At 38.3% G+C, this 115,343-nt stretch carries 101 protein-coding genes, 1 tRNA gene and 3 pseudogenes (1 of these 105 cut by a window edge); 90 read left to right on the top strand and 15 right to left on the bottom strand.

Annotated elements, in window-relative coordinates:
- The 50 genes and pseudogenes from BMSHG_RS01985 to BMSHG_RS01730 all read left to right on the top strand — a co-directional run.
- A protein-coding gene (locus BMSHG_RS01985) for a 1-deoxy-D-xylulose-5-phosphate reductoisomerase (RefSeq protein ID WP_019152753.1) crosses the window boundary here: on the top strand, positions 1 to 1,038 show its 3' portion. It extends 108 nt beyond the left edge of the window; only the last 1,038 of its 1,146 coding nucleotides appear in the window; its start codon lies beyond the left edge, outside the window; it ends in the stop codon at positions 1,036 to 1,038.
- A 14-nt stretch (positions 1,039 to 1,052) separates the two neighbouring features.
- Positions 1,053 to 2,315 (top strand): RIP metalloprotease RseP, encoded by a 1,263-nt coding sequence (gene rseP / locus BMSHG_RS01980; protein WP_019152752.1) that lies wholly within the window; start codon positions 1,053 to 1,055, stop codon positions 2,313 to 2,315.
- Positions 2,316 to 2,482: 167 nt separating this feature from the next.
- Positions 2,483 to 2,655, top strand: a pseudogene (locus BMSHG_RS29430) (PolC-type DNA polymerase III N-terminal domain-containing protein); the annotation flags it as partial.
- Positions 2,632 to 6,801: a PolC-type DNA polymerase III gene (locus BMSHG_RS25615; RefSeq protein WP_392397242.1), complete on the top strand. Its 4,170-nt coding sequence runs from the start codon at positions 2,632 to 2,634 to the stop codon at positions 6,799 to 6,801. The pseudogene BMSHG_RS29430 and the gene BMSHG_RS25615, both read left to right, overlap by 24 nt.
- Positions 6,802 to 7,154: 353 nt before the next feature.
- Positions 7,155 to 7,625, top strand: a complete 471-nt coding sequence (gene rimP / locus BMSHG_RS01970; protein WP_019152751.1) for a ribosome maturation factor RimP — start codon at positions 7,155 to 7,157, stop codon at positions 7,623 to 7,625.
- A gap of 68 nt (positions 7,626 to 7,693) precedes the next feature.
- A complete protein-coding gene (gene nusA, locus BMSHG_RS01965; protein WP_019152750.1) occupies positions 7,694 to 8,833 on the top strand; it encodes a transcription termination factor NusA in 1,140 nt (379 codons plus the stop codon).
- Between the two features lie 17 nt (positions 8,834 to 8,850).
- On the top strand, positions 8,851 to 9,132 hold the full coding sequence (gene rnpM, locus BMSHG_RS01960) for an RNase P modulator RnpM (RefSeq protein WP_019152749.1): 282 nt from the start codon (positions 8,851 to 8,853) through the stop codon (positions 9,130 to 9,132).
- Positions 9,132 to 9,434 (top strand): YlxQ family RNA-binding protein, encoded by a 303-nt coding sequence (locus BMSHG_RS01955; RefSeq protein ID WP_019152748.1) that lies wholly within the window; start codon positions 9,132 to 9,134, stop codon positions 9,432 to 9,434. Before rnpM ends, BMSHG_RS01955 begins: the two co-directional genes overlap by 1 nt.
- Positions 9,435 to 9,453: 19 nt before the next feature.
- Complete coding sequence (gene infB, locus BMSHG_RS01950; RefSeq protein ID WP_019152747.1) at positions 9,454 to 11,637, top strand: translation initiation factor IF-2; 2,184 nt, start codon at positions 9,454 to 9,456, stop codon at positions 11,635 to 11,637.
- Positions 11,637 to 11,918, top strand: coding sequence for a DUF503 domain-containing protein (locus BMSHG_RS01945; RefSeq protein ID WP_019152746.1), 282 nt, complete (start codon positions 11,637 to 11,639; stop codon positions 11,916 to 11,918). The genes infB and BMSHG_RS01945 overlap by 1 nt, the downstream gene beginning before the upstream one ends.
- 106 nt (positions 11,919 to 12,024) lie before the next feature.
- Positions 12,025 to 12,390 carry a 30S ribosome-binding factor RbfA gene (gene rbfA / locus BMSHG_RS01940; protein WP_019152745.1) on the top strand — a complete coding sequence of 122 codons (366 nt, stop codon included), beginning with the start codon at positions 12,025 to 12,027 and terminating at the stop codon, positions 12,388 to 12,390.
- A gap of 100 nt (positions 12,391 to 12,490) precedes the next feature.
- Positions 12,491 to 13,402, top strand: coding sequence for a tRNA pseudouridine(55) synthase TruB (gene truB / locus BMSHG_RS01935; RefSeq protein WP_019152744.1), 912 nt, complete (start codon positions 12,491 to 12,493; stop codon positions 13,400 to 13,402).
- Positions 13,403 to 13,448: 46 nt separating this feature from the next.
- Positions 13,449 to 14,393: a bifunctional riboflavin kinase/FAD synthetase gene (ribF, locus tag BMSHG_RS01930; protein WP_019152743.1), complete on the top strand. Its 945-nt coding sequence runs from the start codon at positions 13,449 to 13,451 to the stop codon at positions 14,391 to 14,393.
- Positions 14,394 to 14,592: 199 nt separating this feature from the next.
- Positions 14,593 to 14,862 (top strand): 30S ribosomal protein S15, encoded by a 270-nt coding sequence (rpsO, locus tag BMSHG_RS01925; RefSeq protein ID WP_019152742.1) that lies wholly within the window; start codon positions 14,593 to 14,595, stop codon positions 14,860 to 14,862.
- A 312-nt stretch (positions 14,863 to 15,174) separates the two neighbouring features.
- Positions 15,175 to 17,295: a polyribonucleotide nucleotidyltransferase gene (gene pnp, locus BMSHG_RS01920; protein ID WP_019152741.1), complete on the top strand. Its 2,121-nt coding sequence runs from the start codon at positions 15,175 to 15,177 to the stop codon at positions 17,293 to 17,295.
- A 162-nt stretch (positions 17,296 to 17,457) separates the two neighbouring features.
- Entirely contained in the window at positions 17,458 to 18,396 is a 939-nt protein-coding gene (locus tag BMSHG_RS01915) for a polysaccharide deacetylase family protein (RefSeq protein ID WP_019152740.1), read from the top strand.
- Positions 18,397 to 18,499: 103 nt separating this feature from the next.
- Positions 18,500 to 19,735 carry a M16 family metallopeptidase gene (locus BMSHG_RS01910; RefSeq protein WP_019152739.1) on the top strand — a complete coding sequence of 412 codons (1,236 nt, stop codon included), beginning with the start codon at positions 18,500 to 18,502 and terminating at the stop codon, positions 19,733 to 19,735.
- Positions 19,736 to 19,901: 166 nt separating this feature from the next.
- Positions 19,902 to 20,156, top strand: coding sequence for a YlmC/YmxH family sporulation protein (locus tag BMSHG_RS01905; RefSeq protein WP_019152738.1), 255 nt, complete (start codon positions 19,902 to 19,904; stop codon positions 20,154 to 20,156).
- A 353-nt stretch (positions 20,157 to 20,509) separates the two neighbouring features.
- A complete protein-coding gene (dpaA, locus tag BMSHG_RS01895) occupies positions 20,510 to 21,403 on the top strand; it encodes a dipicolinic acid synthetase subunit A (protein ID WP_019152736.1) in 894 nt (297 codons plus the stop codon).
- A gap of 5 nt (positions 21,404 to 21,408) precedes the next feature.
- Positions 21,409 to 22,008: a dipicolinate synthase subunit B gene (dpaB, locus tag BMSHG_RS01890; protein WP_019152735.1), complete on the top strand. Its 600-nt coding sequence runs from the start codon at positions 21,409 to 21,411 to the stop codon at positions 22,006 to 22,008.
- Positions 22,009 to 22,381: 373 nt separating this feature from the next.
- Positions 22,382 to 23,432: pseudogene (asd, locus tag BMSHG_RS25610) on the top strand (aspartate-semialdehyde dehydrogenase).
- A gap of 91 nt (positions 23,433 to 23,523) precedes the next feature.
- The gene (gene dapG, locus BMSHG_RS01880) at positions 23,524 to 24,765 is read left to right on the top strand and encodes an aspartate kinase (protein ID WP_019152734.1); all 1,242 of its coding nucleotides are present in this window, start codon (positions 23,524 to 23,526) and stop codon (positions 24,763 to 24,765) included.
- An 88-nt stretch (positions 24,766 to 24,853) separates the two neighbouring features.
- On the top strand, positions 24,854 to 25,726 hold the full coding sequence (gene dapA, locus BMSHG_RS01875; protein WP_019152733.1) for a 4-hydroxy-tetrahydrodipicolinate synthase: 873 nt from the start codon (positions 24,854 to 24,856) through the stop codon (positions 25,724 to 25,726).
- Positions 25,727 to 25,903: 177 nt separating this feature from the next.
- Positions 25,904 to 27,577, top strand: coding sequence for a ribonuclease J (locus tag BMSHG_RS01870; RefSeq protein WP_019152732.1), 1,674 nt, complete (start codon positions 25,904 to 25,906; stop codon positions 27,575 to 27,577).
- Between the two features lie 102 nt (positions 27,578 to 27,679).
- Entirely contained in the window at positions 27,680 to 28,429 is a 750-nt protein-coding gene (locus BMSHG_RS01865; protein WP_019152731.1) for a ClpP family protease, read from the top strand.
- A complete protein-coding gene (locus BMSHG_RS01860; RefSeq protein ID WP_019152730.1) occupies positions 28,426 to 28,638 on the top strand; it encodes a YlzJ-like family protein in 213 nt (70 codons plus the stop codon). The genes BMSHG_RS01865 and BMSHG_RS01860 overlap by 4 nt, the downstream gene beginning before the upstream one ends.
- A 271-nt stretch (positions 28,639 to 28,909) precedes the next feature.
- Positions 28,910 to 31,258, top strand: coding sequence for a DNA translocase FtsK (locus BMSHG_RS01855; protein WP_019152729.1), 2,349 nt, complete (start codon positions 28,910 to 28,912; stop codon positions 31,256 to 31,258).
- A gap of 221 nt (positions 31,259 to 31,479) precedes the next feature.
- On the top strand, positions 31,480 to 32,205 hold the full coding sequence (locus BMSHG_RS01850; RefSeq protein ID WP_026073293.1) for a GntR family transcriptional regulator: 726 nt from the start codon (positions 31,480 to 31,482) through the stop codon (positions 32,203 to 32,205).
- A 57-nt stretch (positions 32,206 to 32,262) separates the two neighbouring features.
- Positions 32,263 to 33,366 (top strand): BMP family lipoprotein, encoded by a 1,104-nt coding sequence (locus BMSHG_RS01845; protein ID WP_019152727.1) that lies wholly within the window; start codon positions 32,263 to 32,265, stop codon positions 33,364 to 33,366.
- Between the two features lie 264 nt (positions 33,367 to 33,630).
- Positions 33,631 to 35,157: an ABC transporter ATP-binding protein gene (locus tag BMSHG_RS01840; RefSeq protein ID WP_019152726.1), complete on the top strand. Its 1,527-nt coding sequence runs from the start codon at positions 33,631 to 33,633 to the stop codon at positions 35,155 to 35,157.
- Positions 35,157 to 36,215 (top strand): ABC transporter permease, encoded by a 1,059-nt coding sequence (locus BMSHG_RS01835; protein ID WP_019152725.1) that lies wholly within the window; start codon positions 35,157 to 35,159, stop codon positions 36,213 to 36,215. The genes BMSHG_RS01840 and BMSHG_RS01835 overlap by 1 nt, the downstream gene beginning before the upstream one ends.
- A gap of 1 nt (position 36,216) precedes the next feature.
- Positions 36,217 to 37,176 (top strand): ABC transporter permease, encoded by a 960-nt coding sequence (locus BMSHG_RS01830; protein ID WP_019152724.1) that lies wholly within the window; start codon positions 36,217 to 36,219, stop codon positions 37,174 to 37,176.
- Positions 37,177 to 37,346: 170 nt separating this feature from the next.
- Entirely contained in the window at positions 37,347 to 38,627 is a 1,281-nt protein-coding gene (yfmF, locus tag BMSHG_RS01825) for an EF-P 5-aminopentanol modification-associated protein YfmF (RefSeq protein WP_019152723.1), read from the top strand.
- Entirely contained in the window at positions 38,627 to 39,916 is a 1,290-nt protein-coding gene (gene yfmH / locus BMSHG_RS01820) for an EF-P 5-aminopentanol modification-associated protein YfmH (protein ID WP_019152722.1), read from the top strand. The genes yfmF and yfmH overlap by 1 nt, the downstream gene beginning before the upstream one ends.
- A gap of 36 nt (positions 39,917 to 39,952) precedes the next feature.
- Positions 39,953 to 40,675: an elongation factor P 5-aminopentanone reductase gene (ymfI, locus tag BMSHG_RS01815; protein ID WP_019152721.1), complete on the top strand. Its 723-nt coding sequence runs from the start codon at positions 39,953 to 39,955 to the stop codon at positions 40,673 to 40,675.
- An 87-nt stretch (positions 40,676 to 40,762) separates the two neighbouring features.
- Positions 40,763 to 41,020, top strand: a complete 258-nt coding sequence (locus BMSHG_RS01810) for a DUF3243 domain-containing protein (protein ID WP_019152720.1) — start codon at positions 40,763 to 40,765, stop codon at positions 41,018 to 41,020.
- A 364-nt stretch (positions 41,021 to 41,384) separates the two neighbouring features.
- Positions 41,385 to 42,176: a DUF3388 domain-containing protein gene (locus BMSHG_RS01800; protein WP_019152718.1), complete on the top strand. Its 792-nt coding sequence runs from the start codon at positions 41,385 to 41,387 to the stop codon at positions 42,174 to 42,176.
- A 137-nt stretch (positions 42,177 to 42,313) separates the two neighbouring features.
- A complete protein-coding gene (locus tag BMSHG_RS01795; protein ID WP_019152717.1) occupies positions 42,314 to 43,210 on the top strand; it encodes a helix-turn-helix domain-containing protein in 897 nt (298 codons plus the stop codon).
- 93 nt (positions 43,211 to 43,303) lie between these two features.
- On the top strand, positions 43,304 to 43,882 hold the full coding sequence (gene pgsA / locus BMSHG_RS01790) for a CDP-diacylglycerol--glycerol-3-phosphate 3-phosphatidyltransferase (RefSeq protein ID WP_019152716.1): 579 nt from the start codon (positions 43,304 to 43,306) through the stop codon (positions 43,880 to 43,882).
- Between the two features lie 45 nt (positions 43,883 to 43,927).
- Positions 43,928 to 45,181, top strand: coding sequence for a competence/damage-inducible protein A (locus BMSHG_RS01785; RefSeq protein WP_019152715.1), 1,254 nt, complete (start codon positions 43,928 to 43,930; stop codon positions 45,179 to 45,181).
- 237 nt (positions 45,182 to 45,418) lie between these two features.
- The gene (gene recA / locus BMSHG_RS01780; protein WP_019152714.1) at positions 45,419 to 46,462 is read left to right on the top strand and encodes a recombinase RecA; all 1,044 of its coding nucleotides are present in this window, start codon (positions 45,419 to 45,421) and stop codon (positions 46,460 to 46,462) included.
- Positions 46,463 to 46,826: 364 nt separating this feature from the next.
- Positions 46,827 to 48,389, top strand: coding sequence for a ribonuclease Y (gene rny / locus BMSHG_RS01775; protein ID WP_019152713.1), 1,563 nt, complete (start codon positions 46,827 to 46,829; stop codon positions 48,387 to 48,389).
- A gap of 92 nt (positions 48,390 to 48,481) precedes the next feature.
- The gene (locus BMSHG_RS01770) at positions 48,482 to 49,279 is read left to right on the top strand and encodes a TIGR00282 family metallophosphoesterase (RefSeq protein WP_026073292.1); all 798 of its coding nucleotides are present in this window, start codon (positions 48,482 to 48,484) and stop codon (positions 49,277 to 49,279) included.
- A gap of 176 nt (positions 49,280 to 49,455) precedes the next feature.
- Positions 49,456 to 49,716: a stage V sporulation protein SpoVS gene (gene spoVS, locus BMSHG_RS01765; RefSeq protein WP_003211281.1), complete on the top strand. Its 261-nt coding sequence runs from the start codon at positions 49,456 to 49,458 to the stop codon at positions 49,714 to 49,716.
- A gap of 22 nt (positions 49,717 to 49,738) precedes the next feature.
- Entirely contained in the window at positions 49,739 to 49,918 is a 180-nt protein-coding gene (locus BMSHG_RS01760) for a hypothetical protein (RefSeq protein ID WP_148346784.1), read from the top strand.
- Between the two features lie 321 nt (positions 49,919 to 50,239).
- Positions 50,240 to 51,973: a 2-oxoacid:acceptor oxidoreductase subunit alpha gene (locus tag BMSHG_RS01755; RefSeq protein ID WP_019152710.1), complete on the top strand. Its 1,734-nt coding sequence runs from the start codon at positions 50,240 to 50,242 to the stop codon at positions 51,971 to 51,973.
- A 2-nt stretch (positions 51,974 to 51,975) separates the two neighbouring features.
- Positions 51,976 to 52,842 carry a 2-oxoacid:ferredoxin oxidoreductase subunit beta gene (locus tag BMSHG_RS01750; RefSeq protein ID WP_019152709.1) on the top strand — a complete coding sequence of 289 codons (867 nt, stop codon included), beginning with the start codon at positions 51,976 to 51,978 and terminating at the stop codon, positions 52,840 to 52,842.
- A 510-nt stretch (positions 52,843 to 53,352) separates the two neighbouring features.
- Positions 53,353 to 54,897: a tRNA (N6-isopentenyl adenosine(37)-C2)-methylthiotransferase MiaB gene (gene miaB / locus BMSHG_RS01740; RefSeq protein ID WP_019152707.1), complete on the top strand. Its 1,545-nt coding sequence runs from the start codon at positions 53,353 to 53,355 to the stop codon at positions 54,895 to 54,897.
- Position 54,898: 1 nt separating this feature from the next.
- Positions 54,899 to 55,330 (top strand): RicAFT regulatory complex protein RicA family protein, encoded by a 432-nt coding sequence (locus BMSHG_RS01735; protein WP_019152706.1) that lies wholly within the window; start codon positions 54,899 to 54,901, stop codon positions 55,328 to 55,330.
- 310 nt (positions 55,331 to 55,640) lie between these two features.
- A complete protein-coding gene (locus BMSHG_RS01730; protein ID WP_019152705.1) occupies positions 55,641 to 56,183 on the top strand; it encodes an outer spore coat protein CotE in 543 nt (180 codons plus the stop codon).
- Between the two features lie 80 nt (positions 56,184 to 56,263).
- Here BMSHG_RS01730 and BMSHG_RS01725 read toward each other — a convergent pair whose 3' ends face one another.
- Together BMSHG_RS01725 and BMSHG_RS01720 are read right to left on the bottom strand one after the other, a co-directional pair.
- On the bottom strand, positions 56,264 to 57,871 hold the full coding sequence (locus BMSHG_RS01725; protein ID WP_019152704.1) for a glycoside hydrolase family 43 protein: 1,608 nt from the start codon (positions 57,869 to 57,871) through the stop codon (positions 56,264 to 56,266).
- 24 nt (positions 57,872 to 57,895) lie between these two features.
- On the bottom strand, positions 57,896 to 59,086 hold the full coding sequence (locus BMSHG_RS01720; protein ID WP_019152703.1) for an ROK family transcriptional regulator: 1,191 nt from the start codon (positions 59,084 to 59,086) through the stop codon (positions 57,896 to 57,898).
- 324 nt (positions 59,087 to 59,410) lie between these two features.
- Between BMSHG_RS01720 and BMSHG_RS01715 the strand changes: the two genes are divergently transcribed.
- The 3 genes from BMSHG_RS01715 to BMSHG_RS01705 all read left to right on the top strand — a co-directional run bounded on the left by BMSHG_RS01715 (position 59,411) and on the right by BMSHG_RS01705 (position 62,527).
- Positions 59,411 to 60,715, top strand: coding sequence for an extracellular solute-binding protein (locus tag BMSHG_RS01715; protein WP_019152702.1), 1,305 nt, complete (start codon positions 59,411 to 59,413; stop codon positions 60,713 to 60,715).
- A gap of 93 nt (positions 60,716 to 60,808) precedes the next feature.
- On the top strand, positions 60,809 to 61,687 hold the full coding sequence (locus BMSHG_RS01710; protein ID WP_019152701.1) for a carbohydrate ABC transporter permease: 879 nt from the start codon (positions 60,809 to 60,811) through the stop codon (positions 61,685 to 61,687).
- Between the two features lie 18 nt (positions 61,688 to 61,705).
- Positions 61,706 to 62,527: a carbohydrate ABC transporter permease gene (locus tag BMSHG_RS01705; RefSeq protein ID WP_019152700.1), complete on the top strand. Its 822-nt coding sequence runs from the start codon at positions 61,706 to 61,708 to the stop codon at positions 62,525 to 62,527.
- On the opposite strand, the gene BMSHG_RS01700 is transcribed toward BMSHG_RS01705, so the two are convergent.
- Positions 62,528 to 63,139 carry a YesL family protein gene (locus tag BMSHG_RS01700; RefSeq protein ID WP_019152699.1) on the bottom strand — a complete coding sequence of 204 codons (612 nt, stop codon included), beginning with the start codon at positions 63,137 to 63,139 and terminating at the stop codon, positions 62,528 to 62,530.
- Between the two features lie 101 nt (positions 63,140 to 63,240).
- Between BMSHG_RS01700 and xylA the strand changes: the two genes are divergently transcribed.
- The 5 genes and pseudogenes from xylA (at position 63,241) to mutL (ending at position 71,847) form a co-directional block, all read left to right on the top strand.
- The gene (gene xylA, locus BMSHG_RS01695; protein WP_019152698.1) at positions 63,241 to 64,572 is read left to right on the top strand and encodes a xylose isomerase; all 1,332 of its coding nucleotides are present in this window, start codon (positions 63,241 to 63,243) and stop codon (positions 64,570 to 64,572) included.
- 60 nt (positions 64,573 to 64,632) lie between these two features.
- Positions 64,633 to 66,132, top strand: a complete 1,500-nt coding sequence (gene xylB, locus BMSHG_RS01690) for a xylulokinase (protein ID WP_019152697.1) — start codon at positions 64,633 to 64,635, stop codon at positions 66,130 to 66,132.
- 26 nt (positions 66,133 to 66,158) lie between these two features.
- Positions 66,159 to 67,181 (top strand): annotated as a pseudogene (locus tag BMSHG_RS25605) (aldose epimerase family protein); the annotation flags it as partial.
- Positions 67,182 to 67,417: 236 nt separating this feature from the next.
- On the top strand, positions 67,418 to 69,988 hold the full coding sequence (mutS, locus tag BMSHG_RS01680) for a DNA mismatch repair protein MutS (RefSeq protein ID WP_019152695.1): 2,571 nt from the start codon (positions 67,418 to 67,420) through the stop codon (positions 69,986 to 69,988).
- 20 nt (positions 69,989 to 70,008) lie between these two features.
- Positions 70,009 to 71,847, top strand: a complete 1,839-nt coding sequence (gene mutL, locus BMSHG_RS01675) for a DNA mismatch repair endonuclease MutL (RefSeq protein WP_019152694.1) — start codon at positions 70,009 to 70,011, stop codon at positions 71,845 to 71,847.
- 101 nt (positions 71,848 to 71,948) lie between these two features.
- Here the strand turns inward: mutL and BMSHG_RS01670 are convergent, their stop codons facing one another.
- Together BMSHG_RS01670 and BMSHG_RS01665 are read right to left on the bottom strand one after the other, a co-directional pair.
- Positions 71,949 to 72,422, bottom strand: coding sequence for a hypothetical protein (locus BMSHG_RS01670; RefSeq protein WP_019152693.1), 474 nt, complete (start codon positions 72,420 to 72,422; stop codon positions 71,949 to 71,951).
- Positions 72,423 to 72,784: 362 nt separating this feature from the next.
- Entirely contained in the window at positions 72,785 to 73,351 is a 567-nt protein-coding gene (locus BMSHG_RS01665) for a CBO0543 family protein (RefSeq protein ID WP_019152692.1), read from the bottom strand.
- A 167-nt stretch (positions 73,352 to 73,518) separates the two neighbouring features.
- Here BMSHG_RS01665 and BMSHG_RS01660 point away from each other — a divergent pair, with 167 nt between their 5' ends.
- Together BMSHG_RS01660 and BMSHG_RS29215 are read left to right on the top strand one after the other, a co-directional pair.
- The gene (locus BMSHG_RS01660) at positions 73,519 to 73,968 is read left to right on the top strand and encodes a hypothetical protein (RefSeq protein WP_019152691.1); all 450 of its coding nucleotides are present in this window, start codon (positions 73,519 to 73,521) and stop codon (positions 73,966 to 73,968) included.
- A 109-nt stretch (positions 73,969 to 74,077) separates the two neighbouring features.
- The gene (locus BMSHG_RS29215; RefSeq protein WP_019152690.1) at positions 74,078 to 74,410 is read left to right on the top strand and encodes a hypothetical protein; all 333 of its coding nucleotides are present in this window, start codon (positions 74,078 to 74,080) and stop codon (positions 74,408 to 74,410) included.
- Between the two features lie 67 nt (positions 74,411 to 74,477).
- On the opposite strand, the gene mreBH is transcribed toward BMSHG_RS29215, so the two are convergent.
- Positions 74,478 to 75,485, bottom strand: a complete 1,008-nt coding sequence (gene mreBH / locus BMSHG_RS01650; RefSeq protein ID WP_019152689.1) for a rod-share determining protein MreBH — start codon at positions 75,483 to 75,485, stop codon at positions 74,478 to 74,480.
- A gap of 317 nt (positions 75,486 to 75,802) precedes the next feature.
- Between mreBH and miaA the strand changes: the two genes are divergently transcribed.
- The 3 genes from miaA (at position 75,803) to spoVK (ending at position 78,314) form a co-directional block, all read left to right on the top strand.
- A complete protein-coding gene (miaA, locus tag BMSHG_RS01645) occupies positions 75,803 to 76,795 on the top strand; it encodes a tRNA (adenosine(37)-N6)-dimethylallyltransferase MiaA (RefSeq protein WP_051030892.1) in 993 nt (330 codons plus the stop codon).
- A 26-nt stretch (positions 76,796 to 76,821) separates the two neighbouring features.
- On the top strand, positions 76,822 to 77,064 hold the full coding sequence (hfq, locus tag BMSHG_RS01640; protein WP_019152687.1) for an RNA chaperone Hfq: 243 nt from the start codon (positions 76,822 to 76,824) through the stop codon (positions 77,062 to 77,064).
- Positions 77,065 to 77,369: 305 nt separating this feature from the next.
- Positions 77,370 to 78,314 (top strand): stage V sporulation protein K, encoded by a 945-nt coding sequence (spoVK, locus tag BMSHG_RS01635; protein ID WP_019152686.1) that lies wholly within the window; start codon positions 77,370 to 77,372, stop codon positions 78,312 to 78,314.
- 50 nt (positions 78,315 to 78,364) lie between these two features.
- Here the strand turns inward: spoVK and BMSHG_RS01630 are convergent, their stop codons facing one another.
- The gene (locus tag BMSHG_RS01630) at positions 78,365 to 79,015 is read right to left on the bottom strand and encodes a trimeric intracellular cation channel family protein (protein ID WP_019152685.1); all 651 of its coding nucleotides are present in this window, start codon (positions 79,013 to 79,015) and stop codon (positions 78,365 to 78,367) included.
- A 230-nt stretch (positions 79,016 to 79,245) separates the two neighbouring features.
- Here BMSHG_RS01630 and hflX point away from each other — a divergent pair, with 230 nt between their 5' ends.
- The 4 genes from hflX (at position 79,246) to glnA (ending at position 83,755) form a co-directional block, all read left to right on the top strand.
- On the top strand, positions 79,246 to 80,517 hold the full coding sequence (gene hflX / locus BMSHG_RS01625; RefSeq protein ID WP_392397241.1) for a GTPase HflX: 1,272 nt from the start codon (positions 79,246 to 79,248) through the stop codon (positions 80,515 to 80,517).
- A gap of 15 nt (positions 80,518 to 80,532) precedes the next feature.
- Positions 80,533 to 81,804 carry a methionine gamma-lyase family protein gene (locus BMSHG_RS01620; RefSeq protein WP_019152683.1) on the top strand — a complete coding sequence of 424 codons (1,272 nt, stop codon included), beginning with the start codon at positions 80,533 to 80,535 and terminating at the stop codon, positions 81,802 to 81,804.
- Between the two features lie 138 nt (positions 81,805 to 81,942).
- Positions 81,943 to 82,353, top strand: coding sequence for a MerR family transcriptional regulator (locus BMSHG_RS01615; RefSeq protein ID WP_019152682.1), 411 nt, complete (start codon positions 81,943 to 81,945; stop codon positions 82,351 to 82,353).
- A gap of 67 nt (positions 82,354 to 82,420) precedes the next feature.
- Positions 82,421 to 83,755 carry a type I glutamate--ammonia ligase gene (glnA, locus tag BMSHG_RS01610; protein WP_019152681.1) on the top strand — a complete coding sequence of 445 codons (1,335 nt, stop codon included), beginning with the start codon at positions 82,421 to 82,423 and terminating at the stop codon, positions 83,753 to 83,755.
- A 106-nt stretch (positions 83,756 to 83,861) separates the two neighbouring features.
- Here glnA and BMSHG_RS01605 read toward each other — a convergent pair whose 3' ends face one another.
- Positions 83,862 to 84,242, bottom strand: a complete 381-nt coding sequence (locus BMSHG_RS01605) for a DUF4183 domain-containing protein (RefSeq protein ID WP_019152680.1) — start codon at positions 84,240 to 84,242, stop codon at positions 83,862 to 83,864.
- Positions 84,243 to 84,393: 151 nt separating this feature from the next.
- Between BMSHG_RS01605 and BMSHG_RS01600 the strand changes: the two genes are divergently transcribed.
- Positions 84,394 to 84,744 carry a DUF4183 domain-containing protein gene (locus BMSHG_RS01600; protein WP_019152679.1) on the top strand — a complete coding sequence of 117 codons (351 nt, stop codon included), beginning with the start codon at positions 84,394 to 84,396 and terminating at the stop codon, positions 84,742 to 84,744.
- Positions 84,745 to 85,135: 391 nt separating this feature from the next.
- Here the strand turns inward: BMSHG_RS01600 and lexA are convergent, their stop codons facing one another.
- Entirely contained in the window at positions 85,136 to 85,759 is a 624-nt protein-coding gene (gene lexA / locus BMSHG_RS01590) for a transcriptional repressor LexA (RefSeq protein ID WP_019152677.1), read from the bottom strand.
- Positions 85,760 to 85,916: 157 nt separating this feature from the next.
- Here lexA and yneA point away from each other — a divergent pair, with 157 nt between their 5' ends.
- The 11 genes from yneA (at position 85,917) to BMSHG_RS01535 (ending at position 97,053) form a co-directional block, all read left to right on the top strand.
- A complete protein-coding gene (gene yneA / locus BMSHG_RS01585) occupies positions 85,917 to 86,231 on the top strand; it encodes a cell division suppressor protein YneA (RefSeq protein ID WP_019152676.1) in 315 nt (104 codons plus the stop codon).
- Between the two features lie 8 nt (positions 86,232 to 86,239).
- Entirely contained in the window at positions 86,240 to 86,899 is a 660-nt protein-coding gene (locus tag BMSHG_RS01580) for a YneB family resolvase-like protein (protein ID WP_019152675.1), read from the top strand.
- A gap of 140 nt (positions 86,900 to 87,039) precedes the next feature.
- The gene (locus tag BMSHG_RS01575) at positions 87,040 to 87,273 is read left to right on the top strand and encodes a DUF896 domain-containing protein (RefSeq protein WP_019152674.1); all 234 of its coding nucleotides are present in this window, start codon (positions 87,040 to 87,042) and stop codon (positions 87,271 to 87,273) included.
- 426 nt (positions 87,274 to 87,699) lie between these two features.
- Positions 87,700 to 89,706, top strand: coding sequence for a transketolase (tkt, locus tag BMSHG_RS01570; protein ID WP_019152673.1), 2,007 nt, complete (start codon positions 87,700 to 87,702; stop codon positions 89,704 to 89,706).
- Between the two features lie 183 nt (positions 89,707 to 89,889).
- Positions 89,890 to 90,327 carry a sporulation inhibitor of replication protein SirA gene (sirA, locus tag BMSHG_RS01565; protein ID WP_019152672.1) on the top strand — a complete coding sequence of 146 codons (438 nt, stop codon included), beginning with the start codon at positions 89,890 to 89,892 and terminating at the stop codon, positions 90,325 to 90,327.
- Between the two features lie 147 nt (positions 90,328 to 90,474).
- Positions 90,475 to 90,693: a YneF family protein gene (locus tag BMSHG_RS01560; RefSeq protein WP_019152671.1), complete on the top strand. Its 219-nt coding sequence runs from the start codon at positions 90,475 to 90,477 to the stop codon at positions 90,691 to 90,693.
- A 429-nt stretch (positions 90,694 to 91,122) separates the two neighbouring features.
- A complete protein-coding gene (locus BMSHG_RS01555) occupies positions 91,123 to 92,871 on the top strand; it encodes an ABC transporter transmembrane domain-containing protein (protein WP_019152670.1) in 1,749 nt (582 codons plus the stop codon).
- Positions 92,872 to 92,875: 4 nt separating this feature from the next.
- Positions 92,876 to 94,660, top strand: coding sequence for an ABC transporter ATP-binding protein (locus tag BMSHG_RS01550; protein WP_019152669.1), 1,785 nt, complete (start codon positions 92,876 to 92,878; stop codon positions 94,658 to 94,660).
- A gap of 107 nt (positions 94,661 to 94,767) precedes the next feature.
- Complete coding sequence (locus BMSHG_RS01545; protein WP_019152668.1) at positions 94,768 to 95,475, top strand: cytochrome c biogenesis CcdA family protein; 708 nt, start codon at positions 94,768 to 94,770, stop codon at positions 95,473 to 95,475.
- Between the two features lie 319 nt (positions 95,476 to 95,794).
- Complete coding sequence (locus tag BMSHG_RS01540; RefSeq protein ID WP_019152667.1) at positions 95,795 to 96,154, top strand: response regulator; 360 nt, start codon at positions 95,795 to 95,797, stop codon at positions 96,152 to 96,154.
- Positions 96,155 to 96,564: 410 nt separating this feature from the next.
- Positions 96,565 to 97,053: a CcdC family protein gene (locus BMSHG_RS01535; protein ID WP_019152666.1), complete on the top strand. Its 489-nt coding sequence runs from the start codon at positions 96,565 to 96,567 to the stop codon at positions 97,051 to 97,053.
- A 188-nt stretch (positions 97,054 to 97,241) separates the two neighbouring features.
- Here BMSHG_RS01535 and BMSHG_RS01530 read toward each other — a convergent pair whose 3' ends face one another.
- The 4 genes from BMSHG_RS01530 to BMSHG_RS01515 all read right to left on the bottom strand — a co-directional run bounded on the left by BMSHG_RS01530 (position 97,242) and on the right by BMSHG_RS01515 (position 99,393).
- Entirely contained in the window at positions 97,242 to 97,667 is a 426-nt protein-coding gene (locus BMSHG_RS01530) for a DUF2621 domain-containing protein (RefSeq protein WP_019152665.1), read from the bottom strand.
- Positions 97,668 to 98,057: 390 nt separating this feature from the next.
- Positions 98,058 to 98,154, bottom strand: a tRNA-Sec gene (locus BMSHG_RS28110).
- A 153-nt stretch (positions 98,155 to 98,307) separates the two neighbouring features.
- Complete coding sequence (locus tag BMSHG_RS01520; RefSeq protein WP_019152663.1) at positions 98,308 to 98,814, bottom strand: AbrB family transcriptional regulator; 507 nt, start codon at positions 98,812 to 98,814, stop codon at positions 98,308 to 98,310.
- A gap of 21 nt (positions 98,815 to 98,835) precedes the next feature.
- Positions 98,836 to 99,393, bottom strand: a complete 558-nt coding sequence (locus BMSHG_RS01515; protein WP_019152662.1) for an AbrB family transcriptional regulator — start codon at positions 99,391 to 99,393, stop codon at positions 98,836 to 98,838.
- A 432-nt stretch (positions 99,394 to 99,825) separates the two neighbouring features.
- On the opposite strand from BMSHG_RS01515, the gene BMSHG_RS01510 reads away from it, so the two are divergent.
- The 6 genes from BMSHG_RS01510 (at position 99,826) to BMSHG_RS01485 (ending at position 106,769) form a co-directional block, all read left to right on the top strand.
- On the top strand, positions 99,826 to 101,073 hold the full coding sequence (locus BMSHG_RS01510; protein WP_019152661.1) for a M20/M25/M40 family metallo-hydrolase: 1,248 nt from the start codon (positions 99,826 to 99,828) through the stop codon (positions 101,071 to 101,073).
- 56 nt (positions 101,074 to 101,129) lie between these two features.
- Positions 101,130 to 102,701 carry an ABC transporter substrate-binding protein gene (locus tag BMSHG_RS01505; protein ID WP_026073288.1) on the top strand — a complete coding sequence of 524 codons (1,572 nt, stop codon included), beginning with the start codon at positions 101,130 to 101,132 and terminating at the stop codon, positions 102,699 to 102,701.
- 133 nt (positions 102,702 to 102,834) lie between these two features.
- A complete protein-coding gene (locus BMSHG_RS01500; protein ID WP_019152659.1) occupies positions 102,835 to 103,794 on the top strand; it encodes an ABC transporter permease in 960 nt (319 codons plus the stop codon).
- 15 nt (positions 103,795 to 103,809) lie between these two features.
- Positions 103,810 to 104,736: an ABC transporter permease gene (locus BMSHG_RS01495; protein WP_019152658.1), complete on the top strand. Its 927-nt coding sequence runs from the start codon at positions 103,810 to 103,812 to the stop codon at positions 104,734 to 104,736.
- A gap of 34 nt (positions 104,737 to 104,770) precedes the next feature.
- Positions 104,771 to 105,781 carry an ABC transporter ATP-binding protein gene (locus BMSHG_RS01490; protein ID WP_019152657.1) on the top strand — a complete coding sequence of 337 codons (1,011 nt, stop codon included), beginning with the start codon at positions 104,771 to 104,773 and terminating at the stop codon, positions 105,779 to 105,781.
- Entirely contained in the window at positions 105,768 to 106,769 is a 1,002-nt protein-coding gene (locus BMSHG_RS01485) for an ABC transporter ATP-binding protein (protein ID WP_019152656.1), read from the top strand. Before BMSHG_RS01490 ends, BMSHG_RS01485 begins: the two co-directional genes overlap by 14 nt.
- Positions 106,770 to 106,854: 85 nt before the next feature.
- Here the strand turns inward: BMSHG_RS01485 and BMSHG_RS01480 are convergent, their stop codons facing one another.
- Entirely contained in the window at positions 106,855 to 107,715 is an 861-nt protein-coding gene (locus tag BMSHG_RS01480; protein WP_019152655.1) for a LysR family transcriptional regulator, read from the bottom strand.
- A 192-nt stretch (positions 107,716 to 107,907) separates the two neighbouring features.
- Between BMSHG_RS01480 and BMSHG_RS01475 the strand changes: the two genes are divergently transcribed.
- From BMSHG_RS01475 to BMSHG_RS01460, 4 genes are all read left to right on the top strand, one after another.
- Positions 107,908 to 109,221 (top strand): CapA family protein, encoded by a 1,314-nt coding sequence (locus BMSHG_RS01475; protein ID WP_019152654.1) that lies wholly within the window; start codon positions 107,908 to 107,910, stop codon positions 109,219 to 109,221.
- Positions 109,222 to 109,262: 41 nt separating this feature from the next.
- Positions 109,263 to 110,531 carry a M20/M25/M40 family metallo-hydrolase gene (locus tag BMSHG_RS01470; protein WP_019152653.1) on the top strand — a complete coding sequence of 423 codons (1,269 nt, stop codon included), beginning with the start codon at positions 109,263 to 109,265 and terminating at the stop codon, positions 110,529 to 110,531.
- A gap of 142 nt (positions 110,532 to 110,673) precedes the next feature.
- Entirely contained in the window at positions 110,674 to 111,897 is a 1,224-nt protein-coding gene (locus tag BMSHG_RS01465; RefSeq protein WP_019152652.1) for an MFS transporter, read from the top strand.
- A 211-nt stretch (positions 111,898 to 112,108) separates the two neighbouring features.
- Positions 112,109 to 113,452 (top strand): serine hydrolase domain-containing protein, encoded by a 1,344-nt coding sequence (locus BMSHG_RS01460; RefSeq protein ID WP_019152651.1) that lies wholly within the window; start codon positions 112,109 to 112,111, stop codon positions 113,450 to 113,452.
- Positions 113,453 to 113,551: 99 nt separating this feature from the next.
- Here the strand turns inward: BMSHG_RS01460 and BMSHG_RS01455 are convergent, their stop codons facing one another.
- On the bottom strand, positions 113,552 to 114,247 hold the full coding sequence (locus tag BMSHG_RS01455) for a response regulator transcription factor (RefSeq protein WP_019152650.1): 696 nt from the start codon (positions 114,245 to 114,247) through the stop codon (positions 113,552 to 113,554).
- A gap of 264 nt (positions 114,248 to 114,511) precedes the next feature.
- Between BMSHG_RS01455 and BMSHG_RS25595 the strand changes: the two genes are divergently transcribed.
- Positions 114,512 to 115,343 (top strand): flavin-containing monooxygenase (locus BMSHG_RS25595; RefSeq protein ID WP_148346816.1); only part of this gene is annotated, 832 nt, incomplete at its 3' end.

Raw genomic sequence — 115,343 nt, 5'->3', positions numbered from 1 at the left:
CGAAACATCTCGCTTGCTCGCAAAATTATCGCACAATTTAAGCCAGAACTCGTTTCTATCGCCAGTCATGACGAGGTCGCTAGCTTACAGTTAGAATTTCCAGATGTGAAATTTACATATGGTCATGACGGTTTAGTAGAGGCAGCTACATATCCGAAGTCTACAATTCTTGTCAATGCGGTTATTGGTAGTGTAGGATTATATCCAACACTTGAAGCGATTAATGCTGGAAAAACGATTTGCATTGCCAATAAAGAAACATTAGTGACAGCTGGACATCTTGTCATGAAAGCAGCGAAGGATAAAGGTGTTCCGATCTTACCGGTAGATAGTGAGCATTCAGCAATTTTTCAAGCGCTTCAAGGTGAAAAAGAAAAAAACATTGAGAAGCTGATCTTAACGGCATCAGGTGGAAGTTTCCGAGATAAAAGCAGGGCAGAACTACAAAATGTGACGGTTGCAGAAGCATTAAATCACCCCAATTGGTCGATGGGTGCAAAGATTACGATTGATTCGGCAACGATGATGAACAAAGGGTTAGAAGTTATTGAAGCCCATTGGTTATTCGATATTCCTTATGAAAAAATTGATGTATTGCTCCACAAAGAAAGTATTATACATTCCATGGTTGAATTCCACGACAGTAGTGTGATTGCCCAGTTGGGAACCCCTGATATGAGAGTTCCGATTCAATATGCTTTAACATATCCAGACAGATTCCCTTTAAAAACAGCAAATAGACTCAATTTAGCAGAGATTGGTCGCTTGCATTTTAAACAAATGGATTTTGAAAGATTCAGATGCCTCAAGTTTGCTTTTGATGCAGGGAGAATAGGCGGGACTCTCCCAACTGTATTAAATGCAGCGAACGAAGCAGCTGTTGATGCTTTTCTAAATGGAAAAATCACTTTTCTACAGATAGAGGAGCTTATAGAAAAATCTTTAACTGCTCATGACTCCATAATGAATCCAGATCTTTCCCTTATTCAAGAAGTTGATCAGGAAACAAGAGCATATGTTTACTCACTTCTAAAATAAAAGGTGGTTATATTTTGAGTACAGTTATAGCCTTTATTATTATTTTCGGGGCGCTAGTATTTTTTCATGAATTAGGACATTTAATCTTTGCAAAAAGGGCAGGAATTCTCTGTCGTGAGTTTGCGATTGGGATGGGACCAAAGCTCCTTTCATTTACAAAGAATGATACGGTATACACGATTCGTCTTCTGCCTATTGGTGGTTATGTGCGCATGGCTGGCGAAGACCCTGAAATGGTGGAAATTAAGCCAGGATACCGTGTCGGTCTATTATTTGATAAAAATGATGAAGTATCTAAAATTGTACTTAATAATAAGGAAAAATACCCTGATATTCGTGTGATTGAGGTAGAGTATGCTGATGTTGAGCATGACTTAATCATAAAGGGATACGAAGAAGGCGATGATGAGAGCTTACAAACTTTCCGAATAAGCCGGAAAGCAAACTTCGTTGAAAACGGCAAAGAAACATTAATCGCACCATTCGATCGTCAATTTGCATCGAAAACATTAGGACAAAGAACAATGGCCATTTTTGCAGGTCCAATGATGAACTTTGTGTTAGCCTTTGTCGTCTTTGTTATTATTGCGTTAATCCAAGGGATGCCCACACATGAACCGATGCTTGGAAAGTTGACTCCAGATGGCGCCGCTTTAGAAGCGGGGCTTAAAGAAGGAGACATTGTTCATTCCGTAGATGGTGCCGAAATTTCCACATGGGAAGATGTGGTGGAAATTATCCAGAACAACCCTGAGAAAGAATTGGATTTCGTCTTGGAAAGAGATGGGCAGGATATGACAATACCTGTTACCCCAAAAGTACAAGAAGTTGAAGACGGAAAAACGATAGGAATTATTGGCGTTTACAGTCCGATGGAGAAATCCCCGCTTAAATCAATTACGTACGGAGCGAAAGAAGTTTTCGTTTGGACAAAGGAAATTTTCTCGATGCTCGGTAAGCTAATAACGGGTCAATTTTCAATCGATGCCTTATCAGGACCTGTTGGAATTTACGTTTCAACGGATACAGTAGCAAAATCAGGTGTGCTCTATTTAATGAAATGGGCTGGAGTATTAAGCATTAACTTAGGAATTATGAACCTTCTTCCAATTCCTGCATTAGACGGCGGTAGATTAATGTTTTTTGCTGTCGAAGGATTAAGAGGAAAACCGGTAGACCGACAAAAAGAAGGAATGGTCCACTTTATCGGTTTCGCCCTACTAATGCTCCTCATGCTCGTTGTTACCTGGAATGATATACAGAGGTTTTTCTTATAAAAATGAAAATGGCTATCCTCTAAGAGGTAGCCATTTTCTTTATAATGTAACTTTTAGTTAGACAATTGTTCATTTATTTTTAAGAGGTACAACACTGTCTTTATGTTATAATGATGTTCGTATAGATTTTGCTAGATAGATTTTGTAAGAGAGAGGAGAGAGAGTGGATGAGCAGTGCCTCAGATAAAAGAGAAGCATTCCAACACTTGCTCCAACAATTGCAATTAACGGATGATCAAATCGTTACACATTTTGAACATGCCGAAATTGAAAAAGTGATTGTTGAAAGACAAGAAAAAAATGGCATTTTCATTTCATATTTGAAAATATCTTACCATACAACGTATATTATAAATTTACCTCTCAGCTAGAGAAATCATTCTCCCATATTGCTTCTGTATATCATTCCATCAAAGTTCGAAATGAGCAAATATCAGAGCAGTCAATCATTGAATACTGGAATTCTAGTATTCGCCAATTGGAAGGAATGGCTCCTCCATTGCTGAAATTATTGAACGAACAAACACCAAATGTTGTCGGAAATAAATTACTCATTAAAGTAAACAACGATCTAGAAGGATTAACCATAAAGAAAAAATATACCGAAATCATTCAGGGGGCATATCAACAGCTGGGATTCCCTGTCCTTACGATAGACACAGAAATAAATGAACAAACATCAAACGAACAGTATGAACAATTTTTAGAGGCAAAGAAAAAAGAGGACCAAGAGCGTGGGTTACAAGCTCTTATGGAAATGGAAAAACAAGAAGCGGAAAAAGAAGCTGGAGTTGAACTTCCATCAGGTCCATTAACGATCGGTTTAACGATTAAAGATGATGCGGATTTCCGAAAGTTAATTGATATTGTTGATGAAGAACGAAGAATTGCCATAGAAGGATTTATCTTTGCAGCAGAAACAAGAGAATTACGCAGTGGTCGTACGTTATTGACATTTAAAGTGACAGATTATACGAGCTCTATTATGGTCAAAATGTTTTCTCGTGATAAAGAAGATGCGGCCCTTTTTGAACGTGTACAAAAAGGAATGTGGGCCAAAGTGCGAGGAAGCATTCAAAACGATACCTTTGTTCGTGATTTAGTAATGATTGGAAATGACATTAACGAAATCAAACCTGTTGAAAGAAAGGATACAGCAAAAGAAGGAGAAAAAAGGGTAGAACTTCATCTTCACACGCCTATGAGCCAAATGGATGCGGTAAGTTCAGTTAGCAGTTTAGTGTCTCAAGCAAAAAAATGGGGCCATAAAGCAATTGCCATTACCGATCATGCCGGTGCTCAATCCTTCCCAGAAGCCTATAATGCAGGTAAAAAAAATGATATTAAAATTCTTTACGGGGTTGAAGCTAATCTTGTTGATGACGGAGTACCAATTGCTTATAATGACGCTCATCGCCTTCTATCTGAAGACACATATGTCGTCTTTGACGTTGAAACAACGGGCTTGTCAGCAGTCTATGATACGATCATTGAGCTTGCAGCTGTAAAAATTAAGGATGGAGATATTATCGATCGCTTTGAAGCCTTTGCGAATCCTCATCATCCATTGTCTGCGACAACGATCAATTTAACAGGAATTACAGATGATATGGTGAAGGATGCTCCTGAAGTCGTGGAAGTTTTACGAGATTTCCATAAATGGGCGGATGATGCAGTACTTGTCGCACATAATGCATCATTTGATATGGGTTTCCTAAACGTTGGTTATAAAAAAAGCGGTTTAGATAAAGCGCAAAATCCTGTAATTGATACGTTAGAATTAGCCCGTTTTCTCTATCCAGAGATGAAAAATCACCGCTTAAATACGTTGGCAAAGAAATTCAATGTTGAATTAACTCAGCACCATCGTGCTATCTATGACGCTGAAGCAACAGGTTATTTGCTTTTAACGATGCTTAAAGAAGCACTTGAAAAAGGAATTACGTATCATGATGAGTTAAATAACAATATGGGGAAGGGAAATGCGTATCAAAGGGCACGTCCTTATCACTGTACTCTTTTAGCACAAACAGAAGCGGGCTTGAAAAACCTTTTCAAGATCATTTCAATCGCCCATATTGAGTATTTTTATCGTGTACCACGTATTCCTCGCTCTGTACTTCAGAAGTACCGTGAGGGTATTCTAGTAGGCTCTGGTTGTGATAAAGGGGAAGTATTCGAAGGGATGATGCAAAAAGCCCCTGAAGAAGTAGAAGAAACAGCCCGTTTTTATGACTATATTGAAGTTCATCCGAAGGAAGTATATGCTCATTTGCTTGAGTTAGAGCTTGTCCAAGATGAGAACAAATTAGAAGATATTATCCAGAATCTAGTGAATCTAGGTGAAAAGTTAGAAATCCCAGTCGTCGCAACAGGGAATGTTCATTATTTAAATCCGAATGACAAAATTTATCGAAAAATACTGGTGAACTCTCAAGGTGGAGCGAATCCTTTAAACAGACATCAGCTTCCAGATGTCCATTTTAGAACGACAAATGAAATGCTTGACGCATTCTCCTTTTTAGGAAAAGAAAAAGCAAAAGAGCTTGTCGTCACCAATTCGAATAAAATAGCGGACATGATCGACGTCATTAAGCCAATTAAAGATGACTTATATACACCGAAAATTGATGGAGCAGATGAAGAGATTCGTTCGATGAGCTATCAACGTGCAAAAGACATTTATGGAGAAGAGCTCCCTGAAATTGTTGAAGCACGATTGGAAAAGGAATTAAAAAGTATCATCGGTCACGGATTCGCAGTGATCTATTTGATTTCTCATAAGCTTGTAAAAAAATCACTTGATGATGGCTATTTAGTAGGTTCCCGTGGTTCAGTCGGGTCATCATTGGTTGCAACCATGACTGAAATTACGGAAGTAAATCCATTGCCGCCACATTATGTATGTCCAAGTTGTAAGCATTCTGAGTTTTTTAATGATGGTTCAGTCGGTTCAGGATTCGACTTACCTGATAAAGATTGCCCACATTGTGGTGAAAAGTATGTGAAAGACGGACATGATATTCCGTTCGAAACATTCCTTGGCTTTAAAGGGGACAAGGTACCTGATATCGATTTGAACTTCTCAGGTGAATATCAACCACAGGCCCATAATTATACGAAAGTCCTATTCGGTGAAGAGTATGTCTATCGTGCAGGGACTATTGGTACAGTTGCTGATAAAACAGCATTTGGGTATGTGAAAGCCTATCAGCAAGATAATAATCTCCAGCTCCGTGGGGCGGAAATTGAAAGACTAGCAACCGGTTGTACTGGGGTTAAAAGGACGACTGGTCAGCATCCAGGGGGAATCATTGTTGTTCCAGATTATATGGACATTTATGATTTCACGCCGATCCAGTTTCCAGCTGATGACCGAAACTCTGAATGGAAGACGACGCATTTTGACTTCCACTCGATTCATGATAATGTGTTAAAGCTTGATATTCTCGGACACGATGATCCGACGGTCATTCGGATGCTCCAAGATTTAAGTGGCATTGATCCGAAGACCATTCCAACAGATGACAAAGAGGTTATGAAGATCTTTAGTGGACCCGAAGCTCTTGGTGTCACAGAAGAACAAATTATGTGTAAAACAGGGACACTGGGAATTCCTGAATTCGGAACTCGCTTTGTTCGTCAAATGCTAGAAGATACGAAACCGACTACTTTCTCTGAACTTGTGCAAATCTCTGGCTTATCCCATGGAACAGATGTGTGGCTTGGAAATGCTCAAGAGTTAATTCATAATAATATTTGCACGCTAAGTGAAGTAATCGGTTGTCGTGACGATATTATGGTCTACTTGATTTATCAAGGATTAGAGCCATCCTTTGCATTTAAAATCATGGAATCTGTTCGTAAAGGAAAAGGACTAACAGATGAAATGGAAGAAGAAATGCGCAGGAACGAGGTTCCGGAATGGTATATTGATTCTTGTAAGAAGATCAAGTATATGTTCCCGAAGGCCCATGCTGCTGCCTATGTGTTGATGGCCGTACGTATTGCTTATTTTAAGGTTCATCATCCATTATATTATTACGCCGCATATTTTACGGTGAGAGCAGAAGATTTCGACATTGATGCCATGGTAAAAGGCTCTCAAGCGATTCGTACAAAAATTGAAGAAATCAATGCAAAAGGTTTAGAAGCATCGACAAAAGAGAAAAATCTGTTGACAGTTTTGGAGCTGGCATTGGAAATGAATGAACGAGGCTTTACCTTCAATAAGGTTGATTTATATCGTTCAAGTGCATCTGAATTTATCATTGATGGAAATTCATTAATTCCACCTTTTAATTCAATTCCTGGGCTAGGAACGAATGCCGCCATTAATATTGTAAAGGCCCGCGAAGATGGAGAGTTTTTATCCAAAGAAGACCTGCAGCAGCGAGGCAAGGTTTCTAAGACGATTATGGAGTATTTGGATAATCACGGGTGCTTAACAGGTATGCCTGATCAAAATCAGCTGTCCTTGTTCTAATAAACGAAGAAAATTATTTGAACAAAACTCTGATTTGTCAAGTGAAATGAACACTATTGTTTGCATAAAAATATTGGTTATGGTATAGTTTTATTGGAAATACTATCGATAACTCTCGTTTACAAGAGTGGGGCTCCCCCGCTCTTTCTTGTTTGTTTAGGTATAAAAAATATGCCGCTTGCAGGAAGTAAAGTGTATTCCAAAAAAGTATAGCGGACTAGAAGAACTGGATTTATCTTAACGTCTTTCTACATAGCAAAGGAAGTTTAACATTACTAGGTGAGTTGATTTAACCATATATAAAAGGATGAATTTGCTTCTAGTTTAGGACAGATAGAGTTAGGAGGGAATATATGAGTAAGGTAATTGAAGTGGTTGAAGACATTGTTAGTCCCATTTTAGATGACCTCAATCTTGAATTAGTTGATATTGAATATGTAAAGGAAGGGAAAGATTGGTTCCTTCGCGTTTTCATTGATAAAGACGGTGGCGTTGATATAGAGGAATGTGGACTAGTGAGCGAAAGGCTTAGCGAAAAACTAGACGAAATTGATCCGATTCCTTACAACTATTTCCTAGAGGTTTCATCTCCAGGGGCAGAACGACCACTCAAAAAGGAAAAGGATTATGAGCGAGCGATCGGTCATAATGTCTTTGTGAAAACATACGAGCCGATTGATGGTGAGAAAACCTTTGAAGGGAAGTTAATAGACTATTCTAGTGATAAGCTTTCGTTAGAAATAACGATTAAGACTAGAAAGAAACAAGTCGAAATTCCTAAGGATAAAATTGCAAATGCAAGGTTAGCTGTTACTTTTTCTTAAGTTGACTACTTTCATTTTTTTTAAAATGAATTCATTAATTGTTAGAGTTTAAAGGGGGATATAATCAAATGAGCAGTGAATTGCTAGATGCTCTTGACTTGCTGGAAAAAGAAAAAGGGATTTCAAGAGAGGTAATAATTGAAGCAATTGAAGCGGCGTTAGTATCAGCATATCGTCGAAACTTTAATCAGGCTCAAAATGTGCGCATCGATTTAAATTTAGGTGCTGGAACAATGAAAGTTTTTGCAAGAAAAGATGTGGTTGAGGAAGTTTTTGATCCCCGTCTTGAAATTTCAGTAGAAGATGCAAGAAGAATCAATCCTAATTACCAAATTGAAGACGTGGTGGAACTTGAGGTGACACCAAAAGACTTCGGTCGAATTGCTGCCCAAACGGCTAAGCAGGTTGTTACGCAAAGGGTAAGAGAAGCAGAACGTGGAATTATCTATTCTGAGTTCATTGACCGTGAAGAAGATATTATGACCGGGATTGTGCAACGTGTAGATTCAAAGTTTATTTATGTAAGCTTAGGGAAAATAGAAGCGATCTTACCTGCGAATGAACAAATGCCAAATGAAAGATATCGTCCGCATGATCGCATTAAAGTATTTATTACAAAAGTAGAAAAGACGACTAAAGGACCCCAAATTTATGTATCAAGAACACATCCTGGCTTACTAAAGCGCCTTTTCGAAATTGAAGTTCCTGAAATCTACGATGGAACGGTTGAAATTAAGTCGGTTTCAAGGGAAGCAGGAGATCGTTCGAAAATTTCTGTTCACTCTGAAAACCCTGAAGTTGATCCCGTTGGCTCATGTGTAGGACCAAAAGGTTCTCGAGTACAAGCGGTTGTCAATGAACTAAAAGGGGAAAAAATCGATATCGTAAAATGGTCCAATGATCCAGTAGTGTTTGTGGCTAATGCTTTAAGTCCTTCGAAGGTGCTTGATGTGATCGTCAATGAAGAGGAGAAAGCGACAACAGTCGTTGTTCCAGACTATCAGCTTTCACTTGCGATTGGTAAAAGAGGACAAAATGCTCGTCTAGCTGCAAAGCTAACAGGTTGGAAAATTGATATAAAGTCTGAAACAGATGCGAGAGAAGCGGGGATTTTCCCACGTGAAGAAGGGATTCTCACATTTGATGATGAAGATGAGCAAGAACTTGATTCAGATTTAAGTTTAAGTTTTGAGGATTCACGTGAGTAAAAAGAGGTGAAAGATGGATGAACAATAGAAAAAAAGTTCCTTTGCGAAAATGTGTGGCGACTGGTGAAATGAGGCCGAAAAAAGAACTTGTTCGCATCGTCCGCTCTAAAGAGGGAGAAGTTTCCATCGATTTAACAGGAAAGAAAAATGGTCGGGGAGCTTACCTTTCAAAAGATAAGGAAGCCATTCTTTTAGCCAAAAAGAAAAACACATTGAAAAATCATTTAGAAGTAGAGATAAATGATTCTATTTATGATGAACTGCTTGAGTTAGTAGAGAAGGAGAAACGACTATCCTAATGAAACCAAATCAATGGATGTCATTGCTAGGCCTAGCCAATCGAGCGCGGAAAATCATTTCAGGGGAAGAGCTTGTCGTTAAGGAAATAAGAAGTGGCAAGGCAAAGCTTGTGTTACTCTCTGCGGATGCATCCGCCAATACCGCGAAAAAAGTGACGGATAAATGCAAATCCTTTTCAATTCCATATAAAATCGTTGAGAACCGTAATGTACTCGGTCAATCAATTGGAAAGGAAGCCCGCGTAGTTGTGGCTGTTTTAGATGCAGGGTTTGCCAATAAGCTGAAACAAGTGCTCGATTAATACTTGCGGGGGTGAAAATATGAGTAAAATACGAGTTTACGAATATGCAAAAAAGCATAATATTTCAAGTAAAGACGTTATCACTAAACTAAAAGAAATGAATATAGAGGTTTCCAATCATATGACAACAATTGAAGGGGATACAATCCAGAAGCTTGATCGTCTTTACAATAAAGAGGAAAAACAGCCTCAACCAGAAAAGGTGCAACCAAAAACAAATGCACCAAAGCAAAAAGCTACAGCAGTTGCTGAGGATGACGATCGGAATGCTGGAACAGCTCGTGTGAAGGCAAAAACTACACCAAAAGCACAATCAAAAGATAATAAAGGCTTCAAGAACAATAATAATAGTAATCAAGGCAATCATAAGAATAAAAATAAGAATCAAAAGAACAAAGGGAAAAATCAACCTCAAGTTCAAGCACAGCCGCAGAAAAAGAAAGAGAAGGAACTGCCAGCAAAAATTACTTTTAGTGAATCATTAACCGTTGCTGAGCTTGCGAAGAAACTACATCGTGAGCCTTCTGAAATCATTAAAAAGTTATTCTTACTTGGCGTCATGGCTACGATTAACCAAGACCTCGATAAAGATGCGATTGAATTGATTGCCTCTGAGTACGGTGTTGAGGTTGAAGAAGAAGTGAAAATTGATGCAACCGATTTAGAAGTGTACTTCACGGAAGATGATCCTGCTGAACAAGTGGAGCGCCCTTCTGTTGTAACGATTATGGGACACGTTGACCACGGGAAGACGACCCTTCTTGATTCAATCCGTCATACAAAAGTGACAGCAGGTGAAGCAGGTGGGATTACCCAACATATTGGTGCTTATCAAGTTGAAGAGAATGGGAAAAAGATCACATTCTTAGATACACCTGGTCATGCCGCTTTCACAACGATGCGTGCGCGTGGTGCAAAGATTACGGATATTACCATCTTAGTTGTTGCTGCAGATGATGGGGTAATGCCACAAACAGTTGAAGCGATTAACCACGCAAAGGCTGCCGAGGTTCCGATCATTGTTGCGGTGAACAAAATTGATAAAGAAGCAGCAAACCCTGATCGTGTTATGCAGGAGTTAACAGAGCATGGACTAATCCCTGAAGCATGGGGTGGGGACACAATTTTCGTTCCACTTTCTGCATTAACTGGTGAAGGCATTGACTCACTATTAGAAATGATTCTTCTTGTTGGTGAAGTTGAGGAATATAAAGCGAATCCTAACCGAAAAGCAATTGGAACCGTCATTGAAGCGCAGTTAGATAAAGGTCGTGGCTCAGTTGCAACTTTACTCGTTCAAGACGGAACATTAAGAGTGGGCGATCCAATTGTCGTTGGAAATACATTTGGTCGTGTTCGTGCGATGGTCAATGATTTAGGCCGCCGTGTTAAAGAAGCTGGTCCATCAACTCCAGTCGAAATTACGGGCTTAAATGATGTTCCTCAAGCTGGTGACCGTTTCGTTGTTTTCGAAGACGAAAAAACAGCGCGTCAAGTTGGAGAGGCTCGTGCTACTCAAGCGATCCAAGCGCAAAGAAGTGAGAAGACACGCATTAGCTTAGATAATCTTTTTGATCACTTAAAGCAAGGTGAAATGAAAGAGCTCAACATTATTGTTAAAGCAGACGTACAAGGTTCTGTAGAAGCTGTAGCAGCAGCTTTCCGAAAGTTAGATGTTGAAGGTGTAAATGTAAAAATCATTCATACAGGCGTAGGGGCAATTAATGAGTCAGATATTACACTTGCCGCTGCTTCAAACGCAATTGTGATTGGTTTTAACGTTCGTCCTGATAATAATGCTAAGCGTGCGGCTGAGTCTGAAGAGGTGGACATTCGTCTTCATAGAATTATTTATAAAGCGATTGAAGAAATTGAAGCAGCGATGAAAGGGATGCTTGATCCAGAATTCCAAGAGAAAATTATCGGTCAGGCAGAAGTTCGTCAAACATTCAAGGTTTCAAAAGTTGGAACGATTGCAGGTTCTTATGTGACAGATGGTAAGATCACTCGTCATAGTGGCGTTCGTCTCATTCGTGATGGCATCGTCATCTTCGAAGGTGAAGTCGATGCGTTAAGAAGATTTAAAGATGATGTGAAAGAAGTGGCTCAAGGCTATGAGTGCGGAATCACGATTAAAAACTTTAATGATGTAAAAGAAGGAGACGTCATTGAAGCATATATTATGGAAGAAGTGGAACGTTAATGATAGTAGGTCTTGCAGTTTGTGAATGCATCATTTATGATGCTCATTCACTGAAGGAGAAGAGAGCCGTTTTGCAAAGAGTACTTGTAAGGCTAAAGCAAAAGTTTAATTTGTCTGCATCTGAAGTTGAATTTCAAGATGTGTGGCAACGAACGAAAATTGCTCTGGTTGTCGTGACCTCTTCTCAAGTTTCAACTGAAATGGAACTGCAAAACGCTTTAAAATTTATCGATTCCTTTCCAGAAATTGAAAGAACGATTACGAATATTGAATGGCTTTAGGCCAATATAGATTGTTTTTAGCGTTTTTGTGCATGCGTTTCTTCAACAAATTATTTGGAGGAACGCATGAAAAAACGCACTTTTTTATAAGATAGAGGTGACTAGAATGAGCCTTAGATCGAATCGTGTTGGAGAACAGATGAAAAAGGAACTCGGTGAGATTATCGGACGGAAAATCAAAGATCCACGTATTGGCTTTGTGACTGTTACAGATGTCCAGGTTACTGGAGACCTCCAACAAGCAAAGGTATTCATTTCCGTACTTGGAGATGATGAACAAAAAGAAAATACATTAAAAGGTCTGGCAAAGGCAAAAGGATTTATCCGTTCAGAGATTGGTAAAAGAATTCGCTTAAGAAAAACGCCTGAAATCATTTTCGAATTTGATGAGTCGATTGATTACGGTAATCGAATTGATTCCTTGATTTATAAGCTTCAAGCAGAAAGTCAAGAAAAGGATCAAGAAGAATAGGATACTTTTGCATAAATAAATGGAAAACTTTTAAAAATGGTGGAGGGATAGACGGGGATGTCTATCCCTTTTCTAATGAATCAAACACGGAGGTTGAGGAATGGAAGGAATATTGCCGCTATATAAACCGAAAGGACTGACATCCCATGATTGTGTCTTTCGCTTGCGAAAAATTTTGCGAATGAAACGAATTGGACATACTGGAACATTAGATCCAGAGGTGGATGGAGTTTTACCGATTTGTTTAGGGCGCGCAACAAAGGTTGCTGAGTACATAACAGATGCAGGAAAAACGTATGTAGGAGAAGTGACGATTGGTTTTTCTACAACGACAGAAGATGCCGGTGGAGAAATTGTAGAGGAAAACTTAGATAGGAAATCTTATTCTAGAGATGACATTCTTACTGTCCTCGCTGAGCTATCAGGTGAAATTACACAAACTCCCCCTATGTTTTCAGCAGTTAAAGTCAATGGAAAGAGATTATATGAGTATGCGAGGCAAGGATTGGAAGTAGAACGACCTTCAAGAAAGGTGACGATTTATTCAATCGAACTTCTTGATGACAGAGAGCAATTCGAGGGAGATGTCATTCGCTTTCGCTTTCAAGTTTCATGTAGCAAAGGCACATATATTCGAACTCTTGCGGTCATGATTGGTGAAAAACTGGGGTACCCAGCACATATGTCACAGTTAACTCGGATTCAATCAGCAAGCTTTTCTCTAGCAGATTGTCTAACTTTTTCAGAAGTGGAAGAATTAGTGGAGAAAGGCAGCATTGATGAGGTATTAAGACCAATTGAAACGGCATTATATTATTTGCCGAAATATCAAATAAATGATAAATTAGGTGAGAAAGTAAAAAATGGTGCTGTCCTTCCCATTCCAGCAACCTTTCTAAATGAGAAAGGGCCAATTGTAGTGGAAGATGGAGATGGATCAGCATTGGCTATTTATGAGGCGCACCCTCAAAAAGAAGGCTTAATGAAGCCAAAGAAAGTTTTAAAAATATAGCTGATGCGAGAATTTTTCTGTTGATAAGAAATAGGTGGGAAACGAAGTGGAAGTTATTCATATTCATCATCCTCATGAATTCAAACCCGAACAATTTATGCCAATGACCTTGGCGTTAGGTTTTTTTGATGGTGTTCATTTAGGGCACCAAAAAGTGATAGGTACAGCATTGGAAATTGCGAAGGAGAAAAATTGCAAGGTGGGTGTCATGACTTTTGATCCTCATCCATCCGTTGTGTTGCGTCGGGATGTCCAGCATGTGGAGTACATCACTCCGCTTAAAGAGAAGGCAAGATTAATCGAGCAACTTCACGTTGACTATCTGTTCGTTGTTCATTTTACAAGTGAATTTGCCAATCTTCTGCCACAGGAATTTGTGGATCAGTATGTCATTGGTTTAAATGTCATTCATGTCGTAGCTGGTTTTGATTATAGTTACGGAAGAATGGGGAAGGGAACAATGGAAACCATTCAATTCCATTCGCGAGATAAATTTGATTTTACAACCGTTTCAAAGCTAACGAATGGAACAGAAAAAATAAGTTCGACCTTGATCCGTAAACTTATACGAGATGGGAATATGGAAAGGTTACCGGACCTTTTGGGACGCTTTTATTCAACAAGTGGAATTGTCATTAATGGTGATAAACGAGGAAGAACGATCGGTTTTCCAACAGCGAATACAGATGTGGATGATGCATTTTTTATTCCCCCCATTGGTGTTTACGCAGTAAAGATTCTTGTTGCTGGTACATGGTACGAGGGAGTTTGTAATATTGGCTATAAGCCAACCTTCAATGAAACACAGGCTCCAAAGCCGTCTGTTGAAGTTCATATTTTTGATTTTGAACAGAATATTTATGGCTATGAAGTCGTGATAGAATGGCATAAGAGAATCAGGGCGGAAAAGAAATTCAATGGGATCGAGGAGCTTGTGCAGCAAATTGAAAAAGACAAGTTAAGTACGCTCGATTATTTTCGTCATATATAAGATCCGTTGTGTAAAGTATGCGAAATATATTGTTTACACTTGCTTTTTGTCATAAAAAGTAGTATTCTAATTAACGTGAATTCATTTCGTACGTAAATATGAATGGACTCACGTATCCATCATGAACCTTTGCTTGGCAAGTCGAGTCACCGACGCTTGCTGAAGCATTCGGGGATTAATTATTTAGGAGGTGAAACGGATGGCAATCACTAAAGAACGTAAGAATGAACTTATCAATGAGTTCAAAACACATGAGAACGATACTGGTTCACCAGAAGTTCAAATCGCTGTCCTTACAGAAGAGATCAACAATTTAAATGGTCACTTACGTACTCATAAGAAAGATCACCACTCACGTCGCGGTCTTTTGAAAATGGTAGGTAGACGTCGTAACCTATTAACTTATCTTCGTAACAAAGACGTTCAACGTTACCGTGAGTTAATCAACAGACTTGGTTTACGTCGATAAGAACTGATGTTAACAAAAGCGGGATTCTTCCCGCTTTTTTGTTAGCATAAATAACTGGAAAAATAATACATAAACTCGTATTTTAAGTCTATAAAAAGATGTACATAATATAAGAATAGCGGATACGGCTTTTATCTATGGAATCATATCATACCGAATTATGATTTTGACCAAAATGATACTATCGACTTCTTCATGCCTACAAGAGTAATGAGATGAAGTTTAAGATAAAATATATTATTGATGAATAAAGTAGAACTAATATAAGCTAAATCTCCCAGGAGTGTTAGTAAGAGAGGGGTTTTTTAAAGAATGGGACAAGAAAAGCAAATCTTTTCCATAGAGTGGGCTGGCCGGCCACTAACCGTTGAAATCGGACAATTAGCTAAACAAGCGAATGGCTCAGCACTAATCCGATATGGAGATACTGCTGTATTAAGTAATGCAACTGCTTCAAAAGAACCGAAGAAACTTGATTTCTTTCCATTAACAGTCAATTATGAGGAAAGATTATATGCAGTCGGGAAAATTCCTGGTGGTTTTATTAAGCGTGAAGGTCGTCCAAGTGAAAAGGCGATATTAGCGAGCCGCTTGATCGATCGTCCAATTCGTCCTTTGTTTGCAGATGGTTTTAGAAATGAAGTCCAAGTAATTAGCATTGTGATGAGCGTTGATCAAGATTGCTCATCTGAAATGGCTGCGATGTTTGGCTCTTCTCTTGCGTTATCGATTTCAGATATTCCGTTTGAGGGACCTATTGCGGGAGTAACGGTAGGGCGTATTGACGGAAACTTCGTTGTTAATCCAAATGTTGAACAAATGGAGAAAAGTGATATCCATTTAGTTGTAGCAGGAACAAAAGATGCGATTAACATGGTTGAAGCAGGAGCAGATGAAGTACCAGAAGAAACAATGCTTGAAGCGATTATGTTTGGACATGAAGAAATCAAACGTTTAATTGCCTTCCAAGAAGAGATTGTTGCAAAAGTGGGCAAAAAGAAGATGGAAGTTACTCTTTTCAATGTCGACGAGCAATTAGAAGCTGAAATTCGTGATGCTTGTGAAAAAGAAATGATTGAAGCGATTCAAGTTCAGGAAAAGCATGCACGTGAAGATGCGATTAAGGAAGTAAAAGATAGAGTGATTGCTAAGTATGAAGAACAAGAAGCGGATGATGATGATCTAAAGCAAGTGAAGCAAATTTTAGACAAGCTTGTAAAAGGTGAGGTACGCCGTTTAATAACAGAAGAAAAAGTACGTCCTGATGGTCGAAATCCAGATGAAATTCGCCCATTATCTTCTGAAGTAGGACTTCTTCCTCGTACACATGGTTCTGGATTATTTACTCGTGGACAAACTCAAGCATTAAGTATTTGTACGCTTGGCGCATTAGGAGATGTGCAGATTTTAGATGGTTTAGGAATCGAAGAAGAGAAACGCTTTATGCATCATTATAACTTCCCAAGCTTTAGTGTTGGGGAAACAGGACCAATTCGCGGACCAGGTCGTCGTGAAATTGGACATGGTGCCCTTGGGGAGCGTGCACTTGATCCAATTATCCCATCAGAAGCCGATTTCCCATATACAATCCGTTTAGTTTCTGAAGTATTAGAATCAAATGGTTCTACTTCTCAGGCAAGTATTTGTGCAAGTACATTAGCGATGATGGACGCCGGAGTACCAATTAAGGCTCCAGTTGCTGGGATTGCCATGGGTCTTGTGAAATCTGGGGAACATTACACGGTTTTAACAGATATTCAAGGAATGGAAGATCACTTAGGAGACATGGACTTTAAAGTTGCAGGTACTTCTAAAGGGGTTACTGCTCTTCAAATGGATATTAAAATTGATGGGTTATCTCGCGAAATTCTGGAAGAAGCATTGCTACAAGCGAAAAAAGGTCGTATGCAAATTCTTGAATCAATGCTTGCTACGATTGCAGAACCAAATAACCAACTTTCTCAATATGCACCAAAGATCTTAACGATGCACATTAATCCAGATAAGATTCGTGATGTTATTGGGCCAAGTGGGAAGCAAATCAATAAAATTATCGAAGAGACAAATGTCAAGATTGATATTGAACAAGATGGTACAGTCTTCATTTCATCTACTCATGAGGAAATGAATCAAAAAGCGAAAAAGATTATAGAAGACATCGTACGTGAAGTGGAAGTTGGCCAAATGTACCTAGGAAAAGTTAAACGAATTGAAAAATTCGGTGCTTTTGTTGAAATCTTTAGCGGTAAAGATGGCTTAGTTCATATTTCAGAATTAGCAGAAGAGCGTGTTGGAAAAGTAGAAGATGTATTATCAATTGGTGATGAAGTACTTGTAAAGGTAACGGAAATTGATAAGCAAGGTCGTGTCAACTTATCCAGAAAAGCTGTTCTAAAAGAGCAACGAGAGCAAAAGGAACAAGCACAGAAGTAAGTGTTTCACTCACGAGTATAGACACAAGTGCTCCTATGCTTACTTGAAAAGTCAGGGGAAGCCCTGACTTTTTATTGTGTTTAAAATGTCTTGTGTAAGTGAGAACTGCTAGTTCTACCTTGTCCTTCCTTCTCATAATTTGTAAGGAAGGAGGCATATGAGATGAAAAAGCTGGTATTTATTGCTATGATTGTTTTACTCGGGGCTCTTATTGTCAATAACTCATTAACTGATCAATATTTAGTTAAATTAAAGGGAGATAGTACTTTTGTCAGTAAAAAGGTTGATCCTTTATATGATGAGATTCAATCTAAGGCAAAAGACTATGAGGTTGCTCCTATAGATGCAAAAATTGATCCCGTTTGGAAGGCGATTCCTGGGATAAATGGTTTGAAGGTTGATGTGGAAGCTTCCTTTGAAAAAATGAAGGATGATGGGAAGTTCAAAAAGGAGAAGCTTGTGTTCACGCAAGTTGAGCCAAAGGTTCATCTCAACGATCTCGCTCCTAATCCCATTTATAAAGGAAATCCGGAAAAACCGATGGTCAGTTTCATCATTAATGTGGCTTGGGGCAATGAATATCTTTCCCCGATTCTTGCGACCTTGAAAAAACATAATGTACACGCCACTTTCTTTTTAGAGGGAAGATGGGTGAAAAATCATCCAGAATTGGCTAAAATGATTTCTTCTGCTGGACACGAGGTTGGGAATCATTCTTATACCCATCCAGATATGAAAAGAATATCGGCAGGGATGATAAGAGAGGAAATCCAAAAGACAAATGACGTCATTAAAGCAACGACAGAAAAGGTACCTATGTGGCTCGCACCTCCAAGTGGAAGTTTTCGTGATGAGGTTGTGAAAATCGCTGCTGAAGAAAAAATGGGAACTGTTTTATGGAGTGTTGATACGATCGATTGGCAAAAGCCTGCACCTGAAGTTCTTATCAACCGGGTAGTCAGTAAGATTCATAATGGGGCAATGGTATTAATGCATCCGACCGATTCAACGGCCAAAGCCCTTGATTCATTAATCAAAGAAATTAAGAACAAGGATTTAGAAATTGATACGGTTTCGGAGTTGTTAAGCGAAGAGAGATAACCATTCCCAAGTTAAATTGGATAAAAGAGGGAAAAATAGACAAGCTAATAAGAAACGATAAAGATTTATATTAGCATCATGTTTTCAAACAGGAGGAATTTGCGTGATTAAGAGATATACTTGTCAAAATGGAGTAAGAATCGTACTAGAAAATATACCTACTGTTCGTTCAGTTGCAATTGGGGTTTGGATTGGAACTGGTTCACGTAATGAGAATCCGGAAAATAACGGGATATCCCATTTTCTTGAGCATATGTTTTTTAAAGGAACTCAGACAAGAACGGCTCGTGAAATCGCTGAATCATTTGATAGTATTGGTGGTCAAGTTAATGCCTTCACTTCAAAGGAATACACTTGCTACTATGCTAAAGTACTAGACAATCATGCGAATTTTGCTCTAGATGTTCTGGCCGATATGTTCTTCCATTCAACTTTTGATGAAGAAGAGCTTAAAAAAGAAAAGAAAGTTGTCTACGAAGAAATAAAAATGTATGAAGATACACCTGATGATATTGTTCATGATTTACTGAGCAAAGCTGTATATGAAAGTCATCCACTAGGGTATCCGATCTTAGGAACAGAAGAGACGTTGGCATCCTTTACAGGAGAGACATTGAAAGAATACATGCACCATACATATACACCTGAAAATGTTGTCATCTCCATTGCCGGAAATATTTCTGAAGACTTCATTTCTGATGTTGAAGAACATTTCGGGAGCTATGAAGGTGGAAAGCAAGAGAAGCCTGAAGCAAAACCAATGTTCCACATGAACCATATGGCCCGCAAAAAAGAGACTGAACAAGCCCATTTATGTATGGGCTTTGAAGGATTGCAAGTAGGACACGAAGATATTTATAATTTGATTGTTCTAAATAATGTGCTTGGTGGAAGCATGAGTTCACGTCTGTTCCAGGACGTTCGTGAACGTAAAGGTCTCGCATATTCTGTCTTCTCATATCATTCATCTTTCCATGATAGTGGGATTGTCACGATTTATGGTGGTACAGGAGCAAAGCAATTGGATGTACTATTTGATACGATTCAAGAAACGCTTGCGAACCTGAAGGCAGAGGGAATTACAGATAAAGAATTAAACAACTGTAAAGAGCAGTTGAAAGGTAGCTTAATGTTAAGCTTAGAAAGTACGAATAGTCGTATGAGCCGCAATGGTAAAAATGAACTGGTATTAAAACGTCATCGTACCCTTGATGAAATTATCCAGGAGATTGACGAAGTCTCTAAAGAGGGCGTAGACAAGTTAGCAAACACGATTTTCACAAATGCCTTTTCGGTATCTCTGATTAGTCCAGAGGGTGAACTTCCAAAGAACATATAAAGATTAACAACCTGCTTAAACAGCGGGTTGTTTTTTTGTGCTATCTACATAAAAAAGGCAAGCAATTTCGCACTTCTACTGCAAAAATTTTGGTCGAGCCTATTCTAAAATTAAACACCGCTTGATACATATATAAGGAGAGAGTTGGAAAAAGGGAGGGGAAGTCTTGAGACTAAGTGAATTAAGCGGCAAAGAAATTGTTGACGTTAAAAAAGCAGAGCGGCTAGGGGTGTTAGGGCAGACAGATTTAGAAATTGATGAGAATAGCGGGCAAATAAGAGCATTGCTAATTCCATCGCTAAAATGGTTCGGGTTTAGACGTCAAGGTGGAGAAGTTCGAGTGCCGTGGCGCCATATTAAGAAGATCGGCACGGATATGATCATTATTGATGTGCCTGGTGATGATATGGATGAGGGCTGATGAGAAAAGTCGAGAACATGACTTTTCTCATCAGCCCTTCTTTTGTTTTAAGGAAGTTCCGGAATTAATGCTTAAAGTTCCGGAATTAATGCATTTTTTCCGGAATTCACCATCAAAATTCCAGAATTCCTACTTTTTGAAAGTGCGTTCAGATTCCCGTTAGAGTCACTTATGCATTTTGGGCACTTCCCCAGTTAAATGTCTAAATTGACAAGAGATTTAGTCGGATAACTCACCGATTTTCTCGTTTTTACATAAGATGTTGAAGTAGTTGATATTTTTTAGAAAAAGTAATTTCATTTTGAATTTATATTCCTGCCTTAGGATTTCAGGGAAAAGAAGGTGAATGTTTTATGCTGACAGGATTGCATTTAGCAGTCATCGGTGGAGACGCAAGACAGCTAGAGATCATCCGTAGATTAACTGAGCTTGATGCAAAACTCTCACTAATAGGATTCGAACAGCTTGATCATGCGTTTACTGGAGCAGTAAAGGAAAAGATGGACGAAGTAGATTTTTCGAATATCGATGCCATTATTCTACCGGTAGCTGGAACAAGTTTAGACGGTCAGGTTGATACGATCTTTTCAAATGAAAAGGTATATTTATCAAAAGAGATATTGTTAGAGACACCGGCACATTGCACAGTTTATTCAGGAATTACGAATTCCTATTTAAGCGGAATTACGAAAAAAGCGGACCGCCGCCTAGTTCAGCTTTTTCAAAGGGATGATGTCGCGATCTATAACTCGATCCCAACAGTTGAAGGGACAATTATGATGGCCATTCAACATACAGACTTTACGATTCATGGTTCAAATGTTCTTGTACTAGGACTTGGTAGAGTGGGGATGACAGTTGCGAGAACCTTTGATGCTTTAGGTGCCCATGTAAAGGTGGGGGCAAGAAAAACAGAACATATTGCGCGTATTACAGAAATGTCGCTTACTCCTTTTCATTTGAAAAATCTCGAAGAACATGTCAAAGACGTTGATATATGTATAAATACGATTCCTCACATGATCGTAACAGCTTCAGTCATTTCGAAAATGCCTTCACACACGTTGGTAATTGATTTGGCATCCAAGCCTGGAGGAACCGATTTTCGATATGCGGAAAAAAGAGGAATTAAAGCATTGCTAGCACCTAGTTTGCCAGGCATAGTAGCACCGAGAACTGCAGGGCAAATATTGGCGAACGTTCTTTCAAGAGTGTTAAAAGAGGATTTACAATCACGAAAGGGGTAAAGAGCATGAGTGTAAATGGTAAAAGAATTGGTTTTGGGTTAACGGGTTCGCATTGTACGTACGATGCTGTTTTTCCAGAAATAGAAAAGCTCGTTAATGCTGGTGCAGAAGTACTGCCCGTCGTTACTCATACCGTTAAAAATACAAATACACGTTTTGGAAAAGGGGAAGATTGGGTACAACGTATTGAGGACTTAACTGGTAATAAAGTAATTGATTCAATCGTAAAAGCAGAGCCGCTTGGCCCCAAAATTCCATTGGATTGTATGGTGATTGCGCCATTAACAGGAAATTCAATGAGTAAATTTGCTAATGCCATGACTGATTCCCCAGTACTGATGGCGGCAAAAGCTACATTAAGAAATCGAAAACCTGTTGTGTTAGGAATATCAACAAATGACGCTCTTGGTTTAAATGGAGTTAATTTGATGAGACTGATGGCAACAAAAAATATTTACTTTATACCGTATGGTCAAGATGACCCCATTAAAAAACCTAACTCACTCGTGGCAAGAATGACGTTATTACAAGATACTGTAGAAGCAGCAATGAACGGGGAACAACTTCAACCAGTGCTTGTTGAACGTTATAAGGATGGAGAATAGCGCCAGTATTTAGTCTTGTATAGCGGCAAGCGGAAATCCCTCATCCAATGACTTGGGAAATGGGCTTTTTTCGGAATATTATATTCTGTTAAAGCTCTCCTCCGTTGCCGCTTATGTATGAATATAGATTTCTGTCTGAATGAAACAAAATTTTATTTCTTTAAAGTATGAATATGGTAAAATAGATCATATTATGATGTAATATTTTTATAAATCTATCGTTCATGACATGCGACAAATCAAAAAATGTCAGATAGTATTACATTATGAAATGAAATCATTTTAATGGAAGGTAAAGTTCATTTTAGCTTCTATTTACGTGTAGCTTACAATTCATATGATGGTAAGAAATAGATGGGAAGGGGAAACAATAATGACAGAAAGAAATGCATTTCATGTAGCAGTGGTTGGAGCAACAGGAGCAGTTGGACAACAAATGCTGAAAACACTTGAAGATAGAAATTTCCCGATTTCAACTTTAACTTTATTATCTTCACCTCGTTCGGCAGGGAAGGTAGTTATTTTTAAAGGACAAGAATATGTCGTTCAGGAAGCAAAGCCTGAGAGCTTCGAAAACGTTGATATCGCACTATTCAGTGCTGGAGGTAGTGTTTCAAAAGAGTTAGCTCCAGAAGCTGTAAAAAGAGGGGCGATCGTGGTCGATAACACGAGCGCTTTTAGAATGGATGAGAATACCCCCCCTTGTTGTGCCAGAGGTTAATGAAGCAGATTTGCATCATCATAATGGAATTATTGCGAATCCAAACTGTTCGACAATTCAAATGGTCGTGGCACTACAACCAATACTCGAAAAGTTCGGTTTGAAAAAAGTAATTGTTTCAACCTATCAAGCTGTTTCTGGTTCTGGAGCACAAGCAGTTGATGAATTATACGAGCAAACAAAAGCTATCATTAATGGTGATAATTATGAGCCAAAGATTTTACCAGTAAAATCAGATAAAAAGCATTATCAAATTGCCTTTAATGCGATTCCTCAAATTGATAAATTTGAAGATAATGGCTATACATTTGAAGAAATGAAAATGATTAACGAAACGAAAAAAATCATGCATTTACCTGAATTAAAGGTCGCAGCAACATGCGTAAGATTACCTGTTGCAACAGGACACTCTGAGTCTCTCTACTTTGAAGTAGAAAAAGAGGGGGTTTCACCAGAGGACATTAAAGCACTATTAAAGGATGCTCCTGGTGTTGTGTTACAAGATGATCCAGAAAATCAAATTTATCCAATGCCTGCTGATTGTGTAGGTAAAAATGATGTATTTGTCGGTCGTATTCGCAGAGACTTAGATGAAGAAGCAGGATTTCATATGTGGGTTGTATCAGATAATCTGTTAAAGGGTGCGGCATGGAATTCTGTGCAAATTGCTGAAAGTTTAATCAAAATCGGACTAGTTAAATAAGTCCGTTAACGAGTTTTCGGGATAGATCGCTTGCAATCAACTAAGAACGAAACAAAGAATATAGAGCCTTTCTAATAATTGAGGTGTTACGATGAAAATGATCGTTCAAAAATTTGGGGGAACTTCTGTAAGAAGCGAGGAGACTCGAGAATATGCAATAAATCATATTCAAAAAGCACTTGCCGATGGATATAAAGTGGTCGTAGTCGTCTCAGCGATGGGACGAAGTGGCGACCCATATGCTACAGATACCCTGCTTTCACTAATAGATGGAGCAAAAACAAAGGTAACGAAACGTGAACAGGATCTTTTACTTTCCTGTGGGGAAGTGATTTCGAGTGTAGTGTTTACAGAAATGCTGCTCAAGAAGGGTGTTAAAGCGACTTCTCTAACAGGTTCGCAAGCAGGATTTCGAACCAACGATGATCACACAAATGCTAAAATTGTAAAAATGGAGTGTGACCGCGTTCTTGAAGAGCTTCAAAACTATGATGTCGTAGTCGTCGCAGGCTTCCAAGGTGCTGCGAAAAATGGAGACACGACAACCATTGGTCGAGGCGGGAGTGACACTTCTGCTTCAGCATTAGGAGCAGCTTTACAAGCAGAGTGGGTTGACATTTTTACCGATGTAGAAGGAATTATGACAGCAGATCCTCGTATTGCTGAAAATGCAAGACCGCTAAGCGTTGTCACCTACAATGAAGTATGTAATCTCGCTTATCAAGGGGCAAAGGTTATTCATCCTCGAGCCGTGGAAATTGCGATGCAAGCAAAAATTCCAATTCGAATTCGATCCACCTATTCGGATAATCCGGGAACGCTTGTGACAACATTAAATCGAAGCAATAAAGGAAGCGATATAAAAGAGCGAACGGTAACAGGAATTGCTCATGTTGCACCTGTCACACAAATTAAAGTGTTGGCTAAAAAGGGCGAATATAATCTTCAAGCAGAAGTGTTTAAGTCCATGGCAAATGAAAAAATAAGTGTCGACTTTATCAATATATCACCTAATGGAGTCGTATATACGGTTACAGATGAGATGAGTGATAAAGCCAAAGAAATTTTAACAGCTATCGGATATGAGCCAGAGTTGGAAAGAAACTGTGCGAAGGTTTCAATTGTCGGTGCTGGGATTGCAGGAGTTCCTGGGATCACAGCTAAGATTGTCACAGCCTTGTCTGAAAAAGGGATAAGAATATTACAATCTGCTGATAGTCACACCACGATCTGGGTATTAGTGAAGCAAGATGATCTGAGTACGGCAGTAAATACACTGCATGATGCGTTTGAGCTTCAAAACGATACGTTTGAATATGAAAGATTAGATTAAAGTTATAAAGTTATTATGAGGTTTTTCCAAAAAGATAGAGGAAGTAGAAGCTTCAAAGCGTGTTAAATGTACACAAGGGAGTGTAAATATGGCTTTATTTGGTAGAGTTTCAACCGCAATGGTAACCCCTTTTGATAACAAGGGACATATTGATTTTGCCAAAACAACTCAGTTGATTCATTATTTGATTGAAAATGGAACGGACTCATTAGTTGTGGCTGGTACAACTGGTGAATCTCCGACATTGACAAAAGAAGAAAAAATTGCACTATTCCAGCATGTGGTAAAAGTTGTTGATAAGCGAATTCCAGTCATTGCTGGAACAGGAAGCAATAACACATATGCGTCCATTGACTTGACAAAAAAAGCAGAACAAATGGGTGTGGATGGGATTATGGTTGTAGCTCCTTACTACAACAAGCCGAACCAAGAAGGTTTATATCAGCATTTTAAAGAAATTGCTGAATCTACCACTTTACCGGTGATGGTCTACAATATACCAAGCCGTTCTGTCGTCAATATACTGCCAGATACGATAATTCGTTTAGCAGAAGTTCCTAATATTGTCGCTGTGAAAGAGGCAAGTGGAGACTTAAATGCGATGACAAAAATTATTGCGAATACGTCAGATGATTTCTTCTTATATAGTGGGGACGATGGCATTGCACTTCCTGTTCTATCCATTGGTGGAACAGGGGTTGTTTCAGTTGCATCCCATATTATTGGAAATGAAATGCAAGAAATGGTTCAAGCGTTTTTGAATGGAGACACTAAGGAGGCAGCAAAGCTCCATCAATCCCTTTTACCAATGATGGAAGGGCTATTTAAGGCACCGAGTCCTGTCCCGGTGAAAACCGCCCTTCAGCTAAAAGGTTTAAATGTGGGCTCCGTTCGATTGCCTTTGGTACCCTTGACAGAGCAAGAGAGAAATGCCCTCATAACATTATTGAATGAGGCGTAATAGTTCTACAAAGCCGACTCAGACGTTGCTTTAAAAGCAGCGTCTGAGTCGGCTTTTTTTTCTTTGTTCCCCCTTGATGGAAAGGAGGCTTAAATAAAATTGGTTGGAAAGGGTTTCAGTTTTCAAGTATAATAATGGTAACTGATCTTGGGTCGGAAACAATAAGTAGGAGGAAGTATGACATTGAACACTAGAAAGAATGAAAGCATCAAGATAACAGCTCTAGGAGGAGTTGGGGAAATCGGCAAAAATATGTACATCGTAGACGTGGATGGAGATTTATTCGTCTTAGATGCAGGTCTTATGTTCCCAGAAAATGAAATGCTCGGAATTGATATCGTAATCCCGGATATGACTTTTCTTTCGCAAAATAAAGATCGGATTAAAGGAATATTTCTATCTCATGGGCACGAGGACCATATTGGGGCATTATCGTATCTTTTACGTCAAGTACAAGCACCTGTATATGGAATGAAGCTAACGATTGCGTTAGCGAAAGCAAAAATGAAAGAGCAAGAATATAAAGGAAAAGTGAATTTTATTGAAATTCAATCTGATACAATTGTAAATTTTGATACGGTTACAGTCTCTTTTTTCAAAACGAATCATAGTATCCCTGATTCAGTTGGTATTGCCATACATACATCAGAGGGAGCGGTTGTCTACACGGGTGACTTTAAATTCGATCAGGCTGCAACAGAGCTCTACAAACCCGAAATAGGGAAGATGGCTGCTTTAGGTGAAAAAGGGGTTCTTTGCTTACTTTCGGATAGTACAGATGCTGAAAAACCAGGTTATACTCCGTCAGAATCTATCATTGTCAGAGCGATGAAGGATGTCTTTTATAATGCGAAAGGGAGAATCATTGCGGCATCTTTTGCATCTGATTTAAACCGAATTCAACACATTTTTGATGCTGCCTATGATAGTAGAAGAAAGATTGTTGTAGTAGGAAAAAGTTTACAGCAAGTATTTGATATAGCGATCGAACTAGACTATCTTCATGTCCATCATGAATTAATCATTCCAATTGATGAATTGAAGGATTATGAAGATGATGAAATGGTCATATTAGCAACAGGAATGCAAGGAGAGCCGCTTGAAGCCTTGCAAAAGATGGCGAAAGGGCAACATCGTCATGTAAATGTCCAAAAAGGTGACACCGTCCTTATTGCCGCATCACCATTACGTGGTGGAGAAGTTTTTACGTATAAAACCATTGATATGTTAAGCCGTGCAGGTGCAAATGTCATTTCCGGTAGACGTATGGTCCATACATCTAGTCATGGAAGTGAAGAAGAGCTTAAATTTATGATTAATATGATGAACCCGAAATATTTCGTTCCAGTACACGGAGAATATCGTATGTTGAAAGCTCATAGTAAAATTGCGAAAGAATGTGGGATTACCGATGATCGAATTGCAATGATCGATAAAGGGGAAGTCCTCGAAATTAAGCCGGAGCATGTTAAAATTACCGGAAAAGTAGCAGCTGGCAATGTATTGGTTGATGGAAGTGGCATTGGGGATGTTGGGAATATTGTTCTTAGGGATCGAAAGCTATTATCACAAGACGGTGTTTTGATTGTCGTTGTCACTCTCAATAAGGCTGAAAAGAAAATTTCTGCAGGTCCAGAAATCATTTCCCGTGGTTTTGTGTATGTTCGTGAGTCGGAAGAACTCATGGGAGAGTCAGTAAAACTTGTAAAAGGAATTGTAGAAAAGAATATAAGCCGCGAGTTTTTTGATTGGGCTAGCATTAAGCAAGATATGAGAGATGGGTTAAATCAATTTTTATATGAAAAAACAAAGCGTAGACCGATGATCATGCCAATTATTATGGAAATTTAGAGGGTGTCCCAATGGGACCCCTCTTTTTTGCATGATTTCGTATGTAAGGTCCAATACTAACAGTAGATTTTTAAGCTTTTTATGAAGAAGGGAGATTTTTTAATGGCTCAAAATCGTAAGTATACAAATGAACAAGAAGAGGGGCAGGAACAACCAAAAGAGGATAAGCCATCCCCATTAATGGAGAAAATCCAACAGCTTGGACAAACAAATGTCCCTCAGCTCTCGCAAGATTCAAAAATTCATTGCTTAACGATCGTCGGACAAATCGAAGGCCATCTCCAGTTGCCTCCTCAAAATAAAACGACCAAATACGAACATCTTATTCCACAGTTAGTCGCGATTGAGCAAAACCCAAAAATTGAAGGAGTATTAGTGATCCTCAATACGGTGGGAGGAGATGTTGAAGCTGGGTTAGCGATCTCAGAAATGCTTGCATCTTTGTCAAAGCCTTCTGTTTCAATCGTTTTAGGTGGGGGGCATTCGATCGGGGTTCCGATTGCAGTATCCTGTGACTATTCGTTTATTGCAGAGACAGCGACAATGACGATTCATCCGATTCGATTGACAGGTCTAGTCATTGGAGTGCCACAAACATTTGAGTATTTAGATAAAATGCAAGAAAGAGTGGTTCGTTTCGTTACTAGACATTCGAACATTACAGAAGAAAAGTTTAAAGATTTGATGTTTGAAAAAGGGAACTTAACAAGAGATATTGGTACGAACGTGATTGGAACAGATGCAGTTAAGTACGGATTAATTGATGAGATAGGTGGAATTGGTCAAGCAATGAAAAAGCTTGATGAGTTGATCGAAATGAATAAGGATCAAAAAGAGGAGTTGATCCAATGATTTTATATACGATGATGCCTCAGGAACTTATTTTTCCTAGTGATGAAAATGAATTTGCTAGGCAGATACAAGTCCTTCGTGACGGTATTCCGTTGATTGTTGAAGAGACAGAGGACAACAAGTATCGGGTGGTCCGAAACCTTAGCAGTGATCCAAATCATTATCTTGATCAACGTTATACTCCTGGAGCGATGTTTTCGATGTATTAATGCCGAAGAACGATGGTATTAGCAAAAAGACTTATGGTATAATAGGTTCACCTCAAGATAAAAAGCAGCCATTTCGGCTGCTTTCGTTTTGAAAATATAAGGCTGTTTTCATACGGGCAGAGTTTTCAGGAAATGGTCACCATTTCGATTTATACGTAGCACCGTACCACGGATGGAATAAGCACTCTCTTTTCGCTGTTTTTTTGTGGATCGATCGCAACATGGTTTTTAGAAAAGAGACAAATATAACTACAAGATAAAAGGTGATTGGATGGCAAAAAGAAAACGTAGAAGAAGCACAAAACAAAATACCCAATTTAAGCGAACCATTCGCTTCGAGTTGATTGGTCTTATTTTAATTACATTAGCAGCCATTTCAATTGCAGGATTAGGAGCTGTCGGAAGAGCAATTGTGTTATTTTACCGCTTTTTCACTGGCGAATGGTTTATGTTATTTTTATTAGCTTTAGTCGTATTAGGTGGATATTTTATATGGAAGAGAGAAATTCCAAACTATTTTCATCGGAGATTGGTTGGAATTTATTTAATTATTGCTTCCCTCCTACTATTAAGTCATGTCACATTGTTTAATAATCTATTAAATGATGGCAAGTTTGACGATCCAAGTGTGATTAAAAATACGTGGGAATTGTTTTGGATGGAAGTGAATGGAGAAACGAGTACGACTGATTTAGGCGGCGGCATGATCGGTTCTATACTCTTTGCCTTATTTTATTTTTTATTTGATGAAGCAGGTTCAAAAATGATAGCGGCAGTACTTATCATCATTGGTATTGTCCTTTTAACAGGGAAAACATTTGGAGATGCAGCGGCAAAGATGATTGTTGCGATAAGTGGCTTTATGAAAGATCAATGGAAGAAGTTTATCGATGATCTAAAATCTTCAAAAGAAAAGAGACAAGCTAGGAAAGAAGCTGCTCGAGCAAATGCAGAAAGAAACGCAGCCGAAGTGCAAGAAGAGGAAACGGTTATTCCAATGGCAAATGAATCTAATCGAAATGAACTAGCACAGCCAGAACCAATTATTTCAAGTTTTGCAGAAAGAGCTTACGTTCAGCATGATGAAGATATACATAGAGAAGCGCAGTCTGGAAATGTTAAAAAAGAGACGGAGACGCCAGAGGAAGACGAGGCCTTAGCCCCGACGATTACGTTTACAGAAGTAGAGAATGTAGATTATGAGCTTCCGCCGATTAAATTATTGAAGCTTCCTAGACATACGGATCAGAGCGGGGAATACGAGCTGATTCATGCCAATGCTGCGAAGCTAGAACGAACATTCCAAAGTTTTGGCGTAAAGGCAAGAGTTACCCAAGTTCATTTAGGTCCAGCCGTTACGAAGTATGAGGTTCATCCTGATGTAGGAGTCAAAGTGAGCAAAATTGTGAGCTTAAGTGATGATTTAGCTCTCGCTTTAGCAGCAAAAGACATCCGGATTGAAGCACCGATTCCTGGTAAATCAGCAATCGGAATTGAAGTGCCTAACTCAGAAGTGGCTATGGTCTCTTTGCGAGAGGTGCTAGAGTCGAAACAAAATGATAAACCAGATTCCAAGCTGATGATCGGGTTGGGAAGGGACATAACCGGAGAAGCAGTCCTTGCTGAATTAAATAAAATGCCCCATTTACTTGTTGCTGGGGCAACAGGTAGCGGAAAAAGTGTATGTATAAACGGCATTATAACGAGTATTCTTATGCGCGCAAAACCGCACGAAGTAAAGCTGATGATGATTGACCCGAAAATGGTTGAACTGAATGTTTATAATGGCATTCCTCATCTCCTTGCACCAGTAGTGACAAATGCGAAAAAAGCTTCACAAGCCCTGCAAAAAGTGGTTAGTGAAATGGAACGTCGTTATGAGCTGTTTTCACATACCGGTACACGAAATATTGAAGGCTATAACGAGTATATGAAGAAACATAACGCTGAGGCAGATGCCAAACAGCCATTATTGCCTTATATTGTCGTCATTGTGGACGAGCTTGCCGATTTAATGATGGTAGCATCTTCTGATGTCGAAGATGCGATCACACGTCTTGCACAAATGGCTCGTGCTGCGGGAATACATCTCATCATTGCGACGCAAAGACCATCTGTTGATGTCATCACAGGTGTGATCAAGGCAAATATCCCATCGAGAATTGCTTTTGCTGTTTCTTCTGCAACAGATTCTAGAACGATTCTAGACATGGGCGGGGCAGAAAAGTTACTAGGACGAGGCGATATGCTCTTTTTACCAGTAGGTGCATCAAAGCCGATTCGTGTCCAAGGCGCCTTCCTTTCAGATGATGAGGTGGAAGAGATCGTGGACTTTGTGATCGATCAACAAAAAGCACAATATCAAGAGGAAATGATTCCAGATGACATACCAGAAACAACATCTGAAGTAGAAGATGAACTCTACAATGAAGCGGTGGAATTAATTCTTGAGATGCAGACCGCATCGGTATCGATGCTTCAAAGAAGATTTCGCATTGGCTATACTCGGGCTGCCAGATTGATTGATGAAATGGAGCTTAGAGGGGTGGTAGGCCCGTATGAAGGGAGTAAGCCTCGTGCCGTATTGATGGATAAGCCATCAGAAGAGGCAAGTTCTTAAATACGTTATACTATTGTAATCCCTTCCTTTTTTCTGGTAGGGTTCACAGTAAGTATTTATCAATGCTGAGTTTTGTAAATATTTCTGACGTAAAATTTGTAGAATCTTGTCATTCTCTATTTATTTATGACTTGAAAAATGGTATAGTATTTTCGATTAGTAGGAATGATTATACATCAGAGGTCTGATGTCTTGGAGAAAATTGGTTGGGGGAAGCAAAGATGTCCATCAAATCAGATAACAGACATTTATATTTACAGGTGATTGATCGGATTAAGCAGGATATCGAAAAAGGAATCTATAAAGAGAAAGAACAGCTGCCCTCTGAATTTGACCTTGCCAAGCTTTTAGGGGTTAGCAGGGCGACATTAAGAGAAGCACTGCGGATTCTTGAAGAGGAGAATGTGATCATCCGTCGCCATGGGGTGGGGACATTCGTCAATGCTAAGCCTTTGTTTTCTTCTGGAATTGAACAGCTTAATAGTGTAACAAATATGATTGTTCAAGTCGGAATGAAGCCTGGTACCATTTTTCTAAGCTCAGATACTCAAAGTGCAACCGAAGAGGATATTCGTCGCTTTTCATGTTCTGAAGATGATGAAATTTTTGTGATGGAAAGAGTTCGCACTGCAAATGGAGAACCAGTCGTCTACTGTATGGATCATGTACCACATCATTATTTACCGAAAACCTTTTCTCATGAGAAGGAATCGATTTTCCATGTTTTAGAAGAGACTGCACAGAGAAAAATTACATATGCCATTGCAGAAATTGAACCGCTTGGATATCATGAACGAATTTCACCAATACTAGAGTGTGACCCGGAAACAGCCTTGCTTGTACTAAAGCAAATGCATTTCGATGAAAATGACGAACCTATTCTGTATTCGGTCAATTACTTTCGAGCAGACAAATTCAGCTTCCATGTTTTAAGGAAAAGGATATAAGTTGAAGGAGTCCCGAGATGTTAATCTACTAAATCAACTATATAGGGGGTACAAACCTTGAAAAAGCGTAAATTTGGATTAGCTTTATCTCTCGTACTTGCTGCAGGAACAATCTTAGGTGCTTGTGGAAACAAAGATGAAGAACAAGGCGGCGGAGATGGAGGAACTGCAACAGAAGCTCCAGACTTCAAAGTAGGTCTTGTAACTGACACTGGTGGGGTAGATGATAAATCATTTAACCAATCTGCTTGGGAAGGTTTAAAAAAGTTTGCTGAAGAAAAAGGACTTAAAGAAAATGAAGGTTACCGTTACCTTCAATCAGAAAAAGAAGCAGATTATATCCCGAACTTAAGTCAATTTGCTGAAAATGGTTTTGATGTAACATTTGCTGCAGGATTCTTACTTGAGGATGCTGTACAAACTTCTGCAGAACAAAACGAAAATGGACACTTTGCTTTAATCGATAGCCTTTTAGCAGATGAGAATGGCGAGACAGTTTGGTTAAATAACGTCGCTAACGTTACGTTTGACGAACATACTGGCTCATTCTTAGTTGGTGTCATTGCTGCAAAGCATACGAAATCTAAGAAGCTTGGATTTGTTGGAGGCGTTGATTCGCCGCTAATTAAGAAATTTGAAAACGGCTTTAAAGCTGGTGTTAAATCAGTTGACCCTACGATTGAAGTAGTTGTTCAATATGCTGGTGACTTTAACAAGCCTGAAAATGGTACAAGTATCGCTTCCACAATGTATAGCGGTGGAGTAGACATTATTTATCACGCTGCTGGTGGAACGGGTAACGGAGTATTCACTGAAGCGAAAAACCGTAAAGCAAACGGTGACGACGTATGGGTAATCGGTGTAGACCGTGACCAACATGAAGAAGGACTTCCAGAAAACGTAACATTAACTTCAATGGTAAAACGTGTTGATAATGCTGTTTATGAAATTTCGAAGATGGCATTAGATGGAAACTTCCCAGGTGGAAAAGAAACCGTATTTGGACTTGCTGAAGATGGTGTAGGAATCGCGCCTACAACGGAAAACGTGAGCCAAGAAGCAATAGATTTGGTTGAAGAGTTCAAGCAAAAGATCCTTGATGGAGAAATTGAAGTACCTAAAACTGACGAAGAATTTGAAGCATTCGAAGCTTCTTTATAAAATGTAAAAAAGTTAAGGCTAGTGGAAACACTCACTAGCCTTACTTTTCCGTAAAGCGTTCGCTGGAAAGAATTACATGTTATTGTCTCATTTGTTCTATAGCCTGTCTGTAGAATAAATGAGCCAATAAACAACCAGATGATCACGTACATAAAATTATTGATACTCAAGTTCGAAAAATGAAGGTGCACGTTTGAAAATCGATTGTTGTTTAAAAGGATCTAATCAAGATAATTATTTCCATTCAAATAGGGAGTGATATTGGTGGAATACGTAATCGAAATGAATGGCATTCGAAAAGAGTTTCCAGGCATTGTTGCAAACGATAATATTACCTTACAAGTAAAGCAGGGGGAAATACACGCTTTACTTGGTGAAAATGGTGCTGGGAAATCTACCTTGATGAATGTTCTTTTCGGTTTATATCAACCGGAAAAAGGAGAAATAAAGGTAAAGGGTCAGCCTGTAAATATTACTGATCCGAATGTAGCCAACCGTTTAGGTATCGGTATGGTACATCAGCATTTTATGTTGGTCCATAATTTTACGGTCACGGAGAACATTATTCTAGGCAGTGAGCCTACAAAAGCAGGAAAAATCAATATTAAAGATGCGGCAAAAAAAGTTGAAGAACTTTCAAAGAGATACGGCTTAGCTGTAGATCCCTATGCGAAAATTGAAGATATTTCAGTTGGAATGCAGCAAAGGGTTGAAATTTTGAAGACTTTATATCGTGGTGCAGAAATTCTTATTTTTGATGAACCAACAGCTGTTCTAACACCACAGGAAATTAAAGAACTCATTCAAATAATGGATAAGCTTGTTGCTGAAGGAAAATCCATTATTTTAATTACACACAAACTAAAAGAAATCATGGAAGTGTGTGATCGCTGTACCGTTATCCGTAAAGGAAAAGGGATCGGAACAGTTAATGTCTCGGAAACGAATCCAGATGAGTTAGCAGCGCTAATGGTAGGTCGTGAAGTTCATTTTAAAGTTGATAAAGAACTGGCCCAACCAAAAGACGTTGTTTTAGAAATCAAGGATTTAGTCGTTACAGATGCGAGAAATATTGCAAGTGTTAACGGTCTTGACTTAGAAGTCAAAGCTGGAGAAATTTTGGGGATTGCCGGTGTTGATGGAAACGGTCAATCAGAACTTATAGAGGGAATTACTGGTCTTAGAAAGATAAAATCAGGAGCCATCAAAATAAATGGCAAGGAAACAACTCATTTGTCAACACGAAAAATTACTGAAACAGGGATTGGACATATTCCTGAGGATCGTCATAAGCACGGATTAGTGCTAGATTATTCAGTAGGTGAAAACATCGTCTTACAAACATATTATCAAAAACCATACTCGAATTCTGGAATTCTAAATTATAGCAAGATCTATGAGAAGGCAAAGGCATTAATTGCTGAGTACGATGTGCGAACTCCTTCTGAGTACACCCCTGCCCGAGCCTTATCTGGTGGTAACCAACAGAAGGCGATTATCGCGCGAGAGGTTGACCGTAGTCCAAGTTTGTTAATTGCTGCTCAACCAACAAGGGGATTAGATGTTGGGGCAATAGAATTTATTCATTCTAAGTTAATTGAGGAACGAGACAAAGGCAGAGCAGTGCTGTTAATTTCGTTTGAACTTGATGAAATCATGAATCTAAGTGATAGAATTGCCGTTATCTACGAAGGTAAAATCGTTGATGTAGTAGACCCTAAAGATACTACAGAGCAAGAGTTAGGGCTATTAATGGCTGGAGGTAAGAGAGAAAGAGAAGGTGTTTCATAATGCAAAAGCTCCTCAAAAATGACAAGTTATTTAATATTATCGTTCCCATTTTTTCTGCCATTTTAGGGATGCTTGTGGGAGCGATCATCATGCTATTGGGTGGTTACGACCCAGTATCAGGCTTTAGTGCTCTATTTCAAGGGATGTTTGGAAGCCCTAAAAATATCGGTGAAATGATTCGAGCTGCTTCACCACTCATCCTTGCTGGACTAGCAGTTGGGTTCGCCTTTAAAACGGGTTTATTTAATATTGGAGTTGAAGGGCAATTACTAGTTGGTTGGCTTGCCTCTGTATATGTCGGCTACGCCTTCAATTTACCTGCTATTATCCATGTTCCTGTAGCTATTTTAGCTGCTGCTATCGCAGGTGGAATATGGGGAATGATTCCTGGATTTTTAAAAGCAAGATTTAAAGTCCATGAAGTTATTGTCACGATCATGTTAAACTATGTTGCTCTATACACTACAGCAGATATTATTAAAAGATACTTATACGCCGGTAATGAAAAATCGTATAAAATTCAAGACTCGGCATCCCTATCTTCTGGATTTTTAGCGGATCTAACGGACGGTTCTCGCCTTCATTGGGGAATTTTAGCGGCAATCCTTATGGCTATTATTATGTGGTTTATTTTAGAAAAAACGACAACTGGATATGAGCTAAAAGCAGTCGGATTTAACCGTCATGCCTCTCAATATGCTGGTATGAATGTTTCCAAAAATATCGTTCTTTCGATGACGATCTCAGGTGGATTTGCAGGGATTGCCGGAGCCATGGAAGGCTTGGGGACATTCCAAAATATGACTGTTCTGTCTGCATTTACAGGGACAGGATTTGATGGAATCGCAGTCGCTCTTTTAGGTGCAAATAACCCATTCGGAATTATTATAGCCGGTATTCTATTTGGAGGGTTAAATACAGCGGCGCCGCAAATGAATTTCAATGCCAATGTCCCTTCAGAGGTTGTAGAAATTATCATTGCCTTAATCATTTTCTTTGTTGCATCAAGTTATCTCATTCGCTTGATTTTAACACGCTTTAGCAAGGAGGGGAAATAACATGAGCTTTTTAGATATTTTGGTGATTATTATTCCCGCTACGTTATATACAGCTGCCCCTCTTATATTTACAGCTCTTGGTGGAGTAATGAGTGAACGCTCAGGTGTTGTTAATATTGGACTTGAAGGACTTATGCTCTTTGGAGCCTTTGCTGGTGTCGTTACAACATTGACTCTTCAAGACAGTGTTGGTGCTGCAGCACCGTGGATAGCGATCGTCGTTGCTGCGATTGCTTCAGGGATTTTCTCTCTTGTACATGCCGTTGCCAGTATTACATTTCGTGCAGATCAAACGGTATCTGGTGTAGCGATTAACATGTTAGCTGCTGGGCTCACGCTATTCTTAATCAGAAGAATTTACAATAAAGGACAAACTGATTTTGTGGATTACCGTATTAATAAAGAAGATGTTCCATTTTTATCTGACATTCCTGTTATCGGGGACATATTCTTTTCGCGTATTCCTTATACATCCTATATTGCTATTATATTCGCCATTTTAGTTTGGTATATCATTTTTAAAACTCCATTTGGATTGCGTCTTCGTTCTGTCGGGGAACATCCAATGGCTGCTGACACGATGGGGATTAATGTGAATCGGATGCGTTATATTGGAGTTGTATTATCAGGGGTTTTTGCAGGGATTGGTGGTTCAGTTTATGCCCTATCTATTTCGGGAAACTTCACAGGACATACAATTGCAGGTCAAGGTTTCTTGGCGTTAGCTGCCATGATTTTCGGTAAATGGCATCCAATCGGGGCAATGGGAGCTGCACTATTCTTTGGTTTTGCTACGTCCTTAAGTATTACAGGAGCACAAATTCCATTGCTTCAGAATATACCATCTGTATTCTTAATCATCGCACCATATGTGCTAACCATTTTAGCTTTAACTGGTTTCGTTGGACGTGCAGATGCCCCAAAGGCTTCTGGCATACCATATGTAAAAGGACATCGTTAATATACATCGTAGACCTGACATTTGTCAGGTCTTTTTTGATCCGATACTTGTCTCCTACTTGAAATGGAAAATAGCGGCAAGGTATAGTAGAAATAACTTCTTGAAAAGTTAAGAAATAATATTGGGTATGATAAGTAAGGAGTATGTTTGATGCTAAGGAGGAAGAATACATGGCAGTAATATCGGAAACGGTTAAAGAAATGCAAGGTTACAATCTTCATATAGTAAAAACGGAAAAGTACAAAACAAACACTCTTGTTTGGAAGATGAAAGCACCTTTAAGTAAGGATGACGTCACATTACGTGCATTATTACCTTATGTATTACAAAGCAATTCAAAAGCATATCCTACATCAACTGAGCTAAGAGCTTATTTAGATGAACTTTATGGAGCTAGCTTCTATGTCGATCTAGCCAAAAAAGGGGATTATCATGTCATTAGTTTTGCCCTTGAAATGGCAAATGAAAAATTCTTATCAGATAAAACCCCGTTGTTGAAGACAGGTCTAGAATTTTTATCAGAAATTTTATTGAATCCCAATGCTAGAGATGAAGCATTCGATCAAGAGACAGTTGAAAAGGAAAAGCGTACTCATAAACAAAGAATACAATCTAGTTATGATGATAAAATGAAATACTCAAGTACAAGATTGGTCGAAGAAATGTGTAAAGGGGAAAGATATGCCCTTCACGTTCATGGTGAAATGGATGAAGTCGATCGAATCACAGCTGAAAGCTTATTTGCCTACTATAAGAAGGCGTTTGCTGAGGATGAAATGGACTTATATGTTATTGGCGATGTTTCAGAAGAAGAAGTTGTATCAAATCTTAAGGAAAAAATGAAATTTGTGCCACGTCAACCAAAGCTTGTGGAGAGAAGCGATATAACAGGAGAACGAGAAGTCAATACGATCAATGAGGTACAAGATGTGAAGCAAGGAAAGCTGAATATCGGTTTTCGGACGAATGTACGCTATGGGGATGAGGACTATTACGCTCTTCAAGTTTTAAATGGAATTTATGGTGGCTTTTCGCATTCTAAACTATTTATTAATGTCCGCGAAAAAGCAAGCTTGGCCTATTATGCAGCTAGTCGCTTGGAAAGCCATAAAGGTTTAATGATGGTTATGTCAGGAATAGAGCATAAAAATTATGAACAGGCAGTAACGATTATTAATGAACAAATGACAGCTATGAAAAACGGCGATTTTTCCGATCAAGAATTGTCTCAAACAAAAGCAGTTATTCGCAATCAACTTCTAGAAACGATTGACACAGCAAGAGGAATGGTTGAAGTTTTGTATCACAATGTCGTTTCACAAAAAGAAATTACATTAGATTACTGGATGGAGCAAATGGATCAAGCGACAAAAGAAGACATCGTTCAAGTGGCTCAGAAGATTCAACTGGATACGGTTTACTTTTTAACGGGACAGGAGGTGGCTAAATAATGGAGAAAATTACATTTGAGCAATTACAAGAAGAGCTTTATTATGAGAAATTAGCGAATGGGTTAGATGTCTATATCCTCCCGAAGAAGGGATTTAATAAAACGTATGCAACCTTTACGACAAAGTATGGCTCTGTTGATAATCACTTTATTCCTCTCGGTAAGGATCAATATGTAAAGGTACCAGATGGAATTGCCCACTTTTTAGAGCATAAGTTGTTTGAAAAGGAAGATGGCGATGTCTTCCAGCAATTTAGTCGCCAAGGTGCGTCCGCCAATGCATTTACATCTTTCACGAGAACAGCCTACCTATTTTCCAGCACGTCTGACGTGGAATTGAATCTAGAGACATTAATGGATTTTGTCCAAGAACCATACTTTACAGAAAAGACGGTGGAGAAGGAAAAAGGAATTATCGGTCAAGAAATTACGATGTACGATGATAATCCAGATTGGCGCTTATACTTTGGTTTGATTGAAAATCTTTATCAAAACCATCCTGTGAAAATTGACATTGCCGGTACGATCGAATCGATTTCGCATATCACGAAAGATATGCTGTATGAATGTTATAACACCTTTTATCATCCGAGCAATATGCTATTATTTGTTGTTGGGCCAGTCGAAGTTGAGCAGATCATGAATCAAATTAAAGAAAACCAGGAAAAAAAGCCATTCGAATCCCAACCCGAAATTAAACGTCGATTTGAGCCTGAAATCAAAGAAGCGAACGAAACAAAGAAAGTTCTTGAAATGAATGTACAAACACCAAAATGTCTACTTGGGATTAAGGCCCTTCACGATCAACAAAGTGGCATGGAGATGCTTAAAAATGAGTTAACGACAAATGTTTTATTAGATATGCTTTTTGGAAAGAGCTCAGCTAATTATGATACGTTGTATAATGAAGGGTTAATTGATGATACATTTTCCTATGATTACACACAAGAACATGGCTTTGGCTTTGCGATGATTGGTGGAGATACTAGCAATCCAGAACAGTTAGTTGAAAGATTAAAGGGGATGCTTTTTGCCGCTAAAGATAGTGGTTTAGCCGAAGAAATGTTAGAAAGAACGAAGAAGAAGAAGATCGGTGGATTTTTACGAGCGGTAAACTCACCTGAATTTATTGCTAATCAATTTACAAGATATGCATTCAATGAGATGAATCTCTTTGATGTCGTACCAACGTTAGAAAAAATTACGATTGACGATGTACAAAAAGTGGCGAATGAATTTATCTCTGAAGAGCGTTTTTCTGTGTGCCAAGTAGTTCCAAAAAAGAATTAAGTGTGCTTCATAGGTAGGGAGTAGGTAGGAAGTAAGATGAAAAAATATGCGTTAGTAACAGGAGCAAGTGGGGGAATCGGGCGAGCAATTGCTCTTAATTTAGCGAAAGAAGGCTATAATCTTTACTTGCATTACAATAAAAATAAACAGTCTATTCAACAGTTGCTGGAGGAGCTGTCAGTTTTTGATGGGGAATATGTTCCGATACAAGCGGATTTATCCTCTAATAGTGGTTACCAAAAGCTCGTTTCTCATATCTTCTCAATTGATGTCATTATCCATAATAGTGGCATGGGACAATACGGCCTTCTCGTTGACTTAGAAGAAGAAGAGGCGCAAAAGCTCATTACAACTCATGTCACGAGTCCATTGTTGATGACGAAAGAACTACTTCCTAAAATGCTCTCGAAGAAAAGTGGCAACATTATTGTTGTATCTTCTATTTGGGGGCAAACAGGAGCTGCGTGTGAAGTGGCTTATTCAACTGTAAAAGGTGCTCAAATTTCCTTTGTGAAAGCACTTAGTAAAGAAGTGGCTCTTAATGGGATTAGGGTAAATGGAATCGCTCCAGGGGCGATCAAGACGCCGATGATTACGACTTTTTCAGAGCAAGAACTCGAAACCATTGCTGAAGACATTCCGATGGGACAATTGGGAAAACCTGAACACATTGCTGATACAGTGTCGTTTCTTCTATCTGAACGTTCCGCTTATATTACTGGTCAAATTATCGCAGTAAATGGCGGCTGGTATATGTGAATTTTGTTTGAAAAAGATCTAAACGATGTATAAGATTCTTATCAAGTATGCAAAATAACCACGTAATACATTTAAGGAGGTTATTTTATGTCTGTACTTGATAATTGGAACCAATGGAAAGACTTTTTAGGAGATCGACTTCATCAGGCTCAAGGTGAAGGCGTGAATCAAGAGGTTATTAGTGATATTGCTTATCAAGTTGGAGATTACTTAGCAAAGCAAGTCGACCCAAAGAACGAGCAAGAAAGAATTCTATCAGATCTTTGGTCTGTTGCAACACCTGAAGAACAACATGCGATTGCAAATGTAATGGTTAAATTAGTTCAAAATAATGGGAATTCTTAAAAGTTAATATTCTGCATCAAGAGAGGCAATGCCTCTCTTTTTAATCGTTGTAGGAGATTATGAAAAGCAATTATATGATATTTCATACGAAGAAAACGCTCTTTTGCAAGATGATCTAAATAAAATTGGTTTGATTTGCTTTAATCTTAAACTTGAACTTGTTTTTTCCTTTCATATTCATAGAAAATCCTTTATTATAGTAGCTAGATGAATTTGCTTAATTTTGGTGAATTTGTCGAATAAGAGAATAATTTGGAGAATGCCAATATCTGCTCTTTCCAAGCTGATAACGTATATACGATAAATGGACCTTATGATCACCTTGGAACAGGCGCTCCTTATTTCTACTTCTAAGGAGGTTTCCATGGAAAAGCAAGAATGGTACTTAGAATATGAAATAACAACAAATCGCCCTGGATTACTTGGTGATATTTCGTCATTATTAGGAATGCTCTCGATAAATATCGTGACAATTAATGGGGTTGATCAAGGCCGACGAGGGCTGTTAATTTTAGCTAAAAACCATGATCAAATCGTTAGACTTGAGTCTATTTTACATACAATGGATACAATAAGAGTAATTAAGCTTCGAGTTCCTAAGCTAAGGGATCGATTGGCTGTTCGACACGGACGATACATACAAAGAGATGCAGATGATAAAAAAACTTTCCGTTTTGTTCGTGATGAACTTGGATTATTAGTTGATTTTATGGCAGAATTATTTAAAAAGGATGGCCACAAACTGATTGGTATTCGAGGGATGCCAAGAGTCGGAAAAACAGAGTCTGTAGTGGCTGCCAGCGTGTGTGCAAATAAGAGATGGCTATTCGTATCATCTACTTTACTGAAACAAACAATCCGCAATAAACTAATTGAGGATGAATACAGTGAAGATAATCTATTTATCATTGATGGCATTGTTTCAACGAGGCGTGCTAACGAGCGACATTGGCAATTAGTGAGAGAGATTATGCGACTTCCTGCTGTAAAAGTTGTGGAACATCCTGATATATTTGTCCAAAATACGGAATATACTTTGGATGATTTCGATTATATTATTGAACTTCGAGACGATCCAGAGCAAGAAATTACATACGAAATTGTTGAAAAAAATAATATGTTTTCAGACTCCGATTTTGGTGGGTTTGATTTTTAGACAATGTTTTTAAATTCATCTCAAAAAATAAGATAGAGGGTTAAAATTGTATGTCAAAAAAACAGTCCTAGGTGTGGAAATGGGATCGGTTTTCATAGACATATCATGAAATTTACTCAGTTGGAAGGTGTTACAAATTGACAGAACTAGGGAATCGATTGAAGGAAGCTCGTCTTGAAAAAGATATGAGCTTAGATGATTTACAAGCAGTGACAAAAATTCAAAAAAGATATTTAGAGGGAATAGAAGAAGGAAACTATAGTATGATGCCAGGACCATTCTATGTCCGAGCGTTTATAAAGCAATATGCAGAAGCAGTCGAGTTAGAGCCAGAAGAGCTGTTTGAGCAATATCAAGCAGATGTCCCAGCTTCTTTCAAAGATGATATTCCAGAAAAACTTTCCCGGGTTCAAAATCGAAAAACGATCTCTGGTGGGAACTCGAAATTCTTTGATATCCTTCCGAAAATATTAGTGTTTCTCTTTATTATTGGTGCCCTCGCTGTCATTTGGTATTTTTATCCGAAAGATGGAGGAAATGAGGCTAATGATCCTGTAGAAAATAATACGGGTGGTAGTGCCTCTTATGAAGAAGCGGAGAATTTAACTCGCGAACCAGGAGAAGAGAATCCTGTTGAAGAAGATGTTACTGAAGAAGATCCGGAAGAAACGGAGGTAGTGGAAGAAGAACCAGTACCTGAACAAGAAATTACAGTAGCTGAATCGGAAGGGAAAAAAACGACTTATCAACTTCAAAATGCTGAACAATTTGTATTAAAGGTTGTTACCACTAGTGAAAGTTGGGTCGAGATAAAGAATGGTGCTGGACAATCATTCTTCAAGGGTATGCTTAGCACGAAAGAGAATGCGACAGACAATCATACAGAAGATGTATCAAACGAAGATGAAGTAGTCATTAGGGTAGGGAATTCAAAAAACACTGAGATCTATGTGAATGATGCATTAATCGAGTACGTGAATACGACTGATCACGTTCAAGACATTACGATTCGTTTTATGAAAGCTTCTGAATAGTCATCGATTCGGTGACTATTTTTCGCTTTCACTCAATAATTGAGTGATAATTATAAATATGCAAATTTTTTATGAAGTTGGAGGGTAAATCAAATGAATTTGCCAAATAAAATAACGGTCTCAAGAATTATACTGATTCCTTTGTTTCTAATTATTATGTTGTATCCTTTTTCATGGGGAGAAATGAGTTTTCTTGGCGCAGAACTTCCTGTGACACATTTTGTTGGAGCATTAATTTTTATCATTGCTTCGACGACTGATTGGATTGATGGGTATTATGCTCGTAAATTGAACTTAGTTACAAATTTAGGAAAATTTTTAGATCCACTAGCAGATAAATTATTGGTGTCAGCCGCATTAATTGTGTTAGTCCAACTTGGTATGGCGTCGTCATGGATTGTCGTGTTAATTATTAGCCGTGAATTTGCTGTTACAGGACTTCGGGCAATATTAGCTGGAGAAGGGGAAATTGTTGCAGCCAATATGCTTGGAAAAATTAAAACATGGACACAAATTATTGCGATTTCAGCGCTACTACTACATAATATGATTTTTGAATTAATCTCTCTTCCATTTGCAGACATCGCACTTTGGATAGCTGCGTTCTTTACCGTATGGTCTGGTTGGGATTATTTTAGTAAAAACAAACATGTTTTTATCAATTCAAAATAATAGAATATAGGGCTTACTAATCTTTCATAGTTAGGAGTGTTTTGGATGAATGCAGAGATTATAGCAGTTGGTTCAGAGTTACTACTCGGTCAGATTGTCAATACGAACGCTCAATTTCTGTCGAAACAACTTGCAAACATTGGTGTCAATGTTTATTACCATACGGTGGTCGGTGATAATCCAGAACGCTTGAAGCTTGCCCTTGAGAATGCTGAAAGCAGGGCTGATTTGATTATTATGACAGGCGGACTGGGGCCGACAAAGGATGATTTAACAAAAGAGACGATCGCATCGCACTTAGGAAAACCTTTAGTTCATGACGAAGTTGCCTTAAAGTCAATCGAGGAATATTTTCAAGCGACGAATCGAGTCATGACAGAGAATAATCGCAAACAAGCGCTTGTATTAGAAGGTTCAACTGTCCTTCCGAATGATCATGGAATGGCACCTGGAATGGTGGCGACTGTCAATAATCGAACATATATGTTATTCCCAGGACCGCCTAAAGAGTTAGAACCTATGTTTCTACAATATGGCGAAAAAGAACTTTTGAAGAATCAGCCTAGTAATGACAAAATCGTTTCTCGTGTCTTGCGATTTTTTGGAATTGGGGAATCAACGTTAGAGACGGAAATTGAAGATTTAATTGATGGACAACAAAATCCGACGATTGCGCCGCTTGCTTCAGACGGCGAGGTTACGCTTAGATTGACAGCAAAGGCTAACAATGAAAAGCTTGCAAATCAGCTCATCGATGATACGGAGCACCAGATTCTCTCAAGGGTGGGAGAATATTTCTATGGCTACGATTCCACTTCTTTGATGAATGAGTTATTTCGTGAATTGGATGCACGAGATTTATCTATTGCATGTGCTGAAAGTTTAACAGGAGGACTTTTTCAACAGGAAATAACTTCGATCTCTGGTGCTGGGGATGTGTTTAAGGGCGGAGTCGTTTGTTACGCTACTGAAGTGAAGAATCATGTTCTTAAAGTGAAAAAAGAAACAACGGATACGGATGGGGCAGTCAGTGCGGCATGTGCGATGGAACTTGCTGAAAATGTTCGCTCCATTATCCAAGCAGACATTGGAATCAGCTTTACAGGTGTTGCTGGACCAGCGAAGCAAGAAGGAAAACCTGTAGGGATGGTCTTTATCGGCGTTTCTATTAAAGGACAAGAACCAATCTATGAGCAACTGCAGTTAGCAGGCACGAGAGAAGGAATCCGTATTAGAACAATTAAGCATGGATGTCATTTCCTTCTTAATACGTTAAAGGGATCACAGGTGCGAAACTAATCGCTCCTGTGATTTTTATTTTCAGATAGTTAGAGGAAATGATTTCAATTCAGATGCAATTCGGATTGAAATGTTGTTTTTCCCCTAGTAAAAGTTGTTTTTTGGGGATTTGTTTTCGGTCAAAAAAAACGAATGAATGTTCGATTTTTTTCTCGACAAATGAGTAGAAAACAGTTATATTAAAGATAGGTTTTTAATAGAGATGAACCGATTGGTAGAATTAAGGAGGAATTTATAGTGAGTGATCGTCAAGCGGCCTTAGAAATGGCGTTGAAACAAATAGAAAAACAATTTGGTAAAGGTTCCATCATGAAATTGGGCGAACAAACAGATCGTCAAATCTCAACTTCTCCAAGTGGCTCTTTAGCGTTAGATGCAGCTCTTGGAATTGGTGGATATCCTCGTGGACGTATTATCGAAATTTATGGACCTGAAAGTTCAGGTAAAACAACTGTTGCCTTACACGCTATTGCAGAAGTTCAGGCTGAAGGGGGACAAGCTGCATTTATCGATGCGGAGCATGCTTTAGATCCGGTTTACGCTTCTAAGCTTGGGGTTAATATTGATGAATTGCTCTTGTCACAACCTGATACTGGTGAGCAAGCACTTGAAATAGCTGAAGCGCTTGTAAGAAGTGGAGCGGTCGATATTCTTGTTATTGACTCTGTTGCTGCCCTTGTACCGAAGGCGGAAATTGAAGGGGAAATGGGAGACTCTCACGTAGGTCTTCAAGCTCGTCTAATGTCTCAAGCTCTTCGTAAGCTATCTGGTGCCATCAATAAGTCTAAAACGATTGCCATCTTTATCAACCAGATTCGTGAAAAAGTAGGGGTCATGTTTGGTAACCCTGAGGTCACACCAGGAGGACGTGCTCTGAAATTCTATTCTTCTGTCCGTTTAGAAGTTCGTCGTGCAGAATCATTAAAGCAAGGCAATGACATGGTTGGGAATAAGACAAAGATCAAAGTCGTGAAAAACAAAGTAGCTCCACCGTTCCGTGTGGCAGAAGTGGATATTATGTATGGAGAAGGAATCTCAAAAGAGGGAGAGATCATCGACCTAGGTTCTGAGAGTGATATTGTCCAAAAGAGTGGTTCTTGGTATTCCTATAACAATGAGCGCCTTGGCCAAGGTCGAGAAAATGCGAAGTTATTCTTAAAAGAGAATCCAGAAGTTCGCCTTGAAATTCAGCAGAAGATCCGTGAACACTATGGCTTAGATGGTGTTAAGGTCATCGAAGGTGAGGATGAAGATCAAGAAACATTTGATCTTGTAGATTAAGAACCATTTTTTCTAAGAACGCATTAAATTGATGCATGCAATAGGCAGATTTGTGTCCATTTATCTGAAACAGCAAAGCTGATACGCTTTGCTGTTTTGTATGTGATTTTTTATAGTTGGTTGAGCACTTTCATATTATGAAAAACCTATAGATCTTCACGCTCAATTTGCGCTGGAAAAAGCAGACAAGACAAGCACTTGACAATAAAAATTCACACCTTTACAATTAATATGTATATTTTACAATTTTTATAATGATTAAAACGTGAAAAAGCCTTTGTGCTGTATATTGATGTTTGACAATGTACATGCCGACAGTTTAGAAACGTAAAAACAAAAGTTCATAGCAAGAGGAGGTGAAATGATGGATCTAGTTGTTACAATCATCTCCATTTTGCTTGGCCTATTCGTCGGTGCAGTTGTTGGCTATTTTGTTCGTAAATCCGTTGCTGAAGCAAAGATTGCAGGTGCAAAAGATGCGGCGGAGCAAATTTTAGAGGATGCAAAGCGTGATGCGGACTCTACAAAAAAGGAAGCTCTGCTAGAAGCAAAGGATGAAATTCACAAGCTTCGAACAGAAGCTGAACGTGAAATTCGTGATCGAAGAAATGAGTTGCAAAAACAAGAAAATCGTTTAATGCAAAAAGAGGAAAACTTAGATCGAAAAGATGAGTCGTTAGATAAACGCGAATCACTATTAGAAAAGAGGGACGATTCTCTTAACAAAAGACAACAGCATATTGAAGAGATGGAAAGCAAAGTGGACGAGATCTTAAAGAAGCAACAATCTGAGCTTGAACGCATCTCAGGCTTAACGCGTGATGAGGCGAAGTCCATCATTTTAGAGCGAATGGATAATGAATTATCCACCGAAGTCGCTTTAATGGTTAAAGAGAGTGAGAATAGAGCAAAAGAGGAAGCGGACAAGAAAGCAAAAGAAATCTTGTCACTGGCCATCCAAAGATGCGCAGCGGACCACGTAGCTGAAACAACGGTTTCAGTTGTAAGCTTACCAAATGATGAAATGAAAGGACGCATCATTGGGCGTGAGGGCCGTAATATTCGGACACTCGAAACCCTTACTGGAATTGACCTCATTATTGATGATACTCCGGAAGCGGTCATTTTATCTGGATTTGATCCAATTCGAAGAGAAACAGCTAGACTTGCTTTAGAAAAGCTTGTTCAGGATGGTCGAATTCATCCAGCGCGTATTGAAGAGATGGTTGATAAAGCTCGACGCGAAGTGGATGAACATATCCGTGAAATCGGTGAACAAACAACCTTTGAAGTTGGTGTACATGGACTTCACCCAGATTTAATTAAAATTCTTGGTCGTCTAAAGTTCCGTACAAGCTACGGTCAAAATGTACTCAAACATTCTATTGAGGTTGCTCAGCTTTCTGGACTACTTGCGGCAGAACTTGGTGAAGATGAAACATTGGCTCGCCGTGCTGGATTACTCCATGATATTGGAAAAGCGATTGACCATGAAGTGGAAGGAAGTCACGTCGAAATTGGGGTAGAGCTTGCTACGAAGTATAAAGAGCACCCAGTGGTTATTAACAGTATTGCTTCCCATCATGGCGATAGTGAGCCGCAATCTGTCATTGCCGTTCTTGTAGCAGCTGCAGATGCTTTATCAGCAGCTAGACCTGGAGCAAGAAGAGAAACATTAGAGAACTATATCCGTCGCTTAGAAAAGTTAGAAGAAATTTCTGAGTCCTATGATGGGGTTGAGAAGTCATTCGCTATTCAAGCTGGGAGAGAAGTTCGTATTATTGTAAAACCTGATCAAATTGACGACTTAGAATCTCATCGTCTTGCGCGAGATATTCGCAAGAAAATTGAGGCTGAGCTCGATTATCCAGGTCATATAAAAGTAACAGTTATTCGCGAAACAAGAGCTGTTGAATATGCAAAATAAATAAAACGGTGCAGATGCACCGTTTTATTTATTTTGCTTTTTTGGTATAATGAACCATTAGAATGTTGGCTTCGAGAAAGGACTAAATGAATATGGATATATTATTTATTGGTGATGTAGTAGGTTCTCCGGGACGAGATATGGTTATGGAATATGTACCAAAGCTAAAGGAAAAATATCGTCCCCATGTCACAATCATTAACGGTGAGAATGCGGCAGGTGGAAAAGGGATTACTGAAAAAATCTACCGCAGCTTTTTAGAAGTAGGGACTCAAGCAGTTACAATGGGGAATCATACTTGGGATAATCGTGAAATTTTCGAGTTTATTGAAGAAGCTAAATACCTCGTTAGGCCTGCTAATTTTCCTGAGAATAATCCGGGAAAAGGGATTGTTTATTTAAGAATGAATCAAATCGAAATTGCGGTCATTAACCTTCAAGGGCGTACATTTATGCCAGCAATTGATGATCCATTTACGAAAGCAGATGAGCTCGTAGCTGAGGCCAAGGAGAGAACTCCATTCATCTTTGTTGACTTTCATGGTGAAGCAACAAGTGAAAAGCAAGCGATTGGTTGGTATTTGGATGGGAGAGTTTCCGCTATCGTTGGGACTCATACGCATGTACAGACAGCTGATAATCGCATTTTACCTAAAGGAACAGCATACATATCAGACGTGGGCATGACAGGTCCATATGATGGAATACTTGGCATGGATCGAGAAGTCGTCTTAAAGAGATTTTTAACAAGCTTACCCGTTCGTTTTGAAGTGCCGAAAACAGGGAGAACACAACTAAGTGGTGTATTGATTCAGTTGGATGATAAAACGGGCTATGCTAAAAAAATTGAGCGTATTTTAATCAACGAGGATCATCCGTTCTACTCATAATTGAATACAGCGTCCTCCGAGTTAATTCCTTCTTCAATGGATGAAGCAAATTTTTCATTATTTTGTCCAAGCTGGAATATGTGATTTAACATTTGAATATAGTAGCAATGGAATCATATATACCTGACCTGTTCAATAGATGAACATCAGGAGGGGTAAACGAGGAGGAGCTAGGAATGGAAATATTAAAAGTTTCAGCAAAATCTAATCCTAATTCTGTAGCTGGTGCGCTTGCCGGAGTTCTGCGGGAAAGAGGAGCTGCGGAAATCCAAGCCATAGGTGCGGGTGCATTGAATCAAGCCGTAAAGGCAGTAGCAATAGCAAGAGGATTTGTGGCACCTAGCGGAGTTGATTTAATTTGTATCCCGGCTTTTACAGACATTCTGATTGATGGAGAAGAACGTACTGCCATTAAGTTAATTGTTGAACCAAGGTAAGTTTTGGCACACGCTAGAGGGCATGGTTGACAGTCGTCGTGCTCCAAAGATGAATCGCTGTATAGGGATGAGCGAGCACTTGTGCGAAAATGATCGTCACTCGTATTACTACAACCTGTTTGCTGAGCAAGCAGGCTTTTTTCTTGAAATGGAGAATAAAGGCTGGAGAAGCAATAAATCATTTGTGAAGTACGATGATTGAGTAAGTAATTATTATGTTTTGAAAACTAAAAAAATATTCATACTTTCGTCAATATTTGTGCGGAAAGGGTTGCTTTTTTCACAACATAGGTCTAGAATTGAAAGCGTTTAGTACCCTACTTTTCCAATAGAAATTGGATTTGAACGGTACTTTACACTGAGTAAATTTCACAATGTCTAGAGGTTCATTAAGAAAGCGTTTCGCTGAATTTTTCTTCAGAACAAGCAATTCTTAATAGGAATCATTCATTTTGAAATGGACTCATCGAAAACAAATAACGTTTTTTACATATTTCTTAACGTATCCGAAGGGGTGTAAGACATGATCAATCAACTTTCTTGGAAAGTTGGCGGACAACAAGGGGAAGGTATTGAAAGCACGGGGGAGATTTTTTCGATTGCTCTAAATCGTCTGGGCTACTACTTGTATGGCTACCGTCACTTTTCATCACGGATTAAAGGTGGACATACGAATAATAAAATTCGTGTAAGTACAACTCAGGTTCGGTCTATTTCAGATGATCTAGACATTTTAGTTGCGTTTGACCAAGAGACAGTGGATCTAAATTACAAAGAACTCCATGACAATGGGATCATCATCGCTGATGCGAAATTTAGTCCAAAACAACCAGAGGATACCAATGCAACTTTGTATGCGGTGCCATTCACAGAGATTGCTACAGAACTTGGAACTTCTTTAATGAAAAACATGGTAGCAGTAGGTGCAACATGCGCTGTACTAGATTTAGATATTAATGTTTTCAGAGAAGTGGTTCAAGAAATTTTTGGTAAAAAAGGTCAACAAGTTGTTGATAAGAATATGGATGCCGTGAAGGCTGGTTTTGACCACATGAAAGCCGAATTGGCTGAAAATGCGGTTATGCATTTAGAAAAGGCGGATGGAAATAAACGCCTATTCATGATTGGGAACGATGCAATTGCGCTAGGAGCATTAGCTGGTGGATGTCGCTTTATGGCTGCATACCCAATTACTCCGGCGTCAGAAATTATGGAATATTTAATTCAAAAGCTTCCTGCACTTGGTGGAACGGTTATTCAAACAGAAGATGAAATCGCAGCTGCAACAATGGCAATTGGAGCCAACTATGCTGGTGTTCGTGCCTTGACAGCATCTGCAGGTCCTGGGCTTTCGCTAAAAATGGAAGCAATCGGGTTGTCTGGGATAACGGAACAACCGCTCGTAATCGTAGATACTCAGCGTGGCGGTCCATCAACAGGTCTTCCAACGAAGCAGGAGCAATCAGACTTAATGGCGATGATTTATGGAACGCATGGTGAAATTCCGAAGATCGTAATGGCTCCAAGCACAGTACAGGAAGCGTTCTATGATACAGCAGAAGCATTTAATTTAGCTGAAGAATACCAGTGTCCGGTTATTGTTTTATCCGATTTACAATTGTCACTCGGTAAACAAACCGTTGAACCACTTGATTATAGTAAAGTAGAAATTCGCCGTGGAAAGTTACAGCAAGACGAATTACCAGAGATTGAAAATAAAGGCTACTTTAAGCGTTATGAAGTGACTGAGGATGGAGTGTCTCCACGTGTGATCCCAGGTATGAAAAATGGAATACACCATGTTACAGGGGTAGAACATGATGAAACGGGTAAACCATCGGAATCTGCACTTAACCGTAATGCTCAAATGGATAAGCGTTTCCGTAAGATTGACCATATTAAATTTAATACACCTGTTTATAAGAACGCTCCTCACGCAGAGCCAGACCTTTTACTCGTCGGCTTTAATTCCACACGTGGGGCTATTGAAGAAGCGATAACTCGTCTGGAGAAAGATGGTTTAAAAGTGAATCATGCTCAAATTCGTTTAATTCATCCATTTCCAACTGACGAAATGTTACCACTTGTTCAATCAGCTAAAAATGTCCTTGTTGTTGAAAACAATGCAACAGGTCAGCTAGCCAATATTCTTAAGATGAACGTCGGACATGCTAACAAAGTGAAGAATCACCTAAAATATGACGGGAATCCATTCTTGCCACATGAAATTTATACAAAAAGCAAGGAGCTGTTCTAAAAATGGCAACTTTTAAAGATTTTCGTAATAATGTGAAGCCCAACTGGTGTCCAGGTTGTGGAGATTTCTCGGTTCAAGCGGCTATTCAAAGAGCGGCGGCAAATGTTGGATTAGATCCCGAAAGCTTAGCCGTCGTCTCTGGAATCGGTTGTTCAGGGCGGATTTCAGGATATATTAATTCATATGGGTTTCATGGAATTCACGGGCGCTCACTACCAATTGCCCAAGGGGTAAAAATGGCCAATCGTGATCTAACGGTTATTGCATCTGGTGGTGACGGAGACGGTTTTGCAATTGGAATGGGACATACCATTCATGCGATTCGCCGTAACGTTGATATCACTTATATTGTAATGGATAATCAAATCTATGGATTAACTAAAGGTCAAACTTCTCCTAGATCGGCTGCTGGTTTTAAAACAAAATCAACTCCATCAGGGTCAGTTGAACAACCTATTTCTCCTATGGAAATGGCGTTAACGGCTGGAGCTACGTTTGTTGCACAAAGTTTCTCAACAGATTTAAAAGATTTGACAGCATTAATTGAAGCTGGAATCAAGCATAAAGGTTTTTCCTTAATTAATGTCTTTAGTCCTTGTGTTACGTATAATAAGGTGAACACGTATGATTGGTTTAAAGAAAACCTTACAAAACTAGCAGATGTTGAAAACTATGATCCATCAAACCGTGAAGAAGCAATGCAAACACTGATGAAGCATAATGGATTAGTGACAGGACTTATCTATCAAAATACGGAACGTCCATCTTATCAAGAGCTTCTTAATGGTTATTCAGAAACTCCGCTTTCTCAAGCTGATCTTCAGTTAGATGAAGCGCATTTTGAAAAGCTTGTTTCAGAGTTTATGTAATAGACGATTTTACGACAACCTCATGATTGAGGTTGTTTTTTTTCGTTGTCCAGGAATTAAAATTCCCTCGACTTAATGTTCGCATAACGGTAGGAGTATCGCTATGAAAAAATAACAGGAAAAATTCCGCTTAATACCTTAACCATCATGAAAAAAGCCGAAATAACAGGAAAAATTCCTGCTATTCCCTCAAAAAATGCCAAAATAAACGATTTTGCCCTCCATAAGCGGAAAATCTTCCGTTATTTTCCCTAAAAGAGACTCCGTTGAGGAGATAACAGGAAAAATTCCGCTTAAGGGTGAGAGATGGTTGGATCGAATGAGACAAACCGAAGCTTCCTACATTTTGTAGGAGTTTTTTTTCATAGTTTTGACAGGTATAAGATATGTCCCGTATTAGGTTCCTATTGTATTCAATCCTTATAGGGTTTATACTTAAATAATGTGTGTATACCTATTAATAAGTAAAGTAGCATATTAGAAAAGCATTAATGAGAAAGGAGATTTTCAATGAACGAGAAGCAACGATTAGAAGGTCAGCAAGTGAAGGCTGCTAATTCTTCGGACAAAAAATCCGAAAAGGATTACAGTAAGTACTTTGAAGCTGTTTATGTCCCACCATCCTTAAAGGATGCGAAAAAAAGAGGGAAAGAAGAAGTTCAATACCATAATGATTTTACTATTCCAGAAGAATTTTTAGGAATGGGAAAAGGAAGAAAATTCTACATCCGTACTTACGGTTGTCAAATGAATGAACATGACACAGAGGTCATGGCTGGGATTTTTCTTGGACTTGGATATGAACCAACGGATTCTGTTGAAGATGCGAATGTCATTTTACTAAATACATGTGCAATACGTGAAAATGCGGAAAACAAAGTTTTTGGTGAACTAGGACATTTGAAGCACTTAAAAACACAAAATCCTGATCTTCTTCTTGGTGTATGTGGATGTATGTCTCAAGAGGAATCGGTCGTCAAGAAGATTCTTAAAACATACAATCAAGTTGATATGATTTTTGGAACGCATAACATCCATCGACTTCCGAACATTCTTCAAGAAGCCTATATGTCGAAGGAGATGGTCGTTGAGGTTTGGTCCAAAGAGGGAGATGTTATCGAAAATCTTCCAAAGGTTCGCCGTGGCAATATTAAAGCATGGGTGAACATTATGTATGGATGTGATAAATTCTGTACGTACTGTATCGTTCCTTATACACGTGGGAAAGAACGTAGTCGTCGCCCTGATGATATTATCCAAGAGGTGCGTCATCTTGCTGCCCAAGGGTATCAAGAAATCACCCTGCTTGGTCAAAACGTGAATGCGTATGGAAAAGATTTTGAGGATATGAACTATGGTCTTGGAGACTTAATGGATGAAATTCGTAAAATTGATATCCCACGCGTCCGTTTTACAACAAGCCACCCTCGTGATTTTGATGATCATCTCATTGAAGTTTTGGCTAAAGGTGGAAACCTTGTAGAACATATTCATTTACCAGTCCAATCTGGTTCAACAGATGTATTGAAAATCATGGCTAGAAAGTATACGAGAGAGCAGTATTTAGAGCTCGTTCGAAAAATAAAGGAAGCTATTCCAAACGTAGCATTATCAACAGATATCATTGTTGGTTATCCAAATGAGACGGACGAACAGTTTGAAGAAACCCTTTCTTTATATCGTGAAGTTGGTTTTGAAGCTGCCTATACGTTCATTTACTCACCTCGTGAGGGAACACCTGCTGCTAAGATGCAAGATAATGTTCCAATGGAAGTGAAAAAAGAACGTCTTCAACGCTTAAACAGCCTTGTTAATGAACTTTCAGCAGAAGCGATGAAAAAATATAAGGACCAAGTGGTAGAAGTCCTTGTTGAAGGGGAAAGCAAGAACAACCCTGATGTTTTAGCAGGTTATACTCGTCGAAACAAGCTCGTAAACTTTGTTGCTCCAAAAACAGCGATTGGTAAGGTTGTAAAGGTGAAAGTGACAGAAGCAAAGACGTGGTCATTAAAAGGAGAAATGGTGGAAGAAGTTCAACCAGTTGAGGTGAAATAAGATGGCGAAGTATACAAAAGATGAAATCGTAGCACGTGCAAAAGAATTAGCAGCGTTAATCGCGCAAACAGAGGAAGTTGATTTCTTTAAAAGAGCAGAAGCGCAAATTCATGAAAACGAAAAAGTGCGCAATTTAATTGATCAGATTAAAGGTCTTCAGAAACAAGCCGTTAATCTTCATCATTATGGTAAGCCTGAGGCATTGAAGAGAACGGAAGACAAGATTGCGAAGATTGAAGAAGAACTAGATGCGATTCCAGTGGTACAAGAGTTCAAGCAGTCACAAGGTGATGTCAACGATTTATTACAATTAGTTGCTTCAACGATTTCCAATAAAGTAACTGATGAAATCATCACTTCTACGGGGGGAAATCTCTTAAGTGGTGAAACAGGAGCAGAGATTAAGAATAAGGAATGCTCTCATAATCATTAGGTTTGAGTTCAAGTGCCTTTACCGATGCATCGGTAGAGGCTTTTTTTTATTCGAAACATTGCGTAGCATTTGGCGAATATATCCTCATCACAATTCGAGATAAAGAAATCTTTCAGCAAACTTTCCCCACCATTCACCTATTTCTAGGTAGATGCATAGGATGAACTAACTTTTAAATAATGAAATAGCCCTAATTAGCGGAATTGCGATTACGTATATCATGGATTAGACACTAATAAAAAGATAAGCACACTAGTCTAATATCCCGCATAGGATGAATTGAAACTTAAGTGAGGAGGGTTCGCTCGCAATGGGAGAATACAGAGAGATTATCACAAAAGCGGTCGTAGCGAAAGGACGAAAATTCACCCAATCCAATCATACGATTTGCCCTGAAAACAATCCAACTAGCATCCTTGGATGTTGGATTATCAACCATACGTACGAGGCGAAAAAGGTTGGCAAAACAGTTGAAGTTTGCGGCTACTATGACATTAATGTTTGGTACTCCTTTAATGATAATACACAAACTGAAGTTGTCACTGAACGAGTAGACTATACAGACGTCATTAAACTAAAATATCGTGACCCAGATTGCCTTGACGACCTCGACGTAATTGTGAAAGTACTTCAGCAGCCAAACTGTGTAGAAGCAGTTATTTCTCCAAATGGAAATAAGATCATTGTACATGTGGAAAGAGAATTTTTAGTAGAAGTAATTGGAGAAACAAAGGTATGCATAGAGGTACATCCAGGTATGTGCAAAGATGATGATGACGATTACTTCGACGTAGACGATGAGGAATTTGAAGATTTAGATCCAGATTTCTTAGTCGGCTCAGAAGAAGAGTAAAACAAAGGCTAGGGAGGTTATGCTTCCTAGTTTTTTTCTTGTTTTAAAGAAGAGCACCTACAAATGGGTGCTCTTTTAGTTTAATTTGGTTTATAAATAAAGTAATCAAAATCAGCATGTTGATTTTTCCCTGATGTATCCTGACATTGCATGCCTATGAAGGCACCTGTGAAAAATCCACCGCCTTGAATATAATCGTCAGATAATTTGTGAGATTGAAACTGGATCGGGATTTGTGTCCAGTTGATCCCATCAAAGGAATACGAGTACAGATATGTGTGCATTTGTACATCAACTCGAAGGTATACATATTCACGATCAGATGGAATGATCATTTCTTGATCCTCGAGTGGTTGAGCAAATTCAAAATGATCGCAGGTCATTAATTCGAGGATGCGTCCCTTTTTTTCGTGCCATGTAATTTGTAATGATGTCCAGTTTTTCGTATTGTAATAGTTTACGAGACCAGCAGATTGTTGAAAAGTCGTAGGCTGAAAGGAAACCTTTGTTTCTGCTGTGAAATTAAAATGCTGCCAACGTCTTGCGATAAACGCTTGAGTAAATCTAGAAGTTAATGACTCTTTTCCATACAGTCTTAAATGACTAGGTCGGTCGCTGAGGGAAACAATTTTCTCACCTAACGGGATGCGAAGTGATTGAAAATGAGAATTTAGCACAGAATCGTTAAAATCATCCTTCTCTTGATAATCAGCTTCCCATTTTACCTCCTCAATTTCAGGGCCAATGATTTCAAGAGATGGTTGATTGCCACCAACGACGTAAGGCCAATCATTTTCCCATTGTAATCGTTGAATCGCCGTTTCTCTGCCAAGTGGGCAAAAGCCTCTTGGATCTAAAAGGGGTTGGCCATCTCTAGGCAATGGCCTGCCCGTTAAGTGGACTAAAAACCATTCATCCGTATGAGTTTGTACGATCGAAGCATGGCCTGCCTTTTGCAAGGGGTTTCTTGGATGCGCAAAAGAACTAATTAATGGATTATCAGGGTGCACTTCATAAGGACCGTACAAGTTTTTGGACCGTGCAATGGTTGCTTGATGGTCATATTTTGTTCCACCCTCAGCAGTTAACAAATAATAATAGTCATTGATCTTATATAGATGTGGAGCTTCTGTTAATTTAATATCTGTCCCTTTAAAAATTAGTTCAGGCTTGCCTATGAGCTTTTGCTCAATGACGCTGTATTCCTGCAGCACGATTCCATAAAACTGATGATGGCTGACACGATGATCCCAAAGCATATTGACTAAATATTTTTTTCCATCTTCGTCGTGAAATAACGATGGATCAAAACCTGAGCTGTTTAGATGGACGGGTTCTGACCATTCCCCATCGATCGTCTCGCATGTGACAAGATAGTTGTGGCAATCCTTCCATCTTCCTTCAGTCACTTTGACATCGGTATAGATAAGCCAAAATTTCTCATCATGATAGGAGAGGGCAGGTGCCCAAACGCCACCAGAATCTGGATTTCCAAGCATATTTAATTGGCTTAAGCGATTTAACGGTCTCGAGATTAAACGCCAATTTTTTAAATCCTTTGAATGATAAATGCCTACTCCAGGGAACCACTCAAAGGTTGAAACTGCAATGTAGTAATCTTCGCCAGCTCTGCAAATACTCGGGTCTGGATTGAAACCTGGTAAAATCGGATTTTGAATCTTTGCCATTTTTCCACCTCATTAAAAATTTTATTATAATGCTTGTGAAAACTCTTGCAGATCACTATTGAAAAAATTCTCTGTAACAAATGCTGTTACACCTAAAGCGGCAGAGTGAGTGGATAACTCGGAAAAATTAATCTCAAGATCTCTTTGCTGGAACCATAAGGTACGTGCCTGCATCCGTTCTTCCAACGGTTTTTTCAGCCATTGTTCAGCAGCAGCCATTCGATTCCCGATAATAATTTGCTGTGGATTAAAAATGTTGATGATATTGTTGATCCCGACAGCTAGATTCTCCCCGATGTTTTCAAATTGTTGGATTGCTAGTTCATTGCCAGATTTGGAGAGTTTTAATAAGCAATCTAATGTAATCTCATCTCCGGACGATGAACGTAATCCTGCTTTGTTGGCCGTTTTCAGTAGTGCTTGTTCTGAAGCATATAGCTCCCAACATCCTTTATTGCCACAACCACATTTTTCTCCGGTGATGTTGATCGTCATATGACCAAGTTCACCTGAAAATCCATTATTGCCTCGATAAAGATGATTGTTCAATATGAGACCTACTCCGATCCCAATGCCAACGCTTACATAAACGAGATTGTTCGCCTCTTTTCCGGCGCCAAACAGTTTTTCACCATAAGCACCAGCGTTGGCTTCATTCTCGATGATGATAGGTACATTATATTTTTCTTGGAGTACACCTTTTAAATTAATATTGCGCCAATTGAGATTTGGGGCTAGTAGCACTTTCCCATCTTTACTTACAGTACCTGGGACGCCAATGCCAATCCCCACGATTCCGTATGGACTTTTTGGTGTTAGGGTGATGAGTTGATCAATCATTTCATATAAAAGAGCTATGATTTTTTCATAAGTTAGATGCTTGAAACTAATTGTTTTTTCATGGAAAATTTGACCTTGAAGATCGGTAACAATGCCAAGGAGATAATTGACACCGAGATCGATCCCGATAGAGTACCCTGCCACTTGATTGAATAAAAGCATTACAGGTCTTCTTCCACCACTAGATTCACCAGGACCAGATTCATAAATGAGTTGTTCTTCCATTAATTCGCTGACAAGTGAGGATACGGTACCTTTGTTTAAGCCAGTTAAGTTGGCAATTTCAGCGCGTGAAATAGGAGAGAGCTGTTTTATTGTGTTTAAGACAAGTGTTTTATTTTCCTGTTTGACAACATGCTGGTTCCACGTTTTCATTAAACTGTCATCTCTTTCTATAATTATTGTAATTTCATTATACGAGTCGATTTCAATTCACATCAAGGAAAGGTGTAGATAGCAAGTGTTCATTTTTTATTCAATATTTTCTGACAATGATCGACAAATGATTCAAATTGCCTTTGAGTGTTCCCAGTGAAAAAGCTGTTAAATCAGCTTTCTTCCTAGTTTGATGATGATAAAATACATGTTTGATACGTTCATTATACACTTAGTTTATCCACTAGACAAACGAAATGTTCTCTGTTATTCTATTTTTGAGCTTATGAATTAAGCATCATACACTTTTTAGGGGGTTTATGTATGAGAAAAAAGAAAACGATTACATTGATGTTCACCTTAGTTGCAACCATTTTTGTCATAGTTGGTTGTTCAGGCACAGACAGTGAGAATGCCTCAAGCAATACTGGTGATACGAAAACCATCAAGTTTATGCATTTGTGGCCAGAAGGAAGTTCGAAAACACATCACACAATTGTAAGTGAAATCATTGCTGATTTTGAGAAGGAAAACGAAGGTGTGAAGGTAGAATTAGAAGTTTTAAGTAATGAGCAATATAAAGATAAGCTAAAAGTGCTTTCGACCTCTAATGAATTACCAGACGTAGGGATGACTTGGGCAGCTGGATTTTTAACTCCTTATGTGGAAGGAAACAAATTTACTCCTTTAGATGATCTCCTATCAGGCGACTTAAAAGATAGTTTCGTAGCTGGCACAGCAGAAGCGTACGCTATTGATGGCAAAACATATGGTCTACCTCTAGAATTAAACATCGCACCTCTTTTCTACAACAAAGCTATCTTCGAAGAATACGGTCTAAAAGCACCGACAACCTATGATGAATTTAAAAATATAATAGAAACACTAAATGATAACGGAGTGGCTCCAATCGCTCTAGGAAACAAAGACCGTTGGACAGGGTCATTATGGTATATGTATTTAGCTGATCGAATTGGTGGAGCAGATGTATTAACAAGTGCGATTAATCGCTCTGGTAGTTTTGAAGATCCTGCATTAGTTACTGCAGCGAAAGAAGTTCAAAATCTAGTGGATATGAATGCTTTTGTAAAGGGTTTCAACGGATTGGCGGATGAAGAAGCAAAAAGCATGTTTATGAGTGAGCAGGCTGCCATGTACTTAATTGGTTCATGGGACTTACCAAACTTCACAACAAATGAAGATGTCCCTCAAGAGTTTAGAGATTCTATTGGATTCTTTAACTTCCCAACCGTAGACGGGTTAGGTGATCTAAATAGTCATGTTGGTGGACCTGGTGTCGGTTTATTTGTTAGCGAGGATTCTGAGGTGAAGGAAGAAGCGAAAAAATTTGTTGCATACTTTGTGAAAGAATGGGGCGAGAAATCAGTTACTCAAGCAGGAGTTATTCCCGCTACGAAGTTAGATGCTGATTCTTTAGAGCTACCACAAATGTATATTGATATATTAAATGAACTTAATAATGCAACAAATATTACTCTTTTCGCTGATGTACAAATGAGCCCAGAGGTTGCAGAAGTCCATTTAAACATGATTCAAGCAGTCTTTGGAAAGGAGGTAACACCTGAGGAATTTGCAAAAGAACATGAAGAAGCACTTGCAGCAGAATAATAGTGAAATAGAGTAGAAGGTTCAAAATTTGTATATAGAAAAGGACTCGTCCCTATTTGTGGGTCCTTTTCTACTAATATGGGGTTGAATGTAATGGATAAGGTAATGTCCAATAAATGGCTCATCGCGTTATTCGTCCTACCTGCGCTGCTCTTAACGGCCATCTTTATTTTTATCCCGTTAGCTTTATCCGGCTACTACGGCTTAATGGATTGGGACGGCATCGGTGCGATGAGCTTTACCGGCTTGGAAAATTATATAGAGGCTGTACAGGACGGGAAGTTTTGGAATAGTGCCTGGCATTCCTTTTTGCTTGCGATTTTTTCTACGCTTAGTTTACTTTTTTACTTAGCAATTGCACTCATTTTATCATCGAAAATTAAGGGTGCAGACCTTTTGCGGAAAATATACTTAATCCCGATGCTTCTATCTTCAGTAGCAATTGCTCAGCTATGGATTAAAATTTACAATCCGACTAACGGAATGTTAAATCAAATCCTTGTGATGATAGGTATCGATAATCCACCTGCGTGGTTAGCTGATACATCCCTTGTGCTATATGCTATTTTTGTGCCGATTCTTTGGCAATATGCAGGGTTTTATATTTTGATTTACTACGCTGCCTTGAAAAATATTCCTGAATCGATCATTGAAGCAGCACGGATTGATGGAGCAACTCCTTTACAAGTGGCGTTGAAAGTTAAATTGCCACTCGTCATGGGTGTCGTCAAAGTAACGATTGTATTGGCCGTTGTAGGTTCATTAAAGTATTTTGATTTGATTTATGTCATGACAGGTGGAGGGCCGAATGGTGCTAGTGAAGTGATGGCATCATACATGTACAAACTTGCTTTTAGCAGTAATAATTTCGGCTATGGAAGTGCGATCGGATTCCTATTATTGATCATTACACTAGTTGTCACATTTATCGTTCGCAAGTTAACAGCCACTAAAGAAGAAATACAGTACTAGGAAGGAGGATTGTTTTTCATGAAGCGGATCGGTTCCTTTTTTCTCTATTTGTCATTAGCGCTCGTCGCTCTTTTTCAAATCTTTCCGATCATGTGGCTATTCTTATTTTCTTTAAAGGATAATCGTGAAATTTTCTCTGGTTCACCATTTGCCTTGCCATCAGAGTTTCGCTGGGAGAATTATGCAAAAGTGTGGGAAGGGGGAATTGGGATCTACTTTTGGAATAGTGTCTGGATTACAGGACTCGCCATTCTTTTTACTGTTTTATTTGCCAGTATGGCGACATTTGCAATTACTCGAATGAAATGGAAACTCAGCAATATCGTTCTCGGGCTTTTTATGGTAGGACTTATGATCCCGATCCATTCTTCGATCATTCCTTTATTTAAAATGTTTCTCAATATAAATTTAATTGATAGTCCTTGGTCTATAGTCATTACGTATACAGCCTATAATCTCCCGATCACGATCATGATTTTACTAGGATTTTATTATACGTTACCCCGTGAGATTGAAGAGGCAGCAATTATCGATGGATGTTCTGTCCCACAATTGTTTTTTAAAATTGTTCTTCCAATGACGATACCAGTCATGTCTACGACTGTCATTATTAACATGATTTACAACTGGAATGAATTTGTTTTTGTGAATACGTTTATTAGCTCTGATAAATTTAAGACTTTAACGGTAGGAATCCAAAATTTCATCGGGCAATACATGACTGACTGGGGTGCCATTGGGGCAACGTTAATCATTAGTGTATTACCCATTCTTATCGCCTTTATTTTCTTTAGTAATAAAGTAGTCGAAGGAATGTCCTCTAGTGCAGTTAAAGGTTAACTAGTTTTTCTTTTGCACTTTGTTAAAGGCATGTAGCGCTAACCACATCGTAATATAGGCAATGGAACTAACACCAAAAATTAACCCGATAGCGGGAAAATAATAAATAATGATAAAAAGAGAAGCGAGTGAAAGCACCATTAACAAACTATGAAATGGGTGGATGAGCATGATAAAGAAAGCATGCTTCACAATAGAGTGATTGTTTAGATCAAAATGAACAAATGCCGGAAAGAGATAGAATACAAATAACATAGAAAGAAGCATGAAGGCGAATAGAGGAGCATGCATCCAAGTTACAATTGATTGATCTATTTCCTGTAAATAGATGAAATCAAGGCCGATTAATAGAAAAATAAGATAGATCAAGATCCCTAGTTTATTACTTTTCAGAAAATCATTTTTATAATAATTCCAAAAGGATGAAAAAAGGGGGATATCTGTATTCCCTCTAAGCCAACTGCGAATAATGGCATACACGGCGACAGTAGAGGGGATAAGACCAAAGAGAATGCCACCAGCTAAGGTGAAGACAGCCCATAATAGCTGAAGATAGGCAAATCGAGTGATCCATTCAAAAGTACGATAGATAATACTACTAATTTGGTTCATATGTATCTCTCCTGCAAGTGTTTGTCGAAAATCTATTAATATCATAATGTAAACATTTTCAATAAGCTATTACTTTATATCATAAATAGGAGGTTTGTACCATGTCATACTTTAGCGCTATTTCAAAAATTCAGTTCGAGGGTCCTTCATCAACGAATCCGTTTGCATTTAAGCATTACAATCCAGATGAAAAAATCGGTGGGAAGACGATGGAAGAAACACTCCGTTTTGCAGTTGCCTATTGGCATACCTTTACCTTTGAAGGTAATGATTCATTCGGTGTGGGGACAATGCTTCGTCCATGGGATCATTTATCGGGAATGGATCAAGCGAAGGTTCGTGTTGAAGCAGCATTTGAATTTTTTGAGAAGCTTGATGTTCCTTATTTTTGCTTCCATGATGTGGATATCGCTCCTGAAGGAAACACTTTAGCTGAAACCTATAAAAATTTAGACGAGATTGTGGCAATGCTGAAAGAGTACATGAAAACAAGTAAAACAAAATTACTTTGGAATACGGCGAACAACTTTACAAATCCCCGTTGGCTTCACGGGGCGGCGACTGCTCCGAATGCAGATATCTTTGCCTATGCAGCAGCAAAGGTGAAAAAAGGCTTGGAAATGGCAAAAGAATTAGGTGCTGAAAACTATGTATTCTGGGGTGGCCGCGAAGGGTATGAAACGCTTTTGAATACCGATATGAAACTAGAATTAGATAACTTAGGTCGCTTCTTCCATATGGCACTTGATTATGCCAAGGAAATTGGCTTCACTGGACAATTCCTTATTGAACCAAAGCCAAAAGAACCAACAAAACATCAATATGATTTTGATGTAGCAACAGGGTTAGCATTTTTACAAAAATATGATTTAGCTGATCATTTTAAATTTAATGTTGAAGCGAATCATGCTACACTTGCAGGTCATACATTTGAGCATGAATTAAGAACGGCTCGTATCAATGGAATGTTAGGATCAGTCGATGCAAACCAAGGGGATATGCTTCTTGGCTGGGATACAGATGAATTCCCGACTGATTTATACTCAACTACTCTTGCGATGTATGAAATTCTTTTGAACGGTGGTCTTGGCAGTGGAGGATTGAATTTTGATGCGAAAGTACGAAGAGGATCTTTTGAAGCAGAAGATTTATTCCATGCCCACATTGCTGGAATGGATTCTTTTGCTATCGGTTTAAAAGTGGCAAACCGGCTATTAGAAGATAAGGTTTTCGAAGATTTCATTGCCGAGCGTTATGAAAGCTACACGAAGGGGATTGGGCTTGAGATTGTCCAAGGGAAGACAAATTTCCATCAACTTGAACAGCATGCTCTTTCATTGCGGGATATTAGAAATACATCAGGTCGTCATGAGCGCTTAAGAGCGATTCTTAATCAATATTTATTAGCGGAACAACTGTCTTCTGTTCAATAGAAATATGTATCATTTCTAGCACTTTTTCACTCATTTAATTTGATAAGCAGGTGGTCAAAAGTGAAATATGTAATTGGAGTCGACCTTGGTACTAGTGCCGTTAAAGTACTATTAATGAATCAATTAGGGGAGGTTTGTGTTGAAATCTCACAGCCTTATCCACTTATTCAAGAAAAATCAGGTTATAGTGAACAGGACCCGGAGGAGTGGGTTGACAAAACGATTACGGCCATATCCATGTTAGTAAAAGGTTTTGGCGGTTCCCTTGATGACATTGAAGGAATTAGCTTTTCCGGACAAATGCATGGACTTGTTCTGTTGGACCAACAAAACGAAGTTCTTCGCAATGCGATTCTTTGGAATGACGTAAGGACTTCAAACCAATGTGAAGAAATTTATAAATTGGTTGGCAAAGAGACATTATTAAAAATTGCTAAAAACCCTGCTCTGGAAGGATTCACCTTACCTAAGTTATTATGGGTGAAGGAGCATGAACCAGAGCTATATAGAAAAGCAAAAACCTTCTTATTGCCAAAAGACTATTTACGATTTCGCTTAACGGGGCAAATTCATAGTGAATACTCAGATGCAGCCGGTACACTATTACTAGACGTAGCTAATAAACGATGGAGTCGTGAGATTTGTGAAGCAGTTGGAGTCGATCTTACGTTATGTCCTCAACTTGTGGAACCACATCAATTCGTTGGAACGATTACAAGTGAGATAGCTAGAAGGACGGGATTATCTGTTTACACTAAAGTGTTTGCAGGTGGAGCTGATAACGCCTGTGGTGCGATCGGTTCGGGCATTTTAGAGGTTGGAAAAACCCTTTGTAGTATTGGAACCTCTGGTGTTGTCCTATCTTATGAAGAGAAGAAAGAGCGAGACTTCAAAGGGAAGGTCCATTATTTTAATCATGGAAAAGAGAATGCCTTTTATACGATGGGGGTCACTCTTGCAGCAGGCTATAGCTTAAACTGGTTCAAAGAATCTTTCGCACAAAAGGAAGATTATGATACGCTACTAACTGGTGTGGAAGAAGTAGCAATTGGTGCAAACGGTCTATTATTTACCCCATATCTAGCCGGAGAGAGAACTCCTCATGCCGATGCATTTATTCGTGGAAGCTTTATTGGAGTGGATAGTTCTCATAAAAGAATCGATTTTGTACGTGCGGTTATTGAAGGGATCACCTTTTCTCTAAACGAATCAATTGAAATTTTTCGAGATGGTGGCAAAAAAATCGATACGATCGTTTCAATCGGCGGTGGAGCAAAGAATGATACATGGTTACAAATTCAAGCTGATATATTTAATGTAAAAATTCAAAAGCTCTCCAGTGAACAAGGGCCAGGTATTGGAGCTGCCATGATCGCTGCATTAGGCTGTGGTTGGTACTCTTCTTTAAATGAATGTGCCGAAAGCTTTACAAAAGTTGTGAAAACATTTGAGCCAATTGAAAAAAATGTACGCCAGTATGAAGAGCTTTTTCGTCTATATAAGAAGGTTTATCAATCAACGAAAGAAATTAGTGAAGGGTTAGCAAGCTTTCGCAACTAATAGGTGGATAAAATGCAAGTTCATATTATGGCGCTGTAGATGAACAACCCGTAACCGAATTTACTTTCATCAACGATCATGGTATGCTTGTTCGAATTCTTGATTATGGTTGTACGATTACTGAAATCGTTGTTCCAGATCGAGAAGGAATATATGAAAATGTCGTTCTTAGCTTAGACAGTATCGATGAGTATCAATGCTCTTCCCCTTATTTTGGCTGTATTATCGGTCGTGTTGCTGGTCGGATAAAGAATGCGGAGTTTGAACTAGGTGGAATAAACTATAAATTAGAAAAAAATGACTGCCGTAATTGTATTCACAGTGGTTCTAGCGGTCTCCATCAGGTAGTTTGGGCTGGGAAAGTAATAAACGAGAAAAGTCGTGTAGGCGTGAGATTTTCTTATTTGAGTGTAAATGGAGAAGGGGGATTTCCAGGGAATCTATGGATTAATGTAACGTTTACGTTAAATAATTTAAATGAATTGGAGATTTCCTATGAGGCAGTGAGTGACGAAAAAACAATTGTTAATTTGACCAATCACTCCTATTTTAATTTGAGTGGCAATTTAAAAGCTGATATTCGAAACCATTGGTTAAAAATGGAGAGTAACGAATTTGCTGAATTAGACGATGAGAAACTACCAACTGGCAAGTTGATTGATGTTGATGGGACTCCATTTGATTTTCGGGAGTGGAGACAATTAAAAAATGGGATGAACTCGAATGATCGACAAAATCGCATAGTCGGCGCTGGTTATGACCATCCGTTTCTATTAAACAATGACAAGCGAATCGTTCTTTGGGATAAAGAGAGTGGGAGAACACTAAAGATCTCAACTACCGAACCAGCAGTCGTATTATATACGGGTAATTCGCTAGAAGGAGAATTTACAATCAGAGGAATAAAGGCACGAAAGTATTTAGGGCTTTGCATAGAAACACAAGCATTGCCAGATGCCGTTCATCACGCCCATTTTCCATCGATTTTTTTGGAGCGAGATGGAAAATATCAATCTTGTACGGTGTATCAGTTTGGACTCGCTAATTAAAGCGCAGTCCAAATTTTTTTTGAAATCACGTATTCACGTTAACAATTCCATAATAAATAATATCTTCGTATTTCATCAGACTTCCTCCCATAAGATAAAGTATACAAATTCTACCTGGATCCCCAATCTTAATCAATACTTTTGGTAATCGAAGCAAACCGTTTCCGCTCGTTTTCAGCTATGGTATAATAGAACAATAAGAATCAATCATGAGAGATTAGTTTTGGAGGATTAGGATGGCAACATATACGCCGATGATACAACAATATTTACAGGTGAAGGCAGACTATTCGGATGCCTTTTTATTTTTTCGTTTAGGAGATTTCTATGAAATGTTCTTTGATGATGCTCTTAAAGCTTCTCAAGAACTTGAAATTACATTAACAAGTCGTGAAGGTGGATCGGAAGAACGGATTCCGATGTGTGGAGTTCCCTATCACTCTGCCCCTCAATATATAGAAAGATTAGTAGAAAAGGGCTACAAAGTGGCAATTTGTGAACAAACAGAGGATCCAAGGCAAGCCAAAGGGGTTGTAAAACGTGAAGTGGTGCAGTTAATCACCCCTGGAACGATGATGGAAGGTCGTGGTTTACAAGAGAAAGAAAATAACTTTATTGCGACATTAAGTCCTTTCTCTGAAGGCTATGGCTTTGGTTACAGCGATCTCTCCACTGGGGAAAGCAAAGTAACGTTGCTAGAGGGAAATTTTGAGCTAGTATTAAATGAAATTGCCCTTTCAGGTGCTAAGGAAGTCGTGATTCCATCTGATTTAGATGAAGGACTTCAACATAAAATACGTGAACGCTTTGCTGCTACTCTATCCTATGAAGATAATGTCGAAGTAAATGAGAGCTTTTCATCGTTATTCAATGCTTTAGAGGAATCAAAGCTATCAAGTACGATAGCGAGATTATTCAATTATTTGTATCGTACTCAAAAGCGATCATTAGATCACCTGCAACCTATTGGAGCTTATGAGATTCAACAATTTATGAAAATTGATTATTATTCAAAAAGAAATCTTGAATTAACTGAAACAATTCGCTCTAAAGGGAAGAAAGGCTCCTTATTGTGGCTTTTAGATGAAACAAAGACAGCGATGGGTGGTCGGCTTTTGAAACAATGGATCGACCGACCATTAATTCAAAAAAAGGATATTAAGAGACGTCAAGCACTCGTAGAGTTGTTCTTGTCCCACTATTTTGAACGACAGGAGATACGTGAAAAACTAACAGAGGTATATGACTTAGAACGTTTGGCAGGAAGAGTGGCCTTTGGAAATGTAAATGCCCGTGACTTGATGCAATTAAAGCGTTCCCTTCATCAAATTCCACCTCTTAAACATATCATTACGCATATGAATCATGAAGAGGCAGAGCTTTTAGCAGCACAACTTGATCCTTGTGAGGAAGTCGTCGAGTTACTCGAGAGAGCTATCGTTGAAAACCCGCCTCTATCGATAAAAGATGGAAATATCATTCAAGATGGATATCATGAAGAGTTAGATCGTTACCGTGATGCAAGCAGAAATGGAAAAACATGGATTGCTCAGTTGGAACGTGAAGAGCGAGAGAAAACAGGGATCAAATCGTTAAAAATCGGCTATAACCGAGTTTTTGGTTACTATATTGAAGTAACAAAAGCAAATCTTCATTTACTTGAGGAAGGTCAATATGAAAGAAAGCAAACGTTAACGAATGCAGAACGTTTTGTTACACCAGCGCTAAAGGAAAAAGAAGCTCTTATTTTACAAGCAGAGGAAAAAAGCGTGGAGCTTGAATATGCACTCTTTACGGAAATTCGTGAGTTTGTGAAGAGCTATATCCCGAGATTACAGCGTTTAGCCAAAATTGTAAGTGAAATCGATGTCCTGCAATGCTTTGCTTCAATAAGTGAAGAAAGGCACTATGTGAAACCGCAATTTTCGGATGAAAGAATCATTGTGCTAAAGGACGGAAGGCATCCTGTCGTGGAAAAAGTGATGAAAGCTCAAGAGTATGTTCCAAACGATTGCTATATGGATCACACGCGAGAAGTACTTCTGATCACGGGGCCGAATATGTCTGGTAAGAGTACGTATATGAGGCAAATTGCGCTTACAGCGATCTTAGCCCAAATGGGATGTTTCGTACCTGCCACAGAAGCGACACTTCCGATTTTTGACCAAGTGTTCACACGCATAGGAGCAGCGGATGATTTAATCTCTGGTCAAAGTACATTCATGGTTGAAATGCTCGAAGCGAATAATGCGATTGAAAATGCGACAGAGAATAGTTTGATTCTCTTCGACGAAATTGGCCGAGGAACATCTACTTATGATGGGATGGCACTTGCACAGGCTATCATTGAACATATTCATCATAAAATTGGCGCAAAAACATTATTTTCAACCCATTATCATGAGTTAACGGTACTTGATAAGGAACTGCCACAGCTAAAAAATGTCCATGTCAGTGCAATTGAACACAATGGAAAGGTCGTTTTCCTTCATAAAATTAAAGAAGGGGCAGCCGATAAGAGTTATGGAATTCACGTTGCTCAGCTCGCTAATCTTCCAACCTCTCTTATTGAACGGGCCAATGAAATTCTCGAAAATTTTGAGAACCAAGGGGAAAATATTCGACCGCCAAAATCAGAAAGTGATCAATTATCATTTTTTGATGAACCAGTAGTTAAAGAGTCTTCTCCTTTCACTTCTAAGGGGAAAAAAGCATTGGAGAAAATTAAAGAAATCGATATTTTAGAGATGACACCCATGCAAGCGATGAACACCCTTTATGAACTCCATAAAAAATTAAAAGGCTAATAGGTTAGGAGGTGGCAAAGTTGGGAAAAATCATTCAATTAGATGATTTACTTTCAAATAAAATTGCCGCTGGAGAAGTAGTAGAAAGACCAGCTTCTGTTGTGAAAGAATTAGTGGAAAATGCCATTGATGCAAATAGTTCGATCATTGAAATCGAAGTGGAAGAAGCAGGGCTAGCTAAAATTCGCATAACCGATAACGGAGACGGAATAGAGGAGAACGATGTTTTAATGGCGTTCAATCGGCATGCCACCAGCAAAATTAAAAATGATAAAGATCTATTTCGAATTCGAACACTTGGGTTCCGTGGGGAAGCACTTCCCAGTATTGCCTCTGTTTCACGAGTGGAAATGAAGACATCTACAGGAGAAGAAGGAACTCGCCTTGTTTTAGAGGGAGGGCATGTGGAGACATTTGAAAAATCCTCCAGTCGCAAAGGGACGGACATTATTGTGACAGATTTATTTTTCAATACACCTGCCCGTTTAAAATATATGAAGACCGTCCATACAGAGCTTGGAAATATAACCGATATTGTCAATCGCCTTGCTCTTTCTCATCCTGAAGTCTCTTTCCGTCTGATTCACAATGATCGAAAGCTTCTCCATACGAACGGAAATGGAGATGTGCGTCAAGTGCTTGCTTCTATTTACGGGCTTAATATTGTTAAAAAAATGATCCCAATTGAAGCGAGTTCACTTGATTTTACGATCCGTGGTTGGCTTGCTCTTCCTGAAATTACAAGAGCTTCTCGTAATTACATTACGACGATGGTCAATGGCAGATTTATTAAAAACTACCCGTTAGTCAAGGCCATCCAAGAAGGCTACCATACTTTACTTCCAATTGGACGTTTTCCGATCGTGATGCTAAATGTCGAAATGGATCCAATCCTAGTAGATGTGAACGTCCATCCATCAAAAATGGAAGTGCGCTTTAGCAAAGAGGCTGAATTGAATCAGCTTGTGACGAAGACGATTAAGGATGCTTTTCATCGAAAAGAACTTATCCCAGAAGGCTTGAAACGTGAACCAAAGCAAGTGGTAAAAACAGAGCAACCATCGTTTGAACTGGACCATTTGCCCGTAGCGAAAGAAACTCAGCCATCCTTTCCTTTAAAAGATTTGCCGGAGATTGAACCACAGGAGTTTTATTGGGATCCGAAACCTGTGGAAAGAGAAAAGCCGCAAGCGCCTGAGCCTGCTCCATTTATTGAGGAAGAAGTTATGGAGTCAGTGAGAGTTTTTCAAGAGGAAGATGAAACAAGAGAAGATTCACGGGTTCCACCTTTATATCCAATAGGACAAATGCATGGAACCTATATATTGGCCCAAAATGAGAAGGGGCTATATATCATTGATCAGCATGCTGCGCAAGAAAGAATTAAATATGAATATTATCGTGAGAAAGTTGGACAAGTGAAAAGTGAACTTCAAGAAATGCTCGTTCCACTTACGTTTGAATATTCAGCAGACGAAGCGCTCAAAATAGAAGAACATAAAGCGCAGCTTGAAGAAGTAGGGGTGTTTTTAGAGCCTTTTGGCATCAATAGTTTTATTGCCCGTTCTCATCCACAGTGGTTTCCAGTAGGAATGGAAAAAGAAATTATTGAAGAAATGCTAGAACAACTACTTACGATGAAAAAAGTAGACATTAAAAAGCTAAGAGAAGAAGCAGCGATCATGATGAGCTGTAAAGCTTCGATAAAAGCCAATCACTATTTGCAAATGAGTGAAATCCAGGCATTGCTTGATGAATTGCGACGATCATCTGATCCATTTACATGTCCACATGGAAGACCGATCATCATTCATTACTCAACGTATGAAATGGAGAAGATGTTTAAACGTGTGATGTAGAGGGGGTTCGAGGAGATTATCTTAAAGTTCCTAATGATAGAAAGATTTGCCGAGCAATCTAATTTGTTATGTTGCTCGGCTTTTGTCATTCCTACTTAACGCTAATTTAATTGTTTTTCTGGGACAATTGGCTTTTCGAAAAGTTTCTGAAAAGCATAATTCAATAAGGCCATAGAATAGAAAATGATAAATATGATGGTAGAAGTGTAATTTTTCAATTTATAATGCCCTAATTTTTGAAAAAACGGATTTAATAGATAAGCGAATATGAAATCACTGACTAAATTGACAAGGGCATACAAGGGAAATCTATTGTATGTAAAGTGAAATACCCACATATTAATAGTAAAGAATGGACCTAATATGAATGCCAGTGCATCAAATATCATGTATTTATATCCACCTTTTACTTGCCACCAATTGAAAAGAGGGTTTAAAAGGGTTTGAATTAAAAGGATAACAGAACAGAATAAAGTCACAGGCAAAAACCTTTTTAAAGAGCGTTTTGGAAGGAATACGATTACAATTGTCCATAACACAATGGCATTAAAGATTCTAAAGAAATTGACTAACATTGGTAGCACCTCCATTTTTTCTTATGGTGTGCTATTTATTATGAACATATTCCATGTTAAAAGAGTGAATCCATTTTTTGATTCACTCTTTTATGGTATGGTCCCCAATAATATGAGTTAAGCGAAGCTAATAACGGTGTTTGCCACCATTTTGCCTCCTTCACAGTCCTCAAAAGTACATTTTCTTTTATGATACATTCACTTATTCAACATTATGTAAACTCCATGTAAAAGTGATAGAGGTAGCTAAAACGATTGGCATTTCCCGAGCAAGCATCATGGGAGTCTGATGTGGAGGTTAACTTGCTCGGGCTAATTAAGATATCCAGTTTTTTAATGATTATTCATGATTTTTTAGAGAATTACTTTTTGGTATTCACAGTATATATTTTACTTTTAGCGATTTGGTTGCATAGTAAGAACAATAGAATATAGATGGGGAATGAATAAATGCTTTTCCAATAGAGAGGTTCATATAAATCTAACCAAATGGCAATCGGTTCGCCGATAAATGCTGCCAGTGTTCCATAGATGATTCCTTTAATAAAAGGATGCCTATTGGGAAAAATTTCGATCATGAACATGATCGAAATAGGTAATAAAGAAAGATCCCATGGTAAATAGGCTGTAATAAATGGAAAAACATTATACGGATAGAGCCATAAACCAAATTGAAGACCTATGGAATCAAGTATTAAAGCAATAATGGCCATAAAGAAACCTGCTCGAATTAGATCTCCTCTAATTTGTTGATTATGTAGTTTTACCCATAAAATCCATGGGATAACGCTTAATCCTAGCCCTAACCACCATCTTGGTGTAAAAAGAATCACTTCTAGCCATGTGTCAACAAATGCATCATGAGCTTTATGGTACAGTGAATACACTTTTTTGATCTTTTCATCTACTTGAGAAGCTTTCATGATCATCAATCAACCTGTTCCTCAATAAAGTGAGTGTTTAAACGTTTTTTTATGAAACTCTTTCTATTTTTTATTAATTTTCATAATTTATACAAACCGTAGATTATCACAATGATTTTTGGTGTGAAAATTAGAAAACAGTCATATATAGTATTAGATGTGGAGGTGGTTCTATGTTTTTGTTATCGCTGCTGCCTATTTTCATTATATTAGTCTTGATTATTTTTGCTGTTGTTGTTGTTTCCAAAAGTAAAGAAGGAGGTGAAAGTGTGATTCGACACCTATATGTGTATCTGGTCTTATTCGCAACATTAATGATGGTCATTGGGGGAGGAATTTCAATCTTTATGGCAACAGCTGATTTGGTTAGTCCACCTTCTTATTATCAGACGTTTACAGATTTCAAAATGATGAGAGAAGGAGAAAAAATAGAGGGACAACCACCAGTACAACTAACAGATGAACAGCTACGGGCAGAGTATGAACAAATGAAAGAAGATGATAAAGAAATTCAACGTAATAATGCAAAAAACCAAATCATTAAAAGTCTAGGTTTTATCATTATCCCTTTACCGATTTTTATATATTTTAATACATTGCGAAAAAAAACGGTTGAGTCATAGGATGGATAAGAATGGGACTAGGATAGGGCCCAATTAGCTTGTCCATAGCTTCCCTTTTATGAGAACGGTTCATATAATGGACTAACTTCATAAAAGGGGAGGTAATAATATGACAAAACAATATAAGGGCAAAGACGATTCAAGACAATTCGGATATGGCTACAATGTTCCAGGTAGCTATGGTTATCCAGGTACTGGTTACGGAGCGGGTTATGGTCCAGGGTATGGGCCTTACGGAGGATATCCAGCTGGCTATGGTTATCCAGGAGCTGGAGCAGGATTGCTTGGTTTTGGAGCAGGACTACTTGGCGGAGCTCTTTTAGGCGGCGGTGTTGGTAGTGGTGGATACTATGGCGGACAAGGTGGACACCATCATGGACATCATGGTCATCATCACCATGGTGGACATCATGGACACCACGGAAATCACCAAGGTCGTTAATCATATTGCATATATGTTAAGAGGTTGTATAATCACGAAAATTATACAACCTCTTTTTTATGATTATTTATTTCGCAGCTTGACGAAGTTTTTTCATAATACTTAATGATTCTCCTGTTCCTAATGCAACAGCCTCTAGTGGATTTTCTGAGAGTTGAACAGGTACGAAAATTTCTTTGCTTAGCCATTCTTCCATTCCGTTTAACAGAGAGCCGCCACCTGTTAAAACAACTCCTCGATCAACGATATCACCGCTAAGCTCTGCAGGACATTCTTCTAATGTAGCACGAATGGCTTCTAGCATATGGAGCAATGATTCTTTTAATGTTTCACGAATTTCATAGGATGATAGGGTAATTGTTTTCGGTAGCCCCGTAACTAAATCTCTCCCACGGACCTCCATCTTTAATTCCTGATGGTCCACGAGTGCATAGCCAATTTCCATCTTTATTTGTTCTGATGTCCTTTCACCAATTAGAACATTATAGGCTTTCCGAATGTATTGAATAATTTCTTCATCGAGGCGATCTCCTCCGATGTTAATTGATTGGCATGCGACGACACCACCAAAGGAGATGATCGCCACTTCAGTAGAACCTCCGCCGATATCAACAATCATATTGGCAACAGGTTCATCAACTGGAAGTCCTGAACCGATCGCAGCCGCAACAGGTTCTTCAATTAAAAAGACCTGCTTTGCCCCAGCATTTCGTGCGGCATCTTGGATCGCTCTTTTGTCTACACTCGTAGCAGCTGAAGGAGTACAGATGACGACATTTGGTTTTCGTACATTTACCCCAGATTTATTAATGGCATGTCTCATAATGATTTTAAGAAGCTCTGTTGTAACATCATAATCGGCAATTACTCCATTTTTAAGAGGACGAATTACACGAATATTTTGTGGTGTTTTTCCAACCATTTCTTTTGCTTCATGACCGAAGGCGATAATTTTCTTGGTACGCACATCAACGGCGACTAAAGAAGGTTCATTTAAGGTAATCCCTTTATTTTTGCTGTAGACCAGTATATTTGCAGTTCCTAAATCAATTCCTATTTCATTTGCTGAAAGCATTTATTTTCCCACCTATTCAAGTTGTTTATGTCTATTTGAGCATGTCTTTATATAAATTAGCATGGAAGTTGTCGATTTAGGGGGTTGTTATCGAATCGTTAACGAAATGTAATGTTAAATGGAATATTTGTAAATTAACAGGTGTGTCTGAATAGACTGGATATTTTTGGACATACTTGATAAATGTTGAATGTATGAGAAAGAGGAAGAGCATGCAAAATTTAACCTATATAATTGTTAAAAAATATTACAATTGAAGAAAATAGCCTTTAAATGTGTTACGATGATAATCAGCAGTTCTTCTGCATAGAACACAAATGGATAGTAAAGGCGTGGAGGAAGTGGACAGTAGTAAAAAGAAAGTCCTTGTATTAATCGGACCTACTGCTGTAGGAAAGACAAAAATGAGTATTGAATTGGCCAAGCGGTTCAACGGAGAAATTATCAGCGGAGATTCAATGCAAATTTATAAAGGAATGGATATTGGCACCGCAAAAATATCAACTGAGGAGATGGAGGGAGTCCCCCATCATTTAATTGATATTAAATGGCCGAATGAATCCTTTTCTGTTGCAGAGTTTCAATCGCTTGTTCGAGAAAAAATCAATGAAATCACGAGTCGCCAAAAGCTACCGATGATTGTTGGTGGTACAGGCTTGTACATACAATCGGTTATTCATGATTATCAGTTTTCAGATGCGCCCTCAGACGAAACGTTTCGCAGAAATCTCGAAATAAGGGCGGAACGGGAAGGAAAAGAAGTGATATACAAAGAACTTCTGCAAGTGGACCCAGTTGGAGCTGAAAGCATTCATCCGAACAATCTTCGCAGAGTGATAAGAGCGCTCGAAATTTTCCATTGTACTGGCAAGACGAGTTTTGAGTTTCAGGAAAAACAAACTCATGATTTATGTTATGACACGGCATTAATTGGCTTAACGATGGAAAGAGAACAGCTATATCAACGGATTGATAAAAGAGTCAATATGATGATCGATCAGGGACTGTTGGAAGAAGTGAAAGGGTTGTATGATTCTGGTCTTAGAGACTGTGGTTCGATCCAAGCGATTGGTTATAAGGAGTTGTACGAATATTTCGATGGGGATAGCCCGTTGGATACAGCTGTTGAACAATTAAAGCAAAATTCGCGTCGCTATGCAAAACGACAGCTGACGTGGTTTCGTAACAAAATGGATGTTCAGTGGTTCGATATGACAGATGTGACGACAAACGCAACGTTTCAGAAAAAAATTGCGGAAATTTCCACGTATATTGAAGGAAAGCTAGAAATAAAATCGAATACATATTAGTAGAGATAAAAGAGGAGGATCCCATGATGAAACAATCCATTAATATTCAAGATCAATTTTTAAACCAATTGCGTAAGGACGGCAGCAGCGTAACAGTCTTTTTATTAAATGGCTTCCAATTAAGAGGTCAAATAAAAGGTTTTGATAATTTCACCGTTTTATTTGAATCAGAAGGCAAGCAACAACTCGTTTATAAGCATGCGATTTCAACTTTTGCACCGCAACGAAATGTGCAAATTGATTTAGATAATCCAGCACAATCATCATAAATTGATCAAGAAAGACTCACTTCAGATTAGATGAAGTGAGTCTTTTTGTTGTTGTATGGTTTTTATGAAAAACCTTAATGAAATAGGTTTGTATTGAATACATATAGTATAGTTAACCATTTTAGTAAGTACAAAAAATAGGCGATTGTCACGAATCACAAGGTTTATGAGTATGATGATGGTAAATCACTCTTTTTATTTGGAGAAGCTGTGCTTTATGATAAACATGGCCGATTCACCCAACTATCAAATATGACTTGAACTCATCTAGAGAAAACAGCTTTTAGAAATGTGAGGTGAAAGCTTTGGACCAACCTTTTCGTATGAAAAATAACGGTCAGATCAGCATTGTACTTAATTCACAAAAAAGAAAAACACTTGCGAAAGAGTTGCCGGATGCAACAATGGTTCCAAAGACGATACCGCAAGAACATGCGGCTTTAAAGGAAATCGAAGAGGAACTTGGTACATTGGTTGGAATGGAAGAAATGAAAAAAACGATAAAGGAAATCTATGCTTGGATATACATTAATAAAAAGCGAGAAGAAGAAGGGTTGAAAGTTGGAAAACAGGCTCTTCACATGATGTTTAAAGGAAATCCTGGGACGGGTAAAACAACAGTTGCAAGGTTGATTGGCAAGCTTTTTCAAAAAATGAATGTCCTCTCTAAAGGCCATCTAATTGAAGCAGAAAGAGCTGATTTAGTTGGGGAATACATTGGCCACACCGCTCAAAAGACGCGCGATCTAATCAAAAAGGCGATGGGGGGCATTTTATTTGTAGACGAAGCATATAGCTTAGGACGTGGCGGTGAGAAGGATTTTGGCAAAGAAGCGATCGATACGATGGTCAAACATATGGAAGATAAGCAGCATGATTTCATTCTTATTCTTGCCGGTTATTCAAGAGAGATGGACCAATTTTTAACTTTAAACCCCGGACTATATTCTCGCTTTCCACTCGTTATAGATTTTCCGGACTATACGATCGATCAATTAATGGAAATTGGAGAAAAGATGCTTTGCGAAAAAGAGTATACATTAAGTCATGAGGCGGAGAAAAGGTTACGTGAACATTTATATTGGATCAAGACATCGTTAAATATAACGAGTTTTTCTAACGGAAGGTATATGCGGAACGTGATCGAAAAATCGATTCGGGCACAGTCCATGCGATTGCTTATGCAAAATCATTATGATCGCCATGAGTTGATGACAATTCGCAGTAACGATTTAATACTCGATGAATAGAGGAAGGCTGACTCTTGTTTCGAGTCAGCCTTCTTTGTTCGAAAATAAACTTATCCGTGGATATTTCGATTTTTTGATTGAGCTAATTTCAAAACGCTATTTGTTATATCTAATCGTTTCGGTAGCTTCCAGTTGTAAGTATATGATAAAACCCGTAAAACAGTAATAACGACAAACAGGGCATAGAGCTCAAAGGAAGTAACGGTTAATTTTAAACCAATAGCTATTCCAGCAAGAATGGCCCAAACGGCATAGATTTCAGCACTCAATACGAGAGGCTTCCTCCCTGCAAGCAAATCGCGGATGATTCCCCCACCGCTACCAGTTAGAACAGATGCAACAATAACAGCACTTATTGGCAAGCCCATCTCTACTGCATAAATTCCCCCTTGGATGGCGAATGCAGAAAGGCCGATTGCATCAAAGAAATTGCCCCATCTTTGCCATAATTTCAGTAAATTATTTAGAAACAGGAAAACGATCGTAATGGATAAAAGGGCGATTTGGAAAAACAGTCCTTGCTCCCATAACGCAGAAACCGGTACCCCTATCAATAAGTTGCGTATTGCTCCTCCACCAAAGGCTGTCACGATCCCTAAAATATAAACGCCTAAAATATCGTACTCTTCTTCCATCGCAATAATCGCACCACTGATCGCAAAGGCGATGGTTCCAATCATACTTAATACTTCCCATGTCATACTTGTACTCTCCTCTAAGCTGTCATTCACATTGCAAAACAATATGATTTTAACATGGAAGATGTTCCCTTAGAAAGTTATTTGTTCAAGAAATATTTCTTACAAATTCGTGTTGCGTTATTTTTTTTGATATGATGAAGTCGGAGTGTATTCTTTACTAACATTTTTGCTTAAAGTACTCACTAATAAGAGGCTGAAAAATAGGAGGAAACTATTTGTTGGATAAGGAAATGAGCATTGAAAAAGTGGTCATCGTAGGATGCCAAACGACGGAAGATGACCTTCGCTATCAATATTCAATGGACGAGTTAGAATCCCTAACTGAAACTGCAAAAGGAAAAGTAGTGGCGAAATTAATTCAAAAGAGAGAGCGGATTCATCCATCTACATACATAGGAAAAGGCAAGGTTGCTGAGTTGAAAGCGCTTGAAGAGGAGCTTGAAATCGAGTTGATTATATTCAATGATGAATTGTCTCCCAGTCAGGTGAGAAATCTGTCTTCAGAACTCGAAGCACGGATCATCGATCGGACACAATTGATCTTAGATATATTTGCCACGAGAGCTCGCTCCAAAGAGGGCAAGTTACAGGTTGAACTTGCTCAGCTTCAGTATCTTCTCCCGAGACTTGGTGGACAAGGGCTTCAGCTTTCAAGACTAGGGGCAGGAATCGGCACAAGGGGACCAGGTGAAACGAAGTTAGAAAGTGATCGTCGTCATATTCGTCGAAGAATTGATGATATTAAGTCTCAGCTTAGTGTCATTGTTTTGCACCGTGAACGTTATCGAGAAAGACGCAAGAAAAATAAGGCATTCCAAATTGCTTTGGTAGGCTATACAAATGCGGGAAAATCAACATTATTCAACCGTTTGACAGAAGCTAACTCGTTTGAAGAAAATCAATTATTTGCGACCCTTGATCCGATGACAAGGAAAATGATTTTGCCAAGTGGGTTTGGGACCCTTCTAACAGATACAGTAGGGTTTATTCAAGACTTGCCGACCACGTTAATTGCGGCCTTTCGCTCAACCCTAGAAGAAGTACGGGAGGCAGATTTAATTCTCCATCTCGTCGATATGTCGAATGAAGATTATTTTCAGCACGAACAAACTGTCCACAAGTTATTGGAGGATTTAGAAGTCCAACAAATTCCTCAACTAACGGTGTACAATAAAAGGGATAGGCAGCATGAAAATTTTGTCCCGACAGCAAAAACGGATTCGATTCTTATCAGTGCATTTGACGAGTTCGATCGAATCACATTAAAGAAAAAGATTGAGCAGATTGTACTGCAATCAATGGAGTTCTATCATGTTGAGGTGCCTTCAGTAGAAGGGAAGCTTTTGTCCCAACTGAAGAACGAGACGATCTTAAGAGAACTTAACTTTGATGAGGAAAAACAAGTATACGTTTGCAAAGGCTATTGTTTAACGGACCATCAAATACTTGGTCAGCTTCATAAATACTCCATTCATGCAAAGACACAAAATGATATTTCTTGATAGAAGGAGAACAGCATGTTTCAACAATTAACCTTCGGGGATCAATTAGAAAAAGTAATCAGAGAAGTAGAAGTACAGGTACAAGGAATACACAAGGAGATTGATGAAAGAATTGACCGTAATCAATTTCGTGTCCTCTCTAGTTTTCAAAATCATCGTGTAAGTGACTCCCACTTTATTCCGACAACAGGATATGGGTACGATGATATCGGAAGGGACACATTAGAAACTATTTATGCAGAGGTTTTAGGTGGAGAAGCAGGGTTGGTTAGACCACAAATCATTTCAGGAACACACGCCATTTCCATCGCCCTCTTTGGGGTTCTTAGACCAGGAGAAGAGCTACTTTATATAACTGGAAAGCCTTATGATACACTTGAAGAAATAGTCGGCATTAGGGGAAGTGGAGTAGGATCGCTTAAAGAATATGGAATTTCATATAATAGTGTTCCCTTAACTTTAGAAGGGGATGTCGACTATCCTGCAATCGAAGTTGCAATGAAAGAAAATACAAAAATGATTGGCATTCAACGTTCTAAAGGCTATGCGAATCGCCCTTCCTTTACGGTGAAACAAATAAAAGAAATGATCGATTTTGTTAAAGCAATTAATCCGAATGTCGTGGTGTTTGTTGATAATTGTTATGGGGAATTTGTGGAGGATTTAGAGCCTTGTCATGTTGGGGCAGACTTAATGGCAGGTTCACTTATTAAGAATCCAGGTGGAGGACTTGCAAAGACCGGTGGCTACATTGTAGGGAAAGAGGAATGGGTTGAAGCCTGTTCGTATCGACTTACATCTCCTGGAATAGGAAGAGAAGCAGGAGCTTCCCTCTATAGCCTGCAAGAAATGTATCAGGGGTTTTTTATGGCTCCACATATCGTTGGACAAGCGTTAAAGGGAGCGATCCTAACTGCAGCGACACTGGAGAAGCTAGGGATGAACACGAATCCGAAGTGGAATGCTCCGCGAACAGATTTAATTCAGTCCGTTCAGTTTGATGATCGGGAGAAAATGGTTGCTTTTTGCCAAGCAATTCAATTTTCCTCTCCGATTAATTCGCATGTAACACCATACCCTAGCTATATGCCAGGCTATGAAGATGACGTTATTATGGCGGCAGGAACATTTATCCAAGGTGCAAGTATCGAATTAACTGCCGATGGTCCGACACGTCCACCATATGTGGCGTATGTACAAGGAGGACTAACATATTCCCATGTCAAAATGGCTATTTGCATCGCATTAAACCATTTATTAGAAAAGAAACTACTCATTATAGAATAGATGGCAGGAAAAATACTAGGTAAATAGCCCAAAAAAATAAACTTTAAAAAAATCATGTAATATAACCTAACATCTGTTGACAGAAAAACTAACATTACATATAATAAAAGCATGATAGAAAGGTGGAGAGAAAATCGCATGAGCGGAAGTGAAATTCGTCGTACGATGCCACTATTTCCAATTGGAATTGTGATGCAATTAACTGATTTAACTGCTCGGCAAATCCGCTACTATGAAGAACATCAATTGATTTCTCCAGCTCGGACAGAAGGCAATAGGAGAATGTTTTCTCTGAATGATATTGACCTTTTGCTTGAGATAAAAGATCTTATTGATCAAGGGGTTAATCTTGCTGGGATCAAGCAACTTTTCTCTGTTAAAGAGAAAGAAGTGGTAACTGAGGAGATGGAAAAGGAAGCTAAAAAAGTAAGACGTGAATTATCTGATGATGAATTGAGGAAGATTTTAAGAAGTGAAATGATGCAAGCTGGTCGTTTCAATCGTTCTTCCCTTCGTCAAGGAGATATGTCTCGCTTTTTTAAGTCATAAAAGGCGTATCCTAGCATTTTAAAAGTTGGGAATAGCCTAATAGAAGTAAAAATAGGGAGGAAGTAGAATGGCAAAGTTTACAAAAGATGATATCAAACGATTGGCAAGTGAGGAAAACGTAAAGTTTATCCGTCTACAGTTCACTGACATTTTAGGAACTATCAAGAATGTTGAGATTCCAATCAGTCAGCTAGAAAAAGCATTAGACAATAAAATGATGTTTGACGGTTCCTCTATTGAAGGATTTGTTCGTATCGAAGAATCTGACATGTACTTATATCCTGATTTAGATACATGGGTTATCTTCCCTTGGACTGCTGAAAAAGGTAAAGTTGCACGTTTAATTTGTGACATTTACAATCCAGATGGCACTCCATTCTTAGGAGATCCGCGTAATAACTTACGTCGTATTTTAAAAGAAATGGAAGAGTTAGGATTCACCGATTTCAATCTTGGACCTGAGCCAGAATTCTTCTTATTCAAGTTAGATGAAAAAGGTGAACCAACACTTGAGCTAAACGATGCAGGCGGTTACTTCGACTTAGCACCAACTGATTTAGGGGAAAACTGCCGTCGTGATATCGTGTTAGAATTAGAGGAAATGGGCTTTGAAATTGAAGCTTCTCACCATGAAGTAGCACCTGGACAGCACGAAATTGATTTCAAATATGCAGATGCAATCACAGCATGTGATCAAATTCAAACTTTTAAACTAGTAGTGAAAACGATCGCTCGTAAGCATGGTTTACATGCAACATTCATGCCTAAACCATTATTCGGTGTAAACGGCTCTGGAATGCACAGCAACGTTTCATTATTTAAGAATGGTGAAAATGCATTCTATGACCCATCAGGAAACTTAGAGCTTAGTGATACAGCTCGTCAATTTATCGCTGGAATTATCAAGCATGCACCAGCCTTTACAGCAGTAACAAATCCAACAATTAACTCTTACAAGCGTTTAGTACCTGGATACGAAGCTCCTTGTTATGTAGCATGGTCTGCTAGAAACCGTTCACCATTAATTCGTATTCCAGCTTCTCGTGGTCTAAGCACTCGTGTTGAGGTAAGAAGCGTAGATCCATCTGCTAACCCTTACTTAGCAATGGCTACACTACTAAGTGCTGGTCTTGACGGAATTAAGAACAACTTAACTCCTCCAGCTCCAGTAGACCGTAACATCTATGTAATGTCTAGAGAAGAGCGAATTGAAGAAGGTATCGTTGATTTACCAGCCACTTTATCACAAGCGCTTGATCAACTTAAGGCAGACGAAACAATGACTGCTGCACTTGGAGAGCACATTCTGGAGCATTTCTTAGAAGCAAAAGAGATCGAATGGGATATGTTTAGAACACAAGTTCATCCATGGGAAAGAGAACAATATATGCAAATGTATTAATCTTTCAAAAACCCTCAATACTTTTTGTATTGAGGGTTTTTTATTGAATATTAGAAATTGGCTGATCGAAAAATAATCATTGAAATTTCGGAGTTTATTTATTCGATTACGTAATAATCGTCGTATCACTAGTTGGAGCAAAGTTTGTAACGACTAAGACAATAGGAGAACTTGCTTCAATTGTTGAATCGGCAGGAACGCTAATGACTAATTGTCCTACACCTGTACCACCTGGTGTGTAGGCAATTAGGTCATCCATTTGCAGTACACCATTCACATATACATTAATGTAACTATTATCTGCAACTAATTCTGGAAGTGTAGTGGCATCTGCTCCGGTATCCGTCCAAAAATCGTCAACAGCAATGGTTAAGGTGCCTTCACCTACTACTTGAGCCTCGGCTTCATTGAAAAATCTTTCAACAGTTGGAAAAGTACCGATCGTTGAGTCAGCAGTAATGGCAAGTTTCATAATTTGTAGAGGCATATTCAACTCTCCTTTCCTCTTTTCTAGCATGTTATGCTTCAAATCATTTGTTGACTAAACTAAAAGGTAAATCATATAAGTCCAAGCACCGATTCAGGACAAATTTATATAATGTTGATGGGAAGAGAAATAAAGAAGGAGTGAATAAGGAATGGTATCTCAAAAAAATACTCGTTCTAGAACTTCATCAAAACCATATTTGACAATTCCGACTGTGCCTTCAATTAAGTCATTCCATCGTGTCCCTAAAAAAGTAAAAGTATATGAATATTTTGCGATATCAAATGGAGATTCCAAGGTTTTTAAAGAAGAGGATGGACTTGTTGAAATAGGCAAACAAGAAATTTTAGAGCCTTCAAAAGTCTCTTACATGAACCTTTTTATAAACGGAGTACTGCAACCAAAGGAAAGCTATGAAGTTGCGAATGGAGAAATCACATTAAAAACAGAAGATATGCCGCCAAAAGGGGCACCAGTCATACTGCAAATGTTTATTTTTTGATGTATGTAGCAATAGGATTCCATTGATTATTGCTTATTAGTAATGATTTTCAAATTTTTGGACAGCCCTAGAACGAATTAGTAGCAAACCGTTAACAAAGCTTTTCATTGGCAGCTTTTTCCTTCACTCGCATAATGATATATTCGGTCTGAAATATTGTAAAAAGGAGAAAAAGAGGAGTGAACATCAGGATAATTTTCCTGTGCCATTTTAAATTGTATTTCATAACAAGTGAAGAGGAAATTAAGCTAATTAAAAATTGAGAAATAAGTTTGCTCATACATATCAGTCCCTCCGAGGTTTCTTTAAAGCTAATTTGTCACACTGTAAAGAATTTCATTCGTGGAAAAAGAAAAAAGCAGGATAACCTGCTTTTGCGAGATTGATATGTTCAGTGTATATGACGATAAACGCCGATTACTTTACCTAAAATGGATACATTTCTTAAGATGATAGGTTCCATTGTTGAGTTTTCCGGTTGCAGGCGGATGTAGTCCTTTTCTTTAAAGAAGCGTTTAACAGTTGCTTCATCTTCTTCAGTCATTGCTACAACAATATCTCCGTTACTAGCAGATTGCTGCTGTCTCACAATCACGTAATCTCCGTCTAGAATTCCAGCCTCAATCATACTTTCGCCCATAATTTCGAGCATAAATACATGTTCATCATCAGCCGCAAAGCGCTCTGGTAATGGAAAGAATTCTTCAACGTTTTCAATTGCTGTGATAGGTAAACCTGCTGTTACTTTTCCAACTACTGGTACATTCACTACTCTGCTTTTTGGGATATTTGCTTCTTCATCAGCTTCTAAAATTTCAATTGCACGTGGTTTGGTCGGATCCCTGCGGATAAGCCCTTTACTTTCAAGTCTAGCTAAATGTCCATGAACGGTTGAGCTAGATGCGAGGCCAACAGCTTCCCCGATTTCTCTTACGGACGGTGGATATCCCTTTAATTTGACCTCATCTTTTATAAATTCAAGAATATCTTGCTGTCTTTTTGATAGCTTTACCATATTACACACCTCGAATTCTATTTCTTGCTTTGATTATAGCATGTATTTCCAACTGATACAAACATAAGTTCGAATTTTTTGTTGACTAAAAACAAATGTTCGTATTATAATTACCTTAACAACGAACATACATTCTTAATTTGAGGTGTGGAAAAATATGAAAAAGTTATGGAATCAATATTGTTATGCTATTATTTTAATCGGTTTAAGTTGTGTTTTAACGTTTATGTTGGCAGATCAGTCACCAACTTCTATAGAAGAAGATTATTTATCGATAAAAGTTGAGGAAGGAGATTCCTTATGGAATTTGTCTAAAACATATGCTGAAGAGCATCAGCTTTCACCAAAAGAGTTTATTCATTGGGTTAAGCAAGCAAATAAAATAGACGATGCGCTATATGTTGGAGATTCTATCGTCATTCCTGTTAAAAAGGACAGATTGTATATTGCCAGTAGTAGGGAAACGGAATAAAGAATATTATGTTAAAAGCTATTATCTATTGTCGTGTTAGTACAAAAAAAGATACACAGGAAACATCATTAGTGAGACAGGAAGAAGAATTGCTCAGCTTAGCAACACAATATCAATTTGATGTGGTTAAAGTGATAAAAGAACAAGTCAGTGGTTATGATTATGAACGTGATGGAATTTTAGAGTTGCTTTCGCTCATCAAAGATAAAGATGTAAAAGCGGTTCTTATTCAAGATGAGACGAGACTTGGAAGGGGAAATGCAAAAATCGCCCTCCTACATTGCATTATGAAAGAGAATGTAACTTTATATACGATTGCTCATAATGGAGAACTACAAATATCAGAATCAGATTCAATGGTTTTGCAAATTGTTGGCATGGTCGAAGAGTATCAGAGAAAATTACATAATAGTAAGATTAAAAGAGGAATGAAAAGAGCCATTAAAGATGGATATGAACCTCAAAGGAACCTCAAAAATCTTGGCATTAACAGTGGAAGAGAAAAACTAGAAATACCAATAGAAGAAATTGTTCGTTTACGACGAAATGAGTTAACCTTTGCAGAGATCGCTGCCACATTAAGAGGATTTGGTTATCCTGTTTCAAAAGCAACTGTTCACCGTCGATATCAGGAATATATGGAGAAATTGAATACGACAGAAGCTTAGGCTCTTTTCTTGTATTCACGTATAGATTCTAGTAATATGAAACTTGCTTACTTTGTGAATTAGAATCATTCAATTCTTTCTATAAGTACAATTATCATATAAGTATCCATACACGTGATCAAGAAAAAAGGAGCTTAAATATGCTATCAAAAGAAAAATTGGCTAGGATTAATGAGTTAGCTAAAAAGGCAAAGCAAGGGAGTTTAACAGAAGAAGAAGCAAAAGAACAGTCCATGCTCAGGAAGGAATATTTGGAGACTTTTCGTTCATCAATGTTAAATACGTTAAAGGGTGTTACCGTTATTGATCCAAAAGGAAATGACGTTACTCCGAAAAAGCTAAAGGAATATCAGAATAAAAACAAATCACATTAATTTTTTGAAGGAATACAATGGACTGTATTCCTTTTTGTATTGGGCTCTTTTCAAAAAACTTATGGCGATTAAACGGCATTACTAAGTTTTAACGTGGCAAGGGAAAAGAGTTACCACATTTTATCCGTAGTACTGGTACTTGTGCTACGTCCAAATTAGAATACAGGCGTTATGACCATTCCAATAACCATAGTAGGTAAGTAAACAGCCTTGTATTATAATTTATCAACACATAGTTCGGGATGTAAAGTGGCAAAATAGGAACAAATTGGACTTTTTTGTTGAGAAAACAAGTGGTCCACTATATATTTAATAGGGAGAGTGGATTTCGTTCTGTTAAGAAAGGGTAGAAATCCGAGGTAATAAGATATTTGATTATTATCGAAAATTCACTTATGTGAGCTAATTATAGGAGGGGTACAATAAATGTTTGGACAAGTTGATGCATTATCGGTTAACGCAATAAGAACACTATCCATTGATGCGATTGAGAAGGCGAATTCAGGACATCCTGGAATGCCTATGGGAGCAGCTCCAATGGCATACACACTATGGACAAGATACATGAACCATAATCCGAAAAATCCGCAATGGTTCAACCGGGATCGTTTCGTATTATCTGCTGGACATGGTTCCATGCTTTTATATAGCCTTTTACATTTGTCAGGCTATGATCTTTCAATTGAAGACTTAAAAGAATTTCGTCAGTGGGGAAGTAAAACTCCAGGACACCCTGAATATGGTCATACAGCAGGTGTTGATGCAACAACAGGTCCATTAGGTCAAGGAATTTCTATGGCTGTTGGGATGGCAATGGCAGAAAGACATTTGGCCGCTGTCTATAATAAAGAGAATTATGAGCTTGTTGACCATTATACATACAGTATTTGCGGTGATGGCGATTTAATGGAAGGTGTTTCAGCTGAAGCAGCTTCACTAGCAGGTCATTTAAAACTCGGCAAGCTAGTTGTGTTATATGATTCCAATGATATTTCCCTTGATGGTGATTTGGACCGTTCATTCTCTGAAAGTATTGAAAAACGATTCAAATCTTACGGATGGCAATATATTCGTGTTGAAGACGGAAATGATCTTGAAGAGATTGCGAAAGCACTTGAGGAAGCAAAGGGTGATGAAACCCATCCAACAATGATTGAAGTTAGAACTGTCATTGGTTATGGTTCTCCGAATAAATCAGGGAAATCCGATGTTCATGGTGCTCCATTAGGTGCTGATGAATTACAGCTAACGAAAGAAGCCTACCAGTGGACATTTGAAGAAGACTTCCATGTGCCTACTGAAGTATACGAGCAATTTAAACAGCTTGTTGCGGAAAATGGGGAAAAGAAAGAAAAAGAGTGGAATGATTTATTTGCTTCTTACAAGAAAGCACATCCAGAATTAGCTACTCAGTTTGAAACAGCTAACAATGGTACTTTAGTTGAAGGTTGGGATCAAGATTTACCAGTTTATGAAGAAGGTAAGAGCTTAGCAAGCCGTGCGTCCTCTGGAGAAGCGTTAAATGCAATTGCTAAGAATCTTCCATACTTAATCGGTGGTTCAGCTGACTTAGCTGGTTCGAATAAGACGACGATTAAAGGTGTGGGTGATTTCACACCTGAGACATTTGAAGGAAGAAATATTTGGTTTGGAGTGCGTGAATTCGCAATGGGAGCTGCCTTGAACGGAATGGCTCTTCATGGTGGATTAAAAGTATTCGGTGGAACATTCTTTGTGTTCTCAGATTACTTACGTCCAGCTATCCGTTTAGCTGCACTAATGAACTTACCAGTCACTTACGTATTTACACATGATAGTATTGCGGTCGGTGAAGATGGACCAACCCACGAGCCTGTAGAACAGTTAGCTAGCTTAAGAGCGATGCCAAATCTCGATGTATTACGCCCAGCGGATGGGAATGAAACAGCTGCTGCATGGAAGCTTGCAGTTGAATCAACAGATCGTCCAACAGCGCTTGTACTTACTCGACAAAACTTACCAACATTGAATAAGACAGCAGAGAATGCCTATGAAGGTGTTTCTAAGGGTGCCTATGTTGTTTCACCTGCTAATACGGACACCCCTGATGTGCTTTTACTTGCTACAGGATCTGAAGTATCTTTAGCAGTTGAAGCACAAAAGTCTCTTGAGAGTGAGGGTATTCATGCTTCTGTTGTAAGTATGCCTTCATGGCATCGTTTTGAAAAACAATCTCAGGAATATAAGGAAAGTGTTATTCCGAAGAGTGTGAAGAAACGTTTAGGAATTGAAATGGCAACATCCCTAGGTTGGCACCGTTACACAGGTGATGAAGGCGATGTTTTAGCAATTGATCAATTTGGTGCATCAGCTCCAGGTGAAAAAATCATGGAAGAGTACGGATTTACTGTTCAAAATGTTGTAGCGAGAGTTAAAGCAATGCTTAACAAATAAAAGATAGAAAAAATAGGGCTGATTCGAACACTCGAATCGGTCCTATTTTTTTATTGTAAAAAAATCTAGCAAAAAAAATGATTTTCGACAAAATAAGCGGAATTTTTCAACTATTTAAGACAAACATTTGCTCAAATTTTTAATATAATGAAAAAAAGAGTGTTAATGAAGGAGGAGTTATGGTTGAGAAGTTATCAATTATACATAATTACAGATGAATTTGCCTCCCATTATTTCGGAAGAGAATCGATGTTTTTTCGACTGTTTAAAGAATATGAAGTAGCGTTGGGAGAGCTTTATTCTATCATTACGAAACAAATTGTGTATATTACGAAACCGATTCCTAGTATTCGTCTCCATCAATACATCCAACAGCAGATGCAAAATACTGCAGGCTATTCTTTTGAAAATGGCGTTTATAGGATTGACTATGGCAAAAGTAGTAGAGCAAAATTAGAAGTGTTTGATCGATTTTTGATGATTGAAGCAGAAGGAAGTTATGAAGCGGAGACATGTTTTTTTGAAGTGTTGAGAAAGAATGAAGGAGCGTTTTTGGCTGTAGACTTAAGAAACGATCGTTATGGTTGGTTAAAGCCAATTAAAGAACGAAAATTTGTCTAGTGCGTGCTCATGCTTATCAACTTGCGCATGTTTTTTCATTAATTTTTAGAAAACCTTCCACAAATATAGGAAAATTCCCTGCAAATATTGTATAATAGCCTTTGGTCTAGTACACTGTATGATAGACAACATGAAGGAGGAAGTAAAATGGTTTGGTGGGGATATCTACTAATCGTAGTTGCTCTACTTGGTGGAGTAGCAATAGGATTTTTCATTGCTCGACGATATATGATGAGCTACTTAAAGAAAAATCCGCCAATCAACGAACAGATGCTTAAAATGATGATGATGCAAATGGGACAAAAACCATCGCAGAAGAAAATCAATCAAATGATGGCTGCCATGAACAAACAGCAAGGGAAATAAAAACCTATAAATGTTTGTCGTTTGATTTATAGCAATTATGAAGGAGAATTTCACCTCATTTAAAGGTCGAAACCTTCACAGATTTTTTCGTCATAGTTGCTTTATTTTCTTATTTCAATCTAAAGACTACTTTTCCTGTAGCGATTTTAACAGGAAAGGTAGTCTTTTTGTGTTGTTGGGAAGCATGAAGAACTATACATCATCCTCTTTCTAGTTAATTTTTAATTAATGTTAAGGAAAGTTGATGTAGCCAATAGTTCGTAATTTTGTTACAATGAGAACACACGTTCCTTCTACTGGATAAAAGCTGAATAAATCTACCATATATTAAAAATATTTGGTAAACTATTTTAGTTGAGTGAAATTTGCGAAATTTTAAAGCTGGATCTTAATCTAATCAGAAAGCTACAATATTCGGAGGATGACAAAATGAAGGTTTTTTTGCAATTATCCTGGTTTTTTAAACAAGAAAGAAAAGCATACATCACGGGGACGCTCCTCCTACTAATTGTAGCTGTATTACAACTAGTACCACCAAAAATTATTGGGATTGTTGTGGATGAAATCGATCAAGGTGCGTTAACAATGAACGATCTCTTACTTTGGATAGGGGTACTAATAGTCGCTGGACTCATGATGTATGTCTTACGTTTTTATTGGCGAATTATGATCTTTGGTTCAGCCGTAAAGCTTGCACGACAGCTTCGGAAGGATCTATTTAATCATTTTACGAAAATGTCCCAGGCTTTTTATCAACGCAAAAGGACTGGAGATTTAATGGCTCATGCGACAAATGACCTCCAGGCGATACAGCAAACAGCAGGAGCAGGTGTTTTAACATTAGTAGATTCGTTAGCAACAGGTGGCTTTGTAATTATAGCCATGGCAGCTACGATTAGCTGGAAATTGACTCTTATTGCACTGATTCCGATGCCACTCATGGCGATTTTAACTAGCTGGTATGGGACTATGCTTCATCGACGTTTCCATAAGGCTCAAGAAGCATTTTCTTCCCTTAATGATAAAACGCAGGAAAGCATTAGTGGGATAAAAGTCATTAAAACATTCGGACAAGAGAAAGATGATATTGAGGATTTTCGTAAACAATCTGAAGATGTGGTAAAAAAGAATATTTCAGTGGCGAAAATTGATTCTCTTTTTGACCCGACGATATCAATTGTCGTAGGAGTTTCCTTTTTCTTGTCGATTGTATTTGGTGCTCGTTATGTTTTAAATGGTGAAATTACGATTGGAGAGCTTATTTCTTTTACGACTTATTTAGGGTTGCTTATTTGGCCGATGCTTGCATTTGGTTGGCTCTTTAATATTGTAGAAAGAGGTAGAGCTTCCTATGATCGTGTTTCAAGTCTTTTAGCAGAAAAAGCAGAAATTGTCGATAAGAAGGATACACTTGATTGCGTTCCAAGTGGAAATCTCGCTTTTGAAATTGGTTCCTTTACATATCCAGGTGAAAAAGAACCTGTGCTACATGATATTCATTTTTCCTTAAAGCAGGGTGAAACATTAGGAATTGTCGGCAAAACAGGAGCAGGGAAGACTACCTTATTAAAACTTTTAATCCGTGAATTTGATATCGATCACGGTGCGGTTACTTTTGATGGCAGAAACCTGTCTGATTATAAAATTAAAATGTTACGAGAGGCAATTGGATACGTCCCACAAGATCATTTTTTATTTTCAGCTTCCATAAGTGAAAATATTGCGTTTACCAACCCTATGATTGCGGTGGAGAATGTTCATCAGGCCGCCAAGATTGCTAATATTCATGATGATATTCTCCAACTATCAGACGGTTATAACACGATCGTTGGTGAAAGAGGCGTTTCTCTATCGGGAGGACAGAAGCAACGTATATCGATTGCAAGAGCTTTATTAATGGATCCTGAAGTTCTAATCCTTGATGATTCTCTTTCTGCTGTTGATGCTAAGACGGAAGAAGAAATTCTAAACGCATTAAAGCAAGAAAGAACCGGTAAAACAACGATTATTACTGCACACCGTTTAAGTGCTATTGAACATGCAAATCTCATTCTTGTATTGGATGAGGGTAGAATTATCGAAAGAGGTACACACGCTCAATTAATGGACGTGGGTGGATGGTACAAGGAAATGTATCTCCGTCAGCAATTAGAAGAACTTGTGGAGCAAGGAGGTTAATTGAATGGAGAATCATACAACAAGTAAAGAACAATGGCGCGTATTATTTCGTCTCCTTGCATATACGAAGCCTCATACAAAGACGATCATTTTTGCCTTTTCGTTATTGCTTATTGCAACGATCGGGGACATTCTTGGTCCAATCCTTGTCTCTATTTTCATCGATGATTATTTAAGACCTAGAAATATTGTGTTTGAAGCCCTTTTTATTCTAGGAGCATCCTATATGGGGATTCAAGTAGTGAATATTGTTGTTTCCTACTTCCAGCTTTTAAAATTTCAAGAAATTGCTCTGAAAATCATTCAAGCGATGAGAGTTGATGTCTTTGCCAAAGTCCAATCGTTAGGATTGCGATATTTTGATAAAACACCAGCTGGTAGCATTGTCTCAAGAATAACGAATGATACAGAAGCGATTAAGGAAATGTTTGTTACCGTCCTTGTTACGTTTATCCAAAGTGGATTCTTAATGGGGGGGATTTTGGTAGCGATGTTCATCCTCAACATGAAATTGGCTCTATTCTGTTTGTTGATATTACCGATTCTCTATTTGATTATTCGCTCGTATAGACGTTTAAGCTCAAAGTTTTACCATGATATGAGAGAAAGGCTGAGTCAGTTAAATGCGAAGCTCAGCGAGTCACTTCAGGGAATGAGCATCATTCAAGTCTTTAGACAAGAAAAAAGACTGCGTAAAGAATTTGAAGAAATCAATGAAAATCATTATCTTGCCGGAATGAAAAATATTCGAGTTGATGGACTTTTACTCCGTCCTGCCATTGATTTAGTGTATATTGGTGCCCTTATTTTGATTTTAAGCTTCTTTGGGGTTACATCCTTTGACCGTCCTGTTGAAATTGGCGTTTTGTATGCCTTTATTAACTATCTTGATCGATTCTTTGAGCCTGTTAATAATTTGATGCAGCGTCTTTCATTATATCAACAGGCCATTGTCGCAGCCTCACGAGTATTTCATTTACTCGACGAAGAAGAACTTGCTCCAAAACAATCATTAAGTGGTAGAGAAATAACCAACGGTGAAATTGAATTCAAGAATGTTTGTTTTTCCTATGATGGCAAAAGGGACGTACTTAAAAACATTTCCTTTATTGCAAAGCCAGGAGAAACAGTCGCCCTTGTTGGACATACGGGGAGTGGAAAGAGCTCCATTATTAATTTGATGATGCGTTTTTATGAATTTGAGCGGGGAGAAATACTCGTAGACGGTCAATCGATTCGAAATTATCCGGAGAGTGAACTAAGAGCAAAAATTGGTTTAGTTTTGCAAGATCCTTTTTTGTTCTATGGAACGATTAAAGAGAATATTCGCCTGCACAATCAAGAAATGTCTAATGAGGCAATTGAAGAGGCAGCTAAATTTGTTCAAGCCCACTTGTTTATTGAAAAACTTGAAGGAGGATTTGACCACCAAATGGTTGAGCGTGGTTCGACCCTATCGAGTGGACAACGACAACTTATTGCTTTTGCGAGAACGATTGCCGCAAACCCGAAAATATTAGTCCTTGATGAGGCAACGGCTAATATTGATACTGAAACAGAGGAAGCGATTCAGAAGGCACTATCTCGTATGCGTGAAGGGCGGACAACGATTGCCATTGCTCATAGGCTATCAACGATTCAGGATGCAAATCTGATTCTTGTCTTGCATCAAGGTGAAATAGTCGAGAGAGGAACTCACCAGGAACTTCTAGCGCATAAGGGGCTTTATCACAAAATGTATTTACTACAAAACGGCGCTCCGGAAAAATTAGAAGATGCTGTCGGATAGAGGAAAGTAGAACTGTCACACGATGTTCAAATGTTATTTCATATCATTTTAGTGTAAACTTTGCTAAAATGAATGAATAAAAAGACCATTTTTCAGGAGTTGTTATCATGACAGATGTGAACGTGTTTCTCGCTCTTGGGGCGGGGTTCCTTAGCTTTATTTCACCCTGCTGTTTACCGCTATATCCAGCATTCCTTTCTTACATTACAGGAATGTCTGTAGGGGAATTGAAGAACGAGAACGCTATGCTACAAAGGAGAAGTCTTTTACATACATTATTTTTCCTATTAGGATTTTCGATTATCTTTTTGGCATTAGGATTTAGTACAACTTTTATTGGAGAATTTTTTAGTCAGTATCAAGACCTTATCCGTCAGTTAGGAGCTATTCTAATTGTTTTCTTTGGTCTTATGATTGTAGGGATATTAAATCCTGAGTTTTTAATGAAGGATCGAAAATATGAATTTAAAAGTAGACCAACTGGATACTTCGGATCGGTTTTAATTGGGATTGCTTTTGCGGCTGGATGGACTCCTTGTACAGGTCCGATTTTAATGACAGTCATCGCCCTTGCGGCTGCAAACCCTGGTTCAGGATTAGTTTATATGATTGCCTATATTCTTGGATTTGCGATCCCGTTTCTTGTACTTTCGTTCTTCATTGGAAAAATGAAATGGATTCGAACGCATAATGTGTTAATTATGAAAATTGGCGGCTATATTATGATTGTAATGGGAGTTGTGTTATTCTTCGACTGGATGACCAAGATTATAATTGTCTTTTCTGGACTATTTGGAGGATTTAAAGGATTTTAAGTTTTAATGAGAAAATCACAACTATTGACCTATTTGAATTGAAATTATTGGAGAAAATCCGACAAAAAATAAGAAATTTGTCGGATTCTATTCATTGAAATTTCTAACTTTTTCCTATATATTATTAGATGAATCATTTTTTTAAAGGACCTCAAATTGAAGTTGATAGATATATGTACTAGATTGAAGAATAGATATGATGTATGTTCAATCTGTTTACAATCATTTTGAAATTTCTCCATACAAATAGCTTTTGTTAGAGATGAAAATCTATCATTTTAATGGATATTCTTTGTGTAAGATCTGGGGGTATACAACGATGGCAAGAATATTAATAGTAGATGATGCAAAGTTTATGAGATTGACCTTATCGAATATTTTGACAAAAGCAAACCATGAGGTAGTCGGGGAAGGCGAGAATGGAAGAGATGCTGTAGTGCTTTATCGAGAGCTTAATCCAGATTTAGTTACACTGGATATAACGATGCCAGAAATGAGCGGACTTGATGCGATAAGGGAAATCAGAAAAGAATTTCCACAGGCAAAAGTCATTATGTGTTCAGCGATGGGGCAGCAAAAGATGGTTGTTGAATCGATTGAAGCGGGTGCTAAAGATTTCATTGTGAAGCCATTTGATGAAGGAAGAGTTTTGGAAGCAGTAAACCGTGTATTAAACTAATAAAAAGGCTCTTTTCGCTAATGTTGTTGCATAAGTTATAAAAAGCTGGTATCTCCTCTTAGAGGCGAAAAGTGGAAGTGAAAAGTACGTCGCACATTTAATGTATGGCAGTAATTGAAAAATAACTGGTAAAAAACCTTGGATTTTTACGAAAAACTACCATCTATACGAAAATAGTGATTAAAAAGCCATTTAGGGGACAACCTTAGATGGCTTTTGTTATGATTTTGGTACAATCAGTAAAAATGGGCACAATTTTTACTTGAATGATTTAAATCCTTGTCTCCTTTGACGATGGTATAGTATATAATGATAGGGAGTATCTTGATTGAAGGTATTAGATAATTAAAATTAAAACCATAAATGTCGATAAATACGACAAATGAAATTAAGAGTAAAGGATGTCTCCTATGGACTATGTAGTCATTACATCAATTGGGGCTGTAATTATGGCAGTCTTTGCTATGATTGTTCGAATGAAAGCAGCTAAAAAACCGGTATCAGCAAAAAAAATCATCTTACCACCTATTTTCATGAGTACAGGGGCACTGATGTTCATCTTTCCTATGTTTCGTGTTACCCCATTAGAGATTGTTGAAGCAATAACTGTCGGTTTTCTGTTTTCGATCTTACTAATTAAAACATCTAAATTTGAAATCCGTGATCATGATATTTACTTAAAGCGTTCTCGAGCCTTTATATATATCTTAATCATTTTACTTGTTATAAGGGTGGTTGCTAAGCTTGTCCTTAGTTCAACAATTGACGTAGGGCAATTGGGAGGCATGTTCTGGATCTTAGCATTTGGGATGATCGTCCCATGGAGAGTAGCGATGTACCTGAACTATCGCAAACTCCAACAGCAACTCTTTGAAGATATGCCAACAAAGACAATTTAAAAAAGAGAGTCTGGGTCGGGATCCAGACTCTCTTTTTATTACGCTGTTTTCGTATAAACCGAGAAGCAAGTTTTTACCCTTATATCACGGTTATGGCTATACATGGGTGTGCGACGGCACTTTTCATTCCCTAAAAATCAGCCATTTTGTTCCTTATCCCTTTCCAACTGCAACAATAAGAGCCTTTATTAAAACAAATGCTGATACGGTGTTACATCAATTCTTTTTTCATCTAACTTCTTTAATAAAAATTTATGGTCTCTTTTCGGTGTTGCCAATATGTATCCTCTGATCACTAAGTCTTCAGTTACTTTATCTCGCTTTTCAGTTAAAGTGAGCTCCCCAATTTTACCTGCAATTTTGTGCCGAGCTACATCCCGAAATAGCTCTGGTACAGGACTTACTAAATCTTCAAGCAATTCTTTTTGCTCATCGTTCCACAAATGTCTCGTTTGATTTACGTAGTATTCTTCCCAGTCCATATCCGATTTCCCGTCTTCTTTTGGAAGCTTTTTTAGGAACTTTCTAAACATGAAGTATCCACCAATGGCCATTGAGCCAGCGAACACAAAAACCCAAATTACGATAAACCAACCAAACCAGCCTTCAAGCATGTCATTCACCTACAAAACAGTTTAATGTCAACACTATTATAGACGTTGTTACTATGATTAGACAAGACATGAGCTGGAAATTCACAATGTTTAAAGATAATCCTAATGTCTAATCTAGTTCATCACAAATAAAGGCATTTAATGCTAACAATGTTGCTTTTAAATTATCCTTACGCAAATAAAGAACTCATGTCCCTTACCAAAAAGACAATGTAACAACGAAAAGTGCTGCGCAAAAAATAATGTGTGTCTAAAAAAACAGGTAAGAGATGTAAAGTTGGCTTTTGGACCTGAAGGAAAAACTCACAATCATTACGAAAACAGAGAAAATAAAAAAAGCTTCCTAGCTTTAAAGGTAGCTTTCAAATCAACTATAAAAGATAAACTTGTTGGCGGGACCGCCTGGGAATCGAACCCAGCTATCCTGGCACGCAGGACACAGACGGTTTTGAAGACCGCGGAGGACACCAGTACCCCATTCAGCCCCGTATAGAACAATTCTCATTATACCTAGAAAGATATGTTCTTACAATAATAAATGAGGATTTAATGTTCTATTAACAAGGGTTTTTCACATTATTGTAATAAATACCGTTTTAATATGTGAAATTTTAGTAAGTAAAAAAGGTAGAGATAAAACTTAGATCAAATGAATGACAAAGCTAACGATGGCAGGAACCGTTAAAATAATCACAATTACTCTAAATAAATGAATCGATAAAACGGTGGGGATGTCGGTCTCATATCTTTCCGCAATTAATGACATTTCACTCATCCCTGCTGGTGCCGAACTTGCTAGTGCTGTACATGGATCATATTTTAAATATCGGTGGAGAATGAATGCCAATAATAAGCCGAGAATGGTATTGATGAAGGATACGAGAAGACCAGGAAGCCAAATTTGTTTAATTAAATCGAATGTTTCTGTCGTGAAAGCTAGCCCGATATTACCTCCAACAATAATTTGGACAATTTTTTTAATTTTAAGAGGGAATTTAGGCACATTTTTTTTGAAGATTGTCCAGAGTGAAATAACGAGTACAGAACCTAAGAAAACGCCTAAAGACAATTGCGTGCAATACCCGACAAATCCCCCCATAAATGCCATGGTGATAATGAGCGTCCACTGTTTTAATTGCACATTCATAATGAATCGAGTTCTCCTCCTTTAATTAACTGAGCGCTCGCAGCTTTTTTCAAGTATGTTTGTTGTTTCAGGCTCACTCGCTTTTGTGCGCTTATAAAAATAGTTTAATAGTATCGTAAAAAAGGACATTACAACTATTACACGGATGAGATGAATGACTACAATAATGGGTGCTTGCAACTCTAATGCTTTTGCGGTAATTGCCATTTCTGGGATTCCCCCGGGTGAGGAGGCTAAGATTGATGCCCCTAGATCAAGAAATGTTAACTTAGCGACCAAAAAACCAGTTCCTACAGACATGAGAATAACACTGAAAATAATGAATGAGAAACTGAAAAATAGCTTTTTGATCTGCTCTTTTGTCAATTTGATAAAAGATAATCCAAACATCGTTCCTAATAAGAGTTGAACGATAAATGTGAGAGGAGTTGAAGTTTGAAAGGAAAGAATTTCAAAGTGTTTGCTAATTCCAACAGCAAACATCGCACCAATCATCGTCCCGAGTGGTAATTTTGCTAAGGCCCCGATGATTCCTCCTACTGCGGCTATCATGAGAAATAAGAAAAAATGGAAAAACATCAACTCGTTCTCCTCCATCAAATAGTAAGACTTATTGAGTTATTGTAAAACAAAAAAATGAAATTAAATAATAAGAAATTTTTTAATCTATCATAAAAAAAATAAATATTTTATGCATTCATTATACATGTGACTTTTTTCATGGAAGATTGCCCGCAAATAGTCCCGTAGAAAAAAGAATAATAATTTATTTTCTACCCAATTCATTTACATCTAACAAAAAATAAATATCGGTACCGTTTTCATTAAGATTTATAGAAAAAACCATGTCATATTTTTTAACAATGTATTGGATATCTTGTTCGATTTTTATTATATTAAGAACAATATTTAATTTGCTGAATATTAAATAATTTCAGTATTATTAGTTTTTACGCCGTTGGATTCCTGGTGGATTGTGTATAAAAATTCATAAAATTTGGAGGTTATGCAATGAAAACAAGTACGTATTCGGATCAAGTAAAAGAAGTTTACCAAAGGATTTCATCCCATGAGTTAGTAAAAGAAGGACTTAAATTTTTAAAAGAGGATCATGAGAACACGATCGAAGAACAAATTGTCATCGCAGAAATTCCAGCCCCACCTTTTAAAGAAGAAAAACGTGCTACATTTATTCTTTCGAAATTAGAGGATTTAGCTCTTGAAAATGTTGAAATGGATGAAGAAGGAAATGTTTTTGGTTTACTTCGTGGAGTGGGAAATGGTCCGAAAATATTTGTTTCAGCCCATCTTGATACAGTTTTCCCCGAAGGAACGGATACCACTGTAAAAAGAGAAAATGGGATTCTTTATGCCCCAGGAATTGTTGATGATACTAGCGGTTTAGCAGAAATGTTATCAATCATACGAGCATTTAAAGAAACGAAGATTGAACCGATTGGAGATATTGTATTTGGGGGAACAGTTGGAGAAGAAGGGTTAGGGAATTTACGAGGTGTTCGTGCGTTCTTTAACAATCACCAGGATATTGATGGATTTATTTCTATTGACGGCCCAGAAATCTCGAGGATTTGTTATAAAGGTACAGGAAGTTATCGTTACAAGGTTACATATAAGGGACCTGGTGGACATAGTTTTGGGGCATTTGGATTACCAAGTGCCATCCATGCTCTAGGTAGGGCAATTGCTGAGATTGCAGACATTCAAACAAAAGCAGATCCAAAGACGACATTTACGGTTGGAGAAATAAGTGGTGGAACTTCTGTTAATGCGATTGCGGCAGAAGCGCATATGTATGTTGATTTACGTTCAAATGATCCGCAGGAGCTAGTGAAGCTAGAACAGCAGTTTTTAACGATCGTTGAGAAAGCTTGCAATGATGAAAATGCACGCTGGAATACAGACAAAATAAAATGGAAGACAGAAAAAATCGGAGATCGTCCAGCTGCGACGCAACCTGATGATACACCTATTGTTCAGATTGCAAGTGCAGCAACAGAAGCAATGGGCATAAAGCCAACATTAGCTGGACCTAGTAGTACAGATTCAAACGTGCCTATGAGTTTAGGTGTACCGTCAGTGACGTTAGGCAAAGGAGGGAAAAGTGGTGGAGCACACACATTAGATGAATGGTTTGATCCGACGGATTCTTATCTTGGACCACAGAGAACATTCCTAACCATTGTTGGTCTTGTAGGAGGAGCAAATATATGTGAGCCACTCCTTCCAAAGAATAAATAGAGCGTTTCTACTAAAGGAAAAACGGTTTCAAGACTTTAAAGGGGGTGGAGATGAGTATGAATAAAAAATTAATTTACCTATTCATGCTAATGTTGTCATTAATTGTTGCGGGTTGTAATGGAGGAGCGAATGAAGCTTCAAATGAAAATGGTGAAAATATCGAAAAAACGACGGGTGGTGAATTAAGAGCTGCCTTAGGGCAACAACCGGAAACACTAGACCCGCAAATCAGTACAGGAGCCACAGTAAAATATGTTACTAGACATATTTTTGAATCTCTCCTAACCTTGGATTCTAATTTTCAACCAGTTCCTGAATTAGCAGAATCATATGAGAAAAGTGAGGATGGATTAACTTATACATTTAAGCTACGGGAAAATGTTACCTTCCATAATGGTAAACCTATGATGGCAGAAGATGTTGTTGCCTCTATGAATCGCTGGAAGGAGCAATCTGCTGTAGCGCAACAAATTCTTGGTGAGGGAGCTATTTTTGAGGAGGTAGATGAATACACGGTTGAGTTAAAGCTGGAAGCTCCTAGATTAACAGCGGTAGACGCAATTGCTTCACCAAAACAATTTGCTGGAATTATGCCGAAGGAAGTAATTGAATCTGCTCCTGCTGAGGGAATCGAAGAATATATTGGAACTGGTCCATTTAAATTTGAAGAGTGGGAACAAGATCAATACATTCATTTATCCAAATATGAAGAATATGAACCAGTTGCTTTACCAGCTGATGGCTTGTCGGGAAAAAAAGAAGCATTAGTAGATGACCTCTATTTTGAAATTGTAACAGATCCATCTACCCAATTGTCAGGCTTACAAACAGGCCAGTATGATGTTGCTTATTCACTACCAAACGATAATTATGAGCAATTAAAAAATGATAAAAATATAAAAACATATACAGATCTATATGGGAATGGTCTTCATCACTTCAATAAGAAAGAAGGAATATTTACCAATCCAAAAATGAGAGAAGCTGTCAACGCTGCCGTAAATAATGATGAAATTATGCTTGGCGGCTGGGCACATGAGGATTTATATGAGGTGGATGCAGGATTTATGGCAAATAGCCAAGTTTGGTACAGTGAAGCTGGGGCAGACCAATTTAATCAAGCAGACCCAGAAAAGGCAAAGCGATTATTAGAAGAAGCGGGCTACAACGGAGAAGAAGTAGTGATCATGACGAATAGTGAAAGTGAATTGTACAATATGTCAGTCGTTTTCCATGAGCAGTTAAAGAAGATTGGAATGAACGTAAAATTAGAGGTTTTAGATCGAGCTACTTATTCGGAAAGAAGGACAGATCCAGCAAATTGGGACCTTTTATCGGTTGGTTTATCTACGGTAACGACTCCATCTCAGCATTTATCTTTAAGCGCAACGTGGCCAGGGTGGACGGATGATGCAAAAGTTGCCGAAATGCTTGATGCAATTGAGGCATCTCCAACTCTAGATGATGCCTTAGTTGTATGGGATGAATTGCAAGCATATTTATGGACGGATTATTTGCCAGGTATTAAGCATGGAGACTATTTCTATTATCTCGCATCTTCTGCCAAAGTGGATGGTTTGAGCATTTTTGAAGGACCAATCTTGTGGAATACGTCAGTTTCAGAATAAACTCCTTCTATTAAAATGGGTATTTAATCAACATTATTTCAAAATAGAGCAAGCAATAATCTGAATCTCTCCAAAATCTTCGTTTTTTGTACGAGGGTTTTGGATCAAGATTCATGAGAAGGGAGTTTTCTAGATGAAGGATTATTTGATGTATATAATCAAGCGGATCCTTTCGCTTATTCCTGTGTTATTTGTTGTTTCAATCATTGTTTTTCTAATAATTCATCTAACTCCTGGTGATCCAGCGACCACGATGTTGGGTGATGAAGCATCGACAGAGAAAATACAAGAATTACGTGAGCAATTAGGATTAAACTTGCCTTTATATCAGCAATATGTAAATTGGCTTCTTGGTGTATTCCAAGGTGATCTCGGAACTTCCTATTTTATGAGAGATCCTGTTACAGTTGCGATTATCACTCATCTCGGACCGACTGTTTCACTTACGATCATCGCTCAAATCATTGCATTATTCATTGCTATTCCAGTTGGAATATTTGCAGCTAAACGTCGCGGGACAGCATCTGATCAAACTGTTATGGGTTTTTCCTTATTAGCGATGTCGGTGCCGAATTTTTTACTAAGTTTGCTCTTAATGCTCCTTATTGGTGTAGTTCTTCAATGGCTTCCAGTAGCTGGATATGCCCCTTTACAATCAGGATTATGGAGCCATTTGCAGTATTTAATCATGCCAGGCATTGCGCTTGGTGCGATTCAAGCAGCGTTAATCGCTAGAATTACTCGCTCATCTATGTTGGAAGTTCTCAATAATAGTTATATCAAAAGTGCGAGAGCGAAAGGAGTTAAAGAAAAACAGATTATTTATAAACATGCATTTAAAAATGCATTCCTACCGATATTAACCGTCATTGGGCAAACATTTGGTGGATTGATTGCCGGAGCTGTAGTTGCTGAAACGATTTTTAATATTCCAGGAATCGGGCAATTGACGATAAATTCAATTGAACGGCGTGACTATCCAATGATTCAAGGAGTCATTTTTTTCGTGGCAATGGCTTATGTCGTTATTAATCTAGTAGTTGATTTACTTTATGGGATGATTGATCCAAGAGTTCGACTAGATCGGAAATAGAGAGGGGAGTTAAACGTGGAAGCTGTTGAGGGGAAGATTGAAAAACAAATAGAGGTAACCGATGTAAAGCGTCAATTGATAAAAAATCAGAGAACTTTATTGTTACGCAAACTTTTGAGTAGCAAACAGTTTGTGATCGGGAGTGTTGTGCTAGTTCTTTTCATTTTATTTGCTCTATTTGGTCCAATGATCTCTTCCTATGATCCATATGAAATGGTCGTGACAGACAGGCTTCAATCCCCAAGCGTGGAACATTGGTTAGGAACCGATAATTTTGGAAGAGATTTGTTTGCACGCGTGACATATGGGGCTAAGGTTTCTTTAGGAGTAGGGTTCTCTGTAGCGATATTATCATCCATCATGGGAATGATTATCGGTCTTTATGCGAGTTATTATCGTTCATTAGATCATATCCTGATGCGAATTTGTGATGGGATTATGTCTTTCCCCGCTATTATGCTTGCGATTGCTTTAATGGCTGCTTTAGGTCCAAATACAGTGAACATTATTATCGCTTTAAGTATTGTTTTTACACCGTCGATAGCACGAATCATACGTTCTTCTGCCCTTGTGATTCGTGAACAAACGTATATCGAAGCAATGAAATCTCAAGGGGCTCGAGATTGGCGAATCATTTGGCTACATATCGCACCAAATACAATCTCACCATTATTTGTTCAAGCTTCTTTTATCTTTGCTGATGCCATTATTACGGAGGCAGGACTTAGTTTTCTTGGAGCAGGTGTTCCAGCACCAGATCCAAGCTGGGGAAATATATTATCTGACGGAAAAGAAGTGATTTATACCGCTTGGTGGATGATTGTGTTCCCAGGTATTGCCCTCATTTTTTCAGTATTGAGTATTAATTTACTTGGTGATGGATTGAGAGACTTTATTGATCCTCACGGGATTACAAAACGAATAAAAAGAAAGAAACAATGAAGGGTTCCAGTTGATAAAAGGGGTGTGAGAATCATTGAATGAACCATTGTTGAACGTTAAGGAATTGAAAACTCATTTCCAAACAGAACGGGGCTGGGTGACAGCCGTTGAGGGGGTTTCATTTCATATTGACGAAGGAGAGATACTCGGCGTTGTGGGAGAATCTGGCTGTGGTAAAAGTGTTACCTCGCAGTCCATTTTACGACTTTTTGATGAAAAATATACAGCGCAATACGATGGCCAAATTGTATTTAATGGGAAAGATCTTCTGCAAATTCCATTAAATGATATGCAACATATTCGCGGAAATGACATTTCCATGATCTTTCAAGATCCATCTAGCTCACTGAATCCAGTTTACACGATTGGTGGGCAAGTGGCTGAATCAATTATGCTACATAAAAATGTTTCAAAAGCAGAAGCAATTGAAAAGGCCGTAGCCTTATTAGCGATGACAGGAATTCCTTCTCCTGAAAAAAGAGCTAATGAATATCCTCATCAATTGTCAGGTGGGATGTTACAGCGAGTAATGATCGCAACTGCATTAGCTTGTGAACCCAAACTTCTCATCGCTGACGAACCAACAACTGCTTTAGATGTGACGATACAAGCACAAATATTAGATTTGATTCGTGACTTAAATGAGAAATTAAATATGGGTGTGATGTTAATTACCCATGATTTAGGTGTAGTTGCTCAAATGTGTACACGAGTGGTCGTTATGTACCTCGGTCAAATCGTGGAGGAGGCGGAAGTAAATGCTTTATTTTCGAATCCTTTACACCCGTATACTAAAGGATTGCTTCAATCGATGCCACACCTAGAAGGAACACGTTCAGAAAAACTTCACGTGATTGAAGGTTCAGTTCCTTCATTAAATAATGTACCGCAAGGATGTCGATTTGCTCCACGTTGTCCTTATGCTGACAAAACATGTTTGGAAAAAGTACCAGCACTTGAAGATGTTGGTGGTGGTCAAATGGTCAGATGTTGGCATGCCCAAAAAATTAAAGAGGAAGAGGAGGGAGCGTATGTTGCTAGATGATCGTCAATCTACTGGTTCTTTATTAGAGGTTCAAGGGTTAAAGAAGTATTATTTTATGAATGGGTCTTTTGGCAAACTAGGGGGAGTAAAGGGCACTGTTAAAGCTGTCAATGAAGTCTCCCTCTCACTCTATCAAAATGAGACATATGGATTAGTAGGGGAATCCGGTTGTGGAAAAAGTACATTAGGACGAACCATTTTAAAATTGATTGAGCCTACAGAAGGGAAGGTGATCTATAATGGCGAGGATATTTTACAGTTAAATCGTCATGAGCTACGCCCCTATCGAAAAGAATTACAAATGGTTTTCCAAGATCCGTATACTTCCTTAAATCCAAGGAAGAGAATTGGGCAAATTTTGGAGGAACCATTGGCAATCCATACTATTGGTGAGAGAAAAGAACGAACAGATATGGTTATGGATATATTGCGCAAGGTGGGACTTCAAGTAGACCATTATTATCGCTATCCACACGAGCTCTCAGGTGGACAACGACAGCGTATCGGAATAGCAAGAGCTTTAGTGGTGAATCCGAAGGTTATAATATTAGATGAACCAGTCTCTGCACTTGATGTATCCATTCAATCGCAAATCATCAATTTACTAGAAGAGATTCAGGCAGAATTTAATTTATCTTACCTTTTTATTGCTCATGATATGAGCGTCGTCCGCCATATTTCTGATCGAATAGGGGTTATGTACTTAGGAAATCTAGTAGAGGAAGGCCCGAATGACCTCTTATTTGAAGAACCTCTACATCCTTATACAAAGGCATTATTATCAGCTGTTCCTGTAGCAAACCCGAAATTAAAAAGGGAGCGGATTATACTAAATGGAGAAATTCCATCCCCTTTTAATCCGCCATCTGGGTGTACTTTCCATACAAGATGCCCTTTTGCGATGGATAAATGTAAGACTGAAATACCAGTAAAGGTAGAAGTTTCAAGCAAACATTTTGTTTCGTGTCATTTGTATGAGTCATCATGAAGAAGATTTCAATCAGAAACAAGAAAAAAGCTTTGCTATGCTAGAACAAACATAGCAAAGCTTTTTTTATGAAGTTAGAACGTAATTAAATAATTTTTGAGTGAGTAACATAATCGACAAATTCCTTCACTACGGATAAATTTAGTGATTTTTCACGATAATTCATCCAAGTATTCCGAGTTAATGTTTCATTTTCATACTCTAGATTATAGGTTGTAAATGGACTCTCTGGTGGCAAACATATTTCAGGTATAATGGCATAGCCTAAACCAAGCTTTACCATTTCCTTGCAAGTCTCAATTTTATCAACTTTCATGTAATGATGAGGCGAATCTGTAAAGGTTTGATACCACCATGTTTCAATCATTTGCTTGAATAATGGATCCATTTTATAATTAATTCTTGGAAGATTTGGGAGATCTTCTATAAGTAACTTCTCATGAGAAATGATCGAAATTCCTTCTTGATACAATTTATGACTTAATTCATCCCAATTGTACTCTCCTCTAACAATGCCAATTTGAACATCGTCGTGTTTAAGCATATGGAAGACTTCAGAGCTATATCCTGTCTTGATATTTACTTGCACATGAGGGTAATTTGATAAGAACCCTTTTAGCAACATCGGTAATTTATATTGAGCAAAGGTGCTGCTCACACCTATTCGTAAAGTACCTTTGATTGCCCCGCCTAAATCTTGGATATGATCTTTTGTCTGTCTAAGCTCTTCAATCATTTTTTGAGCATATTTAACCAAATATTCGCCTTCATCCGTAAACTTTACCCCTTTTTTATTTCGGATCAATATTTTTACACCGAACTCATATTCTAGCTGTTGGAGACGATAAGTAATCGCAGGCTGTGAACTGTAGAGCCTCTCAGCGGTCTTCGTAATGTTACCTTCTTCATAAAGTGCGTCTAGTATAATCCAATCCTTGGAATCCACAAGCTCTACTCCTTTATAATAGAAAATTATTTTATATTTATACGTTTCATAGTATAAAAAAAACTTATTATAAGATAAAAACATTTGAATTTTATAAATATTAAAAATAATTATATTATTAAGTTAGTAGAAAAGTCCAGTTATTTGAGAAGCACAATTATGGAATTGAATCATTTTAAAGGAGTGTGGGCCATGAACAATTCGCTGACATTTGTGGCAACAGGGGATAGCTTTATCACAAGGAGAGTGCCACCAGGTAACAAAGGCTTTACTGAAATTGCTTCACTTATTCATAACGCAGAGGTTCGGTTTACCAATTTTGAAGTGACGGCACATAATTATGAAGGATATCCTGGAGCAGTAAGTGGGGGCACTTGGGCAAGGACTTCACCAGATGTGCTAGAGGATATAAAAAATTATGGATTTAATCTAATTGCTTGGGCTAATAATCATACGCTTGATTATACATACGGTGGACTTGAAGCAACTGAGAGGTACTTAAATCAATATGGGTTTATTCATGCAGGTGTAGGAAGTAATTTAGCTTTTGCTAGTGAACCGAAATATTTGGAAACTAGTTCAGGTAGAGTTGCGTTAATTGCTGCTACATCTTCCTTTCATGAAACCCATATTGCCGGAGAGCAACGTCCAGATATGATGGGAAGGCCAGGAATTAACCCACTTCGCTACCAAAGTATTCATAAAATTTCAGCTGATAAATTAGCTCAATTAAAGGAAATTGCTGCTACAGTTGATATTAATGCCGGAGAAAATTTGAAAATTAAAGAGGGCTTTCAACTTCCTAGAGCAGATGATTTATATTCCTTTGGAAAATACCTTTTTCAGGTAGATGAGAATGAGGGTCAAGTAACGATACCAAATGAAAGAGATATGAAACGGATACGTTACGCCATTTCTGAAGCAAAAAGACAGGCAGATTATGTTTTAGTTAGTATTCACGCTCACGAAATGAAAGGGGAAAGAAAAGACCTTCCAGCTGAGTTTTTAGAAACTTTCTCAAGAGCGTGTATTGATGAGGGTGCACACGCAGTTGTCGGTCATGGCCCCCACATTGTGAGGGGAATTGAAATCTATAAATCTAAGCCCATTTTTTATAGCTTAGGGAACTTTATTTTCCAAAACGATACTGTAGCCCATTTACCTGCCGATTTTTATGAAAAATACAACTTGGAGCATACAAACAATGTTGCAGATGCATTGGATAAAAGAAGTAGAAACAACACGGCTGGGTTCAGTACATTAGAGAATATCTGGTTGTCTTTCATACCTACTTGGAAAATGAAAGATGGTGTGCTAGAAGAGATCCTTCTATATCCGATTGAATTAGGTTTTAAGGAACCAAGGTCAAGAAGAGGGTTACCTGCTTTCGATAATCGTACAGTCGTATTGGAGAAACTGCAGGAACTTTCTGAACCATATGGTACAAAAATTGAAATTGAAGAAGGTATAGGTAAAATATATGTTAAGGATCTTGTAAAAAGCTAGAGGTGGAGAAAGCACAAAAAAATAAATGGAGGAATGAAGAAATGGGGATTGAAACGAAAGAGAAAGAAGTGTTTATTTCAAGTACAGTAGAAGCTGTTTATAAAGAGTTATTGAAAAATGACAAAGTAAAAGAGGGGTTAGCATTTTTAGAAGCAGACAATGAATTTACGGCAAAAGAACAAACAGAGATCACAGAAATTCCTGCCCCAACCTTTCAAGAAGAAGAAAGAGGGAAGGATTTCAAAAAACGATTAGAAGCACTTGGAATTCAGAATATATCAGTTGATGAGGTAGGGAATGTTTTCGGTGTCCGTCCTGGAACAGGGAAGGGACCGAAATTAGTAGTCTGTGGTCATTTAGATACCGTCTTTCCAGAAGGTACGGATGTGAAGGCAAGGATAAAGGATGGCATCATTTATGCCCCGGGGATTGGTGATGATGGAAGAGGATTGGCATCTGTGCTTACTTTAATTAGAAGCTTAAATCACGCAAATATCCAAACCGAAGGAGATATCATCATTGGAGCGAATGTAGGAGAGGAAGGTTTAGGAGATTTACGAGGGATGAAAGCACTTTTCAAAAATCGTCATGATATCGATGGGTTTATTTCTATTGAACCTGGAAGTCCAGAAAGAACAACCTATTTAGGAGTAGGCAGTAAGCGATATAGTATTACATTCAAAGGTCCAGGAGGTCATAGCTATGGTGCCTTTGGAACTCCGAGCCCCATTCATGCTCTAACACGTGCAGGTGCTAAAATCGCAGATCTTCAAGTGCCGAATGAGCCGAAAACAACTTTTAATATCGGGTTGATAAGTGGAGGTACGTCTGTCAACACGATTTCAGAAACGGCAAATATGGTAATCGATTTACGCTCTTCTTCACAAGAACAACTTCTGAGCCTCGAAAGCACAGTGTTGGCGATTTTAAATGGGGCCGTTGAAGAAGAAAATAAGCGATGGAATGCGGATGTCATTAAGGTAGAGATAAAATTGGTTGGCGACCGTCCCGCTGGTTCACAAAGTATAGAATCAATGGCGGTCCAAGCATCACTTGCAGCAACAAAAGGACTAGGGTTTGAACCAATTCTTGCACCAGCAGGTAGTACGGATTCTAATGTCCCTATTAATCTGGGAATCCCAGCGGTTACACTCGGTGGGGGAGGAGAAACAGGGGGAACGCATACTCTAGATGAATGGTTTAATCCGAAAGATGCGTATTATGGAGTCCAGAAAATCCTTTTAACCATTCTAGGTCTTGTCGGTGTGGCTGAGTGTACGGAACCTTTATTAGAGATAAGGGGAAAGTAAAAATCTCTTTAAAACAAATTTTATAAAATGATAGATGTCGAGTAATCTATTTGATCTTAGCAGTGCTTTCGATCAATAGATTACTTGTTGTGTTTATATCGGCGTACTTCAAATGCAATGCAATAAATTGGAGATGAAAAAAATGGGGTGGAAAAGGAACCTTATAATATTATGTATTGGTCAATTTTTAGCAGTGGCAGCGATGAGTTCAATCTCTCCGTTTTTATCATTATATATTCAGGAATTAGGGGTAACAGATGAGAAGCAAGCTGGTCTCTGGACAGGACTAATATTTGGGAGCAATTTTTTAACGGCTTTTATTTTTTCACCCATATGGGGGAAAATAGCTGACAAACATGGGAGAAAAATGATGGTCATTCGTTCGGGGATTGGGATGGCGATTACGATCACTTTAATGGGATTTGTATCAAATCACATTCAACTATTAATCTTAAGAATGATTAATGGTTGCATTTCTGGTTTTATCCCAGCTTCAATTGCCTTAATGAGCACGCTTGCACCTAAGAAGAAGGTTGGTTATGCTTTAGGTATTCTAAATGCAGCTGCCGTCTCAGGATCGATTGGTGGTCCTTTAATCGGAGGAGTAATGGCTGATCACTTAGGATATGGTGCGATATTTTCGTATACTGGTATTTTACTATTTATCGCAGCTATACTTGTTATTTTCTTCGTTCATGAAGATTTTGTTAAAAATGAAAATGAGGAAAAATCGAGCATCTTTGAGGATTTCAAGAAAATCACAGCAAACAAGCCAATTCCTTCCTTATTTATATCTGTTACGCTTGTTCAATTAGCTACATTGGGAACGATTCCACTTATTTCCGTATTCGTGCAAGAAATATCACCAGCTGCATCTAATATTGCCTTTCTTTCAGGGTTGGCAGCCTCGGTTATGGGTTTTTCCAATATGCTTGCATCACCGCGACTCGGAAAGCTTGGTGATAAGATTGGATCGGAAAATGTATTGCTATATTCTGTCATTGCAGCAGCTTTGTTTATGATCCCACAAGCATTTGTGGTGAATCTTTGGCAACTCATTATCTTTCGTTTTTTATTTGGTTTGTGTATTGGTGGGATGCTTCCATCTATCAATACGTTGCTACGTCATTTTGCTCCAGTAGGGATGGAAAGTCGTACATATAGCTATTCAACATCAGCAATGTACCTCGGAAATATCATTGGACCGAATATTGCCGGGCTATTTACTGCGGGATTTGGAATACGTAGTATTTTTATATGGTCTGGCGTGTTATTACTTGTAAATGCAGCATGGATTAAAAAAATTATTATGCCCAATATTTCTTATTCAAGTGAGTCGATTTCACAAAGTTCGAAGGTGAATTAATAAACGAATACTCAAGCATTATTCATTCGAAAATCGCCCCCCAATGTGATTAGGTAAATCGTTTTGAGTTCATTTCTGCGTTTTTTAACTTGAGGTATTTAATGATGAAATGGAATCAAGTAAATATATTCTAGAAGTTCATCATGTTGCAAAATAGATAGGGTTTTTTCTCTTCCTAATTTACTTAAGATACTGAAATGGAGGAAATAGAGTGAAACTACAGGATTGGAATCGTTTTGAAAAGTATGTTGAAGAATTAATGTTGGAAGAAAACATTGCTGGAGTTGCTATAGCGGTAGCGAAAGACGGAAAAGTGATATATGAAAATGGATTCGGATATCGAAATATTGAAGCGAGAGAACCTGTGACAAAAGATACGATTTTTGGAATTGCATCTATATCCAAATCATTTACCGCTCTTGCGATTATGAAGCTAGAGTCAGAGGGGAAGTTATCAGCGGATGACGAGGTGATAAAATATTTGCCGGATTTTAAACTGAGTAATCTAGAGGATAGTAGCAAAGTGAAAATTCATCATCTGTTAACACATTCTGTTGGACTGCCACCAATGAAGAGGTGTGAAAATTTCAACGATTTTGTAAAGCATTTAGCATATTTAGAAAAAGAACCCTATTATGTTTTAGGTGAGCCTGGAGAATATTTTAGTTATTGTAATGATACATTTCTACTACTTGGAGCTATTATTGAAAAAGTAACAGGTCGCTTATTTCGACAATATGTAACTGAGCATATATTATTTCCATTAGAAATGCATCGCTCTACATTTAGCTTAGAAGAAGTTTATAAATTTTCGAATGTGACAACTCCGTATATTTATCAAAAGAAAACGAACCAATTAATGGAAGTGCCTTGGCCACAACTTGGGAACTATGAAGTTGGTGGTGGAATCCGTTCAACAGTTATCGATTTAATCAAGTATGGTCAATTCTACTTAAATCAAGCACCAGAGTTAACAAAACTTGCCATTAAAAAAGATAAGATTCAAAAAATGTTTGAACCAAAGTATCAAATTGATCGAGTTTCTTATTATGGCTTTGCGCTTAAAATTACCCCAGATTATTTTGGAGTGACACTCATTGAACATGGTGGTAGTCAACCAGGTGTGTCCTCTAATTTCGGTTTTGTTCCAGAAAAGAATTTGGTGGTGGCGGTATTAACGAATGTAACAGGCGTTTCTGTGCGAAATATTTGGCAAGCTGCCATTAATCAAGTATTACATATTCCGTTTGAACAACAACCAAATAGAGAGCCGGTCTACGAAGCATCAATGGAAGAACTTGAACAATTTGTCGGCACGTACGCAGGCGCAGAAAGCAATAGTCAAATAAAAATCTATTTCGAAAACGATTCATTAAAAGGGAATGTCTTTGGGGAAATTTACGATCTGCGAGCTAGTGATGAGCAGACGTTAGTAGTCGTTAAAAATGACAAACCAATCAAATTTTATTTTGATTCCAATGGAAAGATATGGGCAGCTTTCTTCGGAGTAAGGATGTATCCCCGGGTGTTTGAAAAAACATTTGTAGGATTATAGAAGCAAAATAAATGAAAGAAGCCATCTGCATGTTGCTTTTATCATCAAATGATATGGCTTCTTTTCTAACTATTTTCACTATTGCGGAAGTTATAAAGACTAAGAGAGAATCCCATTTCGAAATAAGATGGAAACGGCATGAACCCGGTTTTGTGCCCCCAGTTTTTTTATAGCGCTTCTTACGTATTGATTGATCGTTAACTCGCTTAAATTCATGCTATTAGCCATTTCCTTTGTACTTTCTCCCCATGAAACTCTCTTCATCACTTCCAATTCTCTTTTACTTAATAATCTGGATTCCAAGGCATCGTGGGATCTTTCTAAAATTTTCCCGACTTTCTGACCATATAAGGTAAAGGAAGCTAGTACCTTTTGATCAATAATGGTATCTTTATTGAATTCATTTGTGCAAATATATCCGATTGCTACTGAATTCACGCAGATCGGGATAACAGCAAGAGAATTTACGTTGGAAGAAGTAATGTATTTACTATTTACTTGTCTTAAGTAATCAATACCAGAACAATATTTCGCTTTCCGTTCGTATAGAGCGCTGTAAATGATTGGTAATGAACGAATATCATCACGAATATCTCTAATATGAATTAATTCATCAGCGTTTATAGAGATAATACCTTCACCAAGAAAACCTAAATGGGAGTATCGAAATAAAAAAGAATTTTTCACTGGAAATAGCTTCATATAGGTTTCAAGTATTTTATAGAGTTTATCTTCGTAAGTGGGAGCGCATTCTAATTCACGGAGTTCGTTTGAAATTGTATATTCATATGCCATAATTTCACCTACTTTTTAGGGATAGATCATACAAAAAATTAGGAATATTCAATTAATTAAAAAGATAGTAAGCTTTAGTTAGATGTTCGACCAATTTGTTGTAGATGAATATAGGAAAGGAGGAAAGAATGTAAACGTTTACAATTAAGTGGTTTGAAAATATGTAGTATTAAAATTTTACCACACTCATTCTTCGGGAACATGTGCTTATTTACCTAAATCCAGATGGGTTGCAAAAAGAGATTTTTATAGGAGGTAGATGAAATGACATTATCTCACCATTCAAACCCAGCTAAAGAAGTGGATGCAGTCATAGTCGGTGCTGGATTTTCAGGATTGTACATGCTTTATCGTTTAAGAAATGCTGGTTTCACAAGTTATGTATTTGAAGCCGGAAACGATGTTGGTGGAACATGGTATTGGAATCGTTACCCGGGTGCTCGCTGTGATGTTGAAAGTATTTACTATAATTATACTTTTTCAGAGGAGATCTTAAAGGAATGGACGTGGTCCGCTAAATATGCAGAACAACCAGAAATATTAAGCTATATCAATTATGTGACAGACAAATTAGATTTACGGCGTGATATTCAATTCAATACACGGGTTGATGCAGCCCACTTTGATGAAAGTAAGAATAAATGGAATATTCAATTGCATAATGGTAAAACCGTCCAAGCCAAATTTTTCATTACCGCTGTAGGCTGCTTATCCGTTTCCAATATCCCTAATTTTAAAGGATTAGAAAATTTTAAAGGTGAGTGGTATCATACTGGGCATTGGCCTCATGAAAAAGTCGAATTTAAAGGGAAGCGTGTAGGGATCGTTGGCACGGGATCAAGCGGAATTCAAGCGATCCCAGTCATCGCTAAAGAAGCAGAACACCTCACTGTATTTCAAAGAACACCTCAGTATAGTACTCCAGCAAGAAATGAACCACTAGACCTACATTATATCAATCAAATTAGAGAAAATTACGATGAAATCAAGGAGCAAATGCGTCAATCCGCTACAGGTGTTCCTGTTACACCACGAGATCGGTCTGTATTTGATGATACACCAGAAGAACGCCGACAGCAATTTGAAGCAGGATGGA

Source organism: Robertmurraya massiliosenegalensis JC6 (assembly GCF_000311725.1).
Classification (GTDB): Bacteria; Bacillota; Bacilli; order Bacillales; family Cytobacillaceae; genus Robertmurraya; species Robertmurraya massiliosenegalensis.
This window is presented reverse-complemented; position numbering and strand designations above follow the sequence as displayed.

Coding starts and splice junctions, on each gene's coding strand:
- rimP (WP_019152751.1), top strand. CDS start 7,155: ATGAGTAAGGTAATTGAAGTGGTTGAAGACATTGTTAGTCCCATTTTA.
- nusA (WP_019152750.1), top strand. CDS start 7,694: ATGAGCAGTGAATTGCTAGATGCTCTTGACTTGCTGGAAAAAGAAAAA.
- rnpM (WP_019152749.1), top strand. CDS start 8,851: ATGAACAATAGAAAAAAAGTTCCTTTGCGAAAATGTGTGGCGACTGGT.
- BMSHG_RS01955 (WP_019152748.1), top strand. CDS start 9,132: ATGAAACCAAATCAATGGATGTCATTGCTAGGCCTAGCCAATCGAGCG.
- infB (WP_019152747.1), top strand. CDS start 9,454: ATGAGTAAAATACGAGTTTACGAATATGCAAAAAAGCATAATATTTCA.
- BMSHG_RS01945 (WP_019152746.1), top strand. CDS start 11,637: ATGATAGTAGGTCTTGCAGTTTGTGAATGCATCATTTATGATGCTCAT.
- rbfA (WP_019152745.1), top strand. CDS start 12,025: ATGAGCCTTAGATCGAATCGTGTTGGAGAACAGATGAAAAAGGAACTC.
- truB (WP_019152744.1), top strand. CDS start 12,491: ATGGAAGGAATATTGCCGCTATATAAACCGAAAGGACTGACATCCCAT.
- rpsO (WP_019152742.1), top strand. CDS start 14,593: ATGGCAATCACTAAAGAACGTAAGAATGAACTTATCAATGAGTTCAAA.
- pnp (WP_019152741.1), top strand. CDS start 15,175: ATGGGACAAGAAAAGCAAATCTTTTCCATAGAGTGGGCTGGCCGGCCA.
- BMSHG_RS01915 (WP_019152740.1), top strand. CDS start 17,458: ATGAAAAAGCTGGTATTTATTGCTATGATTGTTTTACTCGGGGCTCTT.
- dpaA (WP_019152736.1), top strand. CDS start 20,510: ATGCTGACAGGATTGCATTTAGCAGTCATCGGTGGAGACGCAAGACAG.
- dpaB (WP_019152735.1), top strand. CDS start 21,409: ATGAGTGTAAATGGTAAAAGAATTGGTTTTGGGTTAACGGGTTCGCAT.
- dapG (WP_019152734.1), top strand. CDS start 23,524: ATGAAAATGATCGTTCAAAAATTTGGGGGAACTTCTGTAAGAAGCGAG.
- dapA (WP_019152733.1), top strand. CDS start 24,854: ATGGCTTTATTTGGTAGAGTTTCAACCGCAATGGTAACCCCTTTTGAT.
- BMSHG_RS01870 (WP_019152732.1), top strand. CDS start 25,904: ATGACATTGAACACTAGAAAGAATGAAAGCATCAAGATAACAGCTCTA.
- BMSHG_RS01865 (WP_019152731.1), top strand. CDS start 27,680: ATGGCTCAAAATCGTAAGTATACAAATGAACAAGAAGAGGGGCAGGAA.
- BMSHG_RS01860 (WP_019152730.1), top strand. CDS start 28,426: ATGATTTTATATACGATGATGCCTCAGGAACTTATTTTTCCTAGTGAT.
- BMSHG_RS01855 (WP_019152729.1), top strand. CDS start 28,910: ATGGCAAAAAGAAAACGTAGAAGAAGCACAAAACAAAATACCCAATTT.
- BMSHG_RS01850 (WP_026073293.1), top strand. CDS start 31,480: ATGTCCATCAAATCAGATAACAGACATTTATATTTACAGGTGATTGAT.
- BMSHG_RS01835 (WP_019152725.1), top strand. CDS start 35,157: ATGCAAAAGCTCCTCAAAAATGACAAGTTATTTAATATTATCGTTCCC.
- BMSHG_RS01830 (WP_019152724.1), top strand. CDS start 36,217: ATGAGCTTTTTAGATATTTTGGTGATTATTATTCCCGCTACGTTATAT.
- yfmF (WP_019152723.1), top strand. CDS start 37,347: ATGGCAGTAATATCGGAAACGGTTAAAGAAATGCAAGGTTACAATCTT.
- yfmH (WP_019152722.1), top strand. CDS start 38,627: ATGGAGAAAATTACATTTGAGCAATTACAAGAAGAGCTTTATTATGAG.
- ymfI (WP_019152721.1), top strand. CDS start 39,953: ATGAAAAAATATGCGTTAGTAACAGGAGCAAGTGGGGGAATCGGGCGA.
- BMSHG_RS01810 (WP_019152720.1), top strand. CDS start 40,763: ATGTCTGTACTTGATAATTGGAACCAATGGAAAGACTTTTTAGGAGAT.
- BMSHG_RS01800 (WP_019152718.1), top strand. CDS start 41,385: ATGGAAAAGCAAGAATGGTACTTAGAATATGAAATAACAACAAATCGC.
- pgsA (WP_019152716.1), top strand. CDS start 43,304: ATGAATTTGCCAAATAAAATAACGGTCTCAAGAATTATACTGATTCCT.
- BMSHG_RS01785 (WP_019152715.1), top strand. CDS start 43,928: ATGAATGCAGAGATTATAGCAGTTGGTTCAGAGTTACTACTCGGTCAG.
- rny (WP_019152713.1), top strand. CDS start 46,827: ATGGATCTAGTTGTTACAATCATCTCCATTTTGCTTGGCCTATTCGTC.
- BMSHG_RS01770 (WP_026073292.1), top strand. CDS start 48,482: ATGGATATATTATTTATTGGTGATGTAGTAGGTTCTCCGGGACGAGAT.
- spoVS (WP_003211281.1), top strand. CDS start 49,456: ATGGAAATATTAAAAGTTTCAGCAAAATCTAATCCTAATTCTGTAGCT.
- BMSHG_RS01760 (WP_148346784.1), top strand. CDS start 49,739: ATGGTTGACAGTCGTCGTGCTCCAAAGATGAATCGCTGTATAGGGATG.
- BMSHG_RS01755 (WP_019152710.1), top strand. CDS start 50,240: ATGATCAATCAACTTTCTTGGAAAGTTGGCGGACAACAAGGGGAAGGT.
- BMSHG_RS01750 (WP_019152709.1), top strand. CDS start 51,976: ATGGCAACTTTTAAAGATTTTCGTAATAATGTGAAGCCCAACTGGTGT.
- miaB (WP_019152707.1), top strand. CDS start 53,353: ATGAACGAGAAGCAACGATTAGAAGGTCAGCAAGTGAAGGCTGCTAAT.
- BMSHG_RS01735 (WP_019152706.1), top strand. CDS start 54,899: ATGGCGAAGTATACAAAAGATGAAATCGTAGCACGTGCAAAAGAATTA.
- BMSHG_RS01730 (WP_019152705.1), top strand. CDS start 55,641: ATGGGAGAATACAGAGAGATTATCACAAAAGCGGTCGTAGCGAAAGGA.
- BMSHG_RS01725 (WP_019152704.1), bottom strand. CDS start 57,871: ATGGCAAAGATTCAAAATCCGATTTTACCAGGTTTCAATCCAGACCCG.
- BMSHG_RS01720 (WP_019152703.1), bottom strand. CDS start 59,086: ATGAAAACGTGGAACCAGCATGTTGTCAAACAGGAAAATAAAACACTT.
- BMSHG_RS01715 (WP_019152702.1), top strand. CDS start 59,411: ATGAGAAAAAAGAAAACGATTACATTGATGTTCACCTTAGTTGCAACC.
- BMSHG_RS01710 (WP_019152701.1), top strand. CDS start 60,809: ATGGATAAGGTAATGTCCAATAAATGGCTCATCGCGTTATTCGTCCTA.
- BMSHG_RS01705 (WP_019152700.1), top strand. CDS start 61,706: ATGAAGCGGATCGGTTCCTTTTTTCTCTATTTGTCATTAGCGCTCGTC.
- BMSHG_RS01700 (WP_019152699.1), bottom strand. CDS start 63,139: ATGAACCAAATTAGTAGTATTATCTATCGTACTTTTGAATGGATCACT.
- xylA (WP_019152698.1), top strand. CDS start 63,241: ATGTCATACTTTAGCGCTATTTCAAAAATTCAGTTCGAGGGTCCTTCA.
- mutS (WP_019152695.1), top strand. CDS start 67,418: ATGGCAACATATACGCCGATGATACAACAATATTTACAGGTGAAGGCA.
- BMSHG_RS01670 (WP_019152693.1), bottom strand. CDS start 72,422: ATGTTAGTCAATTTCTTTAGAATCTTTAATGCCATTGTGTTATGGACA.
- BMSHG_RS01665 (WP_019152692.1), bottom strand. CDS start 73,351: ATGATCATGAAAGCTTCTCAAGTAGATGAAAAGATCAAAAAAGTGTAT.
- BMSHG_RS01660 (WP_019152691.1), top strand. CDS start 73,519: ATGTTTTTGTTATCGCTGCTGCCTATTTTCATTATATTAGTCTTGATT.
- BMSHG_RS29215 (WP_019152690.1), top strand. CDS start 74,078: ATGACAAAACAATATAAGGGCAAAGACGATTCAAGACAATTCGGATAT.
- mreBH (WP_019152689.1), bottom strand. CDS start 75,485: ATGCTTTCAGCAAATGAAATAGGAATTGATTTAGGAACTGCAAATATA.
- miaA (WP_051030892.1), top strand. CDS start 75,803: ATGGATAGTAAAGGCGTGGAGGAAGTGGACAGTAGTAAAAAGAAAGTC.
- hfq (WP_019152687.1), top strand. CDS start 76,822: ATGAAACAATCCATTAATATTCAAGATCAATTTTTAAACCAATTGCGT.
- BMSHG_RS01630 (WP_019152685.1), bottom strand. CDS start 79,015: ATGACATGGGAAGTATTAAGTATGATTGGAACCATCGCCTTTGCGATC.
- hflX (WP_392397241.1), top strand. CDS start 79,246: ATGAGCATTGAAAAAGTGGTCATCGTAGGATGCCAAACGACGGAAGAT.
- BMSHG_RS01620 (WP_019152683.1), top strand. CDS start 80,533: ATGTTTCAACAATTAACCTTCGGGGATCAATTAGAAAAAGTAATCAGA.
- BMSHG_RS01615 (WP_019152682.1), top strand. CDS start 81,943: ATGAGCGGAAGTGAAATTCGTCGTACGATGCCACTATTTCCAATTGGA.
- glnA (WP_019152681.1), top strand. CDS start 82,421: ATGGCAAAGTTTACAAAAGATGATATCAAACGATTGGCAAGTGAGGAA.
- BMSHG_RS01605 (WP_019152680.1), bottom strand. CDS start 84,242: ATGCCTCTACAAATTATGAAACTTGCCATTACTGCTGACTCAACGATC.
- BMSHG_RS01600 (WP_019152679.1), top strand. CDS start 84,394: ATGGTATCTCAAAAAAATACTCGTTCTAGAACTTCATCAAAACCATAT.
- lexA (WP_019152677.1), bottom strand. CDS start 85,759: ATGGTAAAGCTATCAAAAAGACAGCAAGATATTCTTGAATTTATAAAA.
- yneA (WP_019152676.1), top strand. CDS start 85,917: ATGAAAAAGTTATGGAATCAATATTGTTATGCTATTATTTTAATCGGT.
- BMSHG_RS01580 (WP_019152675.1), top strand. CDS start 86,240: ATGTTAAAAGCTATTATCTATTGTCGTGTTAGTACAAAAAAAGATACA.
- BMSHG_RS01575 (WP_019152674.1), top strand. CDS start 87,040: ATGCTATCAAAAGAAAAATTGGCTAGGATTAATGAGTTAGCTAAAAAG.
- tkt (WP_019152673.1), top strand. CDS start 87,700: ATGTTTGGACAAGTTGATGCATTATCGGTTAACGCAATAAGAACACTA.
- BMSHG_RS01560 (WP_019152671.1), top strand. CDS start 90,475: ATGGTTTGGTGGGGATATCTACTAATCGTAGTTGCTCTACTTGGTGGA.
- BMSHG_RS01555 (WP_019152670.1), top strand. CDS start 91,123: ATGAAGGTTTTTTTGCAATTATCCTGGTTTTTTAAACAAGAAAGAAAA.
- BMSHG_RS01550 (WP_019152669.1), top strand. CDS start 92,876: ATGGAGAATCATACAACAAGTAAAGAACAATGGCGCGTATTATTTCGT.
- BMSHG_RS01545 (WP_019152668.1), top strand. CDS start 94,768: ATGACAGATGTGAACGTGTTTCTCGCTCTTGGGGCGGGGTTCCTTAGC.
- BMSHG_RS01540 (WP_019152667.1), top strand. CDS start 95,795: ATGGCAAGAATATTAATAGTAGATGATGCAAAGTTTATGAGATTGACC.
- BMSHG_RS01535 (WP_019152666.1), top strand. CDS start 96,565: ATGGACTATGTAGTCATTACATCAATTGGGGCTGTAATTATGGCAGTC.
- BMSHG_RS01530 (WP_019152665.1), bottom strand. CDS start 97,667: ATGCTTGAAGGCTGGTTTGGTTGGTTTATCGTAATTTGGGTTTTTGTG.
- BMSHG_RS01520 (WP_019152663.1), bottom strand. CDS start 98,814: ATGAATGTGCAATTAAAACAGTGGACGCTCATTATCACCATGGCATTT.
- BMSHG_RS01515 (WP_019152662.1), bottom strand. CDS start 99,393: ATGTTTTTCCATTTTTTCTTATTTCTCATGATAGCCGCAGTAGGAGGA.
- BMSHG_RS01510 (WP_019152661.1), top strand. CDS start 99,826: ATGAAAACAAGTACGTATTCGGATCAAGTAAAAGAAGTTTACCAAAGG.
- BMSHG_RS01505 (WP_026073288.1), top strand. CDS start 101,130: ATGAATAAAAAATTAATTTACCTATTCATGCTAATGTTGTCATTAATT.
- BMSHG_RS01500 (WP_019152659.1), top strand. CDS start 102,835: ATGAAGGATTATTTGATGTATATAATCAAGCGGATCCTTTCGCTTATT.
- BMSHG_RS01485 (WP_019152656.1), top strand. CDS start 105,768: ATGTTGCTAGATGATCGTCAATCTACTGGTTCTTTATTAGAGGTTCAA.
- BMSHG_RS01475 (WP_019152654.1), top strand. CDS start 107,908: ATGAACAATTCGCTGACATTTGTGGCAACAGGGGATAGCTTTATCACA.
- BMSHG_RS01470 (WP_019152653.1), top strand. CDS start 109,263: ATGGGGATTGAAACGAAAGAGAAAGAAGTGTTTATTTCAAGTACAGTA.
- BMSHG_RS01465 (WP_019152652.1), top strand. CDS start 110,674: ATGGGGTGGAAAAGGAACCTTATAATATTATGTATTGGTCAATTTTTA.
- BMSHG_RS01455 (WP_019152650.1), bottom strand. CDS start 114,247: ATGGCATATGAATATACAATTTCAAACGAACTCCGTGAATTAGAATGC.